We start from the raw sequence: 108,799 nt of genomic DNA, 5'->3' as shown, positions 1-108,799 counted from the left end.
GGCGCAGTTCTACGACGACAAGCCGACGCCCCGCGCCATTCTTCTGTCGCACGGCGTCGAGGACCAGGAACTGCTGGCGGAGGCGCTCTCGACCCGCGCCGGTCGCAAGGTGGCGATCTCGGTGCCGCAGCGCGGCGAAAAGAAGGACCTGACCGACAACGCCTTGCAGAATGCGCGCGAGGCGCTGGGCAGGCGGCTGGCCGAAACCTCCACGCAAGGGCGACTGCTTGCCGGTTTCGCCGAGACCTTCGGCCTCGCCAAGCCGCCAGTGCGTATCGAGGTCTACGACAACTCGCACATCATGGGCACCAACGCCGTTGGCGCCATGGTCGTCGCCGGGCCGGAAGGGTTCGTCAAGAATCAGTATCGGAAATTCAACATCCGCTCGACTGAGATCACACCGGGCGACGATTTCGGCATGATGCGTGAGGTTATGGAGCGGCGTTTTTCACGGCTGCTCAAGGAGCATGGCGATGTCGCGGTTGCCGACGGCGCGGCGGCGGCCGGGGCGGCCGATGATATCGAGGACGACATCTCCGGCAGCTTCCCGGCCTGGCCCGACGTCATCCTGATCGACGGTGGCCAGGGGCAGATGACCGCGGTGCGTAAAATCCTTTCAGATCTCGGCATCGAGGATCGTGTCGTGGCGATCGGCATCGCCAAGGGCCAGGATCGCGATGCCGGCCGTGAACGTTTCTTCGTCAGGGGCAGGGATTCGTTTTCGCTCCCTGTTCGTGATCCGGTGCTTTATTTCGTGCAGCGGCTGCGTGACGAGGTCCACCGCTTCGCCATCGGCTCGCACCGTGCCCGCCGCAAGAAGGAGATGGTCAAGAGTCCGCTCGACGAGATCAGCGGCATCGGCCCCGGCCGCAAGCGTGCGCTGCTACTGCATTTCGGCACCGCCAAGGCGGTCAGCCGCGCGGCTGTAGAGGATCTGGTCAAGGTCGACGGCATTTCGGAGCAAGTCGCGAAACTGGTCTACAACCATTTTCACGAGAGCTGACGCATGTCGCCCAAAAGTGTGGGGGGGGATAACGACATGTACGAAAATAAGAAACGAGGCTCGCCGAAATTATCTTTGACGCTATTTTGGACTGGCCAATCGATTCTCGCCTGTTGACCCCCCACATTCGCTTCTGATTTGAGTACGCAGGCAGAAAGAGTTCCCAAAAATATGGCCAAGCGCGCGTTCAACCTGCCCAACATGCTGACCTATGCCCGCATCATCGCGGTGCCGCTGGTGGTGCTGTGCTTCTTTCTCGAAGGGCATCTGAAATCGAGCGACTTTGCCCGCTGGTCTGCGCTTGTCATCTTCCTGCTGGCGAGTGTCACGGATTATCTGGACGGCTACCTGGCGCGCGCCTGGCAGCAAACTTCCAACATCGGCAAGATGCTCGACCCGATCGCCGATAAATTGCTGGTCGCCACCTGCCTGCTGTTGCTGGCGGCCGACACCGATCGTCATGCCGGCATCGCCGGTTGGTCGCTGTGGGCGGCGATCATCATCCTGTGCCGCGAAATCCTGGTCTCCGGCCTGCGCGAATATCTGGCGGCGCTGAAGGTATCGGTCCCGGTGACGCAACTGGCCAAGTGGAAGACCGCGATCCAGATGGTCGCCATCGCCTTCCTGCTGGCCGGACCGGCCGGCGACAAGATATTCCCGCTGACCACGCAGACCGGCCTGGTGCTGCTGTGGATCGCGGCGCTGGTCACGCTATACACCGGCTATGACTATTTCCGCGCCGGCCTCAAGCACATTATGGACGAGTGACATGGATAGCGGCAAAACCAGGCTCATCTACTTCGCCTGGGTACGAGAGCGGATCGGCATACCGGAAGAGGACGTCGATTTGCCGGCCGGCATCGAGACCGTTGCCGATCTGCTGCGCTGGCTGAAATCGCGCGGCGAGGAATACGAGCACGCGCTGCAATATCCGGACGTTATCCGCGTCGCCATCAACCAGGAACATGTCGATCATCGCGAGAAGATCGCCGGGGCACGTGAGATCGCGCTGTTTCCGCCAATGACTGGAGGTTGAGGTGTCGGCCACGGTCGTCCCGACGGTGCGCATCCAGGCGCAGGATTTCGATATTGCCGCCGAGATCGCCAGGTTGACGGCAGGCCGCGCCGACATCGGCGCCGTGGTGACATTCTCCGGTCTTTGCCGGGACGAGCAGGGCAGGCTCTCGGCGCTTGAACTCGAACACTATCCCGGCATGGCCGAAGCCGAAATCGCGCGCATCGCCACTGAAGCGGTCGAGCGCTGGCCGCTTCAGGGCCTGACGGCCATCCACCGTCACGGCAAGATAGCGCCGGGCGAGAACATTGTGCTGGTTGTGGCTGTTTCGGCACACCGGCAGGCGGCATTCGAGGCGGCGAATTTCCTGATGGATTTCCTGAAGTCGCGTGCGCCGTTTTGGAAGAAAGAACATCTTATCGACGGCTCCGAAGGAGGCTGGGTGGAGGCCAAGGAGACCGATGACAAGGCAGCCTCGCGATGGACACCGCCATCCGAATAATACCGCGAGCCTGTCACGGAACGACCGTATTTCTTGGGCCAACTGCACGTGGCAAAGGGAGCAAGGTCATGCTGGACAGGATCGCCGAGTTCTTCATCTTTGGGTTCGCGCCGCTGGTCGTCGGCATTCTGGCTGTGCCGGAACTGTCGGTCGCCGCCGAGAAAGCGGTGAAAGGCGAGGTTGTGTACCGCGAGCGCATCGCACTGCCGCCTAACGCCGTTCTTTCCGTGCAATTGGCCGATGTTTCGCTGGCCGATGCGCTGGCCGCGATCATCGGAGAACAGAAGGTGTCGCCGGCCGGCCAGGTGCCGATCAGTTTCGAAATCAAGTTCGATTCGTCGGCGATCCGGCCGCGAATGACCTATGCGCTGCAGGCGCGCATCACCGTCGACAACAAGCTCATGTTCATCAGTGACACCAGCCATCAGGTCGATCCGCTGACCGATGCGCCGCAGACCATCCTTCTGAAGATGGTGCCGCAGGCATCGGCCGAACCGGCGGAGGTCTTCGGGCAAAGCTGGGTCGTCGAATATGTCGACGGCATCGGCGCGATTGCGGATCCGCGAGCGACGTTCCGGATCAGCGAGGCCGGGAAGGCCGGCGGCAGCGGCCCCTGCAACGTCTACTTCGCCAACGCCAAGGTCGAAGGCCAGTCCATAACGATCAGCAACATCGGCTCGACCTTCAAGGCTTGCGCGCCCGAGGTCATGGCCGAGGAGAAGGCGATGTTCGAGGCGCTGTCCAAAGCCGCGTCCTTCCGCATCGATGCCGGCAAGCTGATCATCGCCGACAAGAACAACCGCGACATCCTGCGTTTTGGCGCGGCAAGCTGAGGTGATCGTCAGCGACCAACTCTCACGCGGTCGATTTTTCGAACACGGCGCCATAGTGATAGGGCGGCACTTCGACCAGGCTTGCAAGCTGCAAGCCGCTGGGCTCGACGGCGGCGACAGTCTGTTCAGGAGACAATCTTAGCTCGGTCTTCGGCCCGCGAGGCTCGCCCATCACGATGGTTTTCTCGCGCGGGGTCTGATGCCAGTTTACGATGGCAAAACGCCCGGCCGGGGTAAGCGTCGCATGGACGGTGCGGGCCAGGCGAGGGCGGTCAGGAACGCCATGAAAGGCGTTTGCCATGAAAACGAAGTCGGCGGGTCGAGACACCAGCCCAGCGAGTTCATAGGCGTCTCCCGCCACGAAGTCGCAATTCGTTGCGCCGCTTTCGTTCAGTCGCTGTCGGGCGACCTCAAGCAATTCGGCATCGATGTCGATGGCCGTGACATGGCGTGCGATTCTGGCGATCTGCAATGTGAACCAGCCATCACCGGAGCACAGGTCGATCACATCCATATCTGGCTTGACCCCCGTTGCGGCCAGCACGGAAGCGGGGTCAGGCCAGAGCACTTCCCACCATCCGCTGGTCGGCATGTCGGTGCCTTGGAAGAATCCGGGAATGGCGCTGGTCAAGGTTGGGTCACCTCCATATCGATGCCCTGTTTATGCATGCATCCCGTGTGAGACCAGCTTGAAAGACTTCATATGGGGCACCACGGGTGCTGCGCTATCTCCGGTACGAAAAAGGCCGGCGTTTCGCCGGCCTTTCATCATGACTTACTGTCTGGACTGTCAGCTCAGCCGACGATCTCGGTGTCCGAGAACCAGTACTTGATCTCTTCTGCTGCCGTCTCCGGCGCGTCGGAGCCGTGCACCGAATTCTCGCCGATCGACAAGGCGTGGACCTTGCGGATGGTGCCTTCGGCGGCGTTGGCCGGATTGGTGGCGCCCATCACTTCGCGGTTCCTGGCAATCGCGTTCTCGCCCTCGAGAACCTGGACCACCGTCGGCGCCGACGACATGAATTCCACCAGTTCGCCAAAGAACGGCCGATCCTTGTGGACGGCGTAGAAGCCCTCGGCTTCGCGGCGGCTCATCCAGACGCGACGCGAAGCGATGACGCGCAGGCCTGCATCCTCCAGCATCTTTGTGATGGCGCCGGTGAGATTGCGACGGGTCGCGTCCGGCTTGATCATGGAAAAGGTGCGTTCGAGCGCCATGTGGTCGTCCTTGTGATGAGGAATGGAGTTAGGAGTGGCGGGCTCTATACAAGCCGCCCGGCGCATTGCCAAGGGGAAGCAGGCGTCGTTGTCGTCAGCGCGTTATGATGGTCGAGGGGCGCCGGAACTCCCAGCCTTCCTGCTCCAGCACCGGCGTGCATTGTTCCTCGGTCGGGTAGCCGACGCAGAAGTAGCCGATGAATGTCCATTCGGGGGGCGCTTCCAGTATCCTCGTCATCTGAAGCGGATCGAGAATGGAGACCCAGCCCATGCCTATTCCTTCGGCGCGCGCCGCCAGCCACAAGGTATGAACAGCCATCACGGCGGAGTATTCGATGGTGGCGGGCATGGTCAGGCGGCCAAGCCCGTGCCCTTGTTCGGTCGTGCGGTCGGCGAAAACCGCGAACTGGCAGGGTGCCTCGGTCAAGCCGGCGAGCTTCAGACGCGCGTAGAGCGAGGCGCGCTCTCCCGAGAATGATGCGAGCGCCTGCGCATTGCACTGTTCAAAACTGGCTCTGACCGCGTCACGGCGCTCCGGACTTTGCACCACGACAAACCGCCAGGGCTGGCTCAGTCCTACAGAGGGGGCAATGCTGGCAAGGCCCAGCAACCGCTCCAGGGCTCCCTCGGGAAGCGGCGTCGGCTTGAAACGGCGCACGTCTCTTCGCCACAGGAAAAGGTTGAGGAGCTCGGCGCGAAAGCCGTCGAGGAATTCGGGGCCTGACGTCATGCCGTCGCGCTGCCTTTGTATATTTGGGTGTTCGTCACTCTTGCCTGGATCGGGCCTGTAATGAGATGCCCGAAGCGACGCTTGTGCAGCCGCATTGTCGCATTTCACAGGGGAGCGGATTGTCTCACCCTTCAATTCGGCGTGATGACGAGAGCTGTCGACCGGCGTCGTGTGCGGGCACCGATCGAAGCGGGAGTGGAACAGATGTCGCTAGGCCGCAGCGGAGACCTTTCGGCCGAGACCGCCATTGAGGTCGAGGCAGCGTTCAAACCACTGTGCCACGACATCCCCGTCGTCGAGCAGCCGATAGGGCGAAGCAATGCGTGCCCACTGCAGTGCACCGAAGACGATGTAGTCGGCAAACAGCGGCGACGGGCCGCCGATGAACGGCTGATAGGCAAGCGTCGAGCGCAATGGCTCCAGCGAGGTGCGAAAGCCGCCAAGTCCGGCATCGCGAGCAGCCGTGACATCCTCCAGCCTCTTGCCGAGCCGCGCCTCGCGGCTCTGCCTGAAGTAGACCGAGTTCGCCTCGTCCTGCATGCCGTAAAGGTCCATCAGCGCCGCAGTGGTGACGTAGGGATGGATTGTCAGCTGCGACCAGCGTTCGATGAAACGCGCCATCGCCTTGCCACCGTCACCACCAAACAGCGTCGGCCGTTCCGGGTAAGCCTCATCAAGATAGACAGCGATCGCGAAGGAGTCGGCAACGACCGTCTCGCCGTCGCGGATTACCGGAACGGTTTTCGACGCGCCGCCTTCGATGGTTGGCACCTCGAGAAAACGCGTCGGGACGGTCGAGATGTCCAGCCCCTTGTGGGCAAGCGCCATCGCCGCCTTCCAGCAATGCGGACTGAACGGACGGGCGGCGTCATGCCCGACGAGATCATAGAGCAAAATGGTCATTGGCGTTGGCGTTCCTGCGGTTTAGGTAGGCCCGAGCCGAATGCGGGGCCGGGAGAAAAAGATTGAAACAGCATTTCATGATGTTCGCGGCCTATAATCAATGGGCCAATGGCCGCATCTATGATGCGGCGGCCGAGCTCGACGACGAGGAATTCAATCGCCACACCGGCGCTTTCTTCGGCTCGCTGATGGGCACTCTCAATCATCTCCTGACCACCGATCGCATCTGGATGAAGCGCTTCACCGGCGAGGGCGACGCGCCAACCACCCTGGACGCGATTCTTCACCGGGCTTTGCCCGTATTGCGTGGCGCGCGCGAGGCCGAGGACAGGCGGATCATCGACTGGGTCGGGGGGCTCAGCGACAAGGCGCTTTCGGGTCGCTTCACCTACATGACCGTCTCCGACATGCGCACTGTCTCGCAGCGGCAGGCGCCGGCGCTTGCCCATCTGTTCAACCACCAGACCCATCATCGCGGCCAGGCGCATACCATTCTGACCATCCTGGGTCGGCCAAGCCTTGGATTGGATCTGGCATTGTTCCAACGCACCGAGGAGGGCAGGGCCTTCGCCTGATTTCATCGGAATGTCATTGAAGTCGGAATGCCATGGAAGAAGGCCGGCGCCGCTTGGGAGGAAAAAGCGCCGGCCAAGCGGAAATCAGGTCCGCCGCAAATCTGATGCTAGCTGAGTCTTTCCCCTGCGTCATGGTGCGATTATTCGCCGGCTTGTCGGAAAGCTATTGATCGAGCTTCCCGACCGACACGCACTGTCGGCTCGTTTTCTGCCGCAGCATCGTCTTTACGTCGAGCCACTCGGAATCAATGATGCTGAAGCGGACAGAATTGCGCTTGCGCCCATCGGGCATGATCCGCTCGTTGCGAACGATCCCTTCCTGCTTTGCTCCAATTCGCAAAATGGCCGCTCTCGACCTGTCATTGAGTTCGTCCGTGGTGAATTGTACGCGCACACATTCCATGACCTCGAACGCATAGGTCAAAAGAAGGTACTTGGCCTCGGTGTTGACCCCTGATCGCTGGACCGAGCCACTAAGCCAGGTATGCCCGATCTCCAGCTTTCTGTTCTTGCGATCGATCTTCCAGAACCGCGTGCTTCCGCACAGCAGTCCCGTGTTGCTGATGACTATGACGTAAGGCATCACGGTTCCGGCCTGCCGACCCGCCAAGGCGGCGGCAATGTATTCATCGATGGTGCCGGGCGCAGGAACGACGGTGGTTGTCATGTTCCACAATTCGCCGTCCGCGGCCGCATCCAGAAGACCCTGCGAATGTTCTTGCTGAAGGGGCCTGAGTTCAATGGTCTTGCCGACCAGCACGGGCTGTATGGTTTGGGCGTAGGCGTCCATCAACCGATAGCTCTCAACTCGAGGAACGAATCGCTCCAGGGATCATCGACGCTCAGGCGCCAATCTCGATATCCAACTGGCGTTGCGTCAACCCGGCTTCGGCCATGATCCATTGCTTGAACAACAACACCTTGCGGGCGGCAAGCGTCTTGTCTGGACAGACAAAATACCAACCGGCTGTGTTCGGATGATGAACGGCGAATGGTGCCATCAGTCTGTCGGCGCGGATGTCGCTGGCCATGTAGGCACGGTTCGCGACGGCAAAACCCATTCCTGCATTGGCTGCTTCATAGGACATCATGCATGAATCGAAATAGATGCTTTTGGTTTCGCTGAGCACGAAGCTGGCGCCGGCAAAACCAAGCCAGGATTCCCAATTATGGGTGCAGGTGTCGGAATGCAGGAGTGTGAAGTGGCGCAGATCTTCCGGCATCACCTTCGAAACCGGTTTGTCGCCCAGCACTTGATGGAAGAGTTTTCGGCTGCAGACCGGCGTCAGGTCTTCCTTGAACAGCAGCTCGGAGCGCAGATCGGGAAAGCTGCCGTCGCCATATCGGATTTCGACATCATACTCCGAAGTTGCGAACTCATGCGTTGCATAAGAGGTCGAAACGCGCATCTCGATGTCGGGATACCGCTGCTGAAACTGTGGCAGGCGCGGAAACAGCCAGCGCGCGGCGAAGGTTGGCAACACGGATATTTTCAACACATGCTCCTGTGACTGCCCCGTCGCTTCCATGCTCGCGGCGACGATCCGCTCCAGCGCTTCGCGAACGCGTGAAACGTAGGTCTCGCCCTCCGGCGTCAGCGAAACAGCATTGCCGCCGCGCAGGAAGATCTTGAAGCGCAACTGGTCTTCAAGACTCTTGACACGTTGGCTGACGGCGGAGGCCGTTATGAACTGCTCTTCGCCGGCGCGCGTGAAATTCCTGTGCCGTGCGGCACTTTCCACGATCTTCAATGAGTTGAGGTTGACCTGACTGAGCAGACGCACGGGTTTTCGACCTTAAGCTGGGCTTAGGGTAGCACCAGCATTCCTAATTTTACAGGGGTGGCTAACATAATCGACTGTCGTTCAAGTCTCACCACATCCTGGAGAAGTAGAATGAACGCACTCACCATCCCCGACCTGCGCTATGCGATGAGCCGTGAAGCCATCATCGGTCATGATACGGCGTGGAAGATTTCGAGTTTCGGCGTCGCGCAATATCTTCACGGTTATGACCCTGCGCTGCTGGCCGCCATCGAGGAAGCAGCGCTGAAGCTCAAGGCCAGCCACGCGGTGCACAAGCATCTCGACCTGACCTTCATAACTGGCGCTGACCGCTACATCCCCGAAATCAGGGAGCTCATCAATGACAAGCTTCGGCTGGAGCGGCTGTCGGACATGATGGGAACCCGGCTCGAGCCTTATCCGCTGTCGATCGTCGGTTCGACCGTTACGTTCATGAATCCAAGGGACGGCGCCGTCGAATGGCATTGCGACGGCGTTCCGGTAACCGAACTCGTTCCGCTCTCGATCAGCGACCAATTGATCGGTGGCCACCTCGAAATCTACTGCGACAACAGCGAAAAGGGCAGGGCCATCCTGGAAACCGGTCGCGAGATCCCGCGCAATCGCGTCATGCGCATCGACCACAAGATGGAATACGCGACGCTTGGCCAGTTTCTCGGCGTTCTGCACCGCACCGCGCCCATCCAGCATGGCGAGCGCGTCACCCTGGTGCTCAACCAGCGATCGGTGGCCAAGCCTTATATCGACGACAACCGCATGTTCTATCTTGCCGCCGACAACGATCACGACCGTGAATGGGTCAACGAACTGGCTGAAGATGTCTGGACCAACCAACTGCCTGCCTATCGCCGTCATGAGGAGGAACTTCATGTTTCGGCGGAAGCCGACGCGCCGGTGCCGGTCGCGGCAAGGGATACATGGTAGCGAGCCATGGCAGCGGACCAAAGGTCAGCCAGGTGCGAAAGCGGAATCGTGGTTTCGCAACAGAGCATGGCCAAACAGAATGATGGAGCCCCATCCCGAGCCCCTCGGGATGGATCGGCCTACGGATCCGCGCTGGCGTTCGCCGCCGGTGCGGTCGCGCTCTGGTCGACCAACGCCCTGGTCGGCAAATCCTTGCTGGAACGTCATCCGGTATCGCTGGTGCAGTTCCTGCAGTTCGTCGGTGCGGCCCTGGTTTTCGCCGCAATCAGGCTAATGAGCCAGGAAAAAGTCTCGTTGAGCGTCGGCTTGGTTGACGCCAGGACGGGTCTCATTCCGATCTTGGTCGGGTTGATAGGCCTCGTCGGCACCATGGTCTTGCAATACATCGCCTTCGCGTCGATGCCGGTGATCGAAGCTAATCTCGTCGCCTATACTTGGCCCTTGATGGTCGCCGCGGCGATGATCATGCTCGCGACAGCGCGACGCCCGGCATTGCTGGCTATTGCCTCCGCACTCGGATTCATCGGCGTCATGTTGGTGATTTCGGGTGGCCGCCACCCATCATGGTCTGAAGGCAATGTCATCGGATATGCCTCGGCGTTCGGCTCGGCCGTGTGCATGGCCTTTTACTCTATTGCCGTCGGGCGCCTTGCAGCCTCGCCGGAGCGCCTGTTGCTGCCGTCTGCCCTGATCGGCGTAGTCATCACATTCTTATGGTGTGTTAACGATGCTGTCGCCTGGCGCATTGAACCGGATCTATTTCTGGGGCTTTATCTTGGGGCTGGCCCGATGGGTCTGGGTTATTACTTCTGGTCGCGTGCCATGAAGCTTGATGGCGGCAGGGTTGCTGTCGTCGCGTATCTCACGCCGATCGCCTCGACACTGCTTTTGACCCTGTCTGGCGAGCGGTTGACCGTGACGGCCGCTGTCGGCGCGGTTCTTGTCATCGGTAGTTGTATAGCGGTCGGCACGGAACGTTCGGAGGCTGGAAACCATGCTTGACGAAAATGAACGCCTCGCAAGACAGGAAGCACATTGGCTGGTCAGGGAATTCGGTGCGGAAGCACCGCTCTACGCCGCGCTGAAGGCCGAAAAAGCGATTGAACAAAAGGACTTCAGTCGTTGTGCCCGGTGGAAACGTGTTCTTGAGATACTGGCTGACCACCAACCAGCCCAGGCCTCTGCTTCCAAGTATTAGATTTTCTAATTTGCCCGACTCCAGTCTTTCATGGAAACGTACATGTACTGAGTCAAGGTAGTCTATCGGGGCTTGGTGGTCCGTTGGGGATCGCAGTTAAACCGAGACGTCGAGAAGAGTCTTCAGTAGGGCCGGCGACGTTTTCGTCAGCAAGGTCAAAATACTTGTCCAATATAGACGAAAGAACGATCAACGAACTCACAGCCGATATTGTTTCGGCTTATGTAAGCAACAATCCACTCCCGGTATCCGGCCTGCCGGATCTGATTGCGAGCGTCAGGGCATCGGTTGGAAGGTTGAGCGGCGCTGCCGCCCCGGAAAGCGTAAGCCTGAATCCGGCCGTCAATCCGAAGAAGTCGGTATTTCCAGACTACATCATCTGCCTGGAAGACGGGAAGAAGTTCAAATCCCTCAAGCGCCACCTTAATACGACCTATGGTTTGAGCCCCGACGACTATCGGGCCAAATGGGGTTTGCCATCGGACTACCCGATGGTGGCCGCGAATTACTCGGCTACAAGGTCGGCGCTGGCAAAGTCTTCCGGACTTGGCCGCAAGCCGGCAGTACCGCTGGCCGTCGTAGGCAAGACGACAAAGCGCAAGGCAACTGCCTGATTACGCGTCGACATGGCCGCTTGTCATAGCGCCGGTCCCGCGCTTTTCATGCCGGATGCCGTCAATTGGCGGCTCAGGTCTTGCGAAGCGCGGATGTCCGGTGCAAAAGCCCGGCCATGCTTGTTATATCAGATCTTTCGCTCCGCATGGCCGGACGCCTGCTTCTCGACCACGCCTCGCTGACATTGCCGGCCGGCACCAAGGCCGGTCTTGTCGGCCGCAACGGCACCGGCAAGACCACTCTGTTCAAGGCAATCACTGGCGACTTCCCTTCCGAGACCGGGTCGATCAGCCTGCCGAAGAGCACGCGCATTGGCCAGGTGGCGCAGGAAGCGCCGGGCACCGAGGACCCGCTGATCGAGATCGTGCTCAAGGCGGACCTCGAACGTTCCGCGCTGCTTGAAGAAGAAAAGACGGCGACCGATCCGCACCGAATCGCCGATATCCATATGCGGCTGGCCGACATCGATGCGCATTCGGCCGAGTCGCGCGCTGCCACGATTCTTGCCGGCCTTGGCTTCGACGACGCGGCGCAGCGGCGCCCGGCCTCGTCCTTCTCCGGCGGCTGGCGCATGCGCGTGGCACTCGCCGCCGTGCTGTTTTCCGAGCCCGACCTTCTGCTGCTCGACGAACCGACCAACTATCTCGATCTCGAAGGCACGCTGTGGCTGGAAAACTATGTGTCGAAATACCCGCACACGGTGCTTCTGATCTCGCATGATCGCGACCTGCTCAACCGTGCCGTCAACTCGATCGTCCATCTCGACCAGAAGAAGCTGACCTTCTGGCGTGGCGGCTACGACCAGTTCGAGCGGCAGTATACCGAGCAGAAGGAATTGCAGGAGAAGGGCCGCGTCAAGCAGGAAGCCGCCCGCAAGCACATGGAATCCTTCGTCGAGCGCTTCCGCGCCAAGGCCTCCAAGGCAAGGCAGGCGCAGTCGCGCATCAAGGCGCTGGAGAAGATGAAGCCGATCGCGGCCATCGTCAACGATGCGGTGCGACCGTTCTCGTTCCCGGAGCCGGTGAAGACGGTGGCCTCGCCGATCGTGGCGCTGAACAACGTCAATGTCGGCTATACCGAAGGCCAGCCGATCCTGAAGAAGATGACCTTGCGCATCGACGCCGATGACCGCATCGCGCTGCTCGGCGCCAACGGCAATGGCAAGTCGACCTTCGCCAAATTGCTGTCGGGCCGGCTGAAGCAGGAGAGCGGCACCATGACGGTGGCGCCGGGCCTGAAGGTGGCGATCTTTGCCCAGCACCAGCTAGACGATCTCCGACCGGAGGAAAACGCCTACGAGCATGTGCGCCGGCTGATGCCGGAGGCGCCGGAATCGAAGGTGCGCGGCCGCGTCGCCCAGTTCGGTCTCACCACGGAAAAGATGAACACCGCCGCCAAGGACCTTTCCGGTGGCGAGAAGGCGCGCCTTCTGATGGGCCTGTCGGCCTTCGAGGGGCCGAACCTGTTTATCCTCGACGAACCGACCAACCATCTCGACATCGACAGCCGCGAATCGCTGATCCATGCGCTGAACGAGTTTCCCGGCGCCGTGATCCTGATCTCCCACGACCGCCATCTGCTCGAGGCGACGGCCGATCGACTGTGGCTGGTCAAGGACGGCGCGGTCAATCCGTATGACGGCGACCTGGAGGACTATAAGACGCTGGTCACCGGCGTGTCCGGCGACCGCCGCGGCAAGCGCGAGGCCGAGAAGGCGTCAAAAGCGGACCGCCGCCGCGATGCAGCGGCGCGCCGCGCTGCGTTCGAGCCGCTGGCCAAGGAAATCCGCGCCACCGAAGCTCTGATGGACCGCATCCGCAAGCGCATCGACGGCATCGAGGACGAGCTGGCCAATCCGGCGATCTACGAAAAGGATCCGTCGACGGCGACACGGCTGGCCAAGGAGCGCTCACAACTCGCCCAGACGCTGGCTGGCCACGAGGAAAAGTGGCTGACCATGTCGGCTGAATATGAGGAAGGCACGGCGGAGTGAAGAACGTAATCTCCATCACGAGTGGGGAGATTGGCTAATCATCTGGCCCTACACGCGCCCTTTGAAACCCGCTAGACATGCTCCCATGAACCAGCACGCCAAGCTTCGCATCGGCCATTCGGCCTGCCCGCATGATTGCCCGTCAACCTGTGCGCTCGAGGTCGAACTGCTCGATGGCAACCGCATCGGCCGCGTCCATGGCGCCAAGGCCAACACCTACACGGCCGGCGTCGTCTGCGCCAAGGTCGCCCGTTATGCAGACCGCGTCCACCACCCCGATCGGCTGCTGAAGCCGCTGGTGCGCGGGGGCGCCAAGGGCGATGGCATCTGGAAGGAAGCAAGCTGGGAAGCCGCGCTCGACCTCGTCGCCGAAAAGTTTATCGCCGCAGAGGAAAAATATGGCTCGGAGACGGTCTGGCCTTATTACTATGCCGGCACGATGGGGCTGGTGCAGCGCGACGGTATCGACCGGCTGCGTCACGCCAAGAAATATTCCGGTTTCTTCGGCTCGATCTGCACCAACCTGGCCTGGACCGGCTGGATGATGGGAGCGGGTGCCCTGCGCGGACCCGATCCGCGCGAGATGGCGAAGTCCGATTGCGTGGTGATCTGGGGCACCAATGCGGTGGTGACGCAGGTCAATGTGATGACCCATGCCATCAAGGCCCGCAAGGAACGCGGCGCCAAGATCGTCGTCATCGACGTCTATGAAAATGCGACGATGAAGCAGGCCGATCTCGGCCTGGTGCTGAAGCCCGGCACGGATGGCGCGCTGGCTTGCGCGATCATGCATGTGCTGTTCAGGGAAGGCATGGCCGACCGCGCCTATCTCGAAAAATACACGGATGACCCGAAGGGGCTCGAGGAACATCTGAAAACGCGCACCCCGGAGTGGGCGGCTGCCATCACCGGGCTTTCGGTCGCCGAGATCGAGGCTTTCGCCCGTCTCGTGGGCACGACGAAAAAGACCTATTTCCGCCTCGGCTATGGTTTTGCGCGCCAGCGCAACGGCTCGGTCAACATGCACGCGGCCGCTTCCATCGCCGCTGTTACCGGCAGCTGGCAGTATGAGGGAGGCGGCGCTTTCCATTCCAATTCCGGCATCTTCAAGCTCAACCAGGATGTGCTGGAAGGCTCGAAGATGCGCGATCCCGGTATCCGCTATCTCGACCAGTCCCGTACCGGCCCGGTGCTGACCGGCGCGGCGGATGCGCTCTATGGCGGGCCGCCGGTGACGGCGATGCTGATCCAGAACACCAATCCGGTGAATGTCGCGCCGGAGCAGCGGCTGGTGAAGCAGGGTTTTCTACGCGACGACCTTTTTACCTGCGTGCACGAGCAGTTCATGACCGACACGGCGAAACTCGCCGATGTCGTGCTGCCGGCGACGATGTTCCTCGAGCACGACGACATCTACAAGGGCGGCGGCAACCAGCACATCACGCTCGGCCCAAAACTGATCGAGCCGCCGGAAGGGCCGCGCACCAACCATTTCGTCATCGAGGAACTGGCTGGCCGTCTCGGCGTCGCCGACCGTCCGGGCTTCGGTCTGACCGAGCAACAGCATATCGACATCATCCTCGGCAAGCGCGGGCTGGGCAGCTTCGACAGCCTGAAGGAAGACAAGTGGATCGACCTGCAGCCGGATTTCGAGGCAGCACACTTCATCAACGGCTTCGGCCATGCGGATGGAAAATTCCACTTTCGCGCCAACTGGACCGGGCAAATGGCGCCCAACCGTCCGCCGAAGAGCATGGGCCTGTTCGGCCCAGTGGCGCAGCTGCCGGAACTCCCCGACCATGTCGACCTGATCGAGGTGGCGGACGAGGAGCATCCATTCCGGCTGACGACATCGCCGGCGCGCAACTTCCTCAATTCGACCTTTTCGGAAACGCCGGTGTCGAAGGCCAAGGAAGGCCGCCCTGAGCTCCTGCTGCATCCCGATGATGCGGCGGCGCACGGTCTGGCGGACGGCGACCGCGTCGAGATCGGCAACACGCGCGGCGAGGTGGTGCTGCATGCCAAGCTGTTCAACGGCATCAAGCGTGGCGTCGTGATCGCCGAAGGCATATGGCCAAACAGCGCCCATGAGCGCGGCGAGGGCATCAATGTGCTGACCGGCGCCGATGCGCCCGCCCCCTATGGCGGCGCCGCCTTCCACGACAACAAGGTCTGGTTGCGCCCGGCGCAATGAGAGACCAGCGCTCTGGCAGCCGACATTCGCAATCGAATTGCCGACGCGATGACCTTGTCGTGACCTGAAGCAACTCACTCACGCAAATCGGCAACGCAACGGCGCGTCGCGCGTTATTGCGACACGCGCATCGTGCGGTGAGGGCTTGATGATTTCCCATACGTCGACCCGACCCTTCGTCCCGCTTCTGCTGGGGACATTGGTGGCTGCGTTTGCAACCGGCGCCTGGGGGGCCGAGACCAGCCACACATCAGGCATGGGTGGTTCGGGCGAAGGAATTTTTGTCGCCCAGATCGTTCTTCTGCTGGTCGTCGGGCGTGGCTTGGGCGAAGTGCTTCAGCGTTACGGACAGCCTGCGATCATGGGTCAGCTGATCGGAGGCATCCTGCTTGGTCCGTCGCTGTTCGGCTGGCTGTGGCCCTCGGCGCAGCATCTGATCTTTCCGAGCGACCCCGCGCAGAAGAGTATGATGGATGCGGTCTCGCAACTGGGCATCCTGATGCTGCTTCTGTTGACCGGTATGGAGACGGATCTGCGCCTGGTTCGCAGGGTTGGCGCCGCCTGCTTTTCCATCTCGATCACCGGCACCATCGTGCCTTTCGTCTGTGGGTTCGCGCTGGCGCAGTTCCTGCCAGAAAGCCTGCTGCCGGAGCCGACGCAACGCGTCGTCGCCGGGCTCTTCCTCGGCACCGCACTGTCGATCTCGTCGGTCAAGATCGTCGCCATGGTGGTGCGCGAGATGAATTTCATGCGCCGCAACCTCGGCCAGGTCATCATCTCCTCGGCGATCATCGAGGACACGATCGGCTGGCTGATCATCGCCATTACCTTCGGCATTGCCACCAATGGCCGTGTGCAACTGGTGCCCCTGGTAACGACCATCGTCGAAGTCGCTGCCTTTATGCTCTTCTCTTTCACCATAGGCCGGCGTCTGGTCTTCACCTTGATCCGCTGGACCAACGACACGTTTCGCAGCGAATATGCCGTTATCACCATGATCCTCATCATCATGGGGGTGATGGCGCTGATCACCAATCTGATCGGTGTTCACACCGTCCTCGGGGCCTTCGTCGCGGGCATACTGGTCGGCGAGTCGCCAATACTTTCTGGGCATATCGAGGAGCAGCTTCGAGGAGTCATCACCGCGCTGTTCATGCCGATCTTCTTTGGCATGGCCGGGCTCTCGGCCGACCTTACCGTGCTTGCCGACCCGACCCTGGCCATGCTCACGGTGTGTCTTGTCGTCATTGCCAGTATCGGCAAGTTCGGCGGCGCGTTCATCGGCGGCAAGCTTGCCGGAATGTCCATCAAGGAGGCCACCGCCGTGGGCAGCGCGATGAACGCGCGCGGCTCGACCGAGGTGATCGTCGCCAGCATCGGCCTGTCGATGAACATTCTCTCCCACAATCTCTTCACCATGATCGTCACGATGGCGGTGCTCACCACACTGGCCATGCCGCCAATGTTGCGCTGGGCGCTGGGCCGGTTGCCGGTCGGCCATGCGGAAAAGCAGCGGGTCGAGCGCGAGACATTGGACGAACGCGGCTTCGTCTCGAAACTGGAGCGGCTGCTGGTGCTGGTCGACGACAGTCGGATTGGCAAGTTCACCGCCTATCTCGCGGGACTGGTCGGCGGCAGCAGCGGCATGCCCACCACCTTGCTGCGGCTGAAGGATGGTCACGTCGCAAGGTCGGAAGATGCGAGGGTGCCGGACGGCACGCTGAAGGAGATCAAGAAAGGGGCGGAAAAGAGCGCCAGGGCGGTCAAGCAGGCCGAAGACACACTTGTGGAGAAGGTGCATCTGACGGCACGCACCGAATCCCAGGCGACGCGCGAGACCATCGCCGAGGAAGCACGCAAGGGCTACGGAATGCTGCTGATCGGCCTTGAGGACGTGCTGACGGAAAAGAGGTCGTTCACCAAAGCACTCAATGGCATCACCGAAGGGTTTGACGGACCGCTTTGCCTGGTTCTGAACGGTGCCAGCGGCGCGGCCAAGATGCCGACGCTGAGCGCGGGAACCAGCATTCTCGTTCCGGTCAATGGTACGGAAGTGTCGCGCCGTGCCGCCGATTTCGCGCTGGCGCTGGCGCGGTCCCATCATGCGAGGGTCAAGGTTCTCTATGTCTCGCAAGGCGCTGCCGGAGGCGGAAGGTCGACCTCCGTTTCGCATCGCCGCGAAGAGGCCGTTCTTAAGGACATAGCCGATTTGGCTGACCGCTACGGCGTTGCCGTCGACACTGCGATCCGCACACGTGCCACTCCCGACAAGGCAATCGTCAGGGAGGCCTCAAAAAATGCCGCCATGATCGTCATGGGCGTCACTCAACGACCGGGCGACGAGCTGTTCTTCGGCGATACGGCGACAGCTGTTGTAGCGTCTTGCAATTGCCCGATCGTCCTCCTGGCAAGCGAGCGCATGAAGCGAGCCGATGCCGGTGCGGAACTGAAGGTCGCGACAAGTTGATCAGGTTCCGTTCCACCTGAATCATTCTCACAGAGCCTGGCTCTATCATCTTGTTTGATCATGATCTTTGCCTATCGACCGATTGGGATCATGATCGGGAACGCCTTCGGAGAGCTCGCCTTGCCCCAGCCGATCAAAATTGCCATTGCCGGCGCGCTGGGCCGCATGGGCCGGCAAATGGCCGAGGTGGTCGAGGCCGATTCCCGACTGGCGCTGGTCGCTCGCTTCCATCGATCCGACGCCAGCGGCGCGGGGCTGGTCGGCCGGGACGAAGCGCTTGCCGTCGCCGACGTGGTCATCGACTTCACGGCGCCTGCCGCATCGGCATCGCTGGCGCGCGTTTGTGCCGAGCGCGGCGGCCCGGCGCTGGTGATCGGCTCGACAGGCTTCGACGCGGCCGAGCTTGCCGTGATTGCCGACGCCTCGAAAGTCGTCCCGATCGTGCGCTCCGGCAGTTTTTCGCTCGGGCTCAACATGCTGATAGGGTTGGTTGAGCAAGCGGCGAGGGCGCTCGATCCCGAAGATTGGGATATCGAGATTTTCGAGGCCCATCACCGCCATAAGGTCGACGCGCCGTCGGGCACGGCTCTGATGCTTGGCGAAGCCGCCGCCAAGGGCTGTGGCGTCGACATCGACGTCGTCGCTGTCAGGTCTCGTGACGGCATGATTGGCGCCCGGCGGCCCGGCGATATCGGTTTTGCGGTGATACGCGGCGGAAGCATCGTCGGCGATCACAGTGTCAGCTTCTGCGCCGAGGGCGAAACCGTGACGTTGTCGCATTCGGCGGGCGACCGCGGCATGTTCGCCCATGGAGCCGTGGCGGCGGCGCTCTTCGTGATGGGCCGCTCGCCCGGCGAATACGATATGCTAGATGTGCTGGGACTGGGCAAACACGAACAGCTTGCCTCGTCAGCAGTTGAGCGAACCGCACAGCCTGCGAATAACAGCTTACTGATTCGTAAGGTTTGAAGTGACTTCAGGTATCGCCTTGAAAGCTGGATGAAAGGTTGGTGCCATAACTGTTGGCAAGCGCCCCCATATTTGTCGCGCAAGCGACGGGAGAGAGGAGGGGCGCGGGAAACGAACAAAGGGAAGAGGCCATGTCGCTCGCGCGAATACTGCTTGATTCAGCCGCCACAACCGCACTCGTCGCCACCATGGCTTTGTCCGCGCCGTCCGCGCACGCCGACGAAAAAGTTTCCATCATGGTCGGCGGCTACGAGAAACAGATTTATCTGCCCGCCAAGCTGACCGAAGCGCTCGGTTACTTCAAGGACGAGGGGCTCGACGTCGAGTTGCTGAATGAACCCGCCGGCGTCGATGCTGAAAACGAGATGCTGGCTGGTGCCGTACAAGGGGTCGTCGGCTTCTACGACCACTGCATCGACCTGCAGGCAAAGGGCAAGTTCGTTGAATCCATCGTCCAGTTCAGCCAGGCGCCAGGCGAAGTCGAACTCGTTTCGACAAAGCATCCCGAGATCAAGTCACCGGCCGACTTCAAGGGCATGAGCCTTGGCGTGACCGGCCTTGGCTCCTCGACGAATTTCCTGACGCAGTATCTCGCGGTCAAGAACGGATTGAAGCTCGGTGACTTCACCTCGGTTCCGGTCGGCGCCGGCACCACCTTCATCGCCGCCATGCAGCAGGACAAGATCCAGGCGGGCATGACGACCGAGCCGACGATCACACGACTGCTGAAGACCGGCGAAGCCTCCGTTCTTATCGACATGCGTACGATGGAAGGCACCAAGGCTGCTCTCGGCGGCACATACCCGGCCGCCTCCCTCTATATGCAGACCGATTGGGTCGAGGCGCACAAGGACACCGTGCAGAAATTGGTCAACGCGTTCGTCAAGACGCAGAAGTTCATCAATTCGCATAGCGGCGCCGAGATCGCCGACAAGATGCCGAAGGACTACTACGTCGGCGACAAGGAAGGCTATGTGAAGGCGCTCGATGCCGGCAAGGCGATGTTCACCCCTGACGGGATAATGCCCGAGGGTGGACCGGAGACGGTGCTGACGGTGCTTTCGGCCTTCTCGAAGGATCTGCAGGGCAAGCAGATCGACCTCGCCAAGACCTATACCTCGGAATTCGTCAAGAACGCCAAGTAGCAGGCGATGCCGGCGCGGTGAACGACATCGCGCCGGCACCTGTCATTTTTCGCGTCCGGCGGCCTTGGCCGACGGCGGGCGTCCGCTCGTATCCAGGAGTTCCACCATGGCCCTAGAAAAAAATGCACCGGCGATCGAACTGATCAATGTCAGCCGTCGCTTCCTCTCGCCCACCGGCAAATCGCTGACGGCACTGCGCGATTTCACAATGACCGTCGAGCGCGGTGAATTCGTTGCTGTTGTCGGCCCGACGGGTTGCGGAAAATCCACTACCCTCAACCTGGTCACAGGACTGGCAAGCCCCAGTGCCGGCGAGGTTCGTGTCATGGGCGCGCCGGTCAAGGGGATAGATCCGCGCATCGGCTTTGTTTTCCAGAGCGATGCCCTGTTCCCCTGGCGAACTGTGATCGAGAACGTGATGGCAGGTCCTCTCTTTCGCGGCAAGGCGAAGTCGGACGCCACCGTCGCGGCACGCGACTGGCTGGCGCGCGTTGGGCTATCGCGGTTCGAGCATCACTATCCACATCAGCTTTCGGGCGGCATGCGCAAACGTGTCGCGCTTGCCCAGACGTTCATCAACGGACCCGAGATCCTTCTCATGGACGAGCCGTTTTCAGCGCTCGACGTGCAGACGCGCGTGCTGATGCACGAGGAACTGCTGCGGCTGTGGTCGCAAGCAAAGGCCTCGGTGGTCTTCGTCACGCATGATCTGGAGGAGGCGATCGCGTTGGCCGACAAGGTCTATGTTCTGACTGCTGGACCTGCGACCGTGAAGTCGGTCTATACCATCGACCTGCCTCGTCCGCGAGTTGTCGCCGACATCCGCTACGAACAGAGGTTCATCGACTATTCGCGCACGATCTGGGCCGATCTCAAGGAAGAGGTCGAGACCAGCTATGCGCGTGCGGCAGCCTGAGGAGGAATGCCATGACTGATGCCGCCATCGATATCAGCTCCGGAACGTTCAGGCCCGGCACGTCCGACGCGGAAATCGAAGCCGCTGCCGCGAAGGCGGCCCAGCACCGCCGCCGCTCCGTAATGTTCTGGCGCATCGCCATTCTGGTGGCTTTTCTCGGCTTGTGGGAGATTGCCGCGCGGCTGGCCTGGATCGATCCGTTCTTCTACGCAATGCCGAGCGCGATCGCGATGCGGCTGTACGAGTGGACGACCGAAGGGACGTCCGAAGGCCCACTGTGGTACCATCTCTATGTGACGATGGAGGAAGCGGTCATCGGCTTCGTCACGGGCTCCGTCGCCGGCATCATTATCGGCGTCGCGCTTGGTCGTAACCGGATGGCGGCCGATATCTTTTCCATCTACATCAAGGTGATCAATTCCATCCCGCGCGTGGTTCTGGCGCCGATCTTCATCATGATCCTCGGCCTCGGTCTCGCCTCGAAAGTGGCGCTTGCCTTCGTGATGGTTTTCTTCGTCGTGTTCCACAACGCATTCCAGGGCGTTCGGGAGGCCGACAGGGCGATGATCGCCAACGCCCGTATCCTCGGCGCTTCCAACTGGCAGCTGACGCGCTCGGTGATCGTCCCGTCGGCGATGAGCTGGATCTTCGCCAGCCTGCATGTCAGCTTCGGCTTCGCCATCATCGGTGCGATCGTTGGTGAGTTCGTCGGCGCGCGCTACGGCATCGGTCTGCTGATCAACATTGCCAAGGGATCCTTCGACGCGGCCGGCATGTATGCCGCGATCGTCGTTGTCATGGTGGTGGCGCTCGGCGCGGAATATCTGATGACGATGGTCGAGGATCGCCTGGCGAAATGGCGTCCCCAGCCGCTGCACGAGACACAGTAAGCACCGCGAAGGGACTAGCCGCCCGCCAGCGGCAGCCGCACCTCGACAACCAGGCCGCCGGTCGCGCCGTCCCCAAGGGTGACGCGGCCGCCGGCGTTTTCGACAACCTCGCGCACGATGGCCAGCCCAAGCCCGCTGCCGTCCTCGGCCGAACCGGCGATGCGGTAGAAGCGCTCGAAAACGTGGTCTCGTTCGTCCTCGGGGATTCCAGGCCCATTGTCAGCGACCGTAAGCACGGCCTCGCCGTCAACCGAGGCCAGCGTGACGGTGACGCTGCCGCCGGGGGGCGTGTGACGCAACGCGTTGTCGACCAGGTTCACGATCATCTCGCGCAGCATGGTGCCGTCGCCGACCACCGGAACCGGCCCGGCCTCATCAAGGCCAAGATCGATATCGCGGCCGATGGCCACCGGTGCATGGGTTTCCAGCACCTGACGAGCTGCTTCGGTCAGGTCGACACGGTCGGCGCGCGGCCGTCGGCTGCCTGGCTCGGCCCTCGACAGGGTCAGTAGTTGTTCTGCCAGACGCGCCAGGCGGCCGGAGCTCGCCTGCAGCGCCACCAGCGCTTCATGGCGGGCATCGGGACCAGTTTCTCGCAGTGCGTAGCTCGCCTGCGTCGACATCAACGCCAGCGGCGTGCGCAACTGGTGCGCGGCGTTGGCAATGAAGCGGCGCTGCGACGCCATCTGCGCGCGCACGCGTGCCATATAGGCGTTGAGTGCGTCGATCAGCGGCCGGATTTCACTCTGAGCGCCCGGCACTTCCACCGGATCGAGGTCGCTGCGGTCTGGCGAACGCACCGCATCGCGCAGTCTGATCAGCGGCCCCAGGCCCCGGTGGAGACCAAGCAGCACGAACAGGCCTGCAATCGCCACCAGCGCCAGCTGCTGTGTGAAGGCGCCAAGCCAGAGCCGCCGCACCATCGCATCATGCCCGGCAAGCGTAACGCCGACGGTGACTGTTATTGGCGAGTCTTCGCCGGCGCCGACCACCGCCTGGCTGAAGTTCAGCAGCCGCAGCCGATGGTCGCGATAGGTTGCTTCTGTGCTGGGCGGCGTCATTGCCTCCGGCAGGTTGGGATAGCCGGTCAGCAGCCGCCCTTGTGCGGTCTTGACATGGTAGTAGACGCTGTCGTGATCGCCGGTATCGAACATCTCGATCGCCGCCGGCGGTATCGTGGCATCCAGCACACCATCGGTCATGGTGACCTGCTCCGCAATCGCCCGTGCCGAGCCCAGCAGCATGCGGTCGGTGACGAGATCGGCAGTGGCCAGCGCATTGCCATGGCTGGTCCATAGATTGATGGCGGCAAGCCCGGCCAGCGGCAGCACCACCCAGGCCAGAAGCTGCAGGCGGAGACTGCTAATCCTCATGGCGCAACAGATAGCCCAGGCCACGCAGCGTCACGATATGAACCCGCGAGCCTTCGAGTTTCTTGCGCACGCGGTGCACATAGATCTCGATGGCGCTGGGATCGGCATCGGTCTCGAAATCGTAGATCGCCGCCGACAGTGCCGCCTTGCTCACCGTGCGCCCGGCCTTCACCATCAGTTGCTCCAGCACGGCATGTTCGCGTGGCGTCAATGCCAGCGTTTCGCCAGCCAATGAAAACAGCCGCGTGTTGGTGTCGAAGACGAGATCGCCGCAGGCAACGACGGGTGCGCTCCGGTCGTTGGCGCGTCGCAACTGCGCGCGGATGCGCGCCTCGAGTTCCTCGATCTGGAACGGCTTGGCCAGATAATCGTCGGCGCCCTCGTTGAGGCCCTTGACCCGACCGTCGAGGCTGGCATTGGCGGTCAGCACGATCACGGGAACCCGGTTGCCGCGCGCCCGCAATGTCCGCAGCACTTCGAGGCCGCTCATGCGCGGCAAGGCGAGATCCAGGATCACCAGCGCATGGTCGCCGGCGGCCAGCGCATGCTCGACATCCTCGCCGTCATGGACGACGTCGACGACGTAGTTTGCCTGCCGCAAGGTCTTGCCCAGCCAATCCGCCAGTTCACGATTGTCCTCGACCAGCAGCAGCCGCATTTTCTATCCCTGTTTCGGGGTGCTGCCCATTGTGGGCCTTTGCTCTTTCGAAGGACGCCGGCACGCGAGGCCCGGCCTGTTCCGGAAATCAACGCACCCGATAACCGATAATATTGATCAGGCCCCGACGCAAATGCCCGGCTCTCACCGCCGCGGAAAGGCGTTCCCGGGCTCGCAACGTCCATTTATGTTTAATAATCGAACCGAACGGTTCGTTTCTGTTGACGGACCGTGCAGCGTGGGGTGAACGACGGCCAAGAAAACACGGGGATGCTTGGGTGACTGGTAAGAGTTAAGCTGTTGAAATAAATAGAAAAATATTGGGCCTTGGGAGCCCCTGGCGACATTTCAAGAACCGGATTCAGGTGGCGCCGGAACATCTTCGTGATTGGAACCAACAGCCCGGCTAACCCATTTCTGGGTGGTCCGAGCGACGCGAATTCCTCCCAAGGCACACGCCACTTGACGGACAGAACTACGGAATACTGGAGTAACGACAATGACCAAGATCGCACTTACCGCCGCCGCCATGCTCGTCGCCACGGGCGCCGCTTTTGCCGGCAGTGACAATTTCCAATCCAACAACGTCAATCAGCCTGCCGTGACGCAGTCGATAGACAATTCTACCACCGGCTCGATCCAGAATCACGGCGCGGCCGTCCAGAAGCCGGTCACGCAAGGCAGCGACAGGGACCTTTTCGGTAACCACTGATCGCGCCGCGCTCAACCCTTCAACCAAATCTCGAATCAGGAGTACTTAAAATGACCAAGATCGCACTCACCGCCGCCGCTATCCTCCTTGCCACGGGCACTGCTTTTGCAGGTAGCGACAATTATGGCTCGGATAATGTGAGCCAGCCCGCTGTCACCCAGTCGACGATCAGGCATTCCGCCAATTTCGACAATGCCAATATCGACAACTCGTTTACCGGCTCCATCCTGAAGCCGAACCAGGCGCAGGGCGACGCCAATGCCAATGTGCCGGCTCAGTCGGGCCAGGGCATCTGGGGTCATTGATTTTCAAACGTCGTTGACCACAAAGAGCGGCGGGCATGGCCCGCCGTTCTTGTTTTTGCTGGGACGCATGCGCCCAGGCCTCTAGCCAAGATCCTTTGGCCTGAGACAGTGCGTCAGTTCGGCCGATCCCGGCGCGAGCGTTGCCCAGTCGCCTTTGACCACGAAACGGGCAATGGCTGCAGTCGGGAATTTCTCTGCCAGTGTTTGAAGTGCCGAAGCCTTCGAGCCTGGACCCGAAAGCAGGCGCGCGAATTCTTCCAGTCCGGGATTGTGGCCGACCACGAGCATGGTGGCCGTCGCGTTATCCACCTGCCGCACCAGGTCGAGGATATCCCCGGCCGAAGCGTCATACAGCGCACGGAAAAACTCGGTCGGCACCTTCGCTGGAAATTGCGCCGCCACCAGCCTCCAGGTGTCGCGCGTGCGCAGAGCCGGCGACACCAACGCCATGTCCGGCAGCCAGCCACGCCTGGCAAGCTCGCGTCCAATCAGTGGAGCCGTCTTCAGCCCACGCGCCGAAAGCGGCCGGTCGAAATCGGTCAGGTCGGGATCATCCCAGCTCGACTTGGCATGGCGAAGGAGCAGCAATTGCCTCGTTGTCGCCATCCCGGTCTCCCTGCTCAGGGCGTGATCCGCGCCAGATGTTCCAGATCGGCTTCCTCGCGCACCGGATCGGGCGCCATGACTACCGACGTGCCGTTATCGGCATCATCGACGAAATGAGCAAACACGGTGTGGCCGCCTTCCATCCGCGCTTTGCCTTCCGCGACCAGTCCGAGTGCCAGCGGATAGAGCCGATGCTCGGCCTTGAGCACGCGCGCGGCCAGCGTGTCCTCATTATCGCCGATCATGACCGGCACGGCCGCCTGGGCGATGATCGGGCCGTCATCCATGTCCGGCGTGACGAAGTGCACCGTGCAGCCATGAATGCGCATGCCCGCGCGCAGCGCCCGGGCGTGGGTGTCCAGTCCCTTGAATGCGGGCAGCAGGGCAGGGTGGATATTGACCATCCGTCCCTTCCATTTCTCGACGAAGCGACCACCGAGGATGCGCATGTAACCGGCCAGCGCCACAAGCTCGGCACCGAAGGTGACAAGCGCCGCTTCGATCGCTGCGTCATGCGCGTCCTTGCTGGCATGGTCGGCCCGGGTGATCACTTTGGTGGCGATGCCGCGCGCCGCCGCGATGCCGAGGCCTGCCGCGTTCGCCCGATCGGAAATGACGCCGACGATCTCCGCCGGATAGGCGGGATCGCCGGCGGCGGCGATCAGCGCGGTCATGTTGGAGCCGCGTCCCGAGATCAGTACGACGGTGCGTTTCTTGCTCATAGGCCGATCGAGCCCCGATAGATGACGCCGGCGTCGCGGCGCGGCACGATGCGGCCGATCGGCGTCACCGTCTCACCGGCCTCCTGCAGCACGGCGGCGACCTGCGCTGCCTGGCCCGAGGCGACCGCGAGGATCATGCCGACGCCGCAGTTGAAGGTGCGCATCATCTCTTCGGGCGCCACGCCGCCGGTCTTCGCCAGCCAGGAGAATACGGGCGGGACGTCGATGGCGTCGAGATCGAGCTCGGCCGAAAACTCCTTCGGCAGCACGCGCGGGATGTTTTCGGGAAAGCCGCCGCCGGTGATATGGGCCAGCGCCTTGATGCCGTGCGTGCCGCGGATCGCCTTGAGCAGCGACTTCACATAGATGCGCGTCGGCTCAAGCAGCGCCTCGGCCAGCGTCTGCCCGTCGGCGAAGGGCGCCGGGTCGTCCCAGCCAAGGCCGCTGGTGGCAACGATGCGGCGGACCAGCGAAAATCCGTTCGAATGCAGGCCCGAGGAGGCGAGGCCGAGCAGCACGTCGCCCTCGACGATGTCGTCGGTCGGCAGCAACTGGCCGCGCTCGGCGGCTCCCACCGCAAAGCCGGCGAGGTCATAGTCCTTGCCGTGATACATGCCAGGCATTTCCGCCGTCTCGCCGCCGATCAACGCGCAACCGGCCTGCCGGCAGCCCTGGGCGATGCCGCCGACGATCGATGCCCCCTGGTCGGGATCGAGCTTGCCAGTGGCGAAATAGTCGAGGAAGAAGAGCGGCTCGGCGCCCTGCACGACGATGTCGTTGACGCACATGGCAACGAGATCGATGCCGATCGTGTCGTGCTTGCCGGCCTCGATGGCGATCTTCAGCTTGGTGCCGACGCCGTCATTGGCCGCGACCAGGACCGGATCGGTGAAACCGGCGGCCTTGAGGTCGAACAGGCCGCCAAAACCGCCGATCTCGCCATCGGCGCCGGGCCGGCGTGTCGAGCGCACCAGCGGCTTGATCTTCTCGACCATCAGATTGCCGGCATCGATGTCGACGCCCGCTTCGGCGTAGGTGAGCCCGTTCTTGCGCTTGCTCATCACTCTTTCCCTGCTTTGCGGGGCTCTTCGCATGAACGCTCGCGCCTCGCAAGGATAACGGCGAAATGGCCGGCATTTGCCCCCGATAAAAGCGTGGACAGCCTGGCTTTCGCCGCTGGTCCTTGCAGCCATGCATGGTCTCCATCATGTATCAGCAAAACAAAAGCGACGGGATATCCATTTGACCATCCCCAACATGATCACGATCATGCGCCTAGTGCTGGTGCCGGCCGTGGTCCTGGCGATGCTGGACATGCGCTGGGATTGGGCCTTCGCTGGTTTCCTCATCGCCGGCATTTCGGACGGCGTCGATGGTTTCATCGCCCGCCGTTTCAACCAACATTCGCGCCTCGGCGCCTATCTGGACCCGATGGCCGACAAACTGCTGCTGGTCTCGGTGTTCGTGGTCATGGGCTTCATCGGCGAACTGCCGCTGTGGCTGGTCGTCACCATGGTCTCGCGCGATGCACTGATCGTCTGTGCCGTGCTCTTGTCGACCGTCATGAACCATCCGGTCGAGATGAAACCGCTGTTCGTATCGAAGGCGAACACGGCCATACAGATCATTCTGGCCGCGGTGGTGCTAGGCGAACTGGCCCTGACCGTTCAGCTCGACCCGTTGAGGCCGGTGCTCATATTGCTGTCCGGGGTCTTGACCGTGGCTTCGGCCGCGGCCTATCTCGTGGCTTGGCTGAGGCATATGAGCGGCTATGGCGAAGGTAGTACACCAGGCGCGGGTTGACGAGGCTGCCGGCGATACCGCCGGGGCAGCGCCGTCCTCCGGCATTCATCGGCAGGTCTTCTTCTGGCTGGCTGGAGCGTTCCTGCTTGCGCTTTTCCTCTATGTTTTCAGTGCCATCCTGCTGCCCTTCGTGGCCGGGATGGTGCTCGCCTATTTCCTCGATCCGGTTGCCGACAGGCTGGAGCGGCTCGGGCTTTCCCGCCTGATGGCGACGGTCGTCATCCTCATTACTTTTCTCGTCGTCCTGGTGCTGGCCTTCGTGGTCCTTATCCCGGTCCTGGCCACCCAGATGGCCGAATTCGCCAGCAAGCTGCCGGAATATCTGACGCGCCTGCAGACTCTGCTCACCTCCTTCGACCCGAAATGGCTGGAGGACAAATTCGGCGTCAACGCCAATGGCTTGCGTGACGGACTGAGTTCGTTGTTGACCTCGGGTTTCGGCCTCCTTTCGACGGTGTTCACATCCATCTGGAGCTCCGGCGTGGCGCTGGTCTCGGTGGTCAGCCTGTTCGTGGTGACGCCGGTGGTCGCCTTCTACATGCTGCTCGATTGGGACCGCATGGTCGCTGTGGTCGACAGCTGGGTGCCACGCGACAATGTCGAGACGGTGCGGGCAATCGCCGCCGACATCAACTCGGCGACGGCTGGTTTTGTGCGCGGCCAAGGCACGCTCTGCCTCGTGCTGGGCGCCATGTATGCCACCGGCCTGACCCTGACCGGCCTGAACTTCGGCATCCTCATCGGCCTGTTCGCCGGGCTGATCTCGTTCATTCCCTATGTCGGATCGCTGACGGGGCTGGTGCTTGCCGTCGGCGTCGCCTTCGTCCAGTTCTGGCCTGACTGGACCATGGTGGTTGCCGTTGCCTGCGTGTTTTTTGTCGGCCAGTTCATCGAGGGCAACATCCTGCAGCCGAGGCTGGTGGGCAAGAGCGTCGGCCTGCATCCGGTGTGGCTGATGTTTTCGCTGTTCGCCTTTGGCGCCTTGTTCGGCTTCGTCGGCCTGCTGATCGCCGTGCCGGCGTCGGCCGCGATGGCCGTGCTTGTGCGCTTCGCCATAGCGCGCTATCTCGAATCGCCCCTCTACAAAGGCCGAGGGACCGAGCCCCCCCCGCCATTGCGGACACGCCGCGGCAAGGGCGCGCAACCGCGCTGAGCCCGATGGCAGATCAAACAGAACAACCGCGCCAGCTGCCTCTCGATCTCGGGCACGGCACCGGCTATTCGCGCGACGAACTCGTCGTCTCCGCCACGAACGAGCAGGCGGCGGCGCTGGTCGACCGCTGGCCGGACTGGCCATCGGCGGTCGTTGTCCTGGCGGGTCCTCCCGGCTCAGGCAAGACGCATCTGGCATCGATCTGGCAGGCCCGCGCCGGTGCCTTGAGGGTTGACGCAAGGCGCATCGGCGACTGCATCGCGAATCTCGGCGCGCGCCCGGCCTTGATCGATGATGTCGATGCAGGTCCCGTCGACGAGCACGGGCTGTTCCACCTGATCAATGCCGTGCGCGGCGCAGGCTCGCATCTGCTGCTGACGGCACGGCGCTTTCCCTCCGCCTGGGGCGTCAGATTGCCCGATCTCGCCTCGCGGCTGAAGGCCGCGGCGACCGTCGAGATCCACGAGCCCGATGACCTGTTGCTTGCCGGCGTCATCACAAAGCTGTTCGCCGACCGCCAGGTCCAGGTCGAGCCGCATGTCGTCCAGTATCTGGTGCGGCGCATCGAGCGCTCACTGGCGACCGCGATGCGCGTCGTCGAGCGGCTGGATCGTACCGCACTCGAGCGCAAGACGCCGATCACGCGTGCGCTGGCTTCTGAAACCATCAGCGCCATGGACGAAGGGCAGGGCGAGTTCGACATGTAGTGTGTCGCAAGAGCTCTTGGATGCTGTTCCATTTTGGGAAAACAACGCTGGCATTTATCTTGCAGCAACAGCTTGCCGGCTTAACCCCCGGTCCTGATTGCGTTCCAAATCAGGTGTAGGCTCGCCGGGATTGGGGCGGTTGGGGTTCTCTCCCGGCGAGCTGTTGTCAAATCCGATGCATCCTACACCGATGCGTCTTCGGATGGTTGGTAGTCAATCCAACCGCGTTCAGAGGCGGCGATAGCCGATGAGTTGGGCATCGTCGACGTCGGGCAAATTGACCACGATGTTTTCCGGGGTACGGCACGCAAGCCACCACAGCTCTTCCGTGGTGCTCATATTGGCCTCGAGATGCGGCAGGAACGGCGGCACGAACATGAAGTCGCCCGCCGAGAGCTCGACAAATTCCTGGTAGTCCTTGCCGAAATAGACACGGGCGCTGCCCGACAGCAGATAGGCCCCGGTTTCGGCCTCGCCATGGTGGTGCGGCAATGAACGGAAGCCCGGCGCGTTGCTGGCCTTGCCAAACCACAGCTTCGCCGCCGAGGTATGTTGCGGCCCAACGCCAGTCACCAGCGCCATGCCGCCGGATTGGCTCGTCTTGTTGCTCTCCTGGCCTTTTCTGGTGATCACCGGCCGGTCATTGGCTGCCATTTTTAAAAACCCTGCCGTCGGCAATGTGCCATCTTGGCCATCTACGTTTCGAGACTGGCACCAAAAACGGATCGACAGCAAGGGGTGGGATAAGGCGCATGCCAATTCGGAGGCGGACCAGGCGCCTCGGCAACGATTGTCTGTAGGGGAAGGAAAGAATGGTCGGAGTGGAGAGATTCGAACTCCCGACCCTCTGGTCCCAAACCAGATGCGCTACCAGCCTGCGCTACACTCCGAACGGTTTGTTGCCTATTCATTTCGGCGTTGCATGGCAAGTGTAAAAAGCATCGGCCTTGCCGCGAGCTGCATTGCGCAGTAAGGACGGGCATGGACGGGGCCTGGAAAACCGGAATCGGATTTCAGGGTCTGTGTCGATCGAAAAATGCCGGAGCATCCATGGGGCGGCCCGGTGATTCTGTGGCGGCGGTGCCGTCAGCACGTAGCAATGAGGTGGCCATGTCCGCGCGCATTTTCAGCCCAGCCAAGACCGCGATGCAGTCCGGCAAGGCCAAGACCGGCCATTGGATGCTCGAATTCGATCCCGAGATGCGCAAGAAGATCGATCCGTTGATGGGCTACACGACCTCCGGCGACATGAGAAGCCAGATCCGGCTCTCTTTCGACACCAGGGAAGAAGCGGTGGCTTATGCCGAAAAGGAAGGTCTCGCCTTCCGCGTCGAGGAGCCGAAGGAAACCAAGCGCCGCCAGATTTCCTATGCGGAGAATTTCCGCTATGACCGCAGGACGCCCTGGACGCACTGATCGGAAAATCCGATCCGCGCCAGGACAAAAGAATCGGCCGGCCCTTGGGTCGGCTAGCGGTCCCGTAGCTCAGATGGATAGAGCACCGGCCTTCTAAGCCGATGGTCACAGGTTCGAATCCTGTCGGGATCGCCAACTCTCAAAATTCTCGATCATTGCGACCCACAGCTCATCAGTAGTGGGTGTCGGTCTCTCGATACGTTGCTCACCCCGGCCGAGTTTCGAGCGCGATCATTGCTGCAGCTGTTTTCGCAAGGTCGCGACATCGGTCGGGCTTACCCGTGGCGCGGAATTGCCCCAGCTGTTGCGCACATAGGTGAGGACATTCGCGACGTCCTCGTCGCTCAGGTTCCAGGCGTAGGACGGCATTGCCGGGGCGGTCGGCACGGCGTTGGTGGCGCCTGCGACGCCGCCGGCAAGCACGACCCGGATCAATGTCGTCGCATCATCATTGTTGACGAGCGGCGCGCTCGCGAGTTTTGGAAATAGATTTGGTACCCCTTCACCGGAGCCGATGTGGCAGGCGGCACAGCGATCGGCGTAAATGGCCTTGCCAGCCGCCATGCCCTTGTCGTCGGCGGCGATAGGGGCTGGCGCGCTTGTGCCGCCCCCGCCAACAGAAAGCAGATATGTCGCAACAGCTTTGAGATCGGGGTCCGTCCAATATTGCGATGACTTCTCGACCATTTCAGCCATTGGTCCCGACGCGATATCGAAACGGTTTGCCCCCGTTTTCAGATACTGCACGATGTCGTCGGACGACCATGAGCCGATACCCTTGTGGGCGTCGGCGGTGATGTCGGGTGCATACCAGTTGTCCAATGTCCCGCCTTGCAGAAACTGGCCGTTCTTGTCGCCACCTGTCAGGCTCTTGGGCGTATGGCAGCTGCCACAGTGGCCAAGGCCCTGAACGATATAGGCACCACGGTTCCACTCCACCGATTTCGCGGGATCCGGCTGGAACTCGCCCTTGGTGAAATTGAGAAAATTCCAGCCGACAAGGCTCAAACGAATGTTGAAAGGGAAGGGGAGCTGATTGGGCACGACAGGATTGTTGACGGGCTCGATCGTCCGCAGATAGGCCCAAAGCGCGGCGTTGTCTTCCTTCGTAACCTTTGTATAGGCGGTGAAAGGCATGGCGCCATAGAGGTGGTATCCGCCTCGACTGATGCCCTGCGACATCGCGCCCTGGAAATCGTCCAGCGTCCATCTGCCGATGCCCGTATCCGGATCAGGCGTGATGTTGGCGCCGACAAGATCGCCGAAAGGGGTTTTCAGGACGACGCCGCCCGCGAGCGGCTTGCCTGTCGCCGTCGTGTGGCATGCCGCGCAATCGCCGAGGACCGCAAGATACCGGCCGCGTTCGACCTGCTCGAAGGAAGCGTCGCCGGATTGCGCATGAGCTAGCGAAACCACAAGGCCGGCCACACCCGCAAGCAGTGCAACAAGCGTCTTCATGCCTGCACCAATGCGCCTGGCGATTTCAGATATAGGGTACGGATGGCGTTCGCGGCCTTGAATGAAAGGGCGCCAACGGTGCCTGTCGGGTTGTAGCCGGGATTTTGCGGGAAGGCCGACGCGCCGACGACGAAGACATTGGGGACGTCCCAGCTTTGCAGATATTTGTTGACTGAACTTGTTTTCGGATCCGCTCCCATGACGAAGCCTCCGACCACATGGGACGATTGATAGGGAACTGTGTTCCAGTGACCCTTGCTGGGGCTCTTGACGATCTGGCGCGGGCCCATGGCCTTAGCGATTTCACCGACCTTGTCGGTGCAATACTGCGCCATCTTCAGATCGTTTTCCGGAAAGTCGAACGTCAATCGCAACAGCGGCCGCCCGAGGTGATCATTGTATGTCGGATCCAGCGAAAGATAGTTGTTGCGCGTGGTGTAGCTGGAGGCCTCGCAGCCGATGGACATGTTGCTCAGATAGTTCTTGACCGTCTGCCGCTTCCATTCGGATCCCCAGCTTGGCGTGCCGGGTGGAACCGGGCGGTTGTTGATTGGTGCCGCGCCGATCGGCGTGACGCGTATGCTGCCGCCGCCGAAGAAGCCGAGGCCTGAATGGTCGAAATTGTCGTTGTTGAACTCATCGATGCCCATGCCGACCGCGCCGCCGCCGATGAACGGATTGAAGTTCTTGTCGTCGAAGAAAAGCTGGACGCCATTGGCGGTCTGGTAGGCATAGTTGCGGCCCGTCGTGCCGGTATTGGTCCGCGGGTCGTAGGGCGTGCCGATGCCCGACAGAAGCATGAGGCGCACATTCTCGAAGGTGAATGCCGTGACCACGACAAGCTCGGCGGGCTGCTCCCACTCCTGACCTGACGTGTCGACGAAAACGACGCCGGTCGCGCGTTTGCCGCTGGCGTCCCTGGTTATCCGCAGCACTTCGGAATTCGTGCGCGCGGTGAAGTTGGACTTGCGCACAAGCACGGGCAGAATTGTCGTGATCGCGCTGGCTTTTGAATAATTGGCACAGCCATAGTTGGTGCAGAAACCGCAGAAGGTGCAGGGGCCCATCGTGACGCCCAGCGAATTGGTATAGGGCTCCGAGACCAGCGCCGAAGGCACTGGAAATGGCTTGTAGCCCATATTGCGGGCGGTTTCGGCAAACAGCGTCGGTCCATAGGGTTGCCGCAAAGGCCTGGTGGGATACTCGTTCGAGCGCGGGCCTTCGAACGGATTTCCGCCTTGTTGGATTTCTCCTTTGAGATTGCCCGCTTTCCCGGAGAGCCCGGTGATCTTGTCGAAGGCGTCGTAAAAAGGCTCCATCTCCGTCCAGTCGGTGCCCCAGTCCTGCAGCACGAGTTCCTGCGGGATCGCGGCGGCGCCATATCTCTCCGTCAGGTGACTGCGCAGCCGAAATTCCGATGGCTGGAACCGGAAAGTGATGCCGGCCCAATGGTTGCCGGCGCCGCCTGTTCCGTTGCCCGGGTGGAAGGACCCCCAGCTGCGCATCGGCAGCGCGGTTTGAGAGGGATTGTTGCGCGCGGTGATGGTGTTCTGCGCGGTGCGCAGCATCAGTTCCTGCCGCTGAACGTAGCGCAACTCGTCGGGAGCGGACGCCAGGTTGAAATCCGCCGCGGTGTCGCGCCACGGCCCTCTTTCGAGGGCAACGACGTCCAGCCCTTCATCGGTCAGTTCGTTGGCGATGATGGAGCCGGCCCAGCCAAGGCCAATGACAACCACGTCTGTCGCGGGAAGTTTCGTTGCCATCGATCAGCCCTTTGCTTTCCATTCGGGCCGGCCTGCAATGCTCAGGGGCGGCAGGTCGATCTTCTGGTTATGCATTTCCACATAGTCGCGATAATCATAACGGGCTCCGGGGAAGCCGAGCATTTTCCATGACACCATGTCCTTGTTGCCGCCGTAGATCGGGTCGGCAAAAAAACCTTCCATCGTGTTGGTAAGAATGGTGGTGAAAAACAGTTTGGCATCGATGCTCTTGAGCGCGATGTCGCCGTTCTGGAGCCCGGTCAGGACTTTGTCGCGCTGGTCGGCGGAAAGGCTGGCGAAGGACTGTTTGAACGTGTCCTGACAGTACGATTCCAGTCCGGCCAGACCGACGCGGTATCGCTGCTGGGGGACAAGCGACGACTGATCGCCCTGCTCGGGGGCTCCAGCCTGGAAAGGTCCTTGCATATAGAGGCGTTCGAAGGTGCCGAAGGAGCCTGCCAACTGCCGGTCGATGAATTCCGCGCATCCGGCATCCTTGCCGCTGACGCTGAGTTCATCCGCTGGGATCAATCGCTCGACGATTGCCTCCACCGCCGCGGCTTCCTGGGGCGTGAAAAAATACCATCCGCCGGGTTCGAGCGTTTGCGGCGGGCTGTAGTCGAAGGGCGCCCAGGGTGCCGCGCCCTTGATGATGACGGCTCCAGCTTTGCCCGCCGTTGCCAAAAGGATGACCGCGGTGGTCGATAGCAGAAACTGTCTGCGGCTTGTTCCTGGCTGCTCTTGTTTGTTCATGGAACGAAACTCGGTGGCTCGGAGAAGAAAGCGAGGTCTTGCTTAGGTCGGCTTGGGCAATGGTGGCAACGCCCGGTATGATGGTTCACGCAGTTGTGCGGACTCTGTCTTCGGCTGCGATATCTATTCCCTGGGGCTGACCGCGCCCATGGCCGTGTCAAAGTTCGCGCCTCGCGAATGCCGAGAGGCTGGCGTCATCAAAGCCGCTGGTGGCTTCGAAGGCTACATCTCCAGGTTGGGAAAGCTAACAACCTGTTAGCCGGACGTTACCGTTTGAATTGCTCACGGCTGCGTCACGGGATTTTGATTGGCAAGCATGCCGGATCGGCTCACAGCTAATACTGCGGGCCGATACAATCGGCCGCCCCGCTTGACGCAGAGGATGAGAACGAGCCGCCACAAGTCAAAATCCCCTTTTCCCGGCGCACGCCAGACCTTGATGCCATTCTCCAGCAGACGTTGCGAGGAGCGGAGTTCACAGCAATGAAGTTACGCATGGCGATCATGCTGATCGTGATTGGCGCGATCCTGGCGGGAATCTTCGGATTCCAGGCTTTCAAGAACCACATGATCGCCGCCTATATCGCCAATCTGAAAGCCCCGCCTCAAACCGTTTCGACGATCGATGCGCCGATGAGTCCCTGGCAGACCGTGTCGCGTGCGGTAGGCAGTTTCACGGCCGTCCAGGGCACCAATTTGTCGGCCCAGGTGCCGGGCATCGTGCAGAAAATTGGCTTCGAGGACGGGCAGGATGTGAAGAAGGGCGCACTCCTGATCCAACTCCTGGCCGACCAGCAGATCGCCACCCTGCAGCAGTTCCAGGCGACCGTGACCAATGCGCAGGTCACCTATGACCGCGACGTATCGCTTCTCAAGACACGCACCGTTGCACAGTCCCAGGTCGATAGCGACCAGGCTGCCCTGAAGGGAGCGCAAGCTCAGGTGCTGGCACAGCAGGCCCTGATCGACCAGTATACGATCAGGGCGCCATTCGATGGCAGGCTGGGAATCAGGCTGGTCACGCTCGGCCAGTATCTGGCGGCCGGCACCAGCGTGGTCACCCTGCAGTCGCTCGACCCGATCCAACTGGACTTCACCATGCCGCAGCAGGCCTTGTCCCAGTTGAAAGTCGGACAGGCGGTGACAGCAACGGTTGATACCTACGGCACCCAGGCCTTCGATGGAAAGATCACGGCGATAAGTCCGCTGGTCGACAGCCAGAGCCGCAGCCTGACCATTCGGGCGAGCTTTCCCAATCCTGACGACAAGCTGCTGCCCGGAATGTTCGGCAACGTATCGATCGCAGTGGGAACGCCCCAGAACTACATAACCCTGCCGCAGACGGCGGTGACCATCAATCCCTATGGCAATGTCGTGTTCGTCGTCACCGACAAGGGCAACGGTCCCGACGGCAAGCCGCAACGTGTCGCGAACCAGACTTTCGTTACGACTGGGGAGACCCGCGGCGATCAGATCGCGGTGTTGAAAGGGTTGAGCGAAGGTCAGACGGTCGTCACGTCCGGTCAGTTGAAGCTCAACAACGGCACTCCGGTCATCGTCAACAATACGGTGCAGCCGTCGAGTGATCCGAATGCATCGCCGGCGAATCCGAACTGAGGCGCGGCCATGAACGTCACGGACATCTTCATCCGCCGGCCCGTTCTTGCCCTGGTGGTCAGTGCGCTCATCGTTGTCATCGGGTACCAGGCGTTCCGCTCGCTCACGGTGCGGCAATATCCACGGACGCAAAATGCGGTCGTCACCGTGTCCACGATCTATGCTGGCGCTGCGCCGGACGTGATCGCGGGCTTCATCACGACGCCGCTGGAGAATGCCATAGCCCAGGCCAACGGCATCGACTACATGACCTCGTCGAGCACCAGCGGTCAGTCGACGATCACGGTCAATCTTCGTCTCAACTACAGTGCCGACGCGGCGATGACCGAGATCAATGCCAAGGTCTCTTCAGTAATCAATCAACTCCCCTCCGGTACGCAGCAGCCGGCCATGTCGGTCTCGGTCGGGCAGACCACCGACGCCATGTATCTGGGCTTTCGCAGCGATGTGCTCGCGGCCAACCAGATCACCGACTACGTGACGCGGGTGATCGTGCCCAGGCTGCAGGCGGTCAACGGCGTGCAGACGGCGGAAGTCCTGGGCGGCAAGACCTTCTCGCTCCGGGCCTGGCTGAAGCCGGACAGGCTGGCGGCCTACGGATTGACGGCGGCGGATGTCTGGACGGCGCTCGCAAGCAACAACTACATCTCGGGCATCGGCACGACCAGGGGCCAGATGACGCAGACGGTGTTGACCGCGCAGACAACACTGAATTCCGCCGAGCAGTTCAGCCAGCTGGTGGTCAAGCAGGTCAACGGCGCCATTGTCCGGCTTAAGGATGTCGCGACCGTGTCGCTGGGCTCGCAAAACCCGGACGTTCAGGTCGCCTTCGACGGACAGACGGGTGTCTTCGTCGGCATCCAGGTCGCACCGACGGCCAATCTGCTCGACGTCGTCTCCGGCATCCGTACGATCTTTCCCGATATCCAGGCGCAGTTGCCGCACGGGCTTGAAGGCTACATCGTCTACGACACCAGCATTTTCGTGACCAGGTCGATCGCGGAGGTGGTCAAGAGCTTGGTCGAAGCATTGGTCATCGTCATTTTCGTGGTCTTCGCGTTTCTTGGGTCGCCTCGTTCTGTCGCCATTCCCATCGTCGCCATTCCACTTTCGCTGGTTGGCACCTTCGCGATGATGCTGATCTTCGGCTTCTCCATAAATCTTCTCACCTTGCTGGCGCTGGTGCTCGCCATCGGCCTTGTCGTCGACGACGCGATCATCGTCGTGGAAAACGTCAATCGACACATCGAGGAGGGCGCGCAGCCGATGCAGGCCGCCCTTGACGCAGCGCATGAACTGGTCTGGCCGATCCTGGCGATGACTGTCGTCCTGGTGGCCGTCTATGTGCCGATCGGCTTCCAGGGCGGCCTGACCGGCGCCCTGTTCAGCGAATTCGCCTTTACCCTGGTCGGCGCAGTCACCGTGTCGATGATCATCGCGCTGACGCTGACGCCGATGATGTGCTCGCGCATCCTCAAGCCGCATCTGACTGATCGATCCGGCTGGGAGGAACGCATATCGGACTTCATCGATCGTCGTTTTTCCGAGATCCATCGGCCGTACAAATATCTGCTTCACGGCAGCCTCAACACGATACCCGTCACCCTTGTCTTCGCGACGATCGTCCTTGGCAGCATCTATTTCCTCTACACGAGCGCCAAGAGCGAACTCGCTCCCACCGAGGATCAGGGCGCCATTCCGGCGCAGGTGACGAACGCGCCCAATGCCACGTTGCAACAAAAACTGCTCAACTCGGATCAGGTAACCAAGATATTCCGCAGCTTTCCGGAGACCGACAAGGCGCTGCAGATCGAGGCACCCGGCGTCTCGTTCGATATCATGGTGCTGAAACCCTGGGATGAACGAACCCGGACGGCCGCCGTGCTTCAGCCGCTGGTCCAGAATGCCCTCAGCACGATCGCGGGCGGCCAGACGGTTGCCTTCCAGTTCCCCTCGCTCCCCGGAGCGAGCGGCTTGCCGGTTCAGTTCGCCATAGGCACCACGAATGGCTTCAACCTGTTGAACGACGTGTCCGCCACCTTCATGCAGGAGGCGCAGAAGTCGGGCATGTTCATATTCCTGACCAAGGATCTCTACGTCGACAACCCGCAATACTCGATCAAGATCGATCGTAACAAGGCAGCGGCGCTTGGCCTGCCGATGAGCAGCGTCGGCACGGCGCTGGCCACGATGCTGGGGGGTGGCTACGTCAACTATTTCAGCATCGCCAACCGTTCCTATCAGGTCATACCGCAGGTCGAGCAGCGGTCGCGCCAGAACATCGACCAGATCATGAACTATCCGATCGCAACCGTGAACGGCGCCCAGATTCCATTGTCGGCGATCGCGACCGCGAGCCTTGATGCGACGCCGCGCTCGGTCGCGCATTTCCAGCAACTGAACTCGGCCACGATTTCCGGTGTCCCCGCGCCGGGCGTCGCGGTGAGCGATGCACTGAATTCGCTGAGGTCCATCGCGGCCCGCACGCTGCCCCAGGGCTTTTCGGTGGACTATGGCGGCCAGTCGCGTCAGTTCGTGCAGGAATCAAGCGGCATGGCGGCCACCTTCGCGCTTGCCCTGATCATCGTTTTCCTGGCGCTTTCCGCCCAGTTCAACAGTTTTCGCGACCCGCTGATCATCCTGGTTTCGGTTCCGATGTCGATTGCCGGCGCGCTGGCTTTCATCAGCCTGGGCATCGGCGGCGCGACCATGAACATCTACACGCAGGTCGGGCTGGTGACGCTGATGGGGCTGATCAGCAAGCATGGCATTCTCATCGTCGAGGTCGCCAACACTTTGCAGGCCGCCGGCAAGTCCAAGCGCGAGGCGATAGAGGGCGCGTGCAGCATCCGGCTGCGACCCATCCTGATGACCACGGGGGCGATGGTGCTCGGGGTCGCTCCCTTGATCCTGGCGTCAGGCGCGGGAGCCGCGTCGCGCTACAATATGGGGTTGGTGATCGCCACGGGCCTTGCCATCGGCACGCTGTTCACTCTGTTCGTCGTACCGGCGGTTTACATGGTGCTTGCCGAGAACCATCGCAAAGTGGAAGCGGAAGCATCGGAACCGGTGCATGCGCATTGAGCCGGCTAATGATCATAGCGGGATTGCTTGTCTGGGGCGCATGGGCGCAGTGCCGCAAGCCCGCCGATTTGTCGGTCTGGTGTGCGACGGGCGCTCTCGCTTTTTGCCATCTCGGCCGTCAATGGCGGCGGATCTTTCGTTGGGCGATCGCGGGCTCGACAGTATTATTTCGTGAACTCGACGCTGGAACCTTCGTGCGCACGATCCGTTCCAAGGCGTTGCATTCGCAAATCCTCATGTTCGGGCAACGAGCGAGGTGGGCGGGAAAGCAAACAAGCCTGGGTTGGGGGAGGAGCATCGTGCCATGTCGAACCGTGAAATTGCAACGTCCAACACATTAGGGCTGCGCATTGCCGATCTGAGAGCCAGAATGCGGAGTGCTGATATCACCGAGCATGAAATGAGAACCTTTCACAAGGTCGCCGCCATCATGGGAGGAAGTGAGGGCGCGTTGCGCCTCGATGCCGACGACCTGATTGCGGCATCCTTCGTTGTCGAGGCGCTGGGCGACCCCGCGTTGAATTGACAACCGATGGCTGCCTTGGCCACAGGGCTTCCGGTTTTCGAGGAACAATGAAGATGGTCCACCGCCGCTCAGTGGCCGTCGTCGTTTCTTAGCGCGGATATCAGAGCGAGGTCGGCGCGAGTGACCTTGCCACCGGCCCACCGATTTATCGGTCGAATCTGCGATCGGCGCTTTCTCTTTGCGGGAGCATCGCTAAAAGCTGCGTGGGGAAGGTTGCGGCGGGGTTTTCAGCGAATGACATTCATCGGCGCGGCGGCATTGGTGATCCTGGTCCTGACCTATGCCGGTGTTGCCATAGGCCGCGTTCCGGGCTTGCGCCTCGACAGGGCAGGGATCGCGCTGCTCGGCGGGGCGGCGATGATCGCCATCGGCGCGCTGAGCATGGAAGACGCCTACCGCGCCATCAATTTCGACACCATCACGCTGCTGCTCGGCATGATGATCGTGGTGGCGCACCTGAAGGTCTCCGGCGCCTTTCGCGGCCTCGGCGGCTACGCGATAGAGCACGCGCATGCGCCATTCATGCTCTTGGTGATGGTGACGCTGCTGACAGGCGTGCTGTCGGCATTCCTGGTCAATGACGCCATCTGCCTGGTCATGGCGCCGATCGTCGTCCACGTCACTCGTGTCATCAAGCGCAATCCTATTCCTTACCTCATCGCCACCGCCACAGCCTCCAACTGCGGCAGCGTCGCCACCATCACCGGCAATCCGCAAAACATGGTCATCGGCGCGCTGTCAGGAATTTCCTATCCGGCCTTCACGGCGGCATTGGCTCCAGTCGCCCTGTTTGGCCTCGTCGCCGTCATCATCATCATTCGACTGGTCTTCCGCGCTGAATTCGAACGGAGGGTCGAGCTCTCTCCGGAAGTCTATCGCGGCCGCATGCACACCGGTCAGGTCATCAAGGCGGTGGTCGTCTGCATCGGTCTGGCCATCGCTTTCTTTGCCGGCGTGCCCGTCGCCAAGGCAGCGCTTATCGGTGGCGCCATCCTGCTGCTCACGCGCGCCATCAAGCCGGCGCGCATCTACCGCGAGATCGACGGGCCACTGCTGTTCATGTTCGCCGGGCTGTTCGTGGTTGTTGCCGGCGCCGAAAAGACGCTGCTCACCCCCGACATGATTGCCTCGGCAAAAAACCTCGGTCTGGACGATGTCTGGCGGCTATCCGGCTTCACCGCGGTTCTGTCCAACATCATGAGCAACGTTCCGGCCGTGCTCGCGCTGCGGCCGTTCATACCCGGCTTGGAAGATCCGCAGCGCGCCTGGCTGGTCGTGGCGATGAGCTCGACGCTGGCCGGCAATTTCACGCTGCTTGGCTCGGTCGCCAACCTGATCGTCGCCGAACAGGCGCGTGCCGCCGGCACGCCGCTGTCGTTCGGCGCTTTCTTCAAGGTCGGTCTGCCCCTGACGCTGGTCACGCTCGCGGCCGGCACCGCCTGGCTGGCATTCGGTTTCTGACCGGCTCTCTTTCGGTTGGCGCGGTCGTCTGGGCTTCGCGCTGGACTGGTCGACGTCAAAGCAGGGTTCCCGCTCCGGCGCCGACCGGTTTCTGGTGCTGTGCTCAGGGCGTAACGGTCAAATGACCCTTCATATTGGGATGGAAGCGGCAGGAATAGTCGACCGATTCCACCTTCTTCAGGGTCAGGCTCGCCGACTTTTTCGGCGGGATCATCACGTCCCAGTCACCGTTGACGGTGGCGGTATGGGCAAAAACGTCCTTGTTGACCCATACGATCGTGTCGCCGACCTTGGCCTCGACGGTCGCCGGCGAAAAGACCAGCTTGTCGATCGTGACCTGGACGGTTTCAGCCTGCGCTGGCAGGGCACCCATAGCCAGCGCCAATGCAATCCACGGATGCCGTTTCGACATTGGGACCGTCCCTACTTCAGCATGCCGGCAACATGCTCGGCGTGTTGCTCATGGCCCTGGAATATCTTCAGGCCGGTTTCCAGCAGGCTCTTGAGTTCGGCATTGCTGGCCGACGGGATCAGCAACGTTTCAAGCGCGCCGTTCACCTGCTTGTGGTAGGCGACCTCGTTGTCGACATAGGCCTTGTCGAAGGCCTTGCCGTTGAGTTTGGCGAGCTTGGCCCGTTCCTCGGCCGCCGCCTTGGTCAGCGCTTTGCTGGTGTCGTTGTCCTCGGGCGTGACCTTGAGTTTCTTGACCAGGTCGAGCGCCTGCTTGTTGACCGCCTCGTGGTCGCGAACCATGTCCTTGGCGAAATCGAGAACCTCCTTGTTCTTCGATTTCTTGAGGGCCTGCTTGGCTGCCTCGACGTCAAGGACGCCGGCCGTGTAGGCGATATGGGCGATCTGCGGGTCGGTGGGCTTGTCGGCGGCTTGTGCCAGGGGGGCGACGCCAAGCAGGAAAAGCGCGGCCAATGCCGCAGTCGAGCGAATAAGCATGAGAACCTCCTTGGCCCGAATGCCAGAACGGCATCGGGATCGTTTGCAGTTGACGGTCATTGGATGCTGGGTTGCAGGAAAAGTTCCCCGCAAAAATCAACGCGCCGATCAGTTGGGAAAGCCGAGCCGCGTCATCACTGCCGAGGTCAGTCTTTCGCAGCGGCGTCCGGCGAAGGGGAATGCATCCAGAAGAACCGGACCGATCTGGTCATCCAGCGCCTTGCGCACCAGGACGCGGGCGCGGTGCAGCCGCGTCTTGACGGTTTCAGGCCGTACGCCCAGCAATTCGGCGGTGTCTTCGATGCTCAGGCCTTCGATGACTCTCGCGACGAACACCGTCCGGTAGACATCGGGGAGATTGTCAGTGGCTCGTTCGACAAGCAGCAGGATCTGCCGTTGCGCCATTGTCCGCTCCGGATCGTCGCTGGTGTTGAAGGGAAACGGGATGATCTCGGCTTGGTGGAGCTGTGCGTCCTGCACGGCTCGCGCCGCCGTTCGCCGCCGCTTGCGCAGGCGGCCGAGCGCCTCGTTGATGACGATGCGGGACAACCATGTGCTGAGCGAGGACGCGCCGCGAAAGGCCTCAAGATGGGCAAAGGCCCGGACATAGGCTTCCTGGACGATATCCTCGGCCTCGCTGTCGTTTCGCACGACACCACGCGCGATGCGATAGAGCCTCTGGTTGTAGGTCTTCATGATCGTGCGGAATGCATCGCCCTCGCGCGCCAGGGCGCGGCGGACAAGTTGCATGTCGGCCGAACTGGCGGCGTCGGGCGGTGCCGCATGGACTACAGGCATGGCCAATCTCCTCATCGGGACATTGGATGACTTTCCCAGGAAAAGGTTCCCGATCGCCTTTGCCGAGTGTCATTCAGCAGGCGGCGGCGCTTATCATACTGCTTCCGCTGATGGCCTGTCCGTATTTTGCAGCCGCGCCGTTGCCGCCAGGAGGTCGGTCTGGGTGATCAGGCCAAGCACATGTCTCTCGTCATCAACGATCATCACCGCATGGCTGCGGCCGTCGGTGAGCACAGGCAACAGTTCCATGGCGGCCGAGCTGGCTGCGGCGGTTGCCGCTGGCGATATCAAGGGTCCGACTGTGCCGGCGGCCATCGCAAGTTCACGCAGCCCGACGGTTCCGACCAGCTTTGCTTCGGCATTGATAACGGGCAGTGTGCGGATGTTGTGGTCGAGCAGCAACTGGCGCGCCGCGTCGGCGGATGTGTGCTCGTCGACCGAAATCACATCGCGCGACATGATGTCCTCGCACAGCAAGGTCTTGTGGGCGCGCACCATCGCCTGCAATTCGACCTGCCGCAGAAGCCGATCGAGATCGTTGCGGTCGATGTCGAAGGTTTCGTCGAGCGCGCCCAGTGCCGCGTCGATGTCCTCGGACCGGAAGCCGACGCGCAATTGCGCCGGTGGATCGATCGTGCCGTGGCTGCTTGTCGGAACAGGGCCGGGCACATGCGGATATTTGCGCCGCGTGAGTTTATGGAAACCGTAGCCGAGTGCGACCAGCAAAATGGAGTTCACTGCCACCGGCACGAACGGGAACAGGAAGCCCGCGCTGATGACGGCTGGTCCGCCGAACACCGCGGTCAAGGCGGCTGCTCCACCCGGCGGGTGCAGGCAGCGCGCGAACGACATGGCGGCGATTGCCAGCGCCACGGCAATGCCGGTGGCAAGGACGGGCTCGTGCACGAAATGCACGACGATCACGCCGACCAGAGCCGATATTGTGTTGCCCCCGATGATCGACCAGGGTTGCGCCAAGGGGCTTGCCGGCACCGCGAACAACAGCACGGCGGATGCCCCCATCGGCGCCACAAGCAATGGTATATGCGGACCGCCGCCAAGCGTCAGGCCGCTGATCCCCCCCGTCAGCGCAATGCCGATCATGGCGCCGATGCAAGCGACAATGCGCTCGCGCAGGGTGGCGCCGGCAAGAATGGGGACAAAAAGGCGAAAGGCCATGACGGGTTTGTGACCCTTGCGAAGTCAGGTGAGAATGATCGCACTGCATTGCGCGATATTCCGGAAGTTGAAAGCCAAATCGATCTCGAAAATCTCGATTTCAAAGAACAATATTGCGCGATTAAGCTGCGCATCGGGGCGGCAAATGCGGCTTTCGCCGGGCGTTTCATCAACCTTTCCGGCAGGTTGCGTCGGCTTGCTGAATCTGTTCGGCAAGCCGACGCCTCGGTCTGCTAGGCCGCCGCCGCGGCCAGTCCGCGTGCCAGGTCGGCCTTCAGGTCCTCGACATCCTCGAGTCCGATTTGCAGGCGGATGAGAGGGCCGTCATAGGAGCCTTTGGCAACGACGCGGTCGCCGAGCCAGACGGGCACCGCCAGGCTCTCATAGCCACCCCATGAATAGCCGAGGCCGAAGATCTGCAGTGCGTCGAGGAAGGCGTGTTGTTGAGCCTGTCCGCCGCCGGCAAGCACGATCGAGAAGACACCGCTGGCCCCCGAGAAATCGCGCTTCCAGAGAGCGTGATCCGGATGGCTGGGAAGGGCGGGGTGAAGGACCTGGGCCACGCCTGCCTGGCCTTCCAGCCAGCTGGCAACGGCAAGTGCGCTGCGCTGGTGGTGCTCCAGCCTCACCCCCATGGTGCGCAGGCCGCGCAATACCTGGTAGACGTCGTCTGGTCCGGCACAGCAGCCCAGCGTGAAGAACGTCTCGCGCAGCTGCTCCCAGCACGCTGCGTTGGCCGACACGGTGCCGAGCAACACGTCGGAATGCCCTGCCGGATATTTCGTCGCCGCATGTATTGAGATGTCGACGCCATGATCGAGTGGACGGAAGTAGAGCGGCGTTGCCCAGGTGTTGTCCATCATGACGACGGCGCCTGCGGCACGCGCTGCCTTGGCGATGGCCGGGATGTCCTGCATCTCGAATGTGTTAGAGGCAGGGGATTCCGTGAAGACGACCTTGGTGTTGGGCTTGATCAGGGCCGCGATGCCGGCGCCGACACGGGGATCATAGTACTCCACCTCGACACCCATTCTTTTCAACATCGTGTCGGCGAAATTGCGGGTCGGAAAATAGACGGAATCGACGATCAGAATATGGTCGCCTCCCGACACGAACGCCAGCAATGGGATTGTCACCGCGGCAAGGCCCGAGGGGACCATGATGGTGCCCGCCGAGCCTTCCAGCGCGTCGATTGCCAGGGCAAGTGCATCGGTGGTGGGCGTCGCGCGCGTGCCATAGGTGTATTTCTGGCTCCGCCCCGCCATCGTCGCGGCGTTGGGAAAAAGCACCGTCGAGGCGTGCACCACCGGCGGATTGACGAAGCCGAAATAGTCGTGCGGGTTGTTGCCTGAGTGGGCAAGCCGCGTGTTGATGCCCATTTCGCTGCCGTCTTTTGCCATGTTTTCAGTGCCCTTTGGTGAGAGGTTAGCCATAGTGCGGCGGCATGGGCCGCGCAACAGCCGGGCTCCGCCAGGCGAATGACTTCGAATGTGCCAATTCGTCACGACAGGTCGGATCCCAATCGAGGCACTGACGGATGCCGCGGTCCTCTCGGACGATCGGGCTATCAAGACGAAGGAGAAGGATATATAATACTTGCCTAATACGAGATCGTTGCCGGGTCGCCATGATCAAGGCAGCCGGAAAGTGTTTGCGGCTGCGTTAGCGGTTCCCCGCAATGCTGGCATCTTGCTTTCAGAAAGAGGATGAACACAGCCAAGGGAGGGACACCATGTCCGACGTTAAGTGGATGATAAAGGCTCGCGAGTTCGTCAACTGCAACTGCGCCTATGGCTGCCCATGCCAGTTCAACGCATTGCCGACATACGGCTCATGTCAGGCGGTGGTTGGCATGGAAATCGAGCAGGGTCATCACGGTGATACAAAACTGGACGGCTTGCGGTTTGCTGGCATTTTTCGCTGGCCGGGCGCCATCCATGAAGGCAAGGGCGAAGCCGCGGTGGTTGTCGACCATCGGGCGACCGAGCCGCAGCGCCAAGCGTTGCTGCGCATTCTCACCGGCCAGGATACCGAACCCGGCGCGACGATATTCCAGGTCTTCTCCACCACCTTTGAAAAGGTCCACGATCCGATTTTCGCTGCCATCGATTTCGAGGTCGACGTCAATGCGCGCACCGGCCGGTTGAAGGTGCACGGCGTGACCGACGGCCATGGCGAACCGATCAAGAATCCGGTCACCGGCGCCGAGCATCGCGTGCGCATCGACCTCCCGCATGGCTTCGAATACTCCCTCGCCGAGGCTGGGCGCGGCTGGAGCAAGGCGACCGGACCGATTCGCTTCGAGTTGGCGGACTCCCACAGTCACTTCGCCGATATCCATCTTTCGCAGAGCGGCGTCGTGCATTGACGCCATGAACGACACAGCCCTCGAGACGTTGCTGCGGCGCGATCGCGCGGTCGTCGCGGCATCGCTCTTTGTCATTGCCGCGGCCGCCTGGGCCTATGTGTTGTGGCTCGCCACCCATATGGCAGTGCCGCAGGACGCGGGCACCGACATGACGGGCATGGCCATGTCCGGCATGGATATGGGCGCTGCCATGGCGCCTGCGTTCCAGGCGTGGTCGCCGGCCGATTTCGCATTCACCTTCGCGATGTGGGCCGTGATGATGGTCGGCATGATGACACCGTCGGTTGCGCCGATGCTGTTGCTTTACGCAGGCGTCGGCCGCAAGGCCCGGGCGAGTGGCCAGCCGATAGCGTCCACCATGTGGTTTTTCGGCGGCTATCTGCTCGTCTGGACCGCCTTCAGCATCGCTGCGACCGCCGCGCAATGGCTCCTGGCGCGTCTCGCCCTTCTGGATCCGGCGATGGCGGCCGACAGCCGCGTTCTTGGCGGCCTCATCCTGATCGCCGCCGGCCTCTACCAATGGACGCCGATAAAGGGCGTCTGCCTGCGACAATGCCAGGCGCCGATCGCCTTCCTGGCAAATCGTGGCGGGTTCCGCTCGGCTCCGCTCGGCGCGCTCCGGCTCGGCATCGATCATGGCGCCTATTGCCTCGGCTGCTGCTGGGCGCTGATGGCCCTTCTGTTTGTCGGCGGCGTCATGAACGTGCTGTGGATCGCCGGCATTGCCTTCCTCGTCCTGCTGGAGAAAGTCGCCCCTGCCGGCCAGTTGATCGCGCGCGTTTCCGGGGCGCTCATGGCGGCGGTCGGCGCATGGTTTCTCGTCGGGGCGTTCTGAGCCCAGACTTTCTCGGCGCGCGCCCATTTTCGGCGCGGCAATGATGTATCCGCCAAGCGGTGGCCCGATGTGTCAATTCATCCCTGGCCAGGCCCGTGACGCGCGGCGGTTCTGGAGCGTCGGTTGCGAGAGTACGCAGCGGATTTGCGCGGCTTCAACTTTGCCGACTTTGTTGGTTTGGATGACTAATTTGCGGGCGCGTTTGTCTGCAATTCGCGCATTTCCGGCGATTGGTTTTCAAACTCTTTCGGATTCGGTCATTTCCCTTGACCTCACAAGAATAATCGCCTTCGATGGACTTTGTGAATGGGAGGCGGCGCGTCGGTTACGATGCGGGGTCCCGGAAATGGGCCGGGATGGGAGCTGCGTTCACACGGGAAAAAGAATAGGGTTTGCCTGAAAAACAGAAAAGGGTCTGTGGGTCATGAAACACATTGCAATCGGCATTCTTGGAACCGCCGCGCTTGGATTGATGGCTTCGGCCGCGTCCGCCAGCACGCTCGCCGACGTCAAGGCGAAGGGCTTTGTCCAGTGCGGCGTCTCGACCGGTCTTGCCGGCTTTTCCGCGCCTGACGACAAGGGTGACTGGAAGGGTCTCGACGCCGACTTCTGTCGCGCTGTCGCGGCTGCCGTCTTTGGTGATGGCACCAAGGTGAAGTTCACGCCGCTGAGCGCCGACGTACGGTTTACCGCCCTGCAGTCTGGCGAAGTGGATGTGCTTTCGCGCAACACCACCTGGACCATCAACCGTGACACGGCGCTTGGTCTGAATTTCGCTGGCGTCACCTATTATGACGGCCAGGGCTTCATGATCAACGCCAAGAAGCTGCCGGGTGTGAATTCGGCGCTGCAGCTTTCCGGGGCGGCCGTCTGCGTGCAGACCGGCACCACCACGGAACTGAACCTCGCCGATTATTTCAAGGCGAACAAGATGGAATACAATCCGGTCGTCTTCAAAAGCCTGGAGGAGACCAACGCCGCCTATGATGCGGGCCGTTGCGACGTCTACACCACCGACCAGTCGGGCCTCTATGGCATTCGCCTGACGCTTGGCTCGCCCGCCGACCACGTCGTGCTGCCCGAGATCATCTCGAAGGAGCCGCTCGGGCCAGCCGTTCGTCAGGGTGACGACCAATGGTACCACATCGTCAAATGGACCTATTTCGCGCTCCTGGACGCCGAGGAACTCGGCATCACCCAGGCCAATGTCGACGAGATGAAGAACTCGACCAATCCCGAGATCAAGCGCGTGCTCGGCCAGGAGGCGGACACCAAGATCGGTACCGACCTTGGCGTTTCCAATGACTGGGTCGTCAACATCGTCAAGGCGGTGGGCAATTACGGCGAGCTGTTCGAGCGCAATGTCGGTTCGGGCAGCCCGCTGAAGATCGCGCGCGGCATCAACGCACTGTGGACCAAGGGTGGCCTGCAATACGCTCCGCCGATCCGCTGATCGAAAACGTGATCCGGAAGGCAGCTGAGTTGCCTTCCGGTTTCTCTTTTCAGGGGATGGTCGAATGGCATCGCAGGAAATCCTTCGCGAGGAAACCAGTCGCGGCTCACTGATAAACAACCCGAAAGTCCGCGGCATCGTGGTCCAGTTGGTCCTCGTCGCGGCGCTGACATTCCTGGTCTGGTGGATCGTCGGCAACACCGTCGAAAACCTCAGGCGCTCCAACATTGCCTCGGGGTTCGGCTTCCTGACCAACAGGGCCGGTTTCGACATCGGTGACAGCGCCATCCCGTACACGTCGGACGACTCTTATCTCCGCGCCCTTGTCGTTGGCCTGATCAATACTGTCATCGTTGCCGGGGCCGGCATTGTCACGGCCACGGTCGTCGGCTTTGTGATCGGCATTGGCCGGCTCTCGAACAATTGGCTGATCAGAAAAATCTGCACGGTCTATGTCGAGACCTTCCGCAACATTCCGCCGCTGCTGGTGATCTTCTTCTGGTACTTCGGCGTGCTGTCCGTGCTGCCCTTGCCGAAGGAGAGCATTCACTTGCCGTTCGGCTCCTTCCTCAACAGCCGTGGCTTCTACTTTCCAAAGTTCGTCTGGGGCGAGGGGGCGTGGCTGATCCCGGTCGCCCTGGTCCTCGCCATCGCCATGTCATGGTTCGTCGCGAGGCGGGCCTATCAGCGGCAGATGGCGACGGGCCAACAGTTTCCGGTGTTCCTGACGTCTGTCGCCTTGATCGTTGGTCTGCCGCTGCTTGCTTTTGTCCTCAGCGGCTTCCCGCTGAGCTTTGATATGCCGAAGCAGTCGACGTTCAATCTGACTGGCGGTTTTCAGGTCAAGCCGGAATTCCTGTCCCTCTATCTTGCACTTTCCTTCTACACCGCCGCGTTCATCGCCGAGATTGTCCGCGCCGGCATCAGGGGCGTCAACAAGGGGCAGAGCGAGGCATCGTCGGCGCTGGGCCTTCGTTCGGGACAGGCCTTGCGGCTGGTGATCGTGCCGCAGGCCATGCGCATCGTTATCCCGCCGCTGACCAGCCAGTATCTCAACCTGACCAAGAACTCGTCGCTTGCGGTCGCGATCGGCTATCCGGACCTGGTGTCGACCGGCGGCACGGTGATGAACCAGACAGGACAGGCCATCGAGATCATCGCGATCTGGATGGTTGTGTATCTGGGCATCAGCCTGATCACCTCGGCGTTCATGAACTGGTTCAACGCCAAGATGGCGCTGGTGGAGAGGTAGGGCCATGCAGGAACATGACACGTCCTGGGTGCGCACCGAGATGGCATCGGCGCAAACCGCCCCGCTGAGCGAACGTGGAATTGTCGCCTGGGCGCGCAAGAACCTTTTTGCCTCCACCGGCGACACGGTTCTGACCATAGTCGGCATCTTGCTGGTCGCTTTGTTCCTGCCACCGCTTCTGGACTGGGCGTTCGTCCAGGCGCAATGGACCGGCAACGATCGCACCTTCTGCGCCACGGTGGCGCAGGGCGGCATCCAGCCTAACGGGTGGTCCGGCGCCTGCTGGGCCTTCGTCAACACCAAGTTCCCGCAATTCCTGTTCGGACGCTATACGGTCGAAGAGCGGTGGAGACCGATCCTGGTCGCCATCCTGTTCGTCGCTTTGCTCGTGCCGATGCTGATGCCCAAAGTGCCGCGCAAGGGGCTCAATGCCATCGTGCTGTTTTTCGTGTTCCCGATTGTCGCCTTCATCCTGCTGGTCGGCGGCATGTTTGGTTTACCCCATGTCGAGACGTCGTTGTGGGGTGGGCTCCTGGTGACGCTGACGATCTCGTTTGTCGGTATCGCCGTCTCCTTGCCTTTCGGCATCGTGCTGGCGCTTGGCCGTCGCTCGAGGATGCCGGTGGTGAAGACGCTTTGTGTTGTCTTCATCGAGACCGTGCGTGGCGTGCCGCTGATCACGGTGCTGTTCATGGCGACGATCATGCTGCCTTATTTCCTGCCGCCGGGCGTGAACTTCGACAAGTTCCTGCGCGCGCTGGTTGGTGTTGCGTTGTTCTCCTCGGCCTACATGGCCGAGGTGGTGCGCGGCGGATTGCAGGCCATTCCCAAAGGGCAGTACGAGGGCGCCGATTCGCTCGGTTTCGGCTATTGGCAGAAGATGGGCCTGATCGTGCTGCCGCAGGCGCTCAAGCTCGTCATTCCCGGCATCGTCAACACCTTCATCGGCATGTTCAAGGACACCAGCCTGGTCTACATTATCGGCATGTTCGATCTGCTCGGAGTGGTCCGCCAGAACTTCTCGGACCCGGCATGGGCCTCGCCACAGACGCCGATTTCGGGCCTGGTCTTTGCGGCCTTCATCTTCTGGCTGTTCTGTTTCGGCATGTCGCGCTACTCAATGTTCACCGAACGCCGACTCGACACCGGCCACAAACGCTAAAAAATAGGGAACCTTCTAAATGGCCATAGAAAATGCAGTCAGCGCGGAAGAGATCAAGGTCAACGCCGCCAAGATGCAGATTTCAACCACCGATGTCGCCATCGATATCATCGCCATGCACAAATGGTATGGCGAGTTCCATGTGCTGAAGGACATCAACCTGAAGGTCATGCGCGGCGAGCGCATCGTCATCTGCGGCCCGTCGGGGTCGGGCAAATCGACGATGATCCGCTGCATCAACCGGCTGGAAGAGCACCAGAAGGGCAAGATCATCGTCGACGGCAAGGAGCTCACCAACGATCTCAAGAAGATCGACGAGGTGCGCCGCGAGGTCGGCATGGTGTTCCAGCACTTCAACCTGTTTCCGCACCTGACCATCCTGGAAAACTGCACGCTGGCGCCGATCTGGGTGCGCAAGACGCCGAAGAAGCAGGCCGAGGAAATCGCCATGCATTTCCTCAAGCGCGTCAAGATTCCCGAACAGGCCAACAAATATCCTGGCCAGCTTTCCGGTGGTCAGCAGCAGCGCGTGGCGATTGCCCGCTCGCTGTGCATGAACCCGCGCATCATGCTGTTCGATGAGCCGACCTCGGCGCTCGACCCGGAGATGATCAAGGAAGTGCTGGAGACGATGGTCGGCCTCGCCGAAGAGGGCATGACCATGCTGTGTGTCACCCATGAAATGGGCTTTGCCCGCAAGGTCGCCAACCGGGTGATCTTCATGGATCAGGGCCAAATCGTCGAGCAGAACACGCCGGCCGAGTTCTTCGACCATCCGCGCCATGAGCGCACGAAACTGTTCCTGTCGCAGATCCTGCACTAGATCTGTCGATGATTAAAAAGAGCCCGGCTGAAACAGCGCCGGGCTCTTTTGCGTATCGATAGCAGGGGCGGGCGGTCGATGTCGCGCCAGGATGCGTTCGCAGGGCCGCCATTCATGAAAAAGCTGGCACGGTTTCTTGGCCTTGCGCTGATCGTTGCAGTGCTCGCGGTGACGCTGGGCACGCTGGTGCCGCGACCGCTCTGGGCAACAGCCGGCGACAAACCCACAGCGACGCGTCATATCCTGGTATTGAAGAACCCCATCCACACCGACATCGCGATTCCTGTTGATGACAGCGTGCGACAGCGCTTCCATTTCCTGATCGATGGCGGCATTCCCACCGACATGCCGGAAGTCCGCTACATCGTCTTTGGCTGGGGCGGCCGCGCCTTCTATCTGGAGACGCCGACCTGGTCGGAACTGAAGGCCGTGCCGGTGATGAAGGCCCTGACTGTCGATACCTCAGTCATGCATGTCGATGTCGCCGGCGATATCTCGGAGCCTCATCCCGATGTTGCCGGCTTCGACATCGGCGAGGACCGGTTCGCGGCGCTGCTCGATTTCATCGAGGCGAGTTTCCAGCAGGGGCCGAACGGCCCCATCCATATCGAGAACGCTAAATACTCGAATTTCGATGGCTTCTTCGAAGCCAACGGTCATTTCAACGCGCTGGTCGGCTGCAACACCTGGACGGCGGCGGCGCTACGAACCGCCGGTCTGCGCACCGGCTGGTGGAATCCGCTGCCGGTTTCGCTCGGCCTGTCGATGCGGCTTTACAATTAACGCCGCGTCAGCAGGCCGACATACGGCATTCAACGCCGGATGAATTTCTGCTGTTGCCAGCCGTAAAGCCAGTCCAGATCGGCCGCCAGTTTCTCCGGCGAGCGCATCTTCAGGAACAGATTGCGGGCAATCGCCACAGGACCGGTGGCGTGCCAGGCGAGGTGATTGAGGGCGCCGCGACGGGCAACCTTGGCGACACGCGGCCGCCGCAAGTTTTCCCAGACGCGAAGGCCCGTTGCCGGATCAGTGGGGAAGGTGGCCAGGCACTCGGCGAGCGTCGCGGCATCCTCGATCGCCATGGCCGCGCCCTGCGCCGCGAATGGCGTCATCGCATGCGCGGCATCACCAATCAGAGCAATTCCTTCTGGCGTCGTCCAGGGCTGTTGCTGGTCGACAGTGTGGATCGGCCAGGCCATCCACTTACCGGCGTCTTCGACCAGCCGGATTAGCCCAGGCGCCGTGCCTCGCATGGCTTTGGCGAGGATTGCTGGATCAGCGGCACCGGACCAACCCTCTGCGATGCGCTCGCCCTTGGTGAAGGCCACCAGATTGAACGCAGCGCCCTTGCTGACGGGGTAGGCGACCATGTGGAAGCCGCGATGCAGGAATGTGGTCACGCAATTGACGACACCGACGGCCGCGAATGCTTTGCCCGCAACGCTATCGGCGCCGATCGTGGCACGCCACGCCAGCTCGCCTGAGAACCGGCTTGTGCTGGAAGCTTTGTTCGAAACCCGCCCCCGGATGGATGACCAGACGCCATCGGCGCCGACCAGCAGGAAGCCTTCGGTCTTATGGGTTTGGGACGCGGTCTCAACCGTCGCTGCAATGCCGTCGCGGGCTGTCGCGACATCGGTAACGCGCGCGCCTGTTATGATCTCGATGCCGGCTGCCTCGGCGGCCGATGCCATCAGGGCATCCTGCAGATCGGCGCGGTGGGCAACGAGGTAGGGGGCCTGCCAGCGCGCTTCGGCGTCCTGCCCAAGCGGTACACGCCCCAGTTCCCGCAGTGTTGCGGCATCCTTGAGCACGACCGCGTCCGGCCGAACCGCGGCCTGCAGCAATTTGTCGAGCACGCCAAGTTGGCGAAGGATTCGCGTTGCGTTGGGCGAAAGCTGGATGCCCGCACCGACGGCTTCGAGGCGTTGTGCCTGCTCGATCAGTTTAACCGGATAGCCGCGCTTGGCGAAAGCAAGTGCCGCGGTCAGTCCGGCTATGCCGGCCCCGGCGATGATGATCTGCCGGAACTTCGTGTCGTCCACTGGGTCAGCCGTGCCGAATCAGGCTGCCTGGTCGATGTACAGGCACCCTGCGGGCGATGTCTCGGTTGCCCTGAGCTTCGGCGAATAGCGATAGAGCGTCGAGCAGTAGGGGCAGACCTTTTCGTTGTCGTCGCCCATGTCGAGAAACACATGCGGATGGTCGAAAGGCGGGTTGGCGCCGGTGCACATGAATTCCTTGACGCCGATGTCGATCGCCGGATGGCCCGCATCGTTCTGGAAATGGGGAATGGAACCGCCTGCCATCATCGTCTCCTTGGCCTTCGATCGTCTGCATCTGGATCATAACCCATCTCTTTGCAAGATCGATGAAATGAAACTGTCGCAAAACCCTGTCAGAGGATAAGTTAAGCCGGTTAACCGGCTGAGCTGGTGGGAAGAGCAGGAACCATGAACGAACTGAAGCCGGTGCAGAGCGAATTCATCAATGCGGAGGTGGCGAGCCCCGAAGGCAACCCGGACCGTTTCGTCAACCGCGAGTTTTCCTGGCTGCAGTTCAACCGGCGCGTTCTCGAGGAATCGCTGAACACCCATCATCCACTGCTGGAGCGGGTCCGCTTCCTGTCGATCTCGGCCGCCAATCTCGACGAGTTCTTCATGGTGCGCGTCGCGGGCCTTGCCGGTCAGGTTCGCGAGGGCATCGCGCTGAAAAGCCCGGATGGCCGCACGCCGGAGCAACAGCTCGAACAGCTTCTGCGCGAGGTCGAGCGCCTGCAGGAGGACCAGCAGAAGAGCCTTTCGGCGCTGACCGTGCTGCTCAACAAGGAAGGCATAGAAACCATCACCCGCGATGCGCTGACCAAGGACGAGAAGACCTGGCTGGAGGACCACTTCCAGAACCAGGTGTTTCCGGTGCTGACCCCACTCTCGATCGATCCGGCGCATCCGTTCCCGTTCATCCCCAACCTCGGTTTCTCAATGGCGCTGCAATTGCGGCACCGCAAAAATGGCGAGGAGATGAGCGCGCTCCTGCGCTTGCCGGTGGCGTTGAAGCGTTTCATCCGCTTGCCCGACCGCAAACACCATGTCCGCTTCATTCCGTTGGAAGAGGCCGTCGGACTCTATATCGGCAAGCTGTTTCCCGGCTACGAGGTCAAGGGCTCAGGCACGTTCCGCATCATTCGCGACAGTGATATCGAGGTCGAGGAGGAGTCCGAGGATCTCGTGCGGCTGTTCGAAACGGCGCTGAAGCGCCGCCGCCGCGGCTCGGTCATCCGCATCGAATTCGACATGCTGATGCCGGCCGAACTGCGCGACTTCGTCGCCGGCGAACTCGGCGTCTCGTCAAGTCGCATCAGCGTGCTCACCGGCCCGTTGGCGCTCAGCCAGATTTCCGAGATCGTCTCGGTCGCCCGCGACGATCTGAAGTTCACGCCCTACAATCCGCGCTTTCCCGAACGCATCCGCGAGCATGGCGGCGACTGTTTTGCCGCCATCCGCGAGAAGGACATCGTCGTCCATCACCCTTACGAATCATTCGACGTGGTGGTGCAGTTCCTGCGTCAGGCCATGGCCGATCCGGAAGTGGTGGCGATCAAGCAGACGCTTTACCGCACCTCCAACGACAGCCCGATCGTGCGTGCGCTGGTCGATGCGGCCGAGGCCGGCAAGTCGGTGACGGCACTGGTCGAGCTCAAGGCGCGCTTCGACGAAGAAGCCAACATCCGCTGGGCGCGCGATCTCGAGCGCGCCGGTGTGCAGGTCGTGTTCGGTTTCCTCGAACTGAAAACACACGCCAAGATGTCGCTGGTGGTGCGGCGCGAGGATGGCCGGCTGCGCAACTATGTCCATCTGGGCACCGGAAACTACCACCCGGTCACCGCGCGCATCTACACCGACCTGTCCTTCTTCACCACCGATCCGACGATCGCGCGCGATGTAGCCCAACTGTTCAACTTCATCACCGGCTACGCCGAGCCGACCGACGAAATGCGGATCGCGATCTCGCCCTTCACGCTGAGAAGCCGCATCCTCAAGCACATTTCCGACGAGGTCACTCATGCGCTGGAGGGCAGGCCGGCGCGCATATGGATGAAGATGAACGCGCTCGTCGATCCGATCATCATCGACGCGCTCTATGACGCCAGCCGTGCCGGTGTCGAGATCGACTTGGTCGTGCGCGGCATCTGCTGCCTGCGGCCGCAAGTGCCGGGTCTCTCCGAGAACATCCGGGTGAAGTCGATTGTCGGTCGCTTCCTCGAGCACAGCCGCATCTATTGTTTCGGCAACGGCCATGGCCTGCCGTCCGACGATGCGATCGTCTACATCTCCTCGGCCGACCTGATGCCGCGCAATCTCGATCGCCGTGTCGAGACCATGGTGCCGATCACCAACCCAACTGTGCATGAACAGATCCTGGGCCAGATCATGCTGGGCAACATCATGGACAACCAGCAGAGTTTCGACGTACTGGCGGATGGGACCTCCCGTCGTGTCGTGCTGGAGGAAGGCGAGGAACCGTTCAACGCGCAGGAATATTTCATGACCAATCCGAGCCTGTCGGGACGGGGTGACGCGCTGAAATCGCATGCGCCGAAGCGCATCGCGCAGTTCAAGCGCCGCAAGAAGAACGCGGCAGCGTCCGCCTGATGATTTCAGCATCACAAGGCCGGCTTCAGGACCGCCGACCGCTGTCGATCATCGACATCGGTTCGAACTCGATCCGCCTCGTCGTCTATGAGGGGCTGGCGCGCTCACCGACCATGCTGTTCAACGAAAAGATGCTGGCCGGGCTCGGTCGCGGCATCGTTTCGACCGGAAAGCTCGACCCGGAAGCGGTGACGCGATCGATGGAGGAGTTCCGGCGCTTCCGCGCGCTTTCGGACCAGGCCGGCGCCGAACATATGTATGTGCTGGCGACCGCCGCTGCCCGCGAGGCGGTCAACGGTCCCGATTTCATCCATCGGGCCGAGGACGTGCTCAAGACCGAGATTCGCGTGATCAGCGGCCGTCAGGAGGCCTATTATTCGGCGCTCGGCGTCATTTCCGGCTTTCACCCCGCCAATGGCATCGCCGGAGACCTGGGCGGTGGCAGCCTCGAGCTGGTTGACGTCAATGGTGAAGCGATCGGAGACGGCATAACGCTGCCGCTGGGTGGCCTGCGCCTGCAGGACATGGCGAAGAATTCGCTCACCCAGGCGGCCAAGATCGCGCGCGACGAGTTGGCGAAGGCCAAGCTGCTGAAAGGCGGGCAGGGCAGGCCCTTCTACGCGGTTGGCGGCACCTGGCGAAACCTCGCCAGACTGCACATGGAGATGACCAACTATCCTCTCGGTGTCATGCACCACTACGAGATCGGCATCGAAAGCGCTGCCAATTTTCTCCGGCAGGTGGCGAAGGGCGAGATCGAGAAGGTCAAGGGCATCGAAGGCGTGTCCAAGAACCGCCGCTCGCTGCTGCCCTACGGCGCCATCGTGCTGCAGGAAATCATGGCGGCGATGCAGCCGTCGAAGATCATCGTCTCGGCACTGGGCGTGCGCGAGGGGTTTCTCTATTCGTTGCTCGACGAGGCCGAGCAAAAGGCCGATCCGCTGATCTCGGCCTCGGAAGAACTCGCACGACTGCGTTCGCGCTCGGTCACCCATGCGCATGAGCTTGTCGAATGGACGGGCAGAACCTTTGCCGCCTTCGGCATCGACGAGACCGAAGACGAGGCCCGCTATCGTCAGGCGGCGGCACTGCTTGCCGATATTGGCTGGCGCGCGCACCCCGAATATCGCGGCAGGCAGTCGCTCAACATCATCGCCCACGCGTCCTTCTACGGCGTAGACCATCCCGGCCGCGCTTTCCTGGCGCTGACCAATGCCTATCGCCACGATGGCATCTTCAACGAGGCCATCGCTCCGGAAATCAAGGCGCTGGCGACACCGCGCTATCTCGAACGTGCGCGCATGCTGGCGGCGATGATGCGCGTCGTCTACCTGCTGACGGCATCGATGCCAGGCACCATGCCCCGGCTGAAATGGGAAAGCCGCGGCAACGGCGTGCTCGCCCTGGTGCTGCCGGCATCGCTGGCCGACCTCTATGGCGAGCGCCCCGCAGGCCGCCTGGCGCAACTGGCACGGATCACGAACCGCCGGCTGGTGCTGGCCGTCGAGGGCGGCCCGAGCGTATCGGTCAAGTAGCGTCCACCGTCGAGTTCGCCGGATTCAGGTCGAACCGCGGCCGTCGATCGAAAAGGCTCCGGCCCCTGCCATCGCCAGTGCCAGAAAGCCGCCGGCGGTGGCGATGTCTTTCATCAGCATCTGCGAATGCAGGAACGTCAGCATCGGGTCATCGCCACCTTGGCCATAATGGCCGATGAAGCCGGCCATGATGCAGAACGCGGCGAGCAGCAATGCCGCGATCGACGTCTTGAGGCCGGCGAGGATGAGCAGCCCGGCGATCAACTCGAACAGCCCCGTTCCCCAGGCTGCGAGCATTGGTAGCGGCAGGCCAAGGCCCGCGAAATAGCTGGTCGTGCCGGGAATGTCGGAAAGTGCATGGAAGCCGGAAGGAATGAACAGGGCGGCGAACAGCAATCGGGAAAGCAAAAGCACCACGTTGCGGGGCATGGTCACCTCCGTTGTCGATCGGGCCGGCTGGCCCTGTTGCCCATTCCAACGCTGCGATCTTGGCAGGAAACGGCAGACTGGGACACATGTATGGACAACGAAAAGGCGGCGCGGAAAATTCCGCGCCGCCTTTGATTCAGCGAATTGAATGTATGGCCTAGCCGCGCTTGGCGTCGATCGAATAGGCGCCGGCACCCGATGAAGCCAGCAGCAGGAAACCGCCGGTGATGCCGAGGTTCTTGAGGAACTGGATCATCTGCATCTGGTCGGCCCAGCCAGTGTGCGCGACCAGCCCGGTGGCGACTGTGAAGACCGCGAGCACCCAGGCGGCGGACCTGGTCTGGAAACCGGTGAGGATGGCGAGGCCACCGAGCAATTCAATCAGGCCGACGACAACCGCCGTTACGGTCGGGGCCGGCAGGCCGAGGCCGCCGAAATAGGCGGCGGTGCCGGAAATGGCGGTGAGCTTGCCGAAGCCGGAAAGCAGGAAAATGACGGAAAGCAGGATGCGGCCCAGCAGGATCGTGACAGAGCTGTTGGATGCTGTGCCGGCGCCGGCGATGGAAGTGTTGATGGACATTTTGGTGCTCCGAATGGGTTTGATGGCCAATCAGATAAACGATGTCGACTGTTCACCAAAGCCGCTGATACGGCGACACATTGTTCACAGGCGGTCCATTCCCGTGATCGCCGAACGGGCGCCAAATTCTTGTCGCTCGCCATGGCGAGGCGAGGAAATTCTACCACCCAAAAATGATATGGGGCGTCCGGCGCAAGATCGCCGACCGCCCCATATACTTCTTTGGACGCATATCCGGCCGGAAAGCCGACGCCGGCTTTCTCGGGATCGCGTTACCCGGGATGCGTCATGTCCTCCGGCCGCACGAGCCGGTCATAGTCGGCCTCGCTGACCAGTCCGGTGGCCAGTGCTTCTTCGCGAAGCGTGGTGCCGTTCTTGTGCGCAGTCTTGGCGATCTTGGCGGCATTGTCATAGCCGATGGTCGGTGCCAGCGCCGTCACCAGCATCAGCGAGCGGTCGAGCGCTGCCTTGATGTTGTCTTCCCGCGCCTCGATGCCGACGACGCAATTGTCAGTGAAAGAGACCGAAGCGTCGGAGAGCAGCTGCACCGACTGCAGGAAGTTGTAGGCCATCAGCGGGTTGTAGACGTTGAGTTCGAAATGGCCCTGGCTGCCGGCGAAGGTGACGGCGGCATTGTTGCCGAACACCTGCACGCAGACCTGCGTCATCGCCTCGCACTGCGTCGGGTTGACCTTGCCGGGCATGATCGAGGAACCCGGTTCGTTTTCTGGCAGCGACAGTTCGCCGAGGCCCGAGCGCGGGCCGGAGCCAAGGAAGCGGATGTCGTTGGCGATCTTGAACAGGGCCCCGGCGCAGGCATTGATGGCGCCGTGCGAGAACACCATGGAATCGTGCGCCGCGAGCGCCTCGAACTTGTTGGGCGCGGTTGCGAAGGCGATGCCGGTGATATCTGCGATGCGGTCCGCAACCCTTTCGGCAAAGCCGACCGGCGCATTCAAGCCCGTGCCGACCGCGGTGCCGCCCTGCGCCAGTTCCTGCAGGCCGGGCAGCGTCAACTCGATGCGCTTGATCGACGAGGCAACCTGCGCCGCATAGCCTGAGAATTCCTGGCCAAGCGTCAGCGGCGTGGCGTCCTGCGTGTGCGTGCGGCCGATCTTGATGATGTGGTTGAACTCCCGGCTCTTGGCGGCGAGCGCCTTGTGCAGGTGCTTCAGCGCCGGGAGGAGGTCGTGCACGATGCGTTCGGCGCAGGCGATATGCATGGCCGTTGGATAGGTGTCGTTCGACGACTGGCTCATATTGACGTGGTCGTTGGGATGCACCGGCTTCTTCGAGCCCATGACGCCGCCCAGCATCTCGATCGCCCGGTTGGAGATCACCTCATTGGCGTTCATGTTCGATTGCGTGCCCGAGCCGGTCTGCCAGACGACCAGCGGAAAATGGTCGTTGAGCTTGCCGTCTATGACCTCTTGCGCGGCCTCGATGATGACCTTGCCGATAGCCGGGTCGAGCCGCTTGAGTTCCATGTTGGCTTCGGCCGCCGCCCGCTTGACGATGCCCAGCGCGCGCACGATCGAGTTCGGCTGCTTTTCCCAGCCGATCTTGAAGTTGCCCAGCGAACGCTGCGCCTGCGCACCCCAGTAGCGGTCGGCGGCGACCTCGATGGGGCCGAACGTGTCGGTTTCGATTCTGGTCTTCTCAGCGCTCACGAAGGTCTCTCCTTGTCGAAGTCGGCAAGGGCGTATCGCGTTGCACAAATGGCTTCAAGCAGAGAATACACATCGGAACGATGCAAATCGGTTGAAGGGGTAGCCCCTGCTTCCTCACCCGGCTGTATAGGCGGTGACGGCGAGCCGGATACCACGTTGCGCCAAGGCGGCCTCAATGAATCATGACGCGATCCCGCGCGCCGCCGCGCTCTGTTTGATTTAGCGCAAGGTCTCATGTCGATGTGCGTGCGATTGGTGTCGCTCACCGCTTGGTGGGTTCTAACTCGGTCGGCCAATTCTGGATCGGTTGTCGAGGGAGCGCTCACGGCTTTGGGAGATCGACATGCAAAAGATGCTGAGAACCAGCGCGCTATCGCTCGCTGCTGTGGTCATGATGGCGGGCGGCGCAAGCTCGTCGCTCGCCGCCACTTTTGTCCAAGTCTCGCTGTGGGACAAGGGATCGGACATGACCATGCCGATGGGCTTTTCCTATGCGACGCCGGGTCTTGACGCCACCAAGGCAACGATGGGGATGAAGGCTTCGCCGGCAACGGTGAAGGCGGGTGAAGTCACCTTCAAGGTCAAGAACAGTTCCAAGGATACCGTCCACGAGATGATCGTGATGTATCTTGCCGCCCCGGGGAAGCCGCTTCCCTACATCGGCAACGAGAACCGGGTTGATGAGGACAAGGCCGGCGACAAGGGAGAGGTTTCAGAGCTGGACCCGGGCAAGTCGGGGGCGCTTACCGTCACTCTCGTACCAGGTAAATACCTGCTCATCTGTAACGTGCCCGGTCACTTCGACGCCGGCATGTGGACGGAGTTCACGGTTACCCCTTAGCAGAGTCTGGACGGCTGCTGCCTGGAGGGGGTCGGCTGCCGGTCATCGACCCAGCAATGACCGCGATGTTGGGGACAGCCGCAAGAACTCGGTTGGCTTTGCGAGGTTCGGTTGGGCTGCCTGCGCAAACGCCTGCCATTCGGGTAAGGCGGTAAGGGCGGCCTCATGGCCGGAATGGGCCTCGGCACTGACGAAACCGGTGACGGCAATAAAGATGTTTTCGCCGGCGCGCACCGGCAGGCGGGGAAAGCTGTTTTCGGCGTGCTCCGTGACGAACGCTCCCAGTACGTGCGCGCCGAGCCATTCCAGCAAGGAAACAGCCTCGGTTTTGAAGCGGCTGCCGAAATCAATCTCGGTGCCGGGCCGCAGATGATGAATCTGGATGGCAACAGAGCCGGCCAAGCGGTTGCCCTCGCTTGCCTTTCCCAGACGTCGCCCGGCTGGCCGTTGCAGCCCCGACAGTTTGAAGCAAGAGCCCGGCCATGCAGGCTTGAGCAGAAGCACATCATCGGAATCGATCATCGTGCCATTGGCGGCATCGCGGTGCGCGGCCCACACCGGCCCGTCATAGAAACAGGTCAGGGCGTTTTTTCTCGCTTCCATGCTGTCGAAGCCGCGCAGCCATACAAACATGTTCGGGCGATCGAGATCGCGGAACTGGCCGATGATGGTCATGCCGGCTTCTTCCTGGCCCTTGATCAGCTTGTCATCGAAGAGGTCGATCAGCGTTTCACGTTTGCCGGGCTTGAGTGTGTATTGCCTGAGTTCGACGACGGGCGAGGCGGACAGGTTGGCTTTTGGCGGAACCTTCATCGAACAATCTCCAAAACAGGTTGGTCATCCTGTTTTTAAAACAGACCGGTTGTCCTGTTTTGTTAATCTGCTATCTTTCGAGAATGTCAGGAGAGATTGTCGCCCTGCCGAAACGGCAACCGAGAAAGCGCATCAACGACCCTCAGGGCATGCGCAAAAAGGTTCTCGATGTCGCCGAAGAGGCGTTCCAGGCGCGTGGCTACCACGCCTCCAGCCTGGGTGACCTGATGACGGCCGCGGGCGTCACCGGCGGCGCGCTGCATCACCATTTCCCGACCAAGAAGGCGCTGGCGATGGCGGTGATCGAGGAGCGTGTGGCGGCGGCGGTGGAACAGACCTGGATCGCGCCGGTGTTGGCAGCGGCCTCGGCGCGCCAGGGCGTGCGGATAGTGTTCGAGGCGGTGGCGGCGGAACTGGAGCGGCAGGGTTTCGTGCGCGGCTGCCCGCTCAACAATCTGGCGCACGAATTGTCGCTCGCCGATCCGGATTTCCGTACGGCGCTGGCCCGTATCTTTTCGGCGTGGCGCCGAGCGATCGCCGACAAGATCAGGGCTGACCAGCAGGCTGGCAGGGAGCAAGGCACCGACCCGCAGCGCTTTGCGGCGCTCACTGTGGCCACCTATTCCGGCGCCATGTCCATGGCCAAGACAGCACAGGATGCCAGCGTGCTGCGCGACTGCCTTGCGGCACTGGAGACGGTGTGAACCGCGAGCCTATTCGGCCAGCGGCTTGATGGTCTCGTAGCCGACCACGCTTTCGGCCTTGGTGCCCTCGTCGTAGCGCTTGGCCAGCACCGCCTGCAGGTCGGGCGCGTAGAGCGCCGTAAATTGATCAAGCGTTTCGCCGGCCTCGTTCGTGATCGTCTGCTTGACGGTCAGGACATTGTACTTGCAGTCACCCAGGCTGAACGTTTCCTTGCCCTTGACGACGATCTCTACGGTTTCGGTGCCCTTCGGCTGCTTGTTCGGCGCCAGGCGGACAAACAGCGTCTTGCTTTTCGCTCCAGCCTTCAGCGGAAACAGCCTGCGCACATCGGACAGCGGGATCATCGCCATCTGGCCCGTGTCACTGTTCCGAAAAACCTCGATCAGGCCGCCCAACAGGAATTGCGTCTGCGGCGACTGGGATTCGTATTTGTTGGCGACAGAAATCATTCCGCCCGCCACCGGTCGGAATTCGCTGTGGATGCCAGGCCGCTCAAGAACGAAACCCTCCCTGGCGGATTTGGCGTCGACGCATTGAGCGGCGTGTGCGGTCCCTGCCGACAGCAGAATCGTCAATACTCCGTGTATAGCTGCGGTCTTCATGGCTCCCCCATTGCCGCACAAAGTGAATGTTCGTGTCCCAAGGGATGGCAGACCCGCGACATGTTGTCGATGCTCAGGGAGCCCGCTCTCCTGGTGCTGTCTCGCGCAGTGCGGGAACTGGACGGCCGGGTGCCTCTCGTGCTGAATTTCGGAGATGAATCACTTGTCGCCAAAATTGTTTTCCAGGCGTGATTTCCTGCAGCAAGCCGCAGGGCTTGCGGCCACGGGTCTTGCCGCGCGACCCGCCTTTGCACAGGCCGGCGCGAAGATTCCCAATGTCGACGCCACCTTCCTGTTTGTATGCGACGTTCATGCCTGTCGCATGGTGGGTGGCCTCAGCCCGAATTGCCTGCAGGAAGGCAAGACCGACGCTGCCTTGCTGCGCAACATCGCCGCGCTGAACAACATTGGCGAGAAGGAATGGCCTGTTGAGATCGATGGTGCAGCGACCGGCCTGCGCTCGGCGGGCAGCCGCATCGGCATCCCGCGCGGTCTTGTCGTCGGCGGTGACATGACCGACGATGGCGGTGGCCAGATCACGCAGCCCAGCGAGGGCACACAGCTTCTTCAATTCAGCCAGCGTTACCAGGAGGGCGTTGGCCCCGATCGCGTGCATCTGCCTGTCTATGTCGGGCTCGGCAATCATGACCTCGACCAGAATGGCCCACCGCCGCATGTGGATTGGTACCGGCGTGAAATGCGGGACTATGTCGAGGTCAATCACCGTGCCGGCGTGTTCTTCAAGCCGCCGGTACCGGCCACCAGCTACGATGTCGACACCGACTGCTATTCCTGGGATTGGGGCGGCCTCCATCTTATCCAGACGCATCGCTTTGCCGGGGATACCGGACACGGCGCCAGCAGTGCTCTGCCCTGGCTCAAACAGGATCTGGCGACCTATGCCGCGGACGGCCGACCGGTCCTGCTGTTTCAGCACTACGGTTGGGACACTTTTTCGACGGAGCGGTGGGATCCGGCCAAAAGCACCTTTGACGATAACGGCGCCGGCTCACCGCACTGGTGGAGCGAGGCCGACAGGCAGGCACTGCTGGCGACGCTGAAGGGCTACAATATCATCGGCATCTTCCATGGCCATCAGCACGAAACGCCGATGGTCTACAGCCGAGACGGTCTTGACCTGTTCAAGCCGAAGGCTGTGTATATGGGGGGCTTCGCGCTGGCACGGGTCTCGGGAGATGGCCTGGATCTGGTGCTGGGCGAGGCGAGCGGCGACCATGGCGAAGTGAATTTCACCAACGCCTTCCGCAAGAGCTGGCGCACGTGAAGAAGGCGGCATTGCATGCCGCCTCCATGACCCGTCAGATGTCGCAGGATCAGAACGCCTTCCTGACCTTGTCTTTCACGTCGCCATAGGCCTTCTGCACCTTGCCTGCGACCTTGTCGGCCATGCCTTCAACCTGTGTGCGCTTGTTGCCGGTGGCCTTGCCCGCGGCCTGCTTGACAGATCCCTTGATCTGCTTGGCAACGCCCGCAACCTGGTCCCTGTTCACCAATTCCGCATCTCCTGGAGTTTTCATCCGCGAGAACAAACGGGCATTCGCGATTTAGGTTCCACGGGCGGCACGCCAGTTGCCGGCACAGGAGCATGGCTTTCGGCCCTGCGGTGTGCAGGATAGCGGACAGGCTTTGGGTGACCGGGAGGGGCAATGGCTGAGTTCACGCTTTACATCGGCAACAAGTGTTTTTCGTCATGGTCGCTCAGACCTTGGGTGGCGATGAAGCAGCTGGACATTCCGTTCGAGGAAGGTTTCGTGCGGCTGCGTACGCCAGGGACTGCCGCCGATCTGGCCGCGGTATCGCCGACCGGCCAGGTGCCTGTCTTGAATCATGACGGCAGGATCATCTGGGAAACCCTTGCCATCCTTGAATATCTCGCCGACTTGTTTCCCGGGAAAAAGCTCTGGCCGGCCGACATTGGTGCCCGCGCGCTGGCACGCTCGGCGGCAACCGAGATGCATTCAGGCTTTCGCGAACTCCGCTATGGCTGGCCAATGAACTTGCGACGACCAAAAGGCCACAAGCCACTCGACGCGGAAGGCGAGGCGCAACGCGTCCGCATCGAGGCGCTGTGGCGCGAGTGCCGGGAAAAATACGGCAAGGGTGGCCCCTTCCTGTTTGGTCATTTCACCGCCGCTGACGCCATGTACGCGCCGGTCGTTACCCGCTTCGACACCTATGGCGGCACATTGGCGCCGGATACCCGCGCCTATGTCGATGCCATGCTGGCCACGCCGGCGATGCGGTACTGGTATTCGGAAGCGGCCAGGGAGGCGTGGCCGGAGCCCGGCCCGGACGAATAATGTCAGGCTCGCGAGGTGGGCTTCCACTTCGCCTCGCGCAGCCTATCTAATCGGAACGTCGTAGGGCTCGATCTGGAGATTTCGCAATGACATCTGGTTCTTCCGCGCTTGCGGGCAAGGTCGCCCTCGTAACTGGCGCTTCATCGGGCATAGGCGAGGCAACGGCGTTGGCTTTGGCGGCCGGCGGCGCCAGGGTGGCGATTGCTGCCCGCCGCGCCGATCGTCTCGAAGCACTGGCTGCAGACATCGAGAAGGCCGGCGGCGCGGCACTTCGCATCGAGGCCGATGTGACCCGTGCCAAGGACGTCACCGATATGGTCGACAAGGTGATCGCCGAATGGGACCAACTGGACATTCTCGTCAACAATGCCGGCATCATGCTTTTGTCGCCAACTGCCGACGCGGTTCTCGATGACTGGCGACGTATGGTCGAGCTCAACCTGCTTGCGCTGATGGGCGTCACAAAGGCCGCATTGCCGCATCTGAAGGCGGCCAAGGGGCATGTCGTCAATGTCTCGTCGATCGCTGGCCGTGTCGCCAACCCCGGCGCCAGCGGCTATGCGGCGACCAAGTTCGGCGTCGTCGGGTTTTCGGAGGCGCTCAGGCGCGAGGTCTATGCCGACAAGGTCCGCGTCACGGTGATCGAACCCGGGCTGGTGCGCACGGAACTCGGAGGCCACATCACCAACGCCGCATCGAAGGCGGGACTTGATCAGCGTCTCGCCACCATGGAAGCACTGACCGCCGAGGACGTTGCCGCCGCCATCCTTTATGCCGTGAGCCAGCCGCCTCGCGTCAACGTCAACGAGATCGTCATCAGGCCGACGGATCAGGAGCGCTGAACGTCGGACGAGTTGACGAAGGGCAGAGATCGGCATAATACGTAACCAAATGGATACGCATTATGCCACAGGCCGATCCTGATCGCTCCGTTTTCCGCGCCATCGCCGACCCGACGCGCCGCGCCATCCTCGACCGGTTGCGGTACGGCCCGGCACCCGTCAACGAACTCGCTTCCGCCTTTTCGCAAAGCCGGCCGGCGATCTCCAAGCATCTGAGGATCCTGCGTGAGATGCGCGTCGTTTCCGAGCAGAAGCTCGGCCGCGAGCGGCTCTACCGGTTGGAGCCAGCTGAACTCAAGGATGTGGCCGACTGGATATTGCCCTACCGCGATTTCTGGCAGGCGAGCCTCGGCAATCTGAAGTCCTACCTGGAGAATGAATGATGGCCAAAGACGACAGACCTCGCGCGATAGCCGATGTGTCGACAGGCACCATCCTTGCCACGGTGACGATCGCGGTGCCGCCGGAGCGCGTTTTTCGCGCGCTAACCGCCGCGGACCAGATTCCGCGCTGGTGGGGTTCGGACGAGCTCTACCGGACGACCAGACACACGGCAGATGTCCGACCGGGCGGTGCCTGGTACTCCGAGGGCAGGGGCGCCGATGGTCACGAATTTCATGTCCAGGGCGAATATCTGCAGGTTGATCCGCCGCACCTTTTGGTGATGACGTGGAAGGCGCCGTGGGACGGCGATAACGTGACAACCGTTACGTACATGCTCGAAGCGGTTGAGCCCGGGACGCGGCTGACTATGCGCCATGAAGGCTTTGGCGCGCGCAAGGATGCCTGCCGCGATCACGGCTCCGGCTGGGAGCGTGTGCTCGGCTGGCTGAACGACTTTCTGGCCGCGGAGGCAGGCGGCAAGGCGTTGAGCGTGTTCCACTGCCGGCTGATACCTCCGCGGCCCGACTTCGCTTTCACGATGACGGACCAGGAAAGAGCCTTAATGAGGGACCATTCCGACTATCTGCGCGGCAAGCTTGGCGAGAGCGTTATCCTGTTCGGACCGGTTGCCGATCCGGCCGGTCCGTGGGGTCTTGGCATTATGCGCGCCGATAACGAAGCCGGCGTCAGGGTACTGACTGATGGCGACCCGACAGTGCGCTCGGGTCTTGGCTTTCGCTATGAAATCCTGCCGCTGATGACCGTGGTGATGTGAGGCCGACGCCAAAAAGCGCTCGCATCTTTTCGCATCGGACCCTCTCACTGCCCCCTCCGCCAGGGCGGGCTGAACCAAGAATTGACACGACGCCAATTGAAGCGTAGAAGAAATTCGTCGATATTTGTTTGACCGACTTTTGTTATCCGCGCATCCAGGCGCGCCTTTGACGAACTTCCCCCATCAAAAATCGAGACGAACGTTGTTGCGCAGTCGCGCGACGGCGAACGAATATTTGCCATGGAAAGGGTTCGTTTATGAGCACCGGCACAGTTAAATGGTTCAACGCCACCAAGGGTTTTGGTTTTATTCAGCCTGACGACGGCTCGGCCGACGTTTTTGTCCACATCTCGGCCGTAGAGCGCGCCGGAATGCGCGACATCGTCGAGGGTCAGAAGCTCGGCTACGAGATGGTCCGCGACAACAAGTCGGGCAAGATGTCCGCCGATCAGTTGAAGGCGGCCTGAAAAACGGAATTCAGCCTTCCGGTGACCACGGATGTACTGGCACCGGTAATGGCGAATTTCGGGTCGCGCCTCTAAAGACGCGCGGCACTTCGGCGGAAGGTCAGGCAATGCCTGGCCTTTTCCATTTTTACACTCCGATTGCCGAAAGAGCGCTGCACGGCCGCGCGGACATGCTAAGGACATTCCAGAAAATCTGAAAATTGGCCAGAAATCTGAATCGGCCAGCAATTAGAACCGGGATGCCGTATTGCTTTGTGCATGGTCCTGGCCGAAAGACCGGCCTTGCCATTTTCGGCGTCAGGCTCCGAACGGGAGAAAGATTTTGACCGCACCTTCGAAGGTATCCGGCGATCGCGCCGAATCCCTCTTCAGCAAGACCCAGACCCAGTCCATGTCTCTCGGCCGCATCATTTCCGAACGGGATGCCGTCAGCGAAGCGCGGGAGGCGAAGACCGCAAGGCTGCGCGAATTGCGTCTTGAAAAGGAAGCCGAAGAGATGGCTGCCGCCTCTGCGCTCGCGGCGTTGCCGAAACGAGTGAGTAAACGCTGATGGCTACCAAGCGTGTGCCTCAAAAGGCGATCGCCGCCGACTCGACCATCGCCGACGTTATCGACGGTCTCGACAAGCCGATCGAATATGTCCGGCGGGTGCTCGAAAAACTTGAGCGCTGCAAGCGGGCACATGGTGATGCCCAGGTGCGGATGGGTGTGCGCGGTCGTGCCGAGTGCCCGAATTATCTGATCGAATATGTTCGCGAGGATGCCAAGACCCACGAGCGCACTACCCACCAGGACGCAGCCTATAGTGGCAGCACCCATCGCGAACTGGCTCCCCATCACATCGAGGCGGTCAAGAACTGGTCTCCCGAGGAAATGAATATCACCGCGGTGTCGGCGCTGATCGGCCGCCTTCGCAATCCGCGCGCACCATCATCGCGTTTCGCTGACGAGGATTGACATGGCCATCAAGTTTTCCGCCAAGGATCAGCCGGCAGTCTCGGCCGCGGCCACGAAGCCTGCCAAGGCGGCCGCTGACGTGAAGAAGCCAGCTGTGACGCCCAAGCCGGCCGATGGATCCACGGAAGGCGCGACCGACCTGTTCCTTTCGTCGGCCGAGTCCCCGAAGGGCAAGACAAGGAAGAAGAGATAACCTCCTTGCCGCATAGCGATCCTGCCGCGGCATCGTCGCGGGCAGGCATGGCCGTCTTCGACTGCCAGACCTGCGGCGCGTGCTGCTCCTATTCATCGGAATGGCCTCGCTTCTCCACCGAAGATGACGCGCAGCTTGATCTGATTCCCACAAAATATGTGGCCGCCAATGAATCCGGGATGCGCTGTGACGGCGTGCGCTGTTCGGCACTGACGGGCGAGGTTGGCAAGGTGACAGCTTGCGGCATCTACGAAGTCCGTCCCGATGTCTGCCGCGCCTGCATGCCTGGCGACGACGATTGCCTGATGGCACGTCATGCCCATCGGCTGCCAACTCTGTGATATTGCTTCTTTGACGGTTTGTGCCGCTTGTGCGCGCCGCCTTCGCTAGCTACGCTCCGCGCGGGCAAGGCCAGAGCTCTGGAGGGCCGTCGTGAGCATTGAATTTCTGTTGACGTCGCTGATCGTCGTGGCTTCGCCCGGCACTGGCGTTCTCTACACGTTGAGCGCCGGCCTCTCGCGCGGCGCCCGCGCCAGTATCATCGCCGCCTTCGGTTGTACGCTCGGCATCATCCCGCACATGGCCGCCGCCATCACCGGCCTTGCGGCACTGCTGCACACCAGCGCGGTGGCCTTCGAGACGCTGAAATATCTGGGTGTCGCCTATCTGCTGTACATGGCCTGGAACACGTTGAAGGAGAAGGGCGGCCTAAGCGTCGATCAGGACGTCGCACCACGCTCGGCCGGCAAGGTGATCACCTCCGGCATCCTGATCAACATCCTCAATCCAAAGCTGTCGATCTTCTTCTTCGCCTTCCTGCCGCAATTCGTCAGCACCACGGAGCCTAACGCGCTGTCGAAGATGCTGGAACTCAGCAGCGTTTTCATGCTTTTGACCTTCGTCGTTTTCGTCGGCTACGGCATCTTCGCGGCTTCGATCCGCAGCCATGTCGTGTCGAGGCCGATGGTGATGACCTGGATGCGCCGCACCTTCGCCGGCGCCTTCGTCATGCTTGGCGCCAAGCTGGCGCTGACGGACAGGTAGCGCGACCGGGCACGGAGTTCAACGGCGGGCAGGCCAGGCTATTTCTGACCCAATCTTGTGCTCTACCGGCAGTATCGCGCATGTTGACCAACCGCCGGTTGGAGGCCTGCACTTGATTTGGCCCTCCATTCGACGCGGCAAACGGCATCTGCGGGCTGGACTGTCGGTACCGCATCCGCGGGAGGCACCCGCCATGGCAGCGGTGCCGAACCCCTCACTGTCACGGTTGGGGTCGATCAGGCCCGCGGGCCGGGCCAATCTCAGTTTCAGTCCACAAGACTTCGTTGGGTCCTGCCGCCGACTCAACATTACCTGCGGCCCGAATACCGAGACGCCAGGCCGAAGGTGGAACGCCGATCACCTTCTTGAAGGCACGGCTGAACGCCGCCTCGGACTCGTAGCCGATTTTCGCCGCTATGCTTGCAATGTTGCTGTTGCCGGCGCTCAGGAGCTCCGAGGCAATTTGCATTCGCCATCTGGCGAGATAGTGCATCGGCGGAATCCCGACAAGTCTGGTAAAGCGTTCGACCAGTATCGTACGCGATAGTCCGGATTGCTTCGCCAGGGCTTCCAACGTCCAGTTGTATGCCGGCCGATCATGGATCAGCGCCAGCGCCTTGCCCAGGTGCGGATCACGCAGACCTGCCAGCCAGCCGGTATGTTGCGGCGGCAAGGATTCAACGTAGCGGCGCAGGACATCGACGAACATCAGTTCGCTCAACTTGGTAAGCACCGTTTCGCTGCCTGCTCGCTTCTCCGCCACCTCCGCCACCGCCAAATTGATGAACTGGCCGAGCCAGCCGGCATCGCCCTTCGAGTCTCCAGCCTTGATTACGGGCGGCAGCGCTTCGAGCAGGGGATTGAACGGCTGCGCGTCGCAGGCGAGGTAGCCACAGACCAGCCTGGCCGAGAGCGACCCGTCTCTGACATAGTTGATGTGGAACGGCATCTGACCGGCAGACGCGATGTCCAGAACGTCCGCTGTCGGAGGATCGGCACGAAGGTCGGGATTGCTCGACATGATGTGCGGGTCGCTTCTGGTGAAGACCACGACTTCGCCGGCCTCCACGGCGATCGCCTCTTCGCCGACGATACGGGCAAAGCAACGGCCATTGGTCACCACGTGATAGGAAATCAGGTGATCCGCACCGGGAAGAATCTTCGGCAAGATCGAGGACGGTGCAGGCGAGCAAACAGCCCATGGGTCCTGGGCCGCGATATCGAAAAACGTCGCGCCGGTAAGACGTACCGTTCTCAATAGGTCAGACAGGGCGTCCCCGGCCATTCTATCTTGTCTCGCACGCGTCGCTTGGCAACCCGGTGTGACATCCCTTTCCAATTCCGGACGCCCTGTCAAGCAACGCGGACGTCCAGTCATTCAGTTCGCGGCCAAAAGTCTTAAATCCCCAGGGGCGCTGAGCGCGGTTGAAACCAACGAAGGTGCTGGGCGCTGTCAAAAGCAACAAGATGAGGATTCAAAGTCATGGCGTTACATAAGGGCCGGTGTTTCTGCGGCACCGTCGAAATCGAGGTGCAGGGAACTGCCGAGGCAATGGGTTATTGCCATTGCAATTCCTGTCGTTCGTGGTCGGCGTCTCCCGTAAATGCCTTCACGCTGTGGAAGCCTGAAAACGTCAAGGTCACGAAAGGCGCGGAGTTTCTATCCGGCTTCAAAAAATCCGAGATGAGCGATCGTCAGTTCTGCAGGAAATGTGGCGGTCATCTGATGACAGGGCATCCGCTGCTCGGACTGGTTGACGTCTTTGCGGCCACGATACCGACCGTGAAATTCAGCCCGGCGGTCCATGTCAACTATGCCGAAACGGTACTGCCGATGAAGGACGGACTACCCAAGCTCAAGGACTTTCCTGCCGAACTCGGAGGCTCCGGCGTGGCCGTGCCGGAGTAGCGTCAAGGCGATTTGCCATCGTTCTTGACGATGACAATTCACAACAGGAGAACATACATGGATATCGCGACGTTCCGCGCCACACAGGCGCCGATCAAGAATCTCTACAGCAACGATGCGCAAGCCGCGTTTCTTACTCTGAAGGCCAGAGGGACCGCCGATGACTCCACCGTGACCTGCAAGGTCGAGACCGGACACGGACTTGCGCTGGCTGGCATCCATCCGAAGGCCGGCGGCAGCGGTCACGAACTCTGTTCTGGCGACATGCTTCTGGAGGCCCTGATCGCATGCGCCGGTGTCTCGATGAGGGCTGCTGCGGCAGTGCTCGAAATTCCGATCAAATCGGCCGAGATCTCTGCAGAAGGCGACGTCGATCTTCGTGGCACGCTCGGCGTGACCGCAGGTGTCCCCGTCGGTTTCAAGGAGATCCGCTTGCGGTTCGATGTCATGACCGACGCTCCGCAGCATCAACTTGATCAGCTGCTTGAACTCACCGACCGCTATTGCGTGATCTTTCAGACAATACAGAACAGCCCCAAAACCACCGTGAAACTGCGCAGGATCGTCCAATAATCACGCGGACTCGCCCGGAATCTCGAATTGTTGATCGAGATTCCGGGTCCAGGCCGTTGACGGCTCGTGCGGTCACACAGGTGACGTTCGACCCTGTCATGTAATCTTTGCGTGGCAGTCTCGCGTGCCTGGGCTCAGCCCCTATCCCTTTACGTATCCCATCGCCTCGACGATCAGCCCGTTCTCGACGCGCATGAGATTGACGCCGCGCAAGGAATTGCCGTCGGCCGTGAAGTAGCGCCAGCGGATCGTCGCCCGTTCGCCGGCGACGAACGTTTCCTCGAGGTCGAAGCGTGTATTTGGCGCGGTGGCGATCGCCGACCAAAGCCCAACGCAGGCCTGTCGCCCGACATGGCGGGCGCCGTCAGGCGCCGGCCCAGTGTTCTCGATCACGCAGTGCTCGGCGATCAGGCTGGGCAGCGCCGACGGATCTTGCAGCTGAAAGACATCGTTGAACCGGCGCATGATCTCGGCCGTCTGTGTGGATTGGTCGTCTGCATGAATGTTCATGATATTATCTCCTCACTTCACTGTTGGGTGGGGATTGCGCCGTCGATGACCACCTTCCCGAACACGTCGCCCTGCTGGAAATAGCGGTAGGCCTGACGGGCCTCGGTGAAAGGGAAGACGCTGTCGACGACGGGCGATAGCCGGTGCGTGCCGACGGCGCGAAGCATCGCTTCGAGACTGGTACGGTTGCCAACGAAGAGCCGGCTGATGGTGGCGAGGCTGCGCTGATAAAGTGCCGCCGGCAGCTGGATCGATCCGCCTTTCGAGTCTTGCAGAGTGAGCAGCACGATGTGGCCGTAAAGCGTGCTTGCCATCAGGGACTGTTCGAAGCTTGCCGGCCCGCCGGTCTCGACGACCAGATCGATGCCGCCTGTCAATTCGCGCACCAGAGCGCCCCACTTGGGCGTCTCCGAGCTGATGACGACGTGGTCGGCGCCAAGCGCCCGCAATCTCTCTTGTTTTCCGGCGCGCGAGGTCACAGCGACAACCCGGCAGCCCAGCATCCTGGCGAACTGCAGGGCAAAGAGCGACACGCCACCGGTGCCGATTACCAGCACCCATTGTCCGGGTCTGAGCGACTTGGCGCCGGTGACGGCGTTCCAGGCGGTCACTCCGGCACAGCTGAGTGTCGCGGCTTCATGCCAGCCAAGGTGATCGGGCAATTTTGCCGCCCATTGCTCGTCGAGAACGGCGTATTCGCTCAACATGCCATCCAGCGTGCAGCCTAGCTGATCGATGAGTTGGGCGTTGATCTGGCCGTCGATCCAGCGTGCGAAATAGCTGCCGGTCACGCGGTCGCCGACGGCAAAGCGGGTGACCGCATCGCCGGTGGCCACAACTTCGCCGGCGCCGTCGCTCAACGGAACCACGTCTTTGCGCGGGGTGAGCGGATAGGTGCCATTGACGATCATCGTATCCCGGCGGTTGAGGGAGGTGGCGCGGATGCGTACGACGATCTCGTATGCTTTCGGGGCAGGCTGCTCTTCTTCGTGCATCATCAGGTGTTCAATCCCGCCCGGTCCTTCAAGGCGATATCTCAGCATGTTGGCTCCTCCAATATGTAGACCGATCTGCATATTATGTAGACCGATTGTCATATTAGGCGCAATGCCTATAATGGAAGCTCCTGACAGAGGTTGACATGGCCAAGGACACCCGCACCCGAATGCTCGAGGCCACGGCGCTGCTGCTGAGGCAGCGCGGCTATCACGGCACGTCGCTCAACGACATCTTGAGCGCCAGCGGCGCGCCGAGAGGGTCGCTCTACTTTCACTTTCCCGGCGGCAAGGACCAATTGGTCATCGAGGTGACGCGCGACAGCGTTGAAAAGGTAACGCAAAGACTGGGCCAGGCGCTCTCCGCCGAGGCCGATCCGGCGGTCGCCGTACACCATATCTACCAGGCCATTGGCCGCATGCTGGAGGAGAACGAGTTCACGCTTGGCTGTCCGATCGCCCCCGTGGTGCTTGATGCGCCGACGGATGTGCCGGAATTGGCCGATCTTTGCCGATCGGCGTTTCAGGAATGGATCGGTCTTCTGCAGGCGTCTTTTGTCAGGGCAGGGGTGGCCGAGCGCCGCGCGCACGCATTGGCGGTACTTGTCGAGTCATCGCTGGAAGGGCTGATGGTGATCGCGCGCGCCACCCGCGATCGTGCGCCGATATTGGCTGTTGCCGATGAGGTCGCCGCATTGATTGAAAGCGCTGTCTTGGGCACGGGGCGGCTGACACGGGGCGTTGATGCGACAGACGCAAAGCTTACCTTGGCGGATAGATAGGACCGTCCGCGGGGCCGATATGCTGGAAGACGGTTCTACGCGCCTTGGTTGGGAAAGCAGGCCTGCGCACTGAGATTGGGGCCGCTCGCCAGGGACGTGAGGAAGTTCGGCAGCGCGGTCGAGAATGTGTAGGTTATCTTGACCGTCGAGAAGCCGGACAGACCCGAGCAACTGGTGTTGTTGTTGACGGCGATGTTCGTGCTGGCCAGCGCAATGCCGTCAGTCGCGGCGATACCGCTGATGTAGGTGATTGTGCTTGCGGCGTTATAGACGCCGTTCTGCGTGCACCCGGGCAGGAGAACGCCGACGCAACGCGCCCCAGCGGTTGCGGTCTGTTCCAGCACGTGCTGGGCCCAATACATGCGGCCGAACTCGATGGTTCCCATCAATACCAGCAGCAGCGGCACTGAAAGCAATGCGAACTCGACAGCGCTAGCGCCTGAAGTGTTCGGTAAAAACGACGTGAGGCGCTTCATTGTGGCTGTACGACCGACTGGACGGTAATATTGCCGCCCTGGACAACGCCGAGGCCGCCGAAGAGCGGTGAATAGGGTTTGCTTGCCGAGATCGTCACGAACTTTCCGGCCATGCCGCCTCCGCTGCAGATGCTGCCGCAGGTCATCGGAGACCCCCAGGTGATGCTGCCCGAAGAATTGGTTGGGCAATAGCACTGGTCGGCATTGGAGGCGGTTCCGGTTTGGGTCGTGACGGAGGTGCTGGCGTTGAGGGACGTCGATGCGCCATTGTTGATGACGACCTGGACGTTGCCGCCATTGCTTCCGAGCCCGCTTGCGGTCACGGCGACGATGTTGTTGGCCAGCGCGCTGCCGCCGGCGGAACCGACATTCGCGCCATTGAGCAGAGCATAGTTGGATCCGGCGGAAACCGCCGTACTCAGCTCGAACTTTGCTTTCAGCGAACCACCGATATCGACGGTTCCTGCAAGAATGAGCAGCAGTATCGGACTGACCAACGCAAACTCGACAGCCGAAACGCCGGTTGTCTCACGAGACAGGAAGCGCAAGAACGATGAGCGTTGCGATACACCAGACAGGTCGAAGTTGAAGGATAGCATCTTCTTCACTGAACCAAGCTCACTTTGCTGCTGGCGGTTGCCCCCGAAGCGGCGATACATTCCGAAGTCGCGGCGGTGCCGCCTGACAGGGTGATGCTCGAGCCAATGATCTGCAGGCATTTCGTCGTATCCGTTGTCGAGCCTATGTTGGCCCCTCCGCTCAGGGTGATCGGGCCATAGGGGAAATAGAACGCGCCGGAAATCTGGGTGTTGGAACCGCCCTGGGTAAATGTTGCGCCACCGGTGTTGGATGTCGAAGTGGGGCCGACCACGGCCAGTTTTGCCGTTGCGCCTGTCTGCGGCGCTGTCAGCACGATGTTGCTGTAGCCCGCGGCGACGCAAAAGACATAGCCGCTGCAGCTTCCTGAAGTGGCCTTGGCTTTTCCCGACAGTACCAATGTGACGTTTGTGCCGCTGACGCTGATCGAACTGCCGCCACAATTGGCGCTGCCACCGCCATTGGCGCCCAGGGTGAAATAGCCATCAACCGTATAGACGCCGGCGCCCATCAATACCGCGCCGGAGGCCATGAAGTTTCCGGAAATGTCGTGCTGGGCCGCCGCGCTGATGACGAAGCAACTGCCGCCGCCACCGGCATTCACATTGCCGACGACCTGGAAGACGCCGTTGCCGCCGGTGGTATCCGCCATGATGGCCGTGGCTCCGCCAGCAAGCGTTATCGCGTCACCATTGCTGCCGGGCCCGATCTTGAAGCTGTTGGCGGTGCCTGATCCGAAAATCACTGTCGCACCCCCTTGATTGCTATAACCTCCGGGTAGCTCGAAGACACTTGGGCCCCCAAAAGTCAGATTGCCGCCACCGCCATTGCACACGCTCACGCGCCCTCCGCCGCTGCAGGCGTTGTCGCTCATCCCGATTTTGAAAGTTCCAGCACCGAAGGTGGTGGTGCCGGCGGCGGCCAAGCCCTTGGTCAGGTTGAACGTGCCGGCGCCGAAACTCGTGGTTCCGGTGGTGGTCAGCAGCTTGCCGATATTGTAGGTGCCTGCGCCAAAAGTCGTGTTTCCGGCTGTGTTGAGCGTCTTGGCGAAGTTGTAGATGCCAGGGCCGAAATTTGTGGTGGCGCTTGTCGTCAGGTCCCCGGCGATGTTGTATGTCGTCGTGGCCGCGGCGTTGGTGGCGAAGTTGAGATTGATGCCGCCGGCAATCGTTATGTTGCCGATGTTCACCGTGCTCTTGCCGGTGCAATCGAGCGTCCAGGTCGAACTTGAACTGGAAAAGGTTGCCGTGCAGCCAATGGCGGTCGCCTGCGTGTTTGTGGCTGTGCCCCATCCGAAGGTCAGGTCACCGCCGGTGGTATTGGTTGGCGCCGTCGGTGGCGTGGTCACCGAAAGTGCCGTGACGGATGCGATGCGGGCGACAGCCGCGGTTACAGCTGCGTTGCCGGCAAATGGATCGGCTGTCGACTTCTTGGCAATCACCGCCGCCGCGCCGTTCGGGCCGGTGATGCCGCCGCAAGGCTGGCTGGGCGCCGTCGTGGAGTTGTAGTTGACGCCGATTGCCGAGATATAGGTGCCGCAGGGGACCGTGACCGTGCTGTTGGACGAAACAGTGCATTTGGGCGCGGTGATGGTGGTGCCACCGCTCAAAGTGACACCGGTCTGGGTACCGTTGAGCGCCAGAACGCAACCGGGTGTCTGTGGCTGAGCACCGACCTCGACAACCGAGTTCGACGTGATCTGCAATTGCTGCCGGCTTTGCAGCACGCGTGCCAGCAGCAGGTTCTGCTGGGTGCTGATCGAGACCGTGACGGCGTTGACGCCGGTGGTTTTCGGTGAAGCAATGAGCGACGCCGTGACGCTCGCTGCCGGAACACCGTTGAGAGCGGCGACGTTGACCGCGGCCGCCGTCATCTGGTCCGTTGACTTCGTCGTGTTGTAGGCGAGCGCGCCCGCATAGGCCGACAGGTCGGCGACACGCTGGTTCTGAGCCTGCTGGACCAGGGCGCTGCCATATTCGGTCACGAGAGCGGCCATACCGATCAGCACCGGCATCACCAGCGCCGAGATGATGAGGACATTGCCGTTGCGGTTGCCCGCGAATCTGCCGAAAATCCGGGCGATGTCTGCCTTGATGAACAAGCGATGCACTCCGACGCAACCTTGGCGTGAACTGCTCTTTTAGTAACCGCGCATCTGTTAAAAATCGGCTTCGCGACATATTTCGTGCGTTGACGAGGGCTCGATTTCGCCACTGATTTTGTTGGTAAAAGGCCCGAAAGGCGGGCCATCAACTGACCTGGAACTGCATAAGTAGCCGGTGTTGTTCAAGATAACCGCGATCGATTGCCCGCTGCACTTGCCGCAAGGAGGGAAGGGGTTTCGCGATTGATGGTTAACGGCGATTTAAAACTGGGATCTTGACTATCGACATAACAAAAAGGGCGGCATCTCTGCCGCCCTTCTCTCAAGCTTAGCCAGTTGGCTGGATTAGAAGTCCATTCCACCCATGCCGCCCATGCCGCCGCCGCCCATGCCGCCAGGCATGCCGCCACCAGCCGAGTCCTTCTTGGGAGCTTCGGCGATCATGGCTTCGGTGGTGACGAGCAGGCCGGCGACCGAAGCCGCGTCCTGAAGAGCCGTGCGCACGACCTTGACCGGGTCGACGATGCCCATGGCGATCATGTCGCCATATTCGCCCGACTGGGCGTTGTAGCCGAAGGTCGCGCCCTTGTTCTCAAGGATCTTGCCAGCAACGATCGAAGCTTCCGCACCGGCGTTTGCAGCGATCTGGCGGGCCGGAGCCTGCAGTGCACGACGAACGATGTTGATGCCAGCGGCCTGGTCGGCATTGGCGCCGGTGGCCTTGATGTTGGCCGAAGCGCGCAGCAGGGCAACGCCACCGCCGGCAACGATGCCTTCTTCCACGGCCGCGCGGGTCGCGTTGAGGGCGTCATCGACGCGGTCCTTCTTTTCCTTGACTTCGACTTCCGTCGCACCGCCGACGCGGATCACGGCAACGCCGCCAGCGAGCTTCGCCAGACGTTCCTGCAGCTTCTCCTTGTCGTAGTCCGAAGTGGTCTCTTCGATCTGCTGCTTGATCTGGGCGACGCGGCCCTGGATCTCGGCCTTCTTGCCGGCGCCGTCGACGATGGTGGTGTTCTCCTTGGAGATCGACACCTTCTTGGCGCGGCCGAGCATGTTGAGGCCGACGTTCTCGAGCTTGATGCCGAGGTCTTCCGAGATGACCTGGCCACCGGTCAGGATGGCGATGTCTTCCAGCATGGCCTTGCGGCGATCACCGAAGCCTGGCGCCTTGACGGCGGCGATCTTCAGGCCACCGCGCAGCTTGTTGACGACCAGCGTGGCCAGAGCCTCGCCTTCGACGTCTTCCGAGATGATGAGCAGCGGCTTCGAGGTCTGCACGACGGCTTCGAGGACCGGCAGCATGGCCTGCAGGTTGGAAAGCTTCTTCTCGTGGAGGAGGATGTAGACGTCCTCGAGCTCGGCAACCATCTTGTCGGCGTTGGTGACGAAGTAGGGCGAGAGATAGCCGCGGTCGAACTGCATGCCTTCGACGACTTCGAGTTCGGTCTCGGCGGTCTTGGCTTCCTCAACCGTGATGACGCCTTCGTTGCCGACCTTCTGCATCGCTTCCGCGATCATCTTGCCGACCGACTCGTCGCCATTGGCCGAGATCGTGCCGACCTGGGCAACTTCCTCGGAGGTCTTGATCTTCTTGGCAGCCTTGCCGAGCGCCGCGACGACTTCGGTGACGGCCAGATCGATGCCGCGCTTCAGGTCCATCGGGTTCATGCCGGCGGCAACCGCCTTGTGGCCTTCCTGGACGATCGACTGCGCCAGAACGGTCGCGGTCGTCGTGCCGTCGCCGGCGATGTCGTTGGTCTTCGAAGCAACTTCGCGGACCATCTGCGCGCCCATGTTCTCGAACTTGTCTTCAAGCTCGATTTCCTTGGCGACGGTGACGCCGTCCTTGGTGATGCGCGGGGCGCCGAACGACTTGTCGATGACAACGTTGCGGCCCTTGGGGCCGAGCGTGACCTTCACCGCGTCGGCGAGGATGTTGACACCGCGCAGCATGCGCTCGCGGGCGTCACGGGAGAATTTTACGTCTTTAGCAGCCATTTTCAGCTCCTGGCAGGGGCTTGGGATCAAGCCCGAAATTCAGTTGACGGTGAGGCCGATATTCAGCCGATGATGCCCATGATGTCGGATTCCTTCATGATCAGAAGGTCTTCGCCATTGAGCTTGACTTCGGTGCCCGACCACTTGCCGAACAGGATGCGGTCGCCAGCCTTGACGTCCAGCGGGACGAGCTTGCCAGCTTCGTCACGAGCGCCGGAGCCGACGGCGATGATTTCGCCTTCCTGCGGCTTTTCCTTTGCCGTATCCGGGATGATGATCCCGCCGGCGGTCTTGGATTCGGATTCGACCCGGCGAACGACCACGCGGTCATGAAGCGGGCGGAACTTCGACTTTGCCATGTTTTCTTCCTCGATGAGAACGGTGAGAACAGTTCCTCTATCCGGCGGCGCCGGACCTGTGGTTAGCACTCACCAATGGCGAGTGCTAACGTGGCGGTGAAATAGGCTCGCGGCTGGCCAGAGTCAAGGCGCGCCAACACTCTGCGAACAAAGAATGGTTTTCTCCAAATAGGCTCTGCTGAAATGTCGATCTTGCCGTGGCCTCGGCCATCCAGGGTAATTGTTGGCCACAATTCGACATGCTACGACAAGCCGTCGAAAAGGACCTTGGAACGGCAAAAGGTAAGCCCGCTCCCTTCCAACCAATGGAAGCTCCGTTCCCTCCCATGCGGGAACCCACGGCAAGCTGAGGGCGTGCTTTACGCCCAGCTTGGCGTGCGGAGTTTTCGCCTGTCGGCGTCCCTTCGTGTGCCAGGCGCTCACCGAAGGAGAAGTCCATGCCCATCATTCGCGCCAATACCGGCGTTATTACCCAGATCAATGTCTTCACCGTGCCCGAAGGCGGCCAGCAGGCGCTGATCGGCCTCTTGCGGGAAGCGGCCGCAAGCTGCCGCGCCGTGCCCGGCTGGATGTCGGCCAGCCTGCACCGCGGCCTCGATGGCAGTCGTGTCGTCAACTATGCCCAGGCGCGGGACGAGGCGGCTATGCGCCGCGTGTTCAAGCATCTGCAGGAAAATGGTTTTCTGGAGCGCAACAAGGCATTAGGGCAGGCTCATCCCGGACTCTATGAGGTCGCCATCACCGTGGAATGAATGGCGGCAATGTGATCGTGTTTCGGCAATTGTGGCCGAACACGATCTGCGGGGCTCTACCCCCTGACCGGTATCCATATCTCCAGTCCGCCATCGCCGCTACGAGGATTGAATTCCCTGCCATAGCGCTCGAATTCGGGCGCGTCGGCGATCTCATGGCCGGACACCGGCAGCCATTTGTTCCAGATCGTATTGACCGTTCGGCGAATGGTCGAGATGTGCTCGCGATGGGCGAAGACGGCATATTTCTGAGCCGGCACCCGGACTCGGCAAAGCTCCTTGGGCAGGTCGGAAAAGTCGGACACTTCGACGCCGGCGATGTAGTCGAAATTGCCGGCGTCATCGCCGTTGACGCAGACGCCGTAGGCGATGTCGCCGGTTTCGCCGGGAATGTTGCCGATGTAGGGGCCGAAGCGTTGCCATTGCATCGGAATGGCGGCGCTGGTCTCGCAGCTGTAGCGCTCGCCTAGACCGGCGATCAGAAAGGCGCGGCTGGTTTCGAAGCGCGGCGGTTCGAGAGTGACAAGGAACGACTGGTCCATCAGGATTGGCTCCACGAGATGGAGGTTCTTGAGGTTGCCCTGCGCGCGAACCAGTTCCGGCGTGGTGCCGAACTGGTCGCGGAAGGCGCGGGTGAACGCCTCATGCGAGTTGTAGCCGGCGTCGAGCGCGACCGAGAGGATGTCCGGCGCTCCGGCGGCAAGTTTGCGCGCCGCCTCTGTCAGCCGGCGCGCGCGCATGTAGCCCATTACCGAGCGGCCCGTGGCGGCCCCGAAAGCGCGCGTTACATGAAAGCGCGATACACCGCTCCTCTCAGCGATGTCGTCGAGCGTGACCGCTTCCGGCAGATGGCTTTCGACGAACCACAATGCTTTTTCGGTCGGGTTCATGCATCTCCTCGCAATTGACGCGGCCATTGTGACACCCGGCCTCACGGCCAGTTTGATCGAAATTGCGCATCGCGCAAAATCGAAACCATCTCGGCACGTGACCCAACAGCTCGGAGTGGCACGAGCGTTGATGCCGCGGGTCGAATTCAGCGAGCGCCCGACGGACCAAAGGGTTGACGTGCAGGCAATATTGTCTTAGTAATAATATTACATAACATTAATTTGAAGAACCAGCGATCCGGAAGGTGCGGTTCATCAAAAAATCATTGCGATGGGCTCGGGGGAAAACTACGGTGGGGCGGTGATGGTCCCCGCGCCGAAAGGCGAGGGGTGAAAAGGGAACGCGGTGAGATCCGTCTGGATCGAGGCCGTGGCTGCCCCCGCAACTGTAAGCGGCGAGCAAAATCCGAAATGCCACTGGCCGGCAAGGCTGGGAAGGCAGGATGGCGCAACGACCCGCGAGCCAGGAGACCTGCCATCAGCATGAGTTGACCGGACGGGGTGTACCGGGAGGAGACGTGGCCGTCGGTCTTGTCGACCGATTGCCAGGACTTCCTTCCGTCGCCAGTTGAGAAAGTGACGGAAAGTTGGACGCCTCCCAGGCCATCCACCGCATTATCGTATGCACGCTTTGCCGCGATCCCGCGACCGGGACCAGGACGGGCGAGGATTTGTGCGCGGACTTGCGTTCCCGTCTCTCGGCTGACAGCGAGATGGCTCTCCTGGACTATGCGGTCGAAGGCATCGCCTGCATGGCAGGCTGCGCCCGACCGCTGACGGTCGCCTTTCAGGCGGCGGGAAAAGCGTCCTATCTTTTCGGCCCCATCGACCGGCAAACCGATGCAGTCGAACTGTTGGAATTCGCAAAACTCTACGCGTCGCTTGCCGACGGCTGGTGCAATTCCGGGCAACGTCCGGCCGGGCTGGCCGACAAGACACTGGCCCGCATCCCTGGCTCCAATAGTGCGGCGGGCGTCGGGATATGACCGTGGCTCTTCTCGAAGCGAGCGACGTGACAGCGATAGCCAATGGTCAGCGTCTGGTGGACGCGGTAAGCCTTTCGGTGGCGGCCGGCGATCGGCTTGCCATCATCGGTCCGAATGGCGCCGGCAAGACCACATTGCTGCGCATGCTGTCCGGCATGCTGCGGCCAAGTTCCGGAGAGGTGAAGCTCGCCGGGCGCCGGCTGGACAGGATTTCGGCGGCCGAGCGCGCGCTTCACATGGCCGTCGTCGGCCAGACCGATCAACCCGATCCACGGTTAGCCGTGATCGACTATGTCGAGCTTGGACGGATTCCGCATGCCGGCCTGCGGCGAAGGGCCGAGGAGCGCGACATCGTCGTGGAAGCGCTCTGCAGGACCGGTCTGCTACCGCTGCTGGGCCGATCCATCGGATCGCTGTCCGGCGGCGAACGGCAGCGTGCCCAGCTTGCGCGCGCCATCGCGCAGGAGCCAAGAATCCTGTTCCTTGACGAGCCGACCAACCATCTCGACCCGCGCGCCCGCAGCGAGCTGCTCGAGCTCGTCGCCGGGCTGGGCATGACCGTGATTGCGGTGCTGCACGACCTGTCGCTGGTATCGCCGTTCGCTACCACGGTCGCGGTCATGGATCGGGCCCGGCTGCTTGCGCTCGCGGCGCCGCGCGAGGCGCTGACCCAGCAACTGATCCGCGAGATTTTCGGCGTCGATGTGTTTCGCCTGCGGCATCCAACCGAAGATCGCGAACTGACGGTCTTCGAAGTGCCGAACCGCGCCTTGTCGCCATCCTGATCCGAATTCTCACCCAAAAGGAGCTACATCCGTGAATCGCCTCGTCTTCTCCCTTGCCTTGTCATTGCTGTCCACGACCGCCTTTGCCTTTCCGGTGACCGTCGACAGCTGCGGCAAGCCGCTGACGTTCGACGCCGCGCCGAAGCGCGCTGTCATCCACGACCTCAACATGACCGAGATGGCCTTCGCTCTCGGGTTGCAGCCCTCGATCGTCGGCCTCACCGGCATCACCGGATGGTATAAGGTCGGCCCCGAATTCACGGCCGAGCAGGGTTCGATCCCGGAACTTGCGCCAAAGTACCCGACGATGGAAAACCTCGTCGCGGTCGATCCGGATTTCTTCTTTGCCGGCTGGTACTACGGCATGAAGCCGGGTGGCGAGGTGACGCCCGGAACACTCGCTCAGTACGGCATCAAGACACTGGTGCTGACGGAGAGCTGCGTCCATCTCGACAAGAACCGCCCCGCCGCGTCGATGGACCTGCTCTATGGTGACGTCGAAAAGCTGGGCAAGATCTTCGGCAAGGAAGCGAAGGCGCAAGAGCTTGTTTCGGGCTGGCAGAAGCAGCTTACCGACATCACGGCAAAGGTCGGTGACCGCAAGGGCACGCGTGTGTTTCTTTATGACTCCGGCGACGACAAGCCTTTCACCGCTGGCAAGTTCGCGATCCCCAGCGCCATGATCTCCGCCGCCGGCGGCGAAAACGTCATGGCCGATATGGAGACCAGCTGGGGCACGACGGACTGGGAAACAGTGGCGTCGCGCAATCCGCAATTCCTGATCCTGCTCGACTATCAGGACGGCGGCGGCTACCAGAAACTGCTCGATTTCCTGGAGGTCCACTCGGCCATGAAAGAGACGGATGCGGTGAAGAACAAGCGTTTCGTCGCCCTGCGCTACGCCGAGCTGACGCCTGGGCCAGCCAACATCGTGGCGATCGAGAAGATCGCCAAGGCGATGCACCCGGAAGCCTTCTGAGCTTGCCCCACAAGGCATTCGGATTGGCCATGGCGGCGGGAGCGGCGGTGATCGCTGCTCTCGCCTTGTTGTCGATCGCCTATGGCTCGACGCTGATACCGTTGTCGGACGTGATTGCAGCGCTCGGACATGCGGTCGGGCTGGACGGGCACGCGGTGTCAGGCCCCGTCGGAAAGATCGTTGTCGATCTGCGGCTGCCGCGCACGATCATGGCCATTTGCGTTGGCGCGGGACTGGGCGTCGTCGGTGCATTGTTGCAGACCGTGACGCGCAACGACCTCGCCGATCCATTCCTGTTCGGCCTCTCGTCGGGAGCCGCCGCCGGCGCGGTTTCCGTGATCACCGTCTTCGGCGACAGTTTTGGCATCTGGACCCTACCGGTCGCGGCCTTTACGGGCGGCATACTGGCAACGTCCGTCGTCCTGCTGCTCGTCGCCCGGGTGAGAGGGCAAGGGCCTGAACGGCTGATCCTCGCCGGGCTCGCCGTCTCGTTCATCTTCACGGCCTTGACCAACTATCTCGTCTTCGCCGGCGACCAGCGCGCGGCGCACTCGGTGTTGTTCTGGACGATGGGCGGGCTCGGGCTTGCGCGGTGGGACAATATCGCGCTTGCCGTGCTGGGGTCGGGCACCATTCTCGGCTACGCGCTGTGGAACCACCGCAAGCTCGACGCTTTCCTGGCCGGGGAGAACGCAGCCGAGAGTCTGGGTGTCCCGGTGGCGCGGATGCGCAGGACGACGTTCCTCGTCGCCGCGTTCTCGACTGCCATCCTTGTGTCGGTCGCCGGCGTCATTGGCTTCGTTGGGCTGATGATCCCGCATCTGTCCCGGCCACTGGCTGGCCAGTTGCATCTGCGTCTGGTCGCGGCCTGCGCCGTGTTCGGAGCCATCCTGTTGCTGGCCAGCGATCTCCTGGCACGCACACTGCTGCCGCCCCAGGAACTGCCGATCGGCATCATCACCAGTTCGGTCGGCGCCTTCTTCGTCGTGACGATGCTTGTCCGCAACCGCCTCTGAAAGATCAGTCAGCGGCTGCGAACGCGCAACATCAATGTTGGTTGGCACGCGGCGGTCGCGGTCGTTATTTGACGAAGGGTCGCAGCACGTCACGGGCCAAAAGAAAGCCGCGCTTTACCAGATCGTCGCTGCCTTCGAACCGGCGATCCTCATGCTCGATAATGACCGGCCCGTCATAGCCCGCCCGATAAAGCGCTGAGAAGAATCCACTCCAGTCGACTTCGCCCAGACCCGGCATGCGCGGTATCTGCCAACCGATGCCGGCAGAGAGAATGCCGCGCTCGTAAAGGCCGTCGCGGTCGATCATCAGGTCCTTGGCATGCGCGTGCACGATGTGGACGCCGAACTCGCGGATGAATCGGTCCTGGTCGATCATCTGCCAGATCAGGTGCGAGGGGTCGAAATTCATCCCGACGTCACCGCCCCAGGCTTCAAAGATACGGCGCCAGATCAGTGGCGAGTAGGCGATGTTGTGGCCACCCGGCCACTCGTCGTAGCTGAAGATCATCGGGCAGTTCTCGAACGCCAGCTTGACGTTGTTGTCGCGGGCAAAGGCGATGATATCAGGCCAGACCGTCAGCGCGTCCTGCCAGTTGTCGTCCAGTTTTTTGGATGCATCGCCACCACAGAAGGTGTTGACCAGGCCAACGCCCATCCTGCCGGCGGCCACGATGACCTTCTTCAGATGCTCGATGACGGCCTGCCGGTGGGCGGCGTCCGGATGCAAAGGGTTCGGGTAGTAGCCGAGCGCGGAGATCGACAGGTTTTTCGCTTCGAGCGAAGCGGCGATATCGCGTGCTTCCGATGCTGAAATCGCGGCGACATCGATATGGGCGGTGCCGGCGTAACGACGGGCCGCACCGCTTGATTTCGGCCAGCAAGCGATTTCCAGCGCCTCGAAGCCGGCGGAATTCGCCCAGTCCGCGACGCTGGCCAGCGGCACGTCCGGAAACGGAGCAGTCAGTAGTCCAAGTTTCATGTCTTCCTCCCGATAGTCTGTCTTCATCGACCGCCATACACGACCGGGAACCGCTGCTGCAACCGCGGCTGCGGTTTTGTCGAACGGCGCGTCAGCGACCCCTTCTCTTTGGGCGTGGAACCCCGCCGGATGTCGGATTTACCTGCCTGGAGCAGGGCGCTCCGACATTCATGACGTGCGGCCGGATTGCAGGGCTGCCGTGCATATTTATCCGCTTCTGGCGCGATAGGTATCTTGAATACTAAGCACGCTTATTATATATCTCGCTCATGGTTTCTGATGGTTTAGACAGATTGGGGTTCCTGATCCACGATGTGCAGCGCCTGATGCGCAAGCGCTTCGAGGCTAGGGCTAGTGGCCTTGGGCTTTCTTCGGCGCAATGGCGGCTTCTGGTCCGTGTCGCCAAGGAAGAGGGGATAACGCAGGCTCGCCTTGCCGATTTGCTCGAAATAGAGCCGATCAGCGTCTCGCGTCTGGTCGATCGCATGGAGGAAGGCGGCTGGATTGAGCGCCGCTCCGATGCCGCCGACCGGCGTGTGCGCATGATCTTCCCGACGCCGAAGGCGAGCGAGGCCTATGCCAAGATCAAGAGCATGGCCGGCGAAGTCTATGAAGAGTCGCTGTCTGGCGTATCGCCGGAAGCCCGCCGCGTCCTCATCACGGCACTTGAGGCGATGGTGCAGAATCTCGCTGACGACGAGCCGTCCAGCGACAAAAACAAGAGTGCGGAAGGCGCAGCAGCATGAACGCGGTAGCCAAGATAGATGAGAACGCAACCAAGCTGGAAATGGAAGCGCCGGTCCAGCCGGCTGCTGCCCCGGTGGCTGTCGCTCCCCCAGTGCAGCCGGTCTCGGCCGCGCCGGAGAAGAAGCGCCGTTTCGGCCGTTTGCTGCTGATGGCTGCACTCCCCTTGGCTCTGGTTGCCGGCGGCGGCTATGTCTGGGTCACCGGTGGCCGTTACCAGGAGACTGAAAACGCCAATCTGCAGCAGGCCAAGGTGGCGATCGCTTCGGACACGGCGGGCCGTATCGTTCAGGTTGGCATTGCGGACAACCAGGTCGTCAAGCAGGGTGACGTGCTCTTTGTTGTCGACCCCGCCCCCTATCAGATCGCGCTGGCGCAGGCCGATGCGGCGGTCGCGGTCGCGCGCGTTGGCGTCGAGCAGCTTCGCGCCGCCTACAGCCAGTCGATGGCTCAGGAAAAGTCCGCCACCAGCGAAATGGACTATGCACAGTCGCAATTCGACCGGGCTTCGGACCTTGCCCAGAAGGGCATCAATACCAAGTCTTCGCTTGATCAGGCCAAGAATGACCTCGACAAGGCCAAGCAGCAATTGACTGTAGCCCAGCAAGGCATTCTCAGCGCCAAGGCCGCACTTGCCGGCAATCCCGACATCGAGACAGACAAGCATCCGACCGTGATGGCCGCGCTGGCCGCGCGTGACAAGGCTGCCTACGACTTGGCGCAGACCACGGTCAAGGCGCCCGCCGACGGCGTCATCAGCCGGGCGTCTTCGTTCAAGGTCGGCCAGTATGTCGGCTCGGGCACCCCGCTGTTTTCGCTGGTCGAGACCGGCGACACCTGGATCGACGCCAATTTCAAGGAAACGCAGCTTACCCACATGAAGCCCGGCCAGAAGGCGGAAATCGTCGTGGACACCTATCCGGGGCGGAAATTCGAAGCGACGGTGAAGGCGATAGGTGCCGGCACCGGAGCGGAATTCTCGTTGCTGCCGGCCCAGAACGCCACCGGCAACTGGGTCAAGGTCACCCAACGCATCCCGGTGCGCCTGGAACTGACTGATCCAGAATCCAAGATGATGCTGCGCACGGGCATGAGCGCGGACGTCACCGTCGATACCGGCGTTTCCCGCGGGTTTCCGAGCATATTCGGTCATGCCACCGCCAGTGAGGCCGAATAGTCGGCTGCGGTCAGAACGCACGCTGCGCGCGAGCGCGGATGAAAGGCAGGATTGGTCCGATGGGCGGTCGGGGGAGGGTAGAGGTGCTGGAGTTGGGCTCTGTTGTGCCTGATCGAGCCCTGGGCCGTTCAACGCCAACCCCTTTGGGCCTTCGGTTTCCGGGCGGCGAACGCCCTATGTGAACAGCCACTCTGTCGATGTAACCCCCACATCGATACTCGCGTCCCACCGCGATGAGTGTCTTTCCACAAGCAAGGCTTCGCCGCCCGGAATCCCAGCGTACACGTTTTTGTTACCGGTTGGAAGTTCCGTACCATGAGCACGCCAGAACCCTTCAAGGAAGTGCCGCACCGCGGCCTGATCACGGTCGCGCTCATGCTGGCGACGATCATGCAGGCGCTCGACACGACGATCGCCAACGTCGCGTTGCCAACCATGACCGGCGATCTCGGCGCCTCTCCGGACAACATCAACTGGGTGCTCACCTCCTACATCGTTGCCGCCGCCATCATGACGCCGGTGACCGGCTGGGTGGCGGACCGCATCGGCCGCAAGGAACTGTTCCTGACGGCAGTGGTCGGCTTCACCGTTTTCTCCATGCTGTGCGGCATCGCCTGGAGCCTGGAGACCATGGTGTTCTTCCGGCTGATGCAGGGCGTGTTCGGTGCGGCGATCGTGCCTCTGTCGCAGACCTTCCTGCTCGACATCAACCCGAAGGAGCGCCACGGCCAGGCGATGGCCATCTGGGGCGCCGGCATCATGCTGGGGCCGATCCTTGGCCCGACCCTGGGTGGCTGGCTGACCGAGAATTTCAACTGGCGCTGGGTGTTCTTCATCAACCTGCCGGTCGGCATCATCGCCTTCCTCGGCATGGCCGCGTATCTTCCAAGCGTTGCCCGGCGCATCCGAAGCTTCGATTTCTTCGGCTTCGCCATGCTCTCGCTTGGTGTCGGCGCGCTGCAGCTGCTGCTCGATCGCGGCGGCGAGGTCGACTGGTTTTCCTCGGTCGAGATCTGGATCGAGCTCGGTCTTTCCATAACCGGCTTCTGGGTGTTCATCATTCACTCGGTGACGGCGGAACACCCCTTCATCGACCCGAAGATCTTCGTCGACCGCAATTTCGTGACCGGGCTGGCGTTCATCTTCGTCATGGGCGTGCTCATTTTGGCGAGCATGGCGCTGCTGCCGCCAATGCTGTCGGTCATTTTCGGCTATCCCACCATCACCATAGGTCTCGTCATGGGGCCACGCGGTGTCGGCACGATGGTTTCGATGCTGGTCGTCGGGCGGCTGATGACCAAGATCGACGCCAGGATTCTCGTCGTCATCGGCTTTCTGTTGACCGCGCAATCGCTCTATACGATGGCGGGCTTCACGCCTCAGATGGACAATTGGCTGATCATCAGCTCCGGCGTCATCCAGGGCCTGGGAATGGGAATGGTGTTCGTGCCGCTGTCCACCATTGCCTTCGCCACGCTCGACGCGCGCTTCCGCACCGATGCCACGGCTTTGTTCAGCCTGGTGCGCAATCTTGGCTCGTCCATCGGTGTGTCTGTCGTGACGGTGCTGTTGGTCCGCAACACGCAGGTCAATCACGCGGAGCTGTCAGCCTTCATCAACCCGTTCAACCCGAATCTGTGGGCGGCCTCGCCAGCCGCCGCCGGCGGCGATCCAACAGCGCTTTCACAGGTGGATGGCATGGTCAATATCCAGGCGATGATGATCTCCTACGTCAACGACTTCAAGCTGCTGATGATGATGACGCTGCTTGCCATCCCGTTTGTTTTCCTGCTGCGCAAGCCGGCGCGGGCGCCGGCCGGCGGCGGGGCGCCTGCCGTGCACATGGACTAGGATTTCCGGTCCGCATCTGATGGGCAAGTTCAAGGCGACGACCAAGTAGGGCCGACTGTGCACCCCTACCGGGAGCCTACTTTCCGAGCACCAGCGCCCAGTAGCGGACAGCATTGTCGCGCCCGTCACGGACATAGGCGAGGCCAAAGCGCGTGAAGCGCGGGTCGAGCATGTTGCGGCGGTGGCCCGGCGAATTCATCCAGATATCGAGCAGCTTCTGCTGGTCGAATCGCCCCTCGGCGATGTTCTCGGCGGCCGCACCTGTGATGCCGTTGTCCTTGACGCGCGAGGCAAAATCCTTGCCCCAGCCTGTTGTATGGTTCATGCGGCCACTGCGCGCCATGTACTTGGCCTGTTGCAGGGCCGCCTGTTCGAGTTGTGGATCGGGCGCCAGCGGTCCAAGCCCGCCGGCAGTCCGGATTCCGGCAAGCGTGGCGGCCGCGGACGATGAAGCGCCGGCGCCTTCGCCGGCCGGAAGCGAGACGGTGCCGCACGCGGCAAGCCCGGCCAATGCGATAAAGCCGGCGGCTTTGATCAGCATTCGTCTGTTCACGGGGGAGCGGGCGTCATCAGCGTTTTTTGCAGGGGTCATGGCTGCCTCACATAGCCGCGATCATGGCTTTTGGCGGGCAGGGGACGAAATTTGCGCCAGAATAAGCGGCGAGTGGAGATTCCGCTGGCCGCTTTGCATAGATTGGACGCGCGCCTGGCATCCGCCAGCAGACCCGAGAGTTCATACGATATGAGGACCTGATGCGAACGGCTGTCCGTACATTTCCCACCCTGTCCACAGAGCGTTTGGTGTTGCGTGCGCCTCTGCAGGAGGATGCCACTGCTTTCGGCCGCATCCTGTCGAACCCCGATGTTACGTGCTTTTCGAACTGGCCGACCACACCGAACAAGGCCCATGTAGAGCGGGTCATGAAATGGATGGCAAAGGCGTTCGGCAGCGGCAAGGGATGCGCCTGGATGATCGAGGATCGGGAGTCGAAACGGCTGGCTGGCGCGATCCGATACAACCACTTCGAGGCAAAATGGAAGTGTGGCCAGATCGGTTATGAATTGCATCCTGATTTTTGGGGAAAAGGCCTGATGACCGAGGCCGCCATTGCGGTCGCCGTCTGCGGCCACAGGTTCTTCGGCCTCAACCGCATCGAGGCATGGACGCTGCCCGGAAATACCGGATCGGACCGTGTGTTGGAAAAATCCGGATTCCGCTATGAGGGAACACTCCGGCAGAAAGCGTGGTTCAAGGGAGACTTCCATGATTTCCGGATGTTCGGGCGGCTCGCCGGCGATCACGCTGACTGAATTAGGCTGCGTCGGCTGGGAGAGCCGGCAAAAACCAATCGACTGTGCCGATCAAAGACAAGGATTTCCGCAACATGCTTCACCACGTGTCTTTTGGGGTTTCGAATATCGAGCGCTCGGTGGCATTCTACGATGCAGTGTTTGCGCCGCTTGGCTACCAGCGGGTCTGGGAAGATCTCAGACCTGATGGACCCGATCAGGCCGTAGGCTATGGCGTTGCCGGCGGCGGCGACAAGCTGGCGATCAAGCTTCGCCCGCAAGGCCAGCGTCCGCCGGGTCCGGGTTTTCATCTGGCCTTCGCGGCCCCGGATCGCCACAGCATTGCTCTCTTCCATGCCGCCGCACTCGCTCATGGCGGCCGTGACAACGGCGCGCCCGGTCCCCGGCCAGACTATGGCCCGCACTATCACGCGGCTTTCGTCATCGATCCCGACGGCCATCACATCGAGGCGGTTTTCAACTCGCCAGGCTAGATTCTGGCGTTTCGACGCCTGGGCTTGAAAATCTCTAGGCTGCTGTTCCCAGGCCTGTTTCCTGGTTCGAAGCAATCGGATCGGTGCGATCATCCCCGGTGCGCTCCCACCATGCGCCCAAGGCGTCTATGAGCGGAACAAGACTGCGCCCCGCTGCCGTGAGGCTGTAATCGACGCGGAGCGGATAGCCTGAATGCGCGGTCCGTCGCACGATCCCGGCATCCTCCAGCTTGCGCAGTTCCAACGCCAGCATGCGGTGCGACACCGTCGGATTGTCGCGCCTCAACTCGCTGAATCGCTTGGTTCCATCCTTCAGATAGTAGAGGAGCAATGTCGGCCAGCGACCGCTGAGCACACGCATCGCCTCTTCGATCGGACAGCGTGAGACGACATCCTTCATGGGCCGATCCTGGTTACAAAATAGTGCGTAATTTACATGGGACGACCAGTGATTAGGGTCAAGTTTCGCTGCGCGGCGTGATCCCTGAATCATGGAAGAGACAACAAATGGAACCTATCCTCCTTTATGGCTTCCCGGCGGGAAGCTCGCTGGGTCTCGTCGCTGCCTTTGAACGCGTCGGGCAACCCTACCGTCTGTGTCGTGTCGACATGCTCGCTGACATGAAGAACGACGCCTATGCCCGTATCAACGGCCGTCAGGAAACGCCGGTGCTGATCACCGATGAAGGCCGAATTCTGACCGAGACCATGGCCATCGCCGCGTGGCTTGAGGCACGTGATACACAGCGTCGTATCAGCTTTGATCCTCGCTCTCCCGATGCCGACCGGATGCATCAACTGATGGCTTTCGTGAACACCGGTTTCACGGCGGCCTTCAGTCCGCTCTGGGTGGCATTCGAGATGGTTTCGGCCGATCCGGCGCTGCTGGCGACGCTGCGTGATTTTGGCCGCAAGGGTGTCGCCGATCGCCACGACCGCCTTGAGGCAATGATTGCCGACACGGACTTTCTGGTCGGCGAGCACCTGACCCTGGCTGACACAACTTTGATCGGCGTGGCGCGCTGGGCTGAGTTCCACCAGGCGGTCGAAGGGGCGGCCTATCCAAAACTGGCTGCCTTGCGTCGCCGGATCGAAAGCGATCCGGCGGTGCAATACGCGCAGTCCGTTGAGGACGGCTCCATGCCGGCGGGTTCGGGAGCCTGCCTTGGCCATGTGCCGCTGGCCGAAGTGATTGGTCGCTTCGCCGCCTAGAACACCTCGGCCGCATTCAGCCGCGCGGAACTTGCAGTGTCTTGCGCCGCGCGGTGCCTGTTGATTTGTCCGCGGCAGATCGCACGTCTTGCCGCCATCTGTCCAAGCATTTGGCGACAACCCTTGCCAAATCGGCTATCATCCCTTGGTACGAGAAGTGGCAGCTATGGGCGGCCATCCTGGCGGTGACCGCCCCGACACACGGGAGGAAGGTTATGGCCGGCTTTCATGTCATGGCGGACGCACGTGGGATGCACGTGCAGCCCACGGTGCGACGCATCACCATTGACGATTTGAGGGACGCCCTGCGTCTCGGCGCCGAGGATTTCTGGGCAAAACCTTCGCACTACGTGTTCCTGTGCCTGATCTATCCGATCGTTGGCCTGATCCTAACGCAGTGGACGTCCGGCGCGAATGCCATCCAGCTCATCTACCCGCTGATGTCCGGTTTCGCGCTCGTCGGCCCGTTCGCCGCGATCGGCCTCTACGAGATCAGCCGCCGGCGTGAGCTCGGCATGAACACCTCCTGGCGGCACGCACTCAATGTCCGGCATTCGCCAGCACTGCCCTCGATCGCGGTGATCGGCATCATGCTGCTGGCGCTGTTCCTGCTGTGGATGTTCACCGCGCAATCGATCTACACAAGCCTGTTTGGCGACCAGCCGCCGGCCTCGATCGGTGGCTTCATCCGCGAGGTGCTGACGACGAGCCGCGGCTGGACCCTGATCCTGCTCGGCAACGCCGCCGGCTTCGTCTTTGCCGTGATCGTGCTGGCGACGACAGTTGTCGCCTTTCCGCTGATGCTCGATCGCGATGTCGGCGCGGTGTCGGCAATCGAGACCTCCGCGCGGGCAGTGATGGCAAATCCGCTTATGATGGCGCTGTGGGGGCTTCTGGTCGCAGTGCTGCTGGTCGTCGGCTCGATCCCGCTGTTTGCCGGGCTTGCCGTGGTCATGCCCATCCTCGGCCACGCGACCTGGCATCTCTACCGCAAGGTGGTCGAGCCGGAGCGGGCGCAGCAAATCAGGCGACCGATGTAGCGCGCGTCTGAACGCAGGTTAACGCTGCGCCTCGGTCGCCATCTTTAGCGCAAGCGCGGTCAGCACCGTGCCCATCATCCAGCGCTGGATGACCAGCCATAGCGGCCGGCCGGCGAGGAAGGTCGCGATCGAGCCGGCCGTCACGGCGATGATGGAATTGACGGTGAGGCTGATCGATATCTGCGTGGCGCCAAGCACCAGAAGCTGCGACAGTACGTGTCCCTTGCCGAGGCTGATGAACTGCGGCAGCAGCGACAGATAGAGCACCGCCACCTTCGGATTGAGCAGATTGGTCACCAAGCCCATGACGAACAGCTTGCGCGGCCCGTCCTTCGGCAGTTCGCGAACCTGGAAAGGCGAACGACCGCCCGGCTTCACCGCTTGCCAGGCCAGCCACAGCAGATAGAGCACTCCGGCAAAGCGCAGCGCGTCGTATGCCAGGGGAACCGTCATCAGCAGCGCAGTGATGCCGAACGCCGCCGACAGTACATAGAACAGAAAGCCAAGCGCCACGCCGCCCAGCGAGATCAGCCCGGCCTTAGGCCCTTGCGACAGCGATCGCGAGATCAGGTAGATCATGTTGGGGCCGGGCGTCAGCACCATGCCGAGGCAGACCAGCGCGAAAGCGATATGGTTGGCGGTGTCGGGCATTGCCTTGATCTCCGGCCACGCCGTGTCTGGCGCGTGGCGATGAAGCATGTTCACGCTCGCCGACGACCAAGGCGGAATCCAAAAAGTGTGATCTCACGAGCGCTGGATATGTGCCCGGGCCAGCGCCGGCGCGCAAGGACATCGCGACGCCAGTCATTGCGCCAGAGGGTGTTGTTGGCTGATCAGCCGACGACGCGCAGGTTCGACAGTTCGTTGCCGATTTCCTTGAAATCGTTCGACAGCGAAGCGCCGGTGGCATTCCAGAAGAGTTTGGCCGGCTTGGTCGGGTCTGCCGGATCCTTGCGGAATCGCGACTCGGAGGAGCAGGCCTTGAGCGCCTCGATTGCCTTCTTGTCGCCGGCATTGGTCAGCGATAGGTCGAGTGCCACCGTCATGACCATGATGTTGGCTGCCTTGGCATTGTTGCAAAGCGTCGTCATCTGTTCGTTGAGCGCGGCTGTGTAGTTGCTGTTCGAATAATTGAACTGGCCGATGGCGCTCGATGTGCCGCCAAACAGCCGGGTGACCGAAGTGCTGTTGTAGCCGAGGCCCGTGTAGCCGTAGGCTGCATAGGTGGACTTGTTGCCGGCGGGATCGCTGCCTGGAACCGAATAAGTGTTCTCGCCATCGGTCAGCACGATGACGACCTTGTCGTTGCCCTTTTCCGTCTCCGGCCGCCCTTCGGTGAAGGGCTCGCCGCTGGACACGGTGCGCCAGCCCCAGGCCATGCCTTCCGGCACATTGGTGTTGCCATTCGGCGTCATCAGGTCGATCGCCGCCTTGATGGCAGTCAGGCCATCCGGTTTGCTGACATCGGTCAGCGGCGTGATGGGCGTTGTCGTGCAACTGTAGTTGGGACCGGCGCCCTTGCCGAGCACGGGCGCATCGATCGGCCGCGGCATGAAGTATTTGGCCATGTTGCGCTGCTGGTTTTTGCCGGTGGTGCTCGACGGGTCGTCGTTCCACCAGCTGTTCGCGGCGCCGTAGGTCTTCGGCCTGTCCTCATCAGGATCTTGCGTCACCTTCCAATGGTTGCCAGGTTCGTCCGGGGCGAACATCGGCACGAATATCGTTGCGGGATCGCCGACGCCAATGCCGGTATTGTTGGGACCACCGGAGGCCGGCGTGTCGCTGACATTGTGGGGGTAAGGCCGTACCTCGACACAGCCTTGCCAACTGGCGAAAGGCCCGTAGGTGTCGATATAGTCGAACTCGTCGTGGCTGCGGGCACATGTGTGGTTGGAGCGATATTCGTCGCAGACGACACGCTTGCTTCCAACGATGCGCTCGTGGCTGGTGACGACCTTCATGTCGCGATAGAGCGAAAACCGGGTCAGCATCTGCCCTTCTTCCACTCCCCAGCCAGTACCGCGCTTGTACCAGATGCCGTTGGATTTCTGAGCATATTTGTTCGCCGCGCTCAGCGTAGACCAGTCGAAATTCTCGTGGTGCAACGACGACAATCCATAGGTGTCGATCCACGCCGCATTGTCGTTTCCGGTGCCGACATTGACCGAGGCCGCGAAGGGCACGAGGCTGAACTGGACGGGCTTGTCGATCTGCTTGATCAGCGCGGACTGTAAGGCCAGCGTATCGACCAGTTGCTTGGCCGCGGTCTTGAGAAGGTCGATGCGCTTTTGTCCCGAACCCGTGCCCGGCGTGGTCATCGATCCGGAATTGTCGAGCACCATGGCTACTTCCAGCGTGTTCTTCAGCCGCACTTCCGACGCGACATCGAAGCTGATCTTCTTGTTTCCATCCGCTTGGGATTGACCGACAAGCTGGGCAAGGACGGGGTAGAAATAGGGCTGGTAGTCCAGCCGCGCGCTCATCTTCATCAAGCCACCGCCTGTGCTGTTGCTTGGCAGCACGACATTGAGCGTGGTGTTGGCTGGGTTGACCTTGTTGAGGTTGGCGTTGAAGAAGTCGAGCGCGTAGGCCCTCAACTGGTCGTCCGTGGCGCCCTCGACCAGCCGTCGCGCGGTGGCGACGTTGGCTGCGTCGAGCGCGTTCAGCACCATCTGCTTCTGCCGGTTCATCTCCGTGAAGTCGACCGCCAGCGCGAGGCCACCCGCCAGCGGAATCATGGCCAGTACGGTCATGAGTGCATAGTTGCCGCGCCTGTCGCGGCAGAACTGGCGCCAGAATTCCCACATGTCTTGAAGCGGCCCCCGCCGTCGTATCAGCAATGCCGGCAAGGTCTCAGAAAACGCTGAAGGGCGAGTGTGGGAAAATGCTCGATTGCTTGGTCGGCGCTTCACCCAACGCTAACCACGGCGGCAGGTCGTGTGTAGGATGTCTTCGAACCTTGATGAAGCGCCCTGCCGGGAGCGGGGTGGTCCACGGCAGGATTTCTCGGGGTCAGCCGACGATACGCAGGTTCGACAGTTCGTCGGCGATTTCCTTGAAATTGTCCGACAGTGTCGCCCCGGTCGCGTTCCAGAACAGCTTGGCTGGCTTGCTGGGATTGGCAGGGTCCTTGCGGAAGCGAGAATCAGAAGCACAGGCAGTGAGCGCCGCTATGGCCTTCTTGTCGGCGGTTTTTGTCGTGCTGAGGTCAAGCGAGACCGTCATCACCAGAATGTTTGAATTCTTTGCATTGGTGCAAAGGGTCTGCATCTGCTCATCCAACGCCGCCGTGTAGTTACTATCCGTGTAGGTGGTCTTGCCGATCGCGGTGCTCGTGTTCATGAACAAGCGAGTGACGCTTCCCGAGCCCGGGTAGGTCAGACCCGTGTAGCCGTAGGCGGCGTAGGTCGATCTGTTCTTCGCATAGCTGGCATCGCTGACGGAGCTGTAGGTGTTGGCGCCATCGGTCAATACAATGATTACCTTGTCGTTGCCCCTTTCTGTGTTCGGCCGCCCCTCGGTGAAGGGCTCGTTACTCGATACCGTCCGCCAACCCCAGGCCAGGCCTTCTGGCACGTTCGTGTTGCCGGTCGACGCCATGGCATCGATGGCATCGTCGATCTCCTGTTTCTCCGCTGCCTGGGTCACGTCCTTCAACGGCGTGATCGGACTGGTCGTGCAGCCCGAATTCGGACCATCCCCCGCGGCTGCAGACGTGGATCCATAGGGCTTGATCAGGAAATATTTGCGCATGTCGGACTGCCGTTGCACAGCGGTCGGAGTTCCGGTGTAGTAGGGCCAATCAGCCCACCAGTTGTTGCTGTAGTTGTAAGACAGGCTGTCGACGTCGTTGGTGCCGTCCCTGTTGAAATCGCGCCATAGCGTACCGGCCTCATCCGGTGCGAACATGGGAACGAAGAGTGTGGCCGGGTTGGCAGCATCCGGCGTGGTGTCGTCGTTATTGTATGGCGAAGGCCTCGCCTCTACGCAACCTTGCCAGCTTGCGTAGCGGCTGGTGGTGTAGATGTACTGCGGGGTGGTCCAATGACCGCTGCTGCACGTGCCATTTTTCTTGTATGTATCACAGATATACTGCTTTGAATTGGGCACTTCCTCACGGCCGGATTCGACCGTCATGTCGGCATAGAGACTGAAACGGGTCAGCTTCTGGTCCTTGGTGTCGCCCCAGCTGGCACCGCGCTTGTACCAGACACCGTTGACATTCTGGGCGTATTTATTTGCATCGTTGCCTGAGGTCATCGTCGTCCAGTCGAAATTCTCGTGCTGGATCGGGGAGATGCCGTCCCGGTCCATCCAATCGTCTTGATCGTGCGTGGGGCCTACGTTGACCGACGCCGAAAACGGAACCAGGGAAAATTGGACTGGCCGGTCGATCTGCCTCATCTGCTGAGCCTGAGCTGCCATAGTATCGACCAGCTGCTTTGCAGCTTTCTTCAGAAGGTCTATGCGCTTCTGGCCGGTCCCGGAGCCAAGAGTGTCCATCGACCCGGAATTGTCGAGCACCAGCGCAACCTCTAGCGTGTTCTTGAGGCGGACCTCAGAGCATGCCGAGAAACTGAATTGGGTAGAGTTTGCGGATCCACCAATCAACATGGCCGCAGCCGGCAGGAAATAAGGATGATATGTCAGGGAAGAACAGAGTTTTAGGGTTCCGCCGCCTGTATTGTTGTTAGGCAAAGTGACGGTAAGGGCCGTGTTGGCCGGGTCGATTTTCGCCAGATTTGTTTCGAAGAAGGTCTTGGCATAGGCCTTGACGTCGCTATCAGTGGCACCAGATGCAATTTGTCGGGCCGACGCGATGCCGGCTGCATCCAGCGCGTTCAGGGTAACCTGCCGCTGGCGCACCAGTTCCGCATAGTCGACCGCCAGCGCCACAGCACCCATGATCGGCACCAGGCTGATGGCGGTCACCAACGCAAAGTTTCCGCGCCGATCCCGGCCGAATTTGCCAATCATGTTCTTGAGTGCCCCGCAGCAAGACCCACCTGCTGGCGCAACAATCTCATTAATCATTAAATTTCAGGTTGCTGAAATACCTCGAAGAACGGTGCTGCTGTTCAGCAGCCGCTAACCATATCGCGTTTCGCCTCCATCTGGCCAAGGCGGGATGCCACCACTGACGCACCACGTCGTCTGGTGAAAGCTGGTGACAGCGTGAAGCGGTTCGGTTAATTCGAACCGGGCCGTGGCGGACCGTCGGCGATGGCTCTCGCAATGATCACGATTCAAGGAAGCAACATGGCGGATTCGCCTGAAATCATCGGCTCGCTCACGGATGTGTCGAAGGGTTATTCGGCGATCCTCTGCGATGTCTGGGGTGTGGTCCACAACGGCGAAAGTCATTTCCCCGTGGCGGCATCCGCTCTGGAGGCCGCGCGCAATTCGGGAATACCTGTTGTCCTGATCACCAATTCACCGCGCAGGAATACTGATGTGGTGGCGCAGATGAACGCGATCGGTGTCCCCGCAGGTGCTTACGACCGTGTGGTGACCTCCGGTGACGTCACGCGCGACCTGATCGCTGAAGGGCCGCGAAAGATCTTCCATATCGGCGCCGATCGGGATCTGACCATCTATGATGATCTCGACGTCGAGCTTGTCGAGGAATTCGAGGCGTCCGGCGTGGTCTGCACCGGCCTGTTCGACGACGAGGTGGAAAAGCCCGAGGACTATGCCGAGCTTTTGCAACGGTTGCGCGCCAGGAACCTGCCTTTCATCTGCGCCAACCCCGACATCGTGGTGGAGCGCGGTGAGCGGATCATATGGTGCGCCGGGGCGTTGGCTCGCGACTATGCGCAACTCGGTGGCCGCACGCTGATCGCGGGCAAGCCTCATGCGCCGATCTATGCGGTTGCGCTGGCGGAGGTCGCCGACATTCTTGGCCGTCCGATCGAACGAAAGGAAGTTCTGGCTATTGGCGACGGCATGATGACCGATGTGAAAGGAGCCGCCGACAACGGCCTCGACGTGCTCTATGTGTCGGGTGGCATCCATGCCCGCGACTATGGGGATTCGCAGCGACCTGATCCCGTCATGCTCGCCGCTTTCCTCGAAAAGCACGGCTATCGGCCCGTCGCCGTCATTCCGAGACTGCGATAGGGTCGGCCGATGACGAACGCCTTCGAACACATTTCGGCTGTTTCGCCGCTGCCGGCGCATTTGCGCGGCGGTGTCGTGGCGATCGGCAATTTCGACGGCGTTCATCGCGGTCATCAGGCGGTGCTCGACCGTGCGCTGGCCGAGGCGCGCCGGCGCGGCGCGCCAGCCCTGGTGCTGACTTTCGAGCCGCATCCACGAAAGGTGTTCAGGCCGGACGTTCCGCTCTTCGTGCTGACGCCACCGCAAATGAAGGCGCGGCTGCTTGCAAGACTGGGTTTTGCCGCGCTCGTCGAGCAGCCTTTTGATCGTGACTTTGCTTCCTTGTCGGCTGAGTCTTTCGTCACCGACGTGCTGGATGGAAATCTTGGCGTTACCCATGCCGTGACCGGTTTCGATTTCCACTTCGGCAAGGATCGCCAGGGCGGCCCTGCCTACCTGATGGCGGCTGGCGAGCGTCACGGCTTTGGCGTCACGCTGGTCGACGCCTTCCGCGACGAGGGGGCCGAGGTGGTGTCGTCGAGCCGCATCCGCGCATTGTTGTGCGAAGGTGAAGTTGCCGAGGCTGCCGGGCTGCTCGGCTACCGTTTTACAGTTGAAGGTCAGGTGATCGGCGGGCAGCAGCTCGGTCGCACGCTCGGCTTCCCGACCGCCAATATGAGGCTCTCGCCGGAAACCAATCTGAAGGAAGGCATCTATGCCGTCCGCTTTCGCCGCGCCGACGGCACGCTTCATGATGGCGTCGCCAGTTTCGGCCGCCGCCCGACAGTTGACGACAATGGCGCACCGCTTCTGGAAACCTTCGTCTTCGACTTCTCCGGCGATCTCTACGGCGAGATCTGTGCGGTGTCCTTCTTCGGCTTCCTGCGATCCGAGGTGAAGTTCGATGGACTGGATGCTCTGGTCGCGCAGATGAAGCGCGACGAAGCCGAGGCGCGGGCACTCCTGGCTGGCGTCAAGCCGCTTTCCGAACTCGACGCCGCCATGGCTTTTTGAACGGTTTCTTCCGCGCGGGATCTACTTCTTAAGGGCCAAGCCGACGGCAATGAAAGTCCAGCCCTGGAAGATCAGATCGATCGCCAGGAAAAGCCCGAGCACCCAAACGCTGTTGACCGGCCAGCCCATGGCGATGATCAGGCCGGCAAGCGCGCTGATGAGGCCGGCCGCGACGATCCAGCCCCAGCCGCTCTCCGGTCGGTGGCTGAAGCCGACCCAGGCCCTGAGCACGCCGGAAGCAATGAGTGTGACCGCCAGCAGCAAGGTCAGCACGGTGGAGGCCAGCAACGGATTGTCGAAGGCGAAGAAGCCGGCGACCGCATAGAGAAGTCCGCTCAGCAGCCAGTAGAAGAAGCGCCCCCAAGTCTTCACGCCGAAGGCATGCACGATCTCGATGACACCCGCCATCAGCATCAGCCAGCCGACCACATAAACCGAGGCGACCGTGGCAATGAACAGATTGGCGAATGCGATGGCGCCGAAGATGAGCAGCAGCACGCCGAGCGCGACGAACCATCCCCATTTCGCACGTGTCTGGCCAATCGCAGTTTTGAGAACATCGCCATTCAGGGTCATCGCCGCCATCTCCATTGAATGTCCTGGCATGTTGCCGATACGGAGGTTAGCCTCGAAGGCCTTGCCCGTCCAGCGAGCGTCTTGCGGCGGGCACACGCCAAAAAAGCCGGAGCATCCCTGTCGAATTTAAATCAAATTTTACCAACCCACCGCAAAGGCTTGCTATCAAGACGGGCCTTGTATGTGTACGGAGTGACAATGCGTTCTGTCAGGACGATTCCGGTGGTTTTGGCCACCTTCATGCTGGGCGCGACCGGCGTCGCCGAGGCCGGTGACGGCGCCTTTGGCTGGATGTCTGGCGACTGGTACCTGACGCTCGGGGCGACCGGCATGGTCGCGCCGAGTTTCGAGGGCGGCAAGAGATACCTGCTCAGCGCCTCGCCAATCATTTCGTTGGGCAAGGCCGGCCCGCAGGCCCGCTTCGTTTCCCGCAACGACAACATCTCGCTGGCGCTGATCGACGACGGCGGGGTGAGGGCCGGCCTGACCGGCAAGTTCCTGTTCTCGCGCAGCAGCGACGACGAGCTGAAGGGTCTCGACCCGGTGCGCTGGGGCGGTGAGGTCGGTGGCTTCTTCGAATTCTATCCGACGGACTGGCTGCGCGCGCGCGCCGAGTTGCGGCACGGCATTCGCGCCCATAATGGCTTTGTCGCCGACATCGCCGCCGACGCCTTCTACGACGTGACGCCCACTGTGAGGATTTCGGGCGGACCGCGCGTCTCGTTCGCCTCCGCCAACTATTTCGATGCCTATTACGGCGTCAATGCGCAGGAGGCCGCGGCCTCCGGCCTCAGCGAATACAATCCGGGCGGGGGGCTGAAATCGACAGGCCTTGGCGGCGCCATAACGTGGAAGGTGACCGACCCGATGACGGCCAGCCTGTTCGGCGAATACTCCCGCCTCATGGGTCCGGCGGCCGATTCCAGCCTGGTCAGGGAGCGTGGTGATCGCAACCAGTTCACGATCGGCGTGTCGACCACCTATCGCTTCGACTTCACGATGTAGCCGAATCCAGCAAGAGACGCTTTATTCTTGCCTCTTTGTCCGCTAAAAGCCCGCTTATGACGAGCTTTTCGCGTCTCATCGCCATTGCGATACGAATTACCGGCCCGGTGTTTCGGGCAGCCTGAGTGCTGCCGGAACCGCCGGGAATCTTGCGCGCGGCCTCTCGCGCTTTCCAGATCATCAACGCATATCGCCCAAAAGTGGCTCCGGTTTTGGGGAATCGATATGCGCCAAAGCGAAGACCTCAACGCCGCAGGCCGTCTGGCCGGGCACGCACATGGCAGAGCAATGACCGACGAAACGCCCAACAATTCGACAATCGATTACTCCAAGACGCTTTACTTGCCGCAGACGGATTTTCCGATGCGCGCCGGCTTGCCGGAAAAGGAGCCGGTGCTGGTCAAGCGCTGGCAGGACATGGACCTTTACCGAAAACTGCGCGAAAGCGCGGCCGGCCGCACGAAATACGTGCTGCATGACGGGCCGCCCTACGCCAACGGCAACATCCATATCGGCCATGCGCTGAACAAGATCCTCAAGGACGTCATCACCCGCTCGTTCCAGATGCGCGGTTATGATTCCAATTATGTGCCGGGTTGGGACTGCCACGGCCTGCCGATCGAATGGAAGATCGAGGAACAGTATCGCGCCAAGGGCAAGAACAAGGACGAGGTGCCGGTCAATGAATTCCGCAGGGAATGCCGGGAGTTCGCCGCGCACTGGATCTCGGTGCAGGGCGGCGAGTTCCAGCGTCTCGGCGTCATCGGCGACTTCAAGAATCCCTATACGACGATGGCGTTCCACGCCGAATCGCGCATCGCCGGCGAGCTGTTGAAATTCGCCATGTCCGGCCAGCTCTACCGCGGCTCCAAGCCGGTGATGTGGAGCGTTGTCGAGCGCACCGCCCTGGCCGAGGCCGAGGTCGAATACCAGGACTATGAAAGCGATACGATCTGGGTGAAATTCCCGGTGGCCAATATCGCCATCGCTAGCGTTCCGGATGCCGAATCCGCGACATTGTTTCCGGGCCTGAGCGGGCAGTCCCTGGACTTGCTGGAGGCTCATGTCGTCATCTGGACGACCACCCCGTGGACCATTCCCGGCAATCGTGCCGTCAACTATTCGCCGCGCATCGGCTATGGCCTCTACGAGGTCACGGCCGCGGAGAATGCTTTCGGCCCGCAGCCCGGCGAAAAGCTGATCTTCGCCGCGGCTTTGGCCGAGGCGTCGGCCGACAAGGCCAAGGTCACCTTGAATCATCTTCGCAACGTCAGCACCGAAGAGCTTGGAAGCCTTGTGCTTTCGCATCCTTTCAAGGGTTTCGGCGGCGGTTACGAATTTCCGGTGCCGATGCTGGCCGGCGACCATGTCACCGACGATGCCGGCACCGGCTTCGTCCACACGGCGCCTGGCCATGGCCGCGAGGACTTTGACGCCTGGATGGATGCTGCGTCGGACTTGCGTGCACGCGGCATCGACGCCGCGATCCCGTTCACAGTCGATGATGGCGGCTTCTTCACCAAGGACGCGCCGGGCTTCGGCCCCGACCGTGAGGGTGGGCCAGCCCGCGTCATCGACGACAACGGCAAGAAGGGCAATGCCAACCAGGCCGTCATCGACGAACTGATCAAGCGCAACGCGCTGTTCGCGCGCGGCCGGCTGAAGCACTCCTATCCGCACTCCTGGCGGTCGAAGAAGCCGATCATCTTCCGCAACACGCCGCAATGGTTCGTCTACATGGACAAGGACCTCGGCGACGGCTCCACGCTGCGCAGCCGCGCGCTGAAGGCGATCGACGACACGCGTTTCGTGCCGGCCGCCGGCCAGAACCGCATCCGCGCCATGATCGAGGAGCGCCCGGACTGGGTGCTGTCGCGCCAGCGCGCCTGGGGCGTGCCGATTGCCGTGTTCGCCGACGCGGACGGCAATGTGCTGAAGGACGAAGCGGTCAACCAGCGCATCATGGATGCCTTCGAGGCGGAAGGCGCCGACGCCTGGTTCGCCGCTGGTGCCAAGGAGCGTTTCCTGGGCAATCACGACGCGTCCAAATGGAAGCAGGTGATGGACATCCTCGACGTCTGGTTCGATTCGGGTTCGACGCACGCCTTCACGCTGGAAGACCGCCCCGACCTGAAATGGCCGGCCGACGTCTATCTCGAGGGTTCCGACCAGCATCGCGGCTGGTTCCATTCCTCGCTGCTGGAAAGCTGCGGCACCAGGGGCAGGGCGCCTTACGACACCGTCGTCACCCATGGCTTCACCATGGACGAGGACGGGCGAAAAATGTCGAAGTCGCTCGGCAACACGGTGGTTCCGCAAGACGTCATCAAGCAGTCGGGCGCGGATATCCTGCGGCTGTGGGTGGTGACGACGGATTATTGGGAAGACCAGCGGCTCGGCAAGAACGTGCTGCAGACCAACATCGACGCCTACCGCAAGCTGCGCAACACCATCCGCTGGATGCTGGGCACGCTCGCCCATGACGATGGCGAAGAGGTGCCGCTGGAGAAAATGCCGGAGCTGGAGCGGTTGATGCTGCACCGGCTGGCCGAGCTGGATGAAGTCGTGCGCTCGGGCTACGACGCTTTCGAATTCAAGCGCGTCACGCGCACACTGCTCGATTTCATGGTCGTCGAGCTGTCGGCCTTCTATTTCGACATCCGCAAGGACGCGCTCTACTGCGATGGGCCTTCCAGCGTGAAGCGCAAGGCCTCGGTGCAGGTGGTGCGGCATTTGTTCGACTGCCTGGTGAAGTGGCTGGCGCCGATGCTGCCCTTCACCACCGAGGAAGCCTGGCTCGACCGACATCCGGACGCCGTCTCGGTGCATCTCGACCAGTTTCCCCAAATTCCGTCGAACTGGAAGAACGAGGCGCTGGCGGAGAAATGGCGCAAGGTCCGGCAGGTGCGTCGCGTCGTCACCGGCGCGCTTGAGATTGCCCGGGCCCAGAAGGTCATCGGTTCGTCGCTGGAGGCGGTGCCTGTCGTCGCGCTCGACGATGCCGCGCTCGAAGCGGCGATCGCCGATGTCGACATGGCGGAGATGGCCATCACCAGCGATCTGGTCATCGTTCATGGCAAGGCACCTGCGGGCGCCTTCGCGCTCGACGACGTCAAGGGCGTTGCCGTCGTGGTCGAGAAGGCCGAGGATCGTGGCCTGGTGAAGTGCGCGCGCTCGTGGCGCTACACCGCCGATGTCGGGCAAGATGCGGAATTCCCGGATGTTTCGGCCCGCGATGCCGCGGTTCTGCATGAGCTGAAGGCGTTGGGACGGATTTGAGCCACCAAACAGGTGCACAAATGCCACTGCGGGCGACCTGTGGCCGTCCGCGCGTTGCCCTTAACGAGTGGTTGAGATAGATAGGCGAAACTCCGGAAGACAAATTGTCGCCGGATTTCCGTTGGAAGAGCATATGCGATGGGGACCGGACTTTGCCCGGTGGCGATCGAGAGGCTGTCTAGAGTGGGACTTTTTGATATGACCGAGAGATATAACGCGCGCCTTGCGCTGCTGGCGCCGCTTGTCGTATCGGGCCTCGCTCTGTCCGGTTGCGTGGGGTCGCCCACCTACGGAACCGACAAGACCGCCGGCGCGCAGCTGGCTGGCGATATCACCGGTGCGTTCTCATTCGCGCCGAAGACCAAGACCCCGATTGATTACAAGCCGCGTCCGACGCTGGTGAAGCCGGCGCCAGGGCAGAAGGAAGCGCTGCCGGCCCCGCAGGAAAGCATCCAGACCGCCAGCGCTCAATGGCCCGAATCGCCCGAACAGCGTCGCGCACGTCTGCGTGCCGATGCCACCGCTCACCAGAACGATCCGTCGTATCAATCGCAAATGGTCGATGACGTCCAGACCGATCCGGCTTCGGTGAAGAAAGCGATGGCGGATGCGGCCTCGAGCCACCCGCCAGCATGGACCCCGGCGGATTCCGACAAGGGCCGCGCCGCCGAAATCCAGCGCCGTC

General features: G+C 61.6%; 114 protein-coding genes, 2 tRNA genes and 1 riboswitch (2 of these 117 only partly in view). Of the genes, 71 read left to right on the top strand and 45 right to left on the bottom strand.

All coding sequences use genetic code 11. From position 1 onward, the window contains the following. The 5 genes from uvrC to ABVQ20_RS11305 form a co-directional block, all read left to right on the top strand. Positions 1 to 1,003, top strand: partial view of an excinuclease ABC subunit UvrC gene (uvrC, locus tag ABVQ20_RS11325; RefSeq protein WP_354459579.1) — the 3' end only. The gene continues 1,070 nt to the left of window position 1, outside the view; only the last 1,003 of its 2,073 coding nucleotides appear in the window; its start codon lies off the left edge, out of view; it ends in the stop codon at positions 1,001 to 1,003. A gap of 171 nt (positions 1,004 to 1,174) precedes the next feature. After that, positions 1,175 to 1,771 carry a CDP-diacylglycerol--glycerol-3-phosphate 3-phosphatidyltransferase gene (gene pgsA / locus ABVQ20_RS11320; RefSeq protein ID WP_354459578.1) on the top strand — a complete coding sequence of 199 codons (597 nt, stop codon included), beginning with the start codon at positions 1,175 to 1,177 and terminating at the stop codon, positions 1,769 to 1,771. 1 nt (position 1,772) lies between these two features. After that, on the top strand, positions 1,773 to 2,039 hold the full coding sequence (gene moaD / locus ABVQ20_RS11315; RefSeq protein WP_354459577.1) for a molybdopterin converting factor subunit 1: 267 nt from the start codon (positions 1,773 to 1,775) through the stop codon (positions 2,037 to 2,039). Position 2,040: 1 nt separating this feature from the next. Next, positions 2,041 to 2,520, top strand: coding sequence for a molybdenum cofactor biosynthesis protein MoaE (locus ABVQ20_RS11310; protein WP_354459576.1), 480 nt, complete (start codon positions 2,041 to 2,043; stop codon positions 2,518 to 2,520). A gap of 68 nt (positions 2,521 to 2,588) precedes the next feature. Next, the gene (locus ABVQ20_RS11305; protein WP_354459575.1) at positions 2,589 to 3,353 is read left to right on the top strand and encodes a YbaY family lipoprotein; all 765 of its coding nucleotides are present in this window, start codon (positions 2,589 to 2,591) and stop codon (positions 3,351 to 3,353) included. A gap of 22 nt (positions 3,354 to 3,375) precedes the next feature. On the opposite strand, the gene ABVQ20_RS11300 is transcribed toward ABVQ20_RS11305, so the two are convergent. The 4 genes from ABVQ20_RS11300 to ABVQ20_RS11285 all read right to left on the bottom strand — a co-directional run bounded on the left by ABVQ20_RS11300 (position 3,376) and on the right by ABVQ20_RS11285 (position 6,204). After that, positions 3,376 to 3,984 carry a class I SAM-dependent methyltransferase gene (locus ABVQ20_RS11300; protein ID WP_354459574.1) on the bottom strand — a complete coding sequence of 203 codons (609 nt, stop codon included), beginning with the start codon at positions 3,982 to 3,984 and terminating at the stop codon, positions 3,376 to 3,378. 164 nt (positions 3,985 to 4,148) lie between these two features. Continuing rightward, a complete protein-coding gene (gene ndk / locus ABVQ20_RS11295) occupies positions 4,149 to 4,571 on the bottom strand; it encodes a nucleoside-diphosphate kinase (RefSeq protein ID WP_354459573.1) in 423 nt (140 codons plus the stop codon). 94 nt (positions 4,572 to 4,665) lie between these two features. After that, on the bottom strand, positions 4,666 to 5,301 hold the full coding sequence (gene bluB, locus ABVQ20_RS11290; protein ID WP_354459572.1) for a 5,6-dimethylbenzimidazole synthase: 636 nt from the start codon (positions 5,299 to 5,301) through the stop codon (positions 4,666 to 4,668). A 210-nt stretch (positions 5,302 to 5,511) separates the two neighbouring features. Beyond that, a complete protein-coding gene (locus tag ABVQ20_RS11285) occupies positions 5,512 to 6,204 on the bottom strand; it encodes a glutathione S-transferase family protein (protein WP_354459571.1) in 693 nt (230 codons plus the stop codon). 62 nt (positions 6,205 to 6,266) lie between these two features. On the opposite strand from ABVQ20_RS11285, the gene ABVQ20_RS11280 reads away from it, so the two are divergent. Further along, the gene (locus tag ABVQ20_RS11280; protein WP_354459570.1) at positions 6,267 to 6,779 is read left to right on the top strand and encodes a DinB family protein; all 513 of its coding nucleotides are present in this window, start codon (positions 6,267 to 6,269) and stop codon (positions 6,777 to 6,779) included. 163 nt (positions 6,780 to 6,942) lie between these two features. Here ABVQ20_RS11280 and ABVQ20_RS11275 read toward each other — a convergent pair whose 3' ends face one another. Beyond that, the gene (locus tag ABVQ20_RS11275; protein ID WP_354459569.1) at positions 6,943 to 7,569 is read right to left on the bottom strand and encodes a GNAT family N-acetyltransferase; all 627 of its coding nucleotides are present in this window, start codon (positions 7,567 to 7,569) and stop codon (positions 6,943 to 6,945) included. A gap of 52 nt (positions 7,570 to 7,621) precedes the next feature. After that, positions 7,622 to 8,563 (bottom strand): LysR substrate-binding domain-containing protein, encoded by a 942-nt coding sequence (locus tag ABVQ20_RS11270; RefSeq protein WP_354459568.1) that lies wholly within the window; start codon positions 8,561 to 8,563, stop codon positions 7,622 to 7,624. Between the two features lie 111 nt (positions 8,564 to 8,674). Between ABVQ20_RS11270 and ABVQ20_RS11265 the strand changes: the two genes are divergently transcribed. From ABVQ20_RS11265 to ABVQ20_RS11215, 11 genes are all read left to right on the top strand, one after another. Then, the gene (locus ABVQ20_RS11265) at positions 8,675 to 9,508 is read left to right on the top strand and encodes a hypothetical protein (RefSeq protein WP_354459567.1); all 834 of its coding nucleotides are present in this window, start codon (positions 8,675 to 8,677) and stop codon (positions 9,506 to 9,508) included. Positions 9,509 to 9,574: 66 nt separating this feature from the next. Continuing rightward, positions 9,575 to 10,510: a DMT family transporter gene (locus ABVQ20_RS11260; RefSeq protein WP_354459566.1), complete on the top strand. Its 936-nt coding sequence runs from the start codon at positions 9,575 to 9,577 to the stop codon at positions 10,508 to 10,510. Then, positions 10,503 to 10,706 (top strand): hypothetical protein, encoded by a 204-nt coding sequence (locus tag ABVQ20_RS11255; RefSeq protein WP_354459565.1) that lies wholly within the window; start codon positions 10,503 to 10,505, stop codon positions 10,704 to 10,706. The genes ABVQ20_RS11260 and ABVQ20_RS11255 overlap by 8 nt, the downstream gene beginning before the upstream one ends. Before the next feature lie 164 nt (positions 10,707 to 10,870). Then, positions 10,871 to 11,320 carry a Ros/MucR family transcriptional regulator gene (locus ABVQ20_RS11250; protein WP_354459564.1) on the top strand — a complete coding sequence of 150 codons (450 nt, stop codon included), beginning with the start codon at positions 10,871 to 10,873 and terminating at the stop codon, positions 11,318 to 11,320. A 116-nt stretch (positions 11,321 to 11,436) separates the two neighbouring features. Beyond that, entirely contained in the window at positions 11,437 to 13,314 is a 1,878-nt protein-coding gene (locus ABVQ20_RS11245) for an ABC-F family ATP-binding cassette domain-containing protein (protein WP_354459563.1), read from the top strand. Positions 13,315 to 13,399: 85 nt separating this feature from the next. Then, complete coding sequence (locus ABVQ20_RS11240) at positions 13,400 to 15,508, top strand: molybdopterin-containing oxidoreductase family protein (protein WP_354459562.1); 2,109 nt, start codon at positions 13,400 to 13,402, stop codon at positions 15,506 to 15,508. Between the two features lie 148 nt (positions 15,509 to 15,656). After that, positions 15,657 to 17,975, top strand: coding sequence for a cation:proton antiporter domain-containing protein (locus ABVQ20_RS11235; protein WP_435528337.1), 2,319 nt, complete (start codon positions 15,657 to 15,659; stop codon positions 17,973 to 17,975). Between the two features lie 120 nt (positions 17,976 to 18,095). Further along, on the top strand, positions 18,096 to 18,944 hold the full coding sequence (gene dapB / locus ABVQ20_RS11230; RefSeq protein ID WP_354462159.1) for a 4-hydroxy-tetrahydrodipicolinate reductase: 849 nt from the start codon (positions 18,096 to 18,098) through the stop codon (positions 18,942 to 18,944). Between the two features lie 188 nt (positions 18,945 to 19,132). Further along, positions 19,133 to 20,089, top strand: a complete 957-nt coding sequence (locus ABVQ20_RS11225) for an ABC transporter substrate-binding protein (RefSeq protein WP_435528413.1) — start codon at positions 19,133 to 19,135, stop codon at positions 20,087 to 20,089. 106 nt (positions 20,090 to 20,195) lie between these two features. Beyond that, positions 20,196 to 21,005 carry an ABC transporter ATP-binding protein gene (locus ABVQ20_RS11220; protein ID WP_354459560.1) on the top strand — a complete coding sequence of 270 codons (810 nt, stop codon included), beginning with the start codon at positions 20,196 to 20,198 and terminating at the stop codon, positions 21,003 to 21,005. 11 nt (positions 21,006 to 21,016) lie between these two features. After that, a complete protein-coding gene (locus ABVQ20_RS11215) occupies positions 21,017 to 21,895 on the top strand; it encodes an ABC transporter permease (RefSeq protein WP_354459559.1) in 879 nt (292 codons plus the stop codon). A gap of 14 nt (positions 21,896 to 21,909) precedes the next feature. Here ABVQ20_RS11215 and ABVQ20_RS11210 read toward each other — a convergent pair whose 3' ends face one another. Together ABVQ20_RS11210 and ABVQ20_RS11205 are read right to left on the bottom strand one after the other, a co-directional pair. After that, positions 21,910 to 23,268: a sensor histidine kinase gene (locus ABVQ20_RS11210; protein WP_354459558.1), complete on the bottom strand. Its 1,359-nt coding sequence runs from the start codon at positions 23,266 to 23,268 to the stop codon at positions 21,910 to 21,912. Further along, the gene (locus tag ABVQ20_RS11205) at positions 23,258 to 23,926 is read right to left on the bottom strand and encodes a response regulator (protein WP_354459557.1); all 669 of its coding nucleotides are present in this window, start codon (positions 23,924 to 23,926) and stop codon (positions 23,258 to 23,260) included. Before ABVQ20_RS11205 ends, ABVQ20_RS11210 begins: the two co-directional genes overlap by 11 nt. Positions 23,927 to 24,425: 499 nt before the next feature. On the opposite strand from ABVQ20_RS11205, the gene ABVQ20_RS11200 reads away from it, so the two are divergent. Both ABVQ20_RS11200 and ABVQ20_RS11195 read left to right on the top strand, forming a co-directional pair. Continuing rightward, a complete protein-coding gene (locus ABVQ20_RS11200) occupies positions 24,426 to 24,638 on the top strand; it encodes a DUF680 domain-containing protein (RefSeq protein WP_354459556.1) in 213 nt (70 codons plus the stop codon). A gap of 50 nt (positions 24,639 to 24,688) precedes the next feature. Then, positions 24,689 to 24,943 carry a DUF680 domain-containing protein gene (locus ABVQ20_RS11195; protein ID WP_354459555.1) on the top strand — a complete coding sequence of 85 codons (255 nt, stop codon included), beginning with the start codon at positions 24,689 to 24,691 and terminating at the stop codon, positions 24,941 to 24,943. Between the two features lie 81 nt (positions 24,944 to 25,024). On the opposite strand, the gene ABVQ20_RS11190 is transcribed toward ABVQ20_RS11195, so the two are convergent. From ABVQ20_RS11190 to purM, 3 genes are read right to left on the bottom strand one after another with little or no spacing between them, the layout of a single operon-like run. Continuing rightward, positions 25,025 to 25,549 carry a SixA phosphatase family protein gene (locus ABVQ20_RS11190; protein WP_354459554.1) on the bottom strand — a complete coding sequence of 175 codons (525 nt, stop codon included), beginning with the start codon at positions 25,547 to 25,549 and terminating at the stop codon, positions 25,025 to 25,027. 14 nt (positions 25,550 to 25,563) lie between these two features. Next, on the bottom strand, positions 25,564 to 26,271 hold the full coding sequence (gene purN, locus ABVQ20_RS11185) for a phosphoribosylglycinamide formyltransferase (RefSeq protein WP_354459553.1): 708 nt from the start codon (positions 26,269 to 26,271) through the stop codon (positions 25,564 to 25,566). Next, a complete protein-coding gene (gene purM / locus ABVQ20_RS11180; RefSeq protein ID WP_354459552.1) occupies positions 26,268 to 27,332 on the bottom strand; it encodes a phosphoribosylformylglycinamidine cyclo-ligase in 1,065 nt (354 codons plus the stop codon). The genes purN and purM overlap by 4 nt, the downstream gene beginning before the upstream one ends. 181 nt (positions 27,333 to 27,513) lie before the next feature. On the opposite strand from purM, the gene ABVQ20_RS11175 reads away from it, so the two are divergent. From ABVQ20_RS11175 to hdaA, 3 genes are read left to right on the top strand one after another with little or no spacing between them, the layout of a single operon-like run. Continuing rightward, positions 27,514 to 28,074: a CDP-alcohol phosphatidyltransferase family protein gene (locus ABVQ20_RS11175; protein WP_354459551.1), complete on the top strand. Its 561-nt coding sequence runs from the start codon at positions 27,514 to 27,516 to the stop codon at positions 28,072 to 28,074. Further along, positions 28,043 to 29,227: an AI-2E family transporter gene (locus ABVQ20_RS11170; RefSeq protein WP_354459550.1), complete on the top strand. Its 1,185-nt coding sequence runs from the start codon at positions 28,043 to 28,045 to the stop codon at positions 29,225 to 29,227. Before ABVQ20_RS11175 ends, ABVQ20_RS11170 begins: the two co-directional genes overlap by 32 nt. Positions 29,228 to 29,232: 5 nt before the next feature. Next, positions 29,233 to 29,934 carry a DnaA regulatory inactivator HdaA gene (hdaA, locus tag ABVQ20_RS11165; RefSeq protein ID WP_354459549.1) on the top strand — a complete coding sequence of 234 codons (702 nt, stop codon included), beginning with the start codon at positions 29,233 to 29,235 and terminating at the stop codon, positions 29,932 to 29,934. 228 nt (positions 29,935 to 30,162) lie between these two features. Here hdaA and ABVQ20_RS11160 read toward each other — a convergent pair whose 3' ends face one another. Both ABVQ20_RS11160 and ABVQ20_RS11155 read right to left on the bottom strand, forming a co-directional pair. Then, on the bottom strand, positions 30,163 to 30,588 hold the full coding sequence (locus ABVQ20_RS11160; RefSeq protein ID WP_354459548.1) for a cupin domain-containing protein: 426 nt from the start codon (positions 30,586 to 30,588) through the stop codon (positions 30,163 to 30,165). A gap of 159 nt (positions 30,589 to 30,747) precedes the next feature. Beyond that, positions 30,748 to 30,824 (bottom strand) — tRNA-Pro (locus ABVQ20_RS11155). A gap of 220 nt (positions 30,825 to 31,044) precedes the next feature. Between ABVQ20_RS11155 and ABVQ20_RS11150 the strand changes: the two genes are divergently transcribed. Together ABVQ20_RS11150 and ABVQ20_RS11145 are read left to right on the top strand one after the other, a co-directional pair. Further along, positions 31,045 to 31,350 carry an ETC complex I subunit gene (locus tag ABVQ20_RS11150; RefSeq protein ID WP_354459547.1) on the top strand — a complete coding sequence of 102 codons (306 nt, stop codon included), beginning with the start codon at positions 31,045 to 31,047 and terminating at the stop codon, positions 31,348 to 31,350. A gap of 58 nt (positions 31,351 to 31,408) precedes the next feature. Next, a tRNA-Arg gene (locus ABVQ20_RS11145) sits at positions 31,409 to 31,485 on the top strand. Between the two features lie 96 nt (positions 31,486 to 31,581). Here ABVQ20_RS11145 and ABVQ20_RS11140 read toward each other — a convergent pair. The 3 genes from ABVQ20_RS11140 to ABVQ20_RS11130 are packed head-to-tail and all read right to left on the bottom strand — an operon-like array spanning position 31,582 to position 35,324. Then, positions 31,582 to 32,808, bottom strand: coding sequence for a c-type cytochrome (locus ABVQ20_RS11140; protein ID WP_354459546.1), 1,227 nt, complete (start codon positions 32,806 to 32,808; stop codon positions 31,582 to 31,584). Further along, complete coding sequence (locus tag ABVQ20_RS11135; protein ID WP_354459545.1) at positions 32,805 to 34,571, bottom strand: GMC family oxidoreductase; 1,767 nt, start codon at positions 34,569 to 34,571, stop codon at positions 32,805 to 32,807. Before ABVQ20_RS11135 ends, ABVQ20_RS11140 begins: the two co-directional genes overlap by 4 nt. Positions 34,572 to 34,574: 3 nt before the next feature. Continuing rightward, on the bottom strand, positions 34,575 to 35,324 hold the full coding sequence (locus tag ABVQ20_RS11130; protein WP_354459544.1) for a gluconate 2-dehydrogenase subunit 3 family protein: 750 nt from the start codon (positions 35,322 to 35,324) through the stop codon (positions 34,575 to 34,577). 483 nt (positions 35,325 to 35,807) lie between these two features. Between ABVQ20_RS11130 and ABVQ20_RS11125 the strand changes: the two genes are divergently transcribed. From ABVQ20_RS11125 to ABVQ20_RS11110, 4 genes are all read left to right on the top strand, one after another. Continuing rightward, positions 35,808 to 36,941, top strand: a complete 1,134-nt coding sequence (locus ABVQ20_RS11125; RefSeq protein ID WP_354459543.1) for an efflux RND transporter periplasmic adaptor subunit — start codon at positions 35,808 to 35,810, stop codon at positions 36,939 to 36,941. Positions 36,942 to 36,950: 9 nt separating this feature from the next. Further along, positions 36,951 to 40,025 carry an efflux RND transporter permease subunit gene (locus ABVQ20_RS11120; RefSeq protein WP_354459542.1) on the top strand — a complete coding sequence of 1,025 codons (3,075 nt, stop codon included), beginning with the start codon at positions 36,951 to 36,953 and terminating at the stop codon, positions 40,023 to 40,025. 304 nt (positions 40,026 to 40,329) lie between these two features. Beyond that, positions 40,330 to 40,551 carry a hypothetical protein gene (locus ABVQ20_RS11115; RefSeq protein WP_354459541.1) on the top strand — a complete coding sequence of 74 codons (222 nt, stop codon included), beginning with the start codon at positions 40,330 to 40,332 and terminating at the stop codon, positions 40,549 to 40,551. Positions 40,552 to 40,785: 234 nt separating this feature from the next. Further along, entirely contained in the window at positions 40,786 to 42,012 is a 1,227-nt protein-coding gene (locus tag ABVQ20_RS11110) for an anion transporter (RefSeq protein WP_354459540.1), read from the top strand. A 103-nt stretch (positions 42,013 to 42,115) separates the two neighbouring features. On the opposite strand, the gene ABVQ20_RS11105 is transcribed toward ABVQ20_RS11110, so the two are convergent. The 4 genes from ABVQ20_RS11105 to ABVQ20_RS11090 form a co-directional block, all read right to left on the bottom strand. Next, positions 42,116 to 42,424, bottom strand: coding sequence for a cupredoxin domain-containing protein (locus ABVQ20_RS11105; protein WP_354459539.1), 309 nt, complete (start codon positions 42,422 to 42,424; stop codon positions 42,116 to 42,118). Positions 42,425 to 42,435: 11 nt separating this feature from the next. Further along, a complete protein-coding gene (locus ABVQ20_RS11100; RefSeq protein ID WP_354459538.1) occupies positions 42,436 to 42,960 on the bottom strand; it encodes a DUF4142 domain-containing protein in 525 nt (174 codons plus the stop codon). Between the two features lie 108 nt (positions 42,961 to 43,068). Then, positions 43,069 to 43,758, bottom strand: coding sequence for an RNA polymerase sigma factor (locus tag ABVQ20_RS11095; protein WP_354459537.1), 690 nt, complete (start codon positions 43,756 to 43,758; stop codon positions 43,069 to 43,071). A 93-nt stretch (positions 43,759 to 43,851) separates the two neighbouring features. Further along, complete coding sequence (locus ABVQ20_RS11090) at positions 43,852 to 44,937, bottom strand: HPP family protein (RefSeq protein ID WP_354459536.1); 1,086 nt, start codon at positions 44,935 to 44,937, stop codon at positions 43,852 to 43,854. Positions 44,938 to 44,946: 9 nt separating this feature from the next. Between ABVQ20_RS11090 and ABVQ20_RS11085 the strand changes: the two genes are divergently transcribed. Continuing rightward, the gene (locus ABVQ20_RS11085; protein ID WP_354459535.1) at positions 44,947 to 45,174 is read left to right on the top strand and encodes a hypothetical protein; all 228 of its coding nucleotides are present in this window, start codon (positions 44,947 to 44,949) and stop codon (positions 45,172 to 45,174) included. Here ABVQ20_RS11085 and ABVQ20_RS11080 read toward each other — a convergent pair. Further along, entirely contained in the window at positions 45,171 to 46,337 is a 1,167-nt protein-coding gene (locus tag ABVQ20_RS11080) for a cystathionine beta-lyase (protein ID WP_354459534.1), read from the bottom strand. The genes ABVQ20_RS11085 and ABVQ20_RS11080 overlap by 4 nt on opposite strands. A gap of 332 nt (positions 46,338 to 46,669) precedes the next feature. On the opposite strand from ABVQ20_RS11080, the gene ABVQ20_RS11075 reads away from it, so the two are divergent. The 7 genes from ABVQ20_RS11075 (at position 46,670) to ABVQ20_RS11045 (ending at position 53,613) form a co-directional block, all read left to right on the top strand. After that, entirely contained in the window at positions 46,670 to 47,305 is a 636-nt protein-coding gene (locus ABVQ20_RS11075; protein WP_354459533.1) for a DUF1326 domain-containing protein, read from the top strand. 4 nt (positions 47,306 to 47,309) lie between these two features. After that, positions 47,310 to 48,140, top strand: a complete 831-nt coding sequence (locus tag ABVQ20_RS11070) for a DUF2182 domain-containing protein (protein WP_354459532.1) — start codon at positions 47,310 to 47,312, stop codon at positions 48,138 to 48,140. Positions 48,141 to 48,564: 424 nt separating this feature from the next. Then, positions 48,565 to 49,593, top strand: a complete 1,029-nt coding sequence (locus tag ABVQ20_RS11065; RefSeq protein WP_354459531.1) for an amino acid ABC transporter substrate-binding protein — start codon at positions 48,565 to 48,567, stop codon at positions 49,591 to 49,593. 64 nt (positions 49,594 to 49,657) lie between these two features. Continuing rightward, the gene (locus tag ABVQ20_RS11060) at positions 49,658 to 50,845 is read left to right on the top strand and encodes an amino acid ABC transporter permease (protein ID WP_354459530.1); all 1,188 of its coding nucleotides are present in this window, start codon (positions 49,658 to 49,660) and stop codon (positions 50,843 to 50,845) included. A 4-nt stretch (positions 50,846 to 50,849) separates the two neighbouring features. After that, on the top strand, positions 50,850 to 52,007 hold the full coding sequence (locus ABVQ20_RS11055) for an amino acid ABC transporter permease (protein ID WP_354459529.1): 1,158 nt from the start codon (positions 50,850 to 50,852) through the stop codon (positions 52,005 to 52,007). 73 nt (positions 52,008 to 52,080) lie between these two features. Further along, on the top strand, positions 52,081 to 52,830 hold the full coding sequence (locus ABVQ20_RS11050; RefSeq protein WP_031213892.1) for an amino acid ABC transporter ATP-binding protein: 750 nt from the start codon (positions 52,081 to 52,083) through the stop codon (positions 52,828 to 52,830). 114 nt (positions 52,831 to 52,944) lie between these two features. Next, entirely contained in the window at positions 52,945 to 53,613 is a 669-nt protein-coding gene (locus ABVQ20_RS11045; RefSeq protein ID WP_354459528.1) for a TIGR02117 family protein, read from the top strand. Between the two features lie 29 nt (positions 53,614 to 53,642). Here the strand turns inward: ABVQ20_RS11045 and ABVQ20_RS11040 are convergent, their stop codons facing one another. Further along, positions 53,643 to 54,875 carry an FAD-dependent monooxygenase gene (locus tag ABVQ20_RS11040; RefSeq protein WP_354459527.1) on the bottom strand — a complete coding sequence of 411 codons (1,233 nt, stop codon included), beginning with the start codon at positions 54,873 to 54,875 and terminating at the stop codon, positions 53,643 to 53,645. 18 nt (positions 54,876 to 54,893) lie between these two features. Further along, on the bottom strand, positions 54,894 to 55,139 hold the full coding sequence (locus ABVQ20_RS11035; protein ID WP_354459526.1) for a zinc-finger domain-containing protein: 246 nt from the start codon (positions 55,137 to 55,139) through the stop codon (positions 54,894 to 54,896). A gap of 144 nt (positions 55,140 to 55,283) precedes the next feature. On the opposite strand from ABVQ20_RS11035, the gene ABVQ20_RS11030 reads away from it, so the two are divergent. Both ABVQ20_RS11030 and ppx read left to right on the top strand, forming a co-directional pair. Beyond that, positions 55,284 to 57,482: an RNA degradosome polyphosphate kinase gene (locus ABVQ20_RS11030; RefSeq protein ID WP_354459525.1), complete on the top strand. Its 2,199-nt coding sequence runs from the start codon at positions 55,284 to 55,286 to the stop codon at positions 57,480 to 57,482. Further along, positions 57,482 to 59,017, top strand: a complete 1,536-nt coding sequence (ppx, locus tag ABVQ20_RS11025; RefSeq protein WP_354459524.1) for an exopolyphosphatase — start codon at positions 57,482 to 57,484, stop codon at positions 59,015 to 59,017. Before ABVQ20_RS11030 ends, ppx begins: the two co-directional genes overlap by 1 nt. Positions 59,018 to 59,041: 24 nt before the next feature. Here the strand turns inward: ppx and ABVQ20_RS11020 are convergent, their stop codons facing one another. The 3 genes from ABVQ20_RS11020 to fumC form a co-directional block, all read right to left on the bottom strand. Further along, positions 59,042 to 59,446 carry a DoxX family protein gene (locus tag ABVQ20_RS11020; protein WP_354459523.1) on the bottom strand — a complete coding sequence of 135 codons (405 nt, stop codon included), beginning with the start codon at positions 59,444 to 59,446 and terminating at the stop codon, positions 59,042 to 59,044. A gap of 157 nt (positions 59,447 to 59,603) precedes the next feature. Then, on the bottom strand, positions 59,604 to 60,026 hold the full coding sequence (locus ABVQ20_RS11015) for a DoxX family protein (RefSeq protein ID WP_354459522.1): 423 nt from the start codon (positions 60,024 to 60,026) through the stop codon (positions 59,604 to 59,606). Between the two features lie 272 nt (positions 60,027 to 60,298). Further along, positions 60,299 to 61,696 (bottom strand): class II fumarate hydratase, encoded by a 1,398-nt coding sequence (gene fumC, locus ABVQ20_RS11010; RefSeq protein ID WP_354459521.1) that lies wholly within the window; start codon positions 61,694 to 61,696, stop codon positions 60,299 to 60,301. Between the two features lie 343 nt (positions 61,697 to 62,039). Between fumC and ABVQ20_RS11005 the strand changes: the two genes are divergently transcribed. Continuing rightward, positions 62,040 to 62,537, top strand: a complete 498-nt coding sequence (locus tag ABVQ20_RS11005; protein WP_354459520.1) for a sulfocyanin-like copper-binding protein — start codon at positions 62,040 to 62,042, stop codon at positions 62,535 to 62,537. Positions 62,538 to 62,579: 42 nt separating this feature from the next. On the opposite strand, the gene ABVQ20_RS11000 is transcribed toward ABVQ20_RS11005, so the two are convergent. After that, positions 62,580 to 63,350, bottom strand: a complete 771-nt coding sequence (locus ABVQ20_RS11000) for an NIPSNAP family protein (protein ID WP_354459519.1) — start codon at positions 63,348 to 63,350, stop codon at positions 62,580 to 62,582. A 149-nt stretch (positions 63,351 to 63,499) separates the two neighbouring features. Between ABVQ20_RS11000 and ABVQ20_RS10995 the strand changes: the two genes are divergently transcribed. Further along, complete coding sequence (locus ABVQ20_RS10995; RefSeq protein WP_354459518.1) at positions 63,500 to 64,054, top strand: TetR/AcrR family transcriptional regulator; 555 nt, start codon at positions 63,500 to 63,502, stop codon at positions 64,052 to 64,054. 9 nt (positions 64,055 to 64,063) lie between these two features. Here ABVQ20_RS10995 and ABVQ20_RS10990 read toward each other — a convergent pair whose 3' ends face one another. After that, the gene (locus tag ABVQ20_RS10990) at positions 64,064 to 64,504 is read right to left on the bottom strand and encodes a hypothetical protein (RefSeq protein WP_354459517.1); all 441 of its coding nucleotides are present in this window, start codon (positions 64,502 to 64,504) and stop codon (positions 64,064 to 64,066) included. A gap of 307 nt (positions 64,505 to 64,811) precedes the next feature. On the opposite strand from ABVQ20_RS10990, the gene ABVQ20_RS10985 reads away from it, so the two are divergent. Next, positions 64,812 to 65,942, top strand: coding sequence for a metallophosphoesterase (locus ABVQ20_RS10985; protein ID WP_354459516.1), 1,131 nt, complete (start codon positions 64,812 to 64,814; stop codon positions 65,940 to 65,942). Between the two features lie 49 nt (positions 65,943 to 65,991). Here the strand turns inward: ABVQ20_RS10985 and ABVQ20_RS10980 are convergent, their stop codons facing one another. Beyond that, positions 65,992 to 66,195 carry a CsbD family protein gene (locus ABVQ20_RS10980; RefSeq protein ID WP_354459515.1) on the bottom strand — a complete coding sequence of 68 codons (204 nt, stop codon included), beginning with the start codon at positions 66,193 to 66,195 and terminating at the stop codon, positions 65,992 to 65,994. Between the two features lie 129 nt (positions 66,196 to 66,324). Here ABVQ20_RS10980 and ABVQ20_RS10975 point away from each other — a divergent pair, with 129 nt between their 5' ends. The 10 genes from ABVQ20_RS10975 to ABVQ20_RS10930 all read left to right on the top strand — a co-directional run bounded on the left by ABVQ20_RS10975 (position 66,325) and on the right by ABVQ20_RS10930 (position 71,640). Next, positions 66,325 to 66,978 (top strand): glutathione S-transferase family protein, encoded by a 654-nt coding sequence (locus tag ABVQ20_RS10975; RefSeq protein ID WP_354459514.1) that lies wholly within the window; start codon positions 66,325 to 66,327, stop codon positions 66,976 to 66,978. Between the two features lie 86 nt (positions 66,979 to 67,064). Further along, a complete protein-coding gene (locus ABVQ20_RS10970; protein ID WP_354459513.1) occupies positions 67,065 to 67,820 on the top strand; it encodes an SDR family NAD(P)-dependent oxidoreductase in 756 nt (251 codons plus the stop codon). Positions 67,821 to 67,882: 62 nt separating this feature from the next. Continuing rightward, entirely contained in the window at positions 67,883 to 68,203 is a 321-nt protein-coding gene (locus tag ABVQ20_RS10965; protein WP_354459512.1) for an ArsR/SmtB family transcription factor, read from the top strand. Continuing rightward, the gene (locus tag ABVQ20_RS10960) at positions 68,200 to 68,979 is read left to right on the top strand and encodes an SRPBCC domain-containing protein (protein WP_354459511.1); all 780 of its coding nucleotides are present in this window, start codon (positions 68,200 to 68,202) and stop codon (positions 68,977 to 68,979) included. The genes ABVQ20_RS10965 and ABVQ20_RS10960 overlap by 4 nt, the downstream gene beginning before the upstream one ends. 257 nt (positions 68,980 to 69,236) lie before the next feature. Next, positions 69,237 to 69,446: a cold-shock protein gene (locus tag ABVQ20_RS10955; protein ID WP_010915421.1), complete on the top strand. Its 210-nt coding sequence runs from the start codon at positions 69,237 to 69,239 to the stop codon at positions 69,444 to 69,446. 322 nt (positions 69,447 to 69,768) lie between these two features. Then, positions 69,769 to 69,996: a hypothetical protein gene (locus tag ABVQ20_RS10950; protein WP_354459510.1), complete on the top strand. Its 228-nt coding sequence runs from the start codon at positions 69,769 to 69,771 to the stop codon at positions 69,994 to 69,996. Beyond that, positions 69,996 to 70,403 carry a hypothetical protein gene (locus ABVQ20_RS10945; protein WP_227348159.1) on the top strand — a complete coding sequence of 136 codons (408 nt, stop codon included), beginning with the start codon at positions 69,996 to 69,998 and terminating at the stop codon, positions 70,401 to 70,403. Before ABVQ20_RS10950 ends, ABVQ20_RS10945 begins: the two co-directional genes overlap by 1 nt. 1 nt (position 70,404) lies before the next feature. Beyond that, positions 70,405 to 70,596 carry a hypothetical protein gene (locus ABVQ20_RS10940; protein ID WP_354459509.1) on the top strand — a complete coding sequence of 64 codons (192 nt, stop codon included), beginning with the start codon at positions 70,405 to 70,407 and terminating at the stop codon, positions 70,594 to 70,596. A gap of 47 nt (positions 70,597 to 70,643) precedes the next feature. Then, the gene (locus tag ABVQ20_RS10935) at positions 70,644 to 70,937 is read left to right on the top strand and encodes a YkgJ family cysteine cluster protein (RefSeq protein WP_354459508.1); all 294 of its coding nucleotides are present in this window, start codon (positions 70,644 to 70,646) and stop codon (positions 70,935 to 70,937) included. 91 nt (positions 70,938 to 71,028) lie between these two features. Then, complete coding sequence (locus ABVQ20_RS10930; protein ID WP_354459507.1) at positions 71,029 to 71,640, top strand: LysE family translocator; 612 nt, start codon at positions 71,029 to 71,031, stop codon at positions 71,638 to 71,640. A 220-nt stretch (positions 71,641 to 71,860) separates the two neighbouring features. Here ABVQ20_RS10930 and ABVQ20_RS10925 read toward each other — a convergent pair whose 3' ends face one another. Continuing rightward, positions 71,861 to 72,925: an AraC family transcriptional regulator gene (locus tag ABVQ20_RS10925; protein WP_354459506.1), complete on the bottom strand. Its 1,065-nt coding sequence runs from the start codon at positions 72,923 to 72,925 to the stop codon at positions 71,861 to 71,863. Between the two features lie 198 nt (positions 72,926 to 73,123). Between ABVQ20_RS10925 and ABVQ20_RS10920 the strand changes: the two genes are divergently transcribed. After that, positions 73,124 to 73,549 carry a GFA family protein gene (locus tag ABVQ20_RS10920; protein ID WP_354459505.1) on the top strand — a complete coding sequence of 142 codons (426 nt, stop codon included), beginning with the start codon at positions 73,124 to 73,126 and terminating at the stop codon, positions 73,547 to 73,549. Positions 73,550 to 73,606: 57 nt separating this feature from the next. Beyond that, a complete protein-coding gene (locus ABVQ20_RS10915; RefSeq protein ID WP_354459504.1) occupies positions 73,607 to 74,122 on the top strand; it encodes an OsmC family protein in 516 nt (171 codons plus the stop codon). 141 nt (positions 74,123 to 74,263) lie between these two features. Here the strand turns inward: ABVQ20_RS10915 and ABVQ20_RS10910 are convergent, their stop codons facing one another. Together ABVQ20_RS10910 and ABVQ20_RS10905 are read right to left on the bottom strand one after the other, a co-directional pair. Beyond that, on the bottom strand, positions 74,264 to 74,632 hold the full coding sequence (locus ABVQ20_RS10910) for a nuclear transport factor 2 family protein (protein ID WP_354459503.1): 369 nt from the start codon (positions 74,630 to 74,632) through the stop codon (positions 74,264 to 74,266). A gap of 17 nt (positions 74,633 to 74,649) precedes the next feature. After that, on the bottom strand, positions 74,650 to 75,675 hold the full coding sequence (locus tag ABVQ20_RS10905) for a zinc-dependent alcohol dehydrogenase family protein (protein ID WP_354459502.1): 1,026 nt from the start codon (positions 75,673 to 75,675) through the stop codon (positions 74,650 to 74,652). Between the two features lie 98 nt (positions 75,676 to 75,773). On the opposite strand from ABVQ20_RS10905, the gene ABVQ20_RS10900 reads away from it, so the two are divergent. Beyond that, positions 75,774 to 76,409, top strand: a complete 636-nt coding sequence (locus ABVQ20_RS10900) for a TetR/AcrR family transcriptional regulator (RefSeq protein WP_354459501.1) — start codon at positions 75,774 to 75,776, stop codon at positions 76,407 to 76,409. Between the two features lie 35 nt (positions 76,410 to 76,444). Here ABVQ20_RS10900 and ABVQ20_RS10895 read toward each other — a convergent pair whose 3' ends face one another. From ABVQ20_RS10895 to groES, 5 genes are all read right to left on the bottom strand, one after another. After that, on the bottom strand, positions 76,445 to 76,885 hold the full coding sequence (locus ABVQ20_RS10895; RefSeq protein ID WP_354459500.1) for a TadE/TadG family type IV pilus assembly protein: 441 nt from the start codon (positions 76,883 to 76,885) through the stop codon (positions 76,445 to 76,447). Beyond that, positions 76,882 to 77,484, bottom strand: a complete 603-nt coding sequence (locus ABVQ20_RS10890) for a TadE/TadG family type IV pilus assembly protein (protein WP_354462158.1) — start codon at positions 77,482 to 77,484, stop codon at positions 76,882 to 76,884. Before ABVQ20_RS10890 ends, ABVQ20_RS10895 begins: the two co-directional genes overlap by 4 nt. A 5-nt stretch (positions 77,485 to 77,489) precedes the next feature. After that, complete coding sequence (locus tag ABVQ20_RS10885) at positions 77,490 to 79,583, bottom strand: pilus assembly protein TadG-related protein (RefSeq protein ID WP_354459499.1); 2,094 nt, start codon at positions 79,581 to 79,583, stop codon at positions 77,490 to 77,492. A 348-nt stretch (positions 79,584 to 79,931) separates the two neighbouring features. Beyond that, positions 79,932 to 81,587, bottom strand: coding sequence for a chaperonin GroEL (gene groL, locus ABVQ20_RS10880; protein WP_354459498.1), 1,656 nt, complete (start codon positions 81,585 to 81,587; stop codon positions 79,932 to 79,934). 62 nt (positions 81,588 to 81,649) lie between these two features. Then, positions 81,650 to 81,946 carry a co-chaperone GroES gene (groES, locus tag ABVQ20_RS10875; protein WP_006203049.1) on the bottom strand — a complete coding sequence of 99 codons (297 nt, stop codon included), beginning with the start codon at positions 81,944 to 81,946 and terminating at the stop codon, positions 81,650 to 81,652. Positions 81,947 to 82,383: 437 nt separating this feature from the next. Here groES and ABVQ20_RS10870 point away from each other — a divergent pair, with 437 nt between their 5' ends. Then, a complete protein-coding gene (locus ABVQ20_RS10870) occupies positions 82,384 to 82,698 on the top strand; it encodes an antibiotic biosynthesis monooxygenase family protein (RefSeq protein WP_354459497.1) in 315 nt (104 codons plus the stop codon). A gap of 56 nt (positions 82,699 to 82,754) precedes the next feature. On the opposite strand, the gene ABVQ20_RS10865 is transcribed toward ABVQ20_RS10870, so the two are convergent. Then, the gene (locus tag ABVQ20_RS10865; protein WP_354459496.1) at positions 82,755 to 83,588 is read right to left on the bottom strand and encodes an AraC family transcriptional regulator; all 834 of its coding nucleotides are present in this window, start codon (positions 83,586 to 83,588) and stop codon (positions 82,755 to 82,757) included. A 288-nt stretch (positions 83,589 to 83,876) separates the two neighbouring features. After that, a riboswitch (cobalamin riboswitch) is annotated at positions 83,877 to 84,082 on the top strand. Between the two features lie 93 nt (positions 84,083 to 84,175). Between ABVQ20_RS10865 and ABVQ20_RS10860 the strand changes: the two genes are divergently transcribed. From ABVQ20_RS10860 to ABVQ20_RS10845, 4 genes are read left to right on the top strand one after another with little or no spacing between them, the layout of a single operon-like run. Beyond that, positions 84,176 to 84,574, top strand: coding sequence for a DUF1636 family protein (locus ABVQ20_RS10860; protein WP_354459495.1), 399 nt, complete (start codon positions 84,176 to 84,178; stop codon positions 84,572 to 84,574). Next, a complete protein-coding gene (locus tag ABVQ20_RS10855) occupies positions 84,571 to 85,359 on the top strand; it encodes an ABC transporter ATP-binding protein (protein ID WP_354459494.1) in 789 nt (262 codons plus the stop codon). The genes ABVQ20_RS10860 and ABVQ20_RS10855 overlap by 4 nt, the downstream gene beginning before the upstream one ends. A 31-nt stretch (positions 85,360 to 85,390) precedes the next feature. Further along, positions 85,391 to 86,338 carry an ABC transporter substrate-binding protein gene (locus ABVQ20_RS10850; RefSeq protein WP_354459493.1) on the top strand — a complete coding sequence of 316 codons (948 nt, stop codon included), beginning with the start codon at positions 85,391 to 85,393 and terminating at the stop codon, positions 86,336 to 86,338. Between the two features lie 29 nt (positions 86,339 to 86,367). Next, on the top strand, positions 86,368 to 87,354 hold the full coding sequence (locus ABVQ20_RS10845; RefSeq protein WP_354459492.1) for a FecCD family ABC transporter permease: 987 nt from the start codon (positions 86,368 to 86,370) through the stop codon (positions 87,352 to 87,354). A gap of 64 nt (positions 87,355 to 87,418) precedes the next feature. Here ABVQ20_RS10845 and ABVQ20_RS10840 read toward each other — a convergent pair whose 3' ends face one another. Next, positions 87,419 to 88,333 (bottom strand): sugar phosphate isomerase/epimerase family protein, encoded by a 915-nt coding sequence (locus ABVQ20_RS10840; RefSeq protein WP_354459491.1) that lies wholly within the window; start codon positions 88,331 to 88,333, stop codon positions 87,419 to 87,421. A 269-nt stretch (positions 88,334 to 88,602) separates the two neighbouring features. On the opposite strand from ABVQ20_RS10840, the gene ABVQ20_RS10835 reads away from it, so the two are divergent. From ABVQ20_RS10835 to ABVQ20_RS10825, 3 genes are all read left to right on the top strand, one after another. Beyond that, on the top strand, positions 88,603 to 89,079 hold the full coding sequence (locus ABVQ20_RS10835; protein WP_354459490.1) for a MarR family winged helix-turn-helix transcriptional regulator: 477 nt from the start codon (positions 88,603 to 88,605) through the stop codon (positions 89,077 to 89,079). Beyond that, positions 89,076 to 90,254 (top strand): HlyD family secretion protein, encoded by a 1,179-nt coding sequence (locus tag ABVQ20_RS10830; protein ID WP_354459489.1) that lies wholly within the window; start codon positions 89,076 to 89,078, stop codon positions 90,252 to 90,254. Before ABVQ20_RS10835 ends, ABVQ20_RS10830 begins: the two co-directional genes overlap by 4 nt. A gap of 315 nt (positions 90,255 to 90,569) precedes the next feature. Beyond that, positions 90,570 to 92,105, top strand: coding sequence for a DHA2 family efflux MFS transporter permease subunit (locus ABVQ20_RS10825; protein WP_354459488.1), 1,536 nt, complete (start codon positions 90,570 to 90,572; stop codon positions 92,103 to 92,105). A 76-nt stretch (positions 92,106 to 92,181) separates the two neighbouring features. Here ABVQ20_RS10825 and ABVQ20_RS10820 read toward each other — a convergent pair whose 3' ends face one another. Further along, entirely contained in the window at positions 92,182 to 92,697 is a 516-nt protein-coding gene (locus ABVQ20_RS10820; RefSeq protein ID WP_354459487.1) for a CAP domain-containing protein, read from the bottom strand. Positions 92,698 to 92,858: 161 nt separating this feature from the next. Here ABVQ20_RS10820 and ABVQ20_RS10815 point away from each other — a divergent pair, with 161 nt between their 5' ends. Both ABVQ20_RS10815 and ABVQ20_RS10810 read left to right on the top strand, forming a co-directional pair. Continuing rightward, positions 92,859 to 93,416: a GNAT family N-acetyltransferase gene (locus ABVQ20_RS10815; protein ID WP_354459485.1), complete on the top strand. Its 558-nt coding sequence runs from the start codon at positions 92,859 to 92,861 to the stop codon at positions 93,414 to 93,416. 74 nt (positions 93,417 to 93,490) lie between these two features. After that, positions 93,491 to 93,889, top strand: a complete 399-nt coding sequence (locus ABVQ20_RS10810) for a VOC family protein (protein ID WP_354459484.1) — start codon at positions 93,491 to 93,493, stop codon at positions 93,887 to 93,889. Between the two features lie 34 nt (positions 93,890 to 93,923). Here ABVQ20_RS10810 and ABVQ20_RS10805 read toward each other — a convergent pair whose 3' ends face one another. Further along, positions 93,924 to 94,289 carry a winged helix-turn-helix transcriptional regulator gene (locus tag ABVQ20_RS10805; protein WP_354459483.1) on the bottom strand — a complete coding sequence of 122 codons (366 nt, stop codon included), beginning with the start codon at positions 94,287 to 94,289 and terminating at the stop codon, positions 93,924 to 93,926. 107 nt (positions 94,290 to 94,396) lie between these two features. On the opposite strand from ABVQ20_RS10805, the gene ABVQ20_RS10800 reads away from it, so the two are divergent. After that, on the top strand, positions 94,397 to 95,101 hold the full coding sequence (locus tag ABVQ20_RS10800) for a glutathione S-transferase family protein (protein ID WP_354462157.1): 705 nt from the start codon (positions 94,397 to 94,399) through the stop codon (positions 95,099 to 95,101). A 215-nt stretch (positions 95,102 to 95,316) separates the two neighbouring features. After that, the gene (locus tag ABVQ20_RS10795) at positions 95,317 to 96,141 is read left to right on the top strand and encodes a DUF2189 domain-containing protein (RefSeq protein ID WP_354459482.1); all 825 of its coding nucleotides are present in this window, start codon (positions 95,317 to 95,319) and stop codon (positions 96,139 to 96,141) included. An 18-nt stretch (positions 96,142 to 96,159) separates the two neighbouring features. On the opposite strand, the gene ABVQ20_RS10790 is transcribed toward ABVQ20_RS10795, so the two are convergent. The 3 genes from ABVQ20_RS10790 to ABVQ20_RS10780 form a co-directional block, all read right to left on the bottom strand. After that, entirely contained in the window at positions 96,160 to 96,792 is a 633-nt protein-coding gene (locus ABVQ20_RS10790) for a LysE family translocator (RefSeq protein ID WP_354462156.1), read from the bottom strand. 182 nt (positions 96,793 to 96,974) lie between these two features. Continuing rightward, positions 96,975 to 98,948 (bottom strand): pilus assembly protein, encoded by a 1,974-nt coding sequence (locus ABVQ20_RS10785; protein ID WP_354459481.1) that lies wholly within the window; start codon positions 98,946 to 98,948, stop codon positions 96,975 to 96,977. Between the two features lie 205 nt (positions 98,949 to 99,153). Continuing rightward, positions 99,154 to 101,118 carry a pilus assembly protein TadG-related protein gene (locus ABVQ20_RS10780; protein ID WP_354459480.1) on the bottom strand — a complete coding sequence of 655 codons (1,965 nt, stop codon included), beginning with the start codon at positions 101,116 to 101,118 and terminating at the stop codon, positions 99,154 to 99,156. A gap of 282 nt (positions 101,119 to 101,400) precedes the next feature. On the opposite strand from ABVQ20_RS10780, the gene ABVQ20_RS10775 reads away from it, so the two are divergent. Next, on the top strand, positions 101,401 to 102,261 hold the full coding sequence (locus ABVQ20_RS10775) for a TIGR01459 family HAD-type hydrolase (protein ID WP_354459479.1): 861 nt from the start codon (positions 101,401 to 101,403) through the stop codon (positions 102,259 to 102,261). A gap of 9 nt (positions 102,262 to 102,270) precedes the next feature. Then, on the top strand, positions 102,271 to 103,254 hold the full coding sequence (locus tag ABVQ20_RS10770) for a bifunctional riboflavin kinase/FAD synthetase (RefSeq protein WP_354459478.1): 984 nt from the start codon (positions 102,271 to 102,273) through the stop codon (positions 103,252 to 103,254). A gap of 21 nt (positions 103,255 to 103,275) precedes the next feature. Here ABVQ20_RS10770 and ABVQ20_RS10765 read toward each other — a convergent pair whose 3' ends face one another. Continuing rightward, positions 103,276 to 103,830: an HdeD family acid-resistance protein gene (locus tag ABVQ20_RS10765; RefSeq protein ID WP_354459477.1), complete on the bottom strand. Its 555-nt coding sequence runs from the start codon at positions 103,828 to 103,830 to the stop codon at positions 103,276 to 103,278. A gap of 198 nt (positions 103,831 to 104,028) precedes the next feature. Between ABVQ20_RS10765 and ABVQ20_RS10760 the strand changes: the two genes are divergently transcribed. From ABVQ20_RS10760 to ABVQ20_RS10750, 3 genes are all read left to right on the top strand, one after another. Beyond that, the gene (locus ABVQ20_RS10760; RefSeq protein WP_354459476.1) at positions 104,029 to 104,835 is read left to right on the top strand and encodes a MipA/OmpV family protein; all 807 of its coding nucleotides are present in this window, start codon (positions 104,029 to 104,031) and stop codon (positions 104,833 to 104,835) included. A 288-nt stretch (positions 104,836 to 105,123) separates the two neighbouring features. Further along, positions 105,124 to 108,114: an isoleucine--tRNA ligase gene (gene ileS / locus ABVQ20_RS10755; protein WP_354459475.1), complete on the top strand. Its 2,991-nt coding sequence runs from the start codon at positions 105,124 to 105,126 to the stop codon at positions 108,112 to 108,114. Positions 108,115 to 108,312: 198 nt separating this feature from the next. Next, on the top strand, positions 108,313 to 108,799 hold the 5' portion of the coding sequence (locus ABVQ20_RS10750) for a hypothetical protein (RefSeq protein ID WP_354459474.1). Its footprint extends 194 nt past the window's final position; only the first 487 of its 681 coding nucleotides appear in the window; the start codon lies at positions 108,313 to 108,315; its stop codon lies off the right edge, out of view.

This window comes from Mesorhizobium shangrilense (genome assembly GCF_040537815.1).
In the GTDB taxonomy this organism is placed as follows: Bacteria; Pseudomonadota; Alphaproteobacteria; order Rhizobiales; family Rhizobiaceae; genus Mesorhizobium; species Mesorhizobium shangrilense.
Note: the sequence above shows the minus strand (reverse complement) of the source record. Positions and strands in the feature narration are given on the sequence as shown.

What these genes read in the sequence shown, in the direction of transcription:
- pgsA (WP_354459578.1), top strand. Translation starts at nt 1,175, where the DNA reads ATGGCCAAGCGCGCGTTCAACCTGCCCAACATGCTGACCTATGCCCGC.
- moaD (WP_354459577.1), top strand. Translation starts at nt 1,773, where the DNA reads ATGGATAGCGGCAAAACCAGGCTCATCTACTTCGCCTGGGTACGAGAG.
- ABVQ20_RS11305 (WP_354459575.1), top strand. Translation starts at nt 2,589, where the DNA reads ATGCTGGACAGGATCGCCGAGTTCTTCATCTTTGGGTTCGCGCCGCTG.
- ndk (WP_354459573.1), bottom strand. Translation starts at nt 4,571, where the DNA reads ATGGCGCTCGAACGCACCTTTTCCATGATCAAGCCGGACGCGACCCGT.
- bluB (WP_354459572.1), bottom strand. Translation starts at nt 5,301, where the DNA reads ATGACGTCAGGCCCCGAATTCCTCGACGGCTTTCGCGCCGAGCTCCTC.
- ABVQ20_RS11285 (WP_354459571.1), bottom strand. Translation starts at nt 6,204, where the DNA reads ATGACCATTTTGCTCTATGATCTCGTCGGGCATGACGCCGCCCGTCCG.
- ABVQ20_RS11275 (WP_354459569.1), bottom strand. Translation starts at nt 7,569, where the DNA reads ATGGACGCCTACGCCCAAACCATACAGCCCGTGCTGGTCGGCAAGACC.
- ABVQ20_RS11265 (WP_354459567.1), top strand. Translation starts at nt 8,675, where the DNA reads ATGAACGCACTCACCATCCCCGACCTGCGCTATGCGATGAGCCGTGAA.
- ABVQ20_RS11260 (WP_354459566.1), top strand. Translation starts at nt 9,575, where the DNA reads ATGGCCAAACAGAATGATGGAGCCCCATCCCGAGCCCCTCGGGATGGA.
- ABVQ20_RS11255 (WP_354459565.1), top strand. Translation starts at nt 10,503, where the DNA reads ATGCTTGACGAAAATGAACGCCTCGCAAGACAGGAAGCACATTGGCTG.
- ABVQ20_RS11245 (WP_354459563.1), top strand. Translation starts at nt 11,437, where the DNA reads ATGCTTGTTATATCAGATCTTTCGCTCCGCATGGCCGGACGCCTGCTT.
- ABVQ20_RS11240 (WP_354459562.1), top strand. Translation starts at nt 13,400, where the DNA reads ATGAACCAGCACGCCAAGCTTCGCATCGGCCATTCGGCCTGCCCGCAT.
- ABVQ20_RS11235 (WP_435528337.1), top strand. Translation starts at nt 15,657, where the DNA reads ATGATTTCCCATACGTCGACCCGACCCTTCGTCCCGCTTCTGCTGGGG.
- ABVQ20_RS11225 (WP_435528413.1), top strand. Translation starts at nt 19,133, where the DNA reads ATGGCTTTGTCCGCGCCGTCCGCGCACGCCGACGAAAAAGTTTCCATC.
- ABVQ20_RS11220 (WP_354459560.1), top strand. Translation starts at nt 20,196, where the DNA reads ATGGCCCTAGAAAAAAATGCACCGGCGATCGAACTGATCAATGTCAGC.
- ABVQ20_RS11215 (WP_354459559.1), top strand. Translation starts at nt 21,017, where the DNA reads ATGACTGATGCCGCCATCGATATCAGCTCCGGAACGTTCAGGCCCGGC.
- ABVQ20_RS11210 (WP_354459558.1), bottom strand. Translation starts at nt 23,268, where the DNA reads ATGAGGATTAGCAGTCTCCGCCTGCAGCTTCTGGCCTGGGTGGTGCTG.
- ABVQ20_RS11205 (WP_354459557.1), bottom strand. Translation starts at nt 23,926, where the DNA reads ATGCGGCTGCTGCTGGTCGAGGACAATCGTGAACTGGCGGATTGGCTG.
- ABVQ20_RS11200 (WP_354459556.1), top strand. Translation starts at nt 24,426, where the DNA reads ATGACCAAGATCGCACTTACCGCCGCCGCCATGCTCGTCGCCACGGGC.
- ABVQ20_RS11195 (WP_354459555.1), top strand. Translation starts at nt 24,689, where the DNA reads ATGACCAAGATCGCACTCACCGCCGCCGCTATCCTCCTTGCCACGGGC.
- ABVQ20_RS11190 (WP_354459554.1), bottom strand. Translation starts at nt 25,549, where the DNA reads ATGGCGACAACGAGGCAATTGCTGCTCCTTCGCCATGCCAAGTCGAGC.
- purN (WP_354459553.1), bottom strand. Translation starts at nt 26,271, where the DNA reads ATGAGCAAGAAACGCACCGTCGTACTGATCTCGGGACGCGGCTCCAAC.
- purM (WP_354459552.1), bottom strand. Translation starts at nt 27,332, where the DNA reads ATGAGCAAGCGCAAGAACGGGCTCACCTACGCCGAAGCGGGCGTCGAC.
- ABVQ20_RS11170 (WP_354459550.1), top strand. Translation starts at nt 28,043, where the DNA reads ATGGCGAAGGTAGTACACCAGGCGCGGGTTGACGAGGCTGCCGGCGAT.
- hdaA (WP_354459549.1), top strand. Translation starts at nt 29,233, where the DNA reads ATGGCAGATCAAACAGAACAACCGCGCCAGCTGCCTCTCGATCTCGGG.
- ABVQ20_RS11160 (WP_354459548.1), bottom strand. Translation starts at nt 30,588, where the DNA reads ATGGCAGCCAATGACCGGCCGGTGATCACCAGAAAAGGCCAGGAGAGC.
- ABVQ20_RS11150 (WP_354459547.1), top strand. Translation starts at nt 31,045, where the DNA reads ATGTCCGCGCGCATTTTCAGCCCAGCCAAGACCGCGATGCAGTCCGGC.
- ABVQ20_RS11140 (WP_354459546.1), bottom strand. Translation starts at nt 32,808, where the DNA reads ATGAAGACGCTTGTTGCACTGCTTGCGGGTGTGGCCGGCCTTGTGGTT.
- ABVQ20_RS11135 (WP_354459545.1), bottom strand. Translation starts at nt 34,571, where the DNA reads ATGGCAACGAAACTTCCCGCGACAGACGTGGTTGTCATTGGCCTTGGC.
- ABVQ20_RS11130 (WP_354459544.1), bottom strand. Translation starts at nt 35,324, where the DNA reads ATGAACAAACAAGAGCAGCCAGGAACAAGCCGCAGACAGTTTCTGCTA.
- ABVQ20_RS11125 (WP_354459543.1), top strand. Translation starts at nt 35,808, where the DNA reads ATGAAGTTACGCATGGCGATCATGCTGATCGTGATTGGCGCGATCCTG.
- ABVQ20_RS11120 (WP_354459542.1), top strand. Translation starts at nt 36,951, where the DNA reads ATGAACGTCACGGACATCTTCATCCGCCGGCCCGTTCTTGCCCTGGTG.
- ABVQ20_RS11115 (WP_354459541.1), top strand. Translation starts at nt 40,330, where the DNA reads ATGTCGAACCGTGAAATTGCAACGTCCAACACATTAGGGCTGCGCATT.
- ABVQ20_RS11110 (WP_354459540.1), top strand. Translation starts at nt 40,786, where the DNA reads ATGACATTCATCGGCGCGGCGGCATTGGTGATCCTGGTCCTGACCTAT.
- ABVQ20_RS11105 (WP_354459539.1), bottom strand. Translation starts at nt 42,424, where the DNA reads ATGTCGAAACGGCATCCGTGGATTGCATTGGCGCTGGCTATGGGTGCC.
- ABVQ20_RS11100 (WP_354459538.1), bottom strand. Translation starts at nt 42,960, where the DNA reads ATGCTTATTCGCTCGACTGCGGCATTGGCCGCGCTTTTCCTGCTTGGC.
- ABVQ20_RS11095 (WP_354459537.1), bottom strand. Translation starts at nt 43,758, where the DNA reads ATGCCTGTAGTCCATGCGGCACCGCCCGACGCCGCCAGTTCGGCCGAC.
- ABVQ20_RS11090 (WP_354459536.1), bottom strand. Translation starts at nt 44,937, where the DNA reads ATGGCCTTTCGCCTTTTTGTCCCCATTCTTGCCGGCGCCACCCTGCGC.
- ABVQ20_RS11080 (WP_354459534.1), bottom strand. Translation starts at nt 46,337, where the DNA reads ATGGCAAAAGACGGCAGCGAAATGGGCATCAACACGCGGCTTGCCCAC.
- ABVQ20_RS11075 (WP_354459533.1), top strand. Translation starts at nt 46,670, where the DNA reads ATGTCCGACGTTAAGTGGATGATAAAGGCTCGCGAGTTCGTCAACTGC.
- ABVQ20_RS11070 (WP_354459532.1), top strand. Translation starts at nt 47,310, where the DNA reads ATGAACGACACAGCCCTCGAGACGTTGCTGCGGCGCGATCGCGCGGTC.
- ABVQ20_RS11065 (WP_354459531.1), top strand. Translation starts at nt 48,565, where the DNA reads ATGAAACACATTGCAATCGGCATTCTTGGAACCGCCGCGCTTGGATTG.
- ABVQ20_RS11060 (WP_354459530.1), top strand. Translation starts at nt 49,658, where the DNA reads ATGGCATCGCAGGAAATCCTTCGCGAGGAAACCAGTCGCGGCTCACTG.
- ABVQ20_RS11055 (WP_354459529.1), top strand. Translation starts at nt 50,850, where the DNA reads ATGCAGGAACATGACACGTCCTGGGTGCGCACCGAGATGGCATCGGCG.
- ABVQ20_RS11050 (WP_031213892.1), top strand. Translation starts at nt 52,081, where the DNA reads ATGCAGATTTCAACCACCGATGTCGCCATCGATATCATCGCCATGCAC.
- ABVQ20_RS11045 (WP_354459528.1), top strand. Translation starts at nt 52,945, where the DNA reads ATGAAAAAGCTGGCACGGTTTCTTGGCCTTGCGCTGATCGTTGCAGTG.
- ABVQ20_RS11035 (WP_354459526.1), bottom strand. Translation starts at nt 55,139, where the DNA reads ATGGCAGGCGGTTCCATTCCCCATTTCCAGAACGATGCGGGCCATCCG.
- ABVQ20_RS11030 (WP_354459525.1), top strand. Translation starts at nt 55,284, where the DNA reads ATGAACGAACTGAAGCCGGTGCAGAGCGAATTCATCAATGCGGAGGTG.
- ppx (WP_354459524.1), top strand. Translation starts at nt 57,482, where the DNA reads ATGATTTCAGCATCACAAGGCCGGCTTCAGGACCGCCGACCGCTGTCG.
- ABVQ20_RS11020 (WP_354459523.1), bottom strand. Translation starts at nt 59,446, where the DNA reads ATGCCCCGCAACGTGGTGCTTTTGCTTTCCCGATTGCTGTTCGCCGCC.
- ABVQ20_RS11015 (WP_354459522.1), bottom strand. Translation starts at nt 60,026, where the DNA reads ATGTCCATCAACACTTCCATCGCCGGCGCCGGCACAGCATCCAACAGC.
- ABVQ20_RS11005 (WP_354459520.1), top strand. Translation starts at nt 62,040, where the DNA reads ATGCAAAAGATGCTGAGAACCAGCGCGCTATCGCTCGCTGCTGTGGTC.
- ABVQ20_RS11000 (WP_354459519.1), bottom strand. Translation starts at nt 63,350, where the DNA reads ATGAAGGTTCCGCCAAAAGCCAACCTGTCCGCCTCGCCCGTCGTCGAA.
- ABVQ20_RS10995 (WP_354459518.1), top strand. Translation starts at nt 63,500, where the DNA reads ATGCGCAAAAAGGTTCTCGATGTCGCCGAAGAGGCGTTCCAGGCGCGT.
- ABVQ20_RS10990 (WP_354459517.1), bottom strand. Translation starts at nt 64,504, where the DNA reads ATGATTTCTGTCGCCAACAAATACGAATCCCAGTCGCCGCAGACGCAA.
- ABVQ20_RS10985 (WP_354459516.1), top strand. Translation starts at nt 64,812, where the DNA reads ATGAATCACTTGTCGCCAAAATTGTTTTCCAGGCGTGATTTCCTGCAG.
- ABVQ20_RS10980 (WP_354459515.1), bottom strand. Translation starts at nt 66,195, where the DNA reads ATGAAAACTCCAGGAGATGCGGAATTGGTGAACAGGGACCAGGTTGCG.
- ABVQ20_RS10975 (WP_354459514.1), top strand. Translation starts at nt 66,325, where the DNA reads ATGGCTGAGTTCACGCTTTACATCGGCAACAAGTGTTTTTCGTCATGG.
- ABVQ20_RS10970 (WP_354459513.1), top strand. Translation starts at nt 67,065, where the DNA reads ATGACATCTGGTTCTTCCGCGCTTGCGGGCAAGGTCGCCCTCGTAACT.
- ABVQ20_RS10965 (WP_354459512.1), top strand. Translation starts at nt 67,883, where the DNA reads ATGCCACAGGCCGATCCTGATCGCTCCGTTTTCCGCGCCATCGCCGAC.
- ABVQ20_RS10960 (WP_354459511.1), top strand. Translation starts at nt 68,200, where the DNA reads ATGATGGCCAAAGACGACAGACCTCGCGCGATAGCCGATGTGTCGACA.
- ABVQ20_RS10955 (WP_010915421.1), top strand. Translation starts at nt 69,237, where the DNA reads ATGAGCACCGGCACAGTTAAATGGTTCAACGCCACCAAGGGTTTTGGT.
- ABVQ20_RS10945 (WP_227348159.1), top strand. Translation starts at nt 69,996, where the DNA reads ATGGCTACCAAGCGTGTGCCTCAAAAGGCGATCGCCGCCGACTCGACC.
- ABVQ20_RS10940 (WP_354459509.1), top strand. Translation starts at nt 70,405, where the DNA reads ATGGCCATCAAGTTTTCCGCCAAGGATCAGCCGGCAGTCTCGGCCGCG.
- ABVQ20_RS10935 (WP_354459508.1), top strand. Translation starts at nt 70,644, where the DNA reads ATGGCCGTCTTCGACTGCCAGACCTGCGGCGCGTGCTGCTCCTATTCA.
- ABVQ20_RS10925 (WP_354459506.1), bottom strand. Translation starts at nt 72,925, where the DNA reads ATGGCCGGGGACGCCCTGTCTGACCTATTGAGAACGGTACGTCTTACC.
- ABVQ20_RS10920 (WP_354459505.1), top strand. Translation starts at nt 73,124, where the DNA reads ATGGCGTTACATAAGGGCCGGTGTTTCTGCGGCACCGTCGAAATCGAG.
- ABVQ20_RS10915 (WP_354459504.1), top strand. Translation starts at nt 73,607, where the DNA reads ATGGATATCGCGACGTTCCGCGCCACACAGGCGCCGATCAAGAATCTC.
- ABVQ20_RS10910 (WP_354459503.1), bottom strand. Translation starts at nt 74,632, where the DNA reads ATGAACATTCATGCAGACGACCAATCCACACAGACGGCCGAGATCATG.
- ABVQ20_RS10905 (WP_354459502.1), bottom strand. Translation starts at nt 75,675, where the DNA reads ATGCTGAGATATCGCCTTGAAGGACCGGGCGGGATTGAACACCTGATG.
- ABVQ20_RS10900 (WP_354459501.1), top strand. Translation starts at nt 75,774, where the DNA reads ATGGCCAAGGACACCCGCACCCGAATGCTCGAGGCCACGGCGCTGCTG.
- ABVQ20_RS10895 (WP_354459500.1), bottom strand. Translation starts at nt 76,885, where the DNA reads ATGAAGCGCCTCACGTCGTTTTTACCGAACACTTCAGGCGCTAGCGCT.
- ABVQ20_RS10890 (WP_354462158.1), bottom strand. Translation starts at nt 77,484, where the DNA reads ATGCTATCCTTCAACTTCGACCTGTCTGGTGTATCGCAACGCTCATCG.
- groL (WP_354459498.1), bottom strand. Translation starts at nt 81,587, where the DNA reads ATGGCTGCTAAAGACGTAAAATTCTCCCGTGACGCCCGCGAGCGCATG.
- groES (WP_006203049.1), bottom strand. Translation starts at nt 81,946, where the DNA reads ATGGCAAAGTCGAAGTTCCGCCCGCTTCATGACCGCGTGGTCGTTCGC.
- ABVQ20_RS10870 (WP_354459497.1), top strand. Translation starts at nt 82,384, where the DNA reads ATGCCCATCATTCGCGCCAATACCGGCGTTATTACCCAGATCAATGTC.
- ABVQ20_RS10865 (WP_354459496.1), bottom strand. Translation starts at nt 83,588, where the DNA reads ATGAACCCGACCGAAAAAGCATTGTGGTTCGTCGAAAGCCATCTGCCG.
- ABVQ20_RS10855 (WP_354459494.1), top strand. Translation starts at nt 84,571, where the DNA reads ATGACCGTGGCTCTTCTCGAAGCGAGCGACGTGACAGCGATAGCCAAT.
- ABVQ20_RS10845 (WP_354459492.1), top strand. Translation starts at nt 86,368, where the DNA reads ATGGCGGCGGGAGCGGCGGTGATCGCTGCTCTCGCCTTGTTGTCGATC.
- ABVQ20_RS10840 (WP_354459491.1), bottom strand. Translation starts at nt 88,333, where the DNA reads ATGAAACTTGGACTACTGACTGCTCCGTTTCCGGACGTGCCGCTGGCC.
- ABVQ20_RS10835 (WP_354459490.1), top strand. Translation starts at nt 88,603, where the DNA reads ATGGTTTCTGATGGTTTAGACAGATTGGGGTTCCTGATCCACGATGTG.
- ABVQ20_RS10830 (WP_354459489.1), top strand. Translation starts at nt 89,076, where the DNA reads ATGAACGCGGTAGCCAAGATAGATGAGAACGCAACCAAGCTGGAAATG.
- ABVQ20_RS10825 (WP_354459488.1), top strand. Translation starts at nt 90,570, where the DNA reads ATGAGCACGCCAGAACCCTTCAAGGAAGTGCCGCACCGCGGCCTGATC.
- ABVQ20_RS10820 (WP_354459487.1), bottom strand. Translation starts at nt 92,697, where the DNA reads ATGACCCCTGCAAAAAACGCTGATGACGCCCGCTCCCCCGTGAACAGA.
- ABVQ20_RS10815 (WP_354459485.1), top strand. Translation starts at nt 92,859, where the DNA reads ATGCGAACGGCTGTCCGTACATTTCCCACCCTGTCCACAGAGCGTTTG.
- ABVQ20_RS10810 (WP_354459484.1), top strand. Translation starts at nt 93,491, where the DNA reads ATGCTTCACCACGTGTCTTTTGGGGTTTCGAATATCGAGCGCTCGGTG.
- ABVQ20_RS10805 (WP_354459483.1), bottom strand. Translation starts at nt 94,289, where the DNA reads ATGAAGGATGTCGTCTCACGCTGTCCGATCGAAGAGGCGATGCGTGTG.
- ABVQ20_RS10800 (WP_354462157.1), top strand. Translation starts at nt 94,397, where the DNA reads ATGGAACCTATCCTCCTTTATGGCTTCCCGGCGGGAAGCTCGCTGGGT.
- ABVQ20_RS10795 (WP_354459482.1), top strand. Translation starts at nt 95,317, where the DNA reads ATGGCCGGCTTTCATGTCATGGCGGACGCACGTGGGATGCACGTGCAG.
- ABVQ20_RS10790 (WP_354462156.1), bottom strand. Translation starts at nt 96,792, where the DNA reads ATGCCCGACACCGCCAACCATATCGCTTTCGCGCTGGTCTGCCTCGGC.
- ABVQ20_RS10785 (WP_354459481.1), bottom strand. Translation starts at nt 98,948, where the DNA reads ATGTGGGAATTCTGGCGCCAGTTCTGCCGCGACAGGCGCGGCAACTAT.
- ABVQ20_RS10780 (WP_354459480.1), bottom strand. Translation starts at nt 101,118, where the DNA reads ATGATTGGCAAATTCGGCCGGGATCGGCGCGGAAACTTTGCGTTGGTG.
- ABVQ20_RS10775 (WP_354459479.1), top strand. Translation starts at nt 101,401, where the DNA reads ATGGCGGATTCGCCTGAAATCATCGGCTCGCTCACGGATGTGTCGAAG.
- ABVQ20_RS10770 (WP_354459478.1), top strand. Translation starts at nt 102,271, where the DNA reads ATGACGAACGCCTTCGAACACATTTCGGCTGTTTCGCCGCTGCCGGCG.
- ABVQ20_RS10765 (WP_354459477.1), bottom strand. Translation starts at nt 103,830, where the DNA reads ATGACCCTGAATGGCGATGTTCTCAAAACTGCGATTGGCCAGACACGT.
- ABVQ20_RS10760 (WP_354459476.1), top strand. Translation starts at nt 104,029, where the DNA reads ATGCGTTCTGTCAGGACGATTCCGGTGGTTTTGGCCACCTTCATGCTG.
- ileS (WP_354459475.1), top strand. Translation starts at nt 105,124, where the DNA reads ATGACCGACGAAACGCCCAACAATTCGACAATCGATTACTCCAAGACG.